This is a genomic window from Streptomyces chisholmiae (assembly GCF_031845445.1).
GTDB lineage: Bacteria > Actinomycetota > Actinomycetes > Streptomycetales > Streptomycetaceae > Streptomyces > Streptomyces chisholmiae.
Genome location: NZ_JAVREO010000009.1, coordinates 173,015 through 288,357 on the forward strand (window position 1 = coordinate 173,015; position 115,343 = coordinate 288,357).

At 71.8% G+C, this 115,343-nt stretch carries 95 protein-coding genes and 1 riboswitch (1 of these 96 cut by a window edge); of the genes, 35 read left to right on the forward strand and 60 right to left on the reverse strand.

What is annotated here, in order from left to right:
* The 34 genes from RM844_RS16895 to RM844_RS17060 form a co-directional block, all read right to left on the reverse strand.
* A protein-coding gene (locus RM844_RS16895) for a hypothetical protein (RefSeq protein WP_311668041.1) crosses the window boundary here: on the reverse strand, positions 1-343 show its 5' portion. It extends 35 nt beyond the left edge of the window; only the first 343 of its 378 coding nucleotides appear in the window; the start codon lies at positions 341-343; its stop codon lies off the left edge, out of view.
* Between the two features lie 186 nt (positions 344-529).
* Entirely contained in the window at positions 530-733 is a 204-nt protein-coding gene (locus tag RM844_RS16900; RefSeq protein ID WP_311668042.1) for a hypothetical protein, read from the reverse strand.
* A gap of 100 nt (positions 734-833) precedes the next feature.
* Positions 834-1,385 carry a hypothetical protein gene (locus tag RM844_RS16905; RefSeq protein ID WP_311668043.1) on the reverse strand — a complete coding sequence of 184 codons (552 nt, stop codon included), beginning with the start codon at positions 1,383-1,385 and terminating at the stop codon, positions 834-836.
* 236 nt (positions 1,386-1,621) lie between these two features.
* Entirely contained in the window at positions 1,622-2,434 is an 813-nt protein-coding gene (locus tag RM844_RS16910) for a sigma-70 family RNA polymerase sigma factor (RefSeq protein WP_311668044.1), read from the reverse strand.
* Between the two features lie 442 nt (positions 2,435-2,876).
* On the reverse strand, positions 2,877-4,718 hold the full coding sequence (locus RM844_RS16915; RefSeq protein ID WP_311668046.1) for a DNA polymerase: 1,842 nt from the start codon (positions 4,716-4,718) through the stop codon (positions 2,877-2,879).
* A gap of 76 nt (positions 4,719-4,794) precedes the next feature.
* Positions 4,795-7,293 (reverse strand): phage/plasmid primase, P4 family, encoded by a 2,499-nt coding sequence (locus tag RM844_RS16920; RefSeq protein WP_311668047.1) that lies wholly within the window; start codon positions 7,291-7,293, stop codon positions 4,795-4,797.
* Positions 7,280-7,840 (reverse strand): hypothetical protein, encoded by a 561-nt coding sequence (locus RM844_RS16925; protein ID WP_311668048.1) that lies wholly within the window; start codon positions 7,838-7,840, stop codon positions 7,280-7,282. Before RM844_RS16925 ends, RM844_RS16920 begins: the two co-directional genes overlap by 14 nt.
* Positions 7,841-7,946: 106 nt before the next feature.
* Entirely contained in the window at positions 7,947-8,219 is a 273-nt protein-coding gene (locus tag RM844_RS16930) for a hypothetical protein (protein WP_311668049.1), read from the reverse strand.
* Positions 8,220-8,408: 189 nt separating this feature from the next.
* On the reverse strand, positions 8,409-9,098 hold the full coding sequence (locus RM844_RS16935) for a recombination directionality factor (protein WP_311668050.1): 690 nt from the start codon (positions 9,096-9,098) through the stop codon (positions 8,409-8,411).
* A gap of 116 nt (positions 9,099-9,214) precedes the next feature.
* Positions 9,215-10,045: a hypothetical protein gene (locus RM844_RS16940; RefSeq protein WP_311668051.1), complete on the reverse strand. Its 831-nt coding sequence runs from the start codon at positions 10,043-10,045 to the stop codon at positions 9,215-9,217.
* A gap of 166 nt (positions 10,046-10,211) precedes the next feature.
* Positions 10,212-11,891, reverse strand: a complete 1,680-nt coding sequence (locus RM844_RS16945; RefSeq protein WP_311668052.1) for a hypothetical protein — start codon at positions 11,889-11,891, stop codon at positions 10,212-10,214.
* Between the two features lie 235 nt (positions 11,892-12,126).
* Positions 12,127-12,369 (reverse strand): hypothetical protein, encoded by a 243-nt coding sequence (locus RM844_RS16950; RefSeq protein WP_311668053.1) that lies wholly within the window; start codon positions 12,367-12,369, stop codon positions 12,127-12,129.
* A 2-nt stretch (positions 12,370-12,371) separates the two neighbouring features.
* Positions 12,372-13,163 carry a hypothetical protein gene (locus RM844_RS16955; protein WP_311668054.1) on the reverse strand — a complete coding sequence of 264 codons (792 nt, stop codon included), beginning with the start codon at positions 13,161-13,163 and terminating at the stop codon, positions 12,372-12,374.
* Between the two features lie 3 nt (positions 13,164-13,166).
* Positions 13,167-14,267 (reverse strand): hypothetical protein, encoded by a 1,101-nt coding sequence (locus RM844_RS16960; protein WP_311668055.1) that lies wholly within the window; start codon positions 14,265-14,267, stop codon positions 13,167-13,169.
* A gap of 9 nt (positions 14,268-14,276) precedes the next feature.
* Positions 14,277-15,281, reverse strand: a complete 1,005-nt coding sequence (locus RM844_RS16965) for a hypothetical protein (protein ID WP_311668056.1) — start codon at positions 15,279-15,281, stop codon at positions 14,277-14,279.
* Positions 15,282-15,295: 14 nt separating this feature from the next.
* Positions 15,296-15,940, reverse strand: coding sequence for a phage distal tail protein (locus tag RM844_RS16970; RefSeq protein ID WP_394814528.1), 645 nt, complete (start codon positions 15,938-15,940; stop codon positions 15,296-15,298).
* A gap of 263 nt (positions 15,941-16,203) precedes the next feature.
* A complete protein-coding gene (locus RM844_RS16975; protein WP_311668058.1) occupies positions 16,204-18,735 on the reverse strand; it encodes a phage tail protein in 2,532 nt (843 codons plus the stop codon).
* 530 nt (positions 18,736-19,265) lie between these two features.
* Complete coding sequence (locus RM844_RS16980; protein WP_311668059.1) at positions 19,266-19,613, reverse strand: hypothetical protein; 348 nt, start codon at positions 19,611-19,613, stop codon at positions 19,266-19,268.
* Positions 19,610-20,251: a phage tail tube protein gene (locus RM844_RS16985; RefSeq protein ID WP_311668060.1), complete on the reverse strand. Its 642-nt coding sequence runs from the start codon at positions 20,249-20,251 to the stop codon at positions 19,610-19,612. The genes RM844_RS16980 and RM844_RS16985 overlap by 4 nt, the downstream gene beginning before the upstream one ends.
* 70 nt (positions 20,252-20,321) lie before the next feature.
* Positions 20,322-20,738 carry a hypothetical protein gene (locus RM844_RS16990; protein WP_311668061.1) on the reverse strand — a complete coding sequence of 139 codons (417 nt, stop codon included), beginning with the start codon at positions 20,736-20,738 and terminating at the stop codon, positions 20,322-20,324.
* A complete protein-coding gene (locus RM844_RS16995) occupies positions 20,735-21,019 on the reverse strand; it encodes a DUF5403 family protein (RefSeq protein ID WP_311668062.1) in 285 nt (94 codons plus the stop codon). The genes RM844_RS16990 and RM844_RS16995 overlap by 4 nt, the downstream gene beginning before the upstream one ends.
* 62 nt (positions 21,020-21,081) lie before the next feature.
* Positions 21,082-21,405 carry a hypothetical protein gene (locus RM844_RS17000; RefSeq protein ID WP_311668063.1) on the reverse strand — a complete coding sequence of 108 codons (324 nt, stop codon included), beginning with the start codon at positions 21,403-21,405 and terminating at the stop codon, positions 21,082-21,084.
* On the reverse strand, positions 21,402-21,776 hold the full coding sequence (locus tag RM844_RS17005; RefSeq protein WP_311668064.1) for a hypothetical protein: 375 nt from the start codon (positions 21,774-21,776) through the stop codon (positions 21,402-21,404). Before RM844_RS17005 ends, RM844_RS17000 begins: the two co-directional genes overlap by 4 nt.
* A gap of 12 nt (positions 21,777-21,788) precedes the next feature.
* Entirely contained in the window at positions 21,789-22,757 is a 969-nt protein-coding gene (locus RM844_RS17010) for a P22 phage major capsid protein family protein (RefSeq protein ID WP_311668065.1), read from the reverse strand.
* Between the two features lie 91 nt (positions 22,758-22,848).
* Positions 22,849-23,382, reverse strand: coding sequence for a hypothetical protein (locus RM844_RS17015; protein WP_311668066.1), 534 nt, complete (start codon positions 23,380-23,382; stop codon positions 22,849-22,851).
* Between the two features lie 79 nt (positions 23,383-23,461).
* Positions 23,462-24,436: a VG15 protein gene (locus RM844_RS17020; protein ID WP_311668068.1), complete on the reverse strand. Its 975-nt coding sequence runs from the start codon at positions 24,434-24,436 to the stop codon at positions 23,462-23,464.
* A complete protein-coding gene (locus tag RM844_RS17025) occupies positions 24,423-25,841 on the reverse strand; it encodes a phage portal protein (RefSeq protein WP_311668069.1) in 1,419 nt (472 codons plus the stop codon). Before RM844_RS17025 ends, RM844_RS17020 begins: the two co-directional genes overlap by 14 nt.
* A 58-nt stretch (positions 25,842-25,899) precedes the next feature.
* Positions 25,900-27,093, reverse strand: coding sequence for a terminase (locus tag RM844_RS17030; protein WP_311668070.1), 1,194 nt, complete (start codon positions 27,091-27,093; stop codon positions 25,900-25,902).
* Positions 27,094-27,618: 525 nt separating this feature from the next.
* Positions 27,619-28,053, reverse strand: coding sequence for a phage terminase small subunit (locus RM844_RS17035; protein WP_311668071.1), 435 nt, complete (start codon positions 28,051-28,053; stop codon positions 27,619-27,621).
* A 719-nt stretch (positions 28,054-28,772) separates the two neighbouring features.
* Positions 28,773-29,246 (reverse strand): XF1762 family protein, encoded by a 474-nt coding sequence (locus tag RM844_RS17040; RefSeq protein ID WP_311668072.1) that lies wholly within the window; start codon positions 29,244-29,246, stop codon positions 28,773-28,775.
* Between the two features lie 285 nt (positions 29,247-29,531).
* The gene (locus RM844_RS17045; RefSeq protein ID WP_311668073.1) at positions 29,532-30,308 is read right to left on the reverse strand and encodes an alpha/beta fold hydrolase; all 777 of its coding nucleotides are present in this window, start codon (positions 30,306-30,308) and stop codon (positions 29,532-29,534) included.
* A 35-nt stretch (positions 30,309-30,343) separates the two neighbouring features.
* Positions 30,344-30,691 (reverse strand): HNH endonuclease signature motif containing protein, encoded by a 348-nt coding sequence (locus RM844_RS17050; protein WP_311668074.1) that lies wholly within the window; start codon positions 30,689-30,691, stop codon positions 30,344-30,346.
* 81 nt (positions 30,692-30,772) lie between these two features.
* On the reverse strand, positions 30,773-31,000 hold the full coding sequence (locus RM844_RS17055) for an Acb2/Tad1 domain-containing protein (protein WP_311668075.1): 228 nt from the start codon (positions 30,998-31,000) through the stop codon (positions 30,773-30,775).
* 399 nt (positions 31,001-31,399) lie between these two features.
* Positions 31,400-33,133, reverse strand: a complete 1,734-nt coding sequence (locus RM844_RS17060; protein WP_311668076.1) for a recombinase family protein — start codon at positions 33,131-33,133, stop codon at positions 31,400-31,402.
* A gap of 31 nt (positions 33,134-33,164) precedes the next feature.
* On the opposite strand from RM844_RS17060, the gene RM844_RS17065 reads away from it, so the two are divergent.
* The 7 genes from RM844_RS17065 (at position 33,165) to mnhG (ending at position 41,026) form a co-directional block, all read left to right on the forward strand.
* The gene (locus RM844_RS17065; RefSeq protein ID WP_311668077.1) at positions 33,165-33,977 is read left to right on the forward strand and encodes an aldo/keto reductase; all 813 of its coding nucleotides are present in this window, start codon (positions 33,165-33,167) and stop codon (positions 33,975-33,977) included.
* Between the two features lie 857 nt (positions 33,978-34,834).
* Positions 34,835-37,732 carry a Na+/H+ antiporter subunit A gene (locus RM844_RS17070; protein WP_311668078.1) on the forward strand — a complete coding sequence of 966 codons (2,898 nt, stop codon included), beginning with the start codon at positions 34,835-34,837 and terminating at the stop codon, positions 37,730-37,732.
* Complete coding sequence (locus tag RM844_RS17075; protein WP_311668079.1) at positions 37,729-38,154, forward strand: Na(+)/H(+) antiporter subunit C; 426 nt, start codon at positions 37,729-37,731, stop codon at positions 38,152-38,154. The genes RM844_RS17070 and RM844_RS17075 overlap by 4 nt, the downstream gene beginning before the upstream one ends.
* Positions 38,154-39,650: a Na+/H+ antiporter subunit D gene (locus RM844_RS17080; protein ID WP_394814535.1), complete on the forward strand. Its 1,497-nt coding sequence runs from the start codon at positions 38,154-38,156 to the stop codon at positions 39,648-39,650. The genes RM844_RS17075 and RM844_RS17080 overlap by 1 nt, the downstream gene beginning before the upstream one ends.
* Positions 39,647-40,369, forward strand: coding sequence for a Na+/H+ antiporter subunit E (locus tag RM844_RS17085; protein ID WP_311668081.1), 723 nt, complete (start codon positions 39,647-39,649; stop codon positions 40,367-40,369). Before RM844_RS17080 ends, RM844_RS17085 begins: the two co-directional genes overlap by 4 nt.
* Positions 40,366-40,632, forward strand: a complete 267-nt coding sequence (locus RM844_RS17090) for a monovalent cation/H+ antiporter complex subunit F (RefSeq protein ID WP_311668082.1) — start codon at positions 40,366-40,368, stop codon at positions 40,630-40,632. The genes RM844_RS17085 and RM844_RS17090 overlap by 4 nt, the downstream gene beginning before the upstream one ends.
* Before the next feature lie 16 nt (positions 40,633-40,648).
* The gene (mnhG, locus tag RM844_RS17095; protein ID WP_311668083.1) at positions 40,649-41,026 is read left to right on the forward strand and encodes a monovalent cation/H(+) antiporter subunit G; all 378 of its coding nucleotides are present in this window, start codon (positions 40,649-40,651) and stop codon (positions 41,024-41,026) included.
* 86 nt (positions 41,027-41,112) lie between these two features.
* Here mnhG and RM844_RS17100 read toward each other — a convergent pair whose 3' ends face one another.
* Together RM844_RS17100 and RM844_RS17105 are read right to left on the reverse strand one after the other, a co-directional pair.
* Positions 41,113-41,319, reverse strand: a complete 207-nt coding sequence (locus RM844_RS17100) for a hypothetical protein (RefSeq protein WP_311668084.1) — start codon at positions 41,317-41,319, stop codon at positions 41,113-41,115.
* 242 nt (positions 41,320-41,561) lie between these two features.
* Positions 41,562-42,560 (reverse strand): NADPH:quinone reductase, encoded by a 999-nt coding sequence (locus RM844_RS17105; RefSeq protein ID WP_311668085.1) that lies wholly within the window; start codon positions 42,558-42,560, stop codon positions 41,562-41,564.
* 127 nt (positions 42,561-42,687) lie between these two features.
* On the opposite strand from RM844_RS17105, the gene fdh reads away from it, so the two are divergent.
* From fdh to nrfD, 3 genes are read left to right on the forward strand one after another with little or no spacing between them, the layout of a single operon-like run.
* Positions 42,688-45,930, forward strand: coding sequence for a formate dehydrogenase (fdh, locus tag RM844_RS17110; RefSeq protein WP_311668087.1), 3,243 nt, complete (start codon positions 42,688-42,690; stop codon positions 45,928-45,930).
* Between the two features lie 3 nt (positions 45,931-45,933).
* Complete coding sequence (locus RM844_RS17115; protein ID WP_311668088.1) at positions 45,934-46,908, forward strand: 4Fe-4S dicluster domain-containing protein; 975 nt, start codon at positions 45,934-45,936, stop codon at positions 46,906-46,908.
* On the forward strand, positions 46,905-47,963 hold the full coding sequence (nrfD, locus tag RM844_RS17120; RefSeq protein WP_311668089.1) for an NrfD/PsrC family molybdoenzyme membrane anchor subunit: 1,059 nt from the start codon (positions 46,905-46,907) through the stop codon (positions 47,961-47,963). Before RM844_RS17115 ends, nrfD begins: the two co-directional genes overlap by 4 nt.
* Positions 47,964-48,240: 277 nt before the next feature.
* On the opposite strand, the gene RM844_RS17125 is transcribed toward nrfD, so the two are convergent.
* From RM844_RS17125 to RM844_RS17135, 3 genes are all read right to left on the reverse strand, one after another.
* Complete coding sequence (locus tag RM844_RS17125) at positions 48,241-48,864, reverse strand: hypothetical protein (RefSeq protein ID WP_311668091.1); 624 nt, start codon at positions 48,862-48,864, stop codon at positions 48,241-48,243.
* Positions 48,865-49,292: 428 nt separating this feature from the next.
* Complete coding sequence (locus tag RM844_RS17130) at positions 49,293-50,540, reverse strand: MFS transporter (protein ID WP_311668092.1); 1,248 nt, start codon at positions 50,538-50,540, stop codon at positions 49,293-49,295.
* A 178-nt stretch (positions 50,541-50,718) separates the two neighbouring features.
* On the reverse strand, positions 50,719-51,318 hold the full coding sequence (locus RM844_RS17135; protein ID WP_311668093.1) for a TetR/AcrR family transcriptional regulator: 600 nt from the start codon (positions 51,316-51,318) through the stop codon (positions 50,719-50,721).
* Positions 51,319-51,451: 133 nt separating this feature from the next.
* On the opposite strand from RM844_RS17135, the gene RM844_RS17140 reads away from it, so the two are divergent.
* Both RM844_RS17140 and RM844_RS17145 read left to right on the forward strand, forming a co-directional pair.
* The gene (locus RM844_RS17140) at positions 51,452-52,042 is read left to right on the forward strand and encodes a TetR/AcrR family transcriptional regulator (RefSeq protein WP_311668094.1); all 591 of its coding nucleotides are present in this window, start codon (positions 51,452-51,454) and stop codon (positions 52,040-52,042) included.
* Between the two features lie 64 nt (positions 52,043-52,106).
* Positions 52,107-52,973, forward strand: a complete 867-nt coding sequence (locus RM844_RS17145) for an imine reductase family protein (protein ID WP_311668095.1) — start codon at positions 52,107-52,109, stop codon at positions 52,971-52,973.
* A 586-nt stretch (positions 52,974-53,559) separates the two neighbouring features.
* Here RM844_RS17145 and RM844_RS17150 read toward each other — a convergent pair.
* On the reverse strand, positions 53,560-55,458 hold the full coding sequence (locus RM844_RS17150; protein ID WP_311668096.1) for a right-handed parallel beta-helix repeat-containing protein: 1,899 nt from the start codon (positions 55,456-55,458) through the stop codon (positions 53,560-53,562).
* 592 nt (positions 55,459-56,050) lie between these two features.
* Between RM844_RS17150 and RM844_RS17155 the strand changes: the two genes are divergently transcribed.
* The 4 genes from RM844_RS17155 (at position 56,051) to RM844_RS17170 (ending at position 60,676) form a co-directional block, all read left to right on the forward strand.
* Entirely contained in the window at positions 56,051-57,691 is a 1,641-nt protein-coding gene (locus tag RM844_RS17155) for an SPFH domain-containing protein (RefSeq protein ID WP_394814530.1), read from the forward strand.
* The gene (locus RM844_RS17160; RefSeq protein WP_311668098.1) at positions 57,688-58,989 is read left to right on the forward strand and encodes an SPFH domain-containing protein; all 1,302 of its coding nucleotides are present in this window, start codon (positions 57,688-57,690) and stop codon (positions 58,987-58,989) included. The genes RM844_RS17155 and RM844_RS17160 overlap by 4 nt, the downstream gene beginning before the upstream one ends.
* A 208-nt stretch (positions 58,990-59,197) precedes the next feature.
* Entirely contained in the window at positions 59,198-59,716 is a 519-nt protein-coding gene (locus RM844_RS17165; RefSeq protein ID WP_311668099.1) for a mycothiol transferase, read from the forward strand.
* A gap of 183 nt (positions 59,717-59,899) precedes the next feature.
* Positions 59,900-60,676 (forward strand): hypothetical protein, encoded by a 777-nt coding sequence (locus tag RM844_RS17170; protein ID WP_311668100.1) that lies wholly within the window; start codon positions 59,900-59,902, stop codon positions 60,674-60,676.
* A gap of 372 nt (positions 60,677-61,048) precedes the next feature.
* Here the strand turns inward: RM844_RS17170 and RM844_RS17175 are convergent, their stop codons facing one another.
* Entirely contained in the window at positions 61,049-61,171 is a 123-nt protein-coding gene (locus RM844_RS17175; RefSeq protein ID WP_311668101.1) for a hypothetical protein, read from the reverse strand.
* 170 nt (positions 61,172-61,341) lie between these two features.
* Positions 61,342-64,569 (reverse strand): AfsR/SARP family transcriptional regulator, encoded by a 3,228-nt coding sequence (locus RM844_RS17180; RefSeq protein ID WP_311668102.1) that lies wholly within the window; start codon positions 64,567-64,569, stop codon positions 61,342-61,344.
* A 226-nt stretch (positions 64,570-64,795) separates the two neighbouring features.
* Here RM844_RS17180 and RM844_RS17185 point away from each other — a divergent pair, with 226 nt between their 5' ends.
* A complete protein-coding gene (locus tag RM844_RS17185) occupies positions 64,796-67,195 on the forward strand; it encodes an ATP-binding protein (RefSeq protein ID WP_311668103.1) in 2,400 nt (799 codons plus the stop codon).
* An 82-nt stretch (positions 67,196-67,277) separates the two neighbouring features.
* Here RM844_RS17185 and RM844_RS17190 read toward each other — a convergent pair whose 3' ends face one another.
* Together RM844_RS17190 and RM844_RS17195 are read right to left on the reverse strand one after the other, a co-directional pair.
* Positions 67,278-67,667 carry a hypothetical protein gene (locus tag RM844_RS17190; protein WP_311668104.1) on the reverse strand — a complete coding sequence of 130 codons (390 nt, stop codon included), beginning with the start codon at positions 67,665-67,667 and terminating at the stop codon, positions 67,278-67,280.
* The gene (locus RM844_RS17195; RefSeq protein WP_311668105.1) at positions 67,664-68,905 is read right to left on the reverse strand and encodes a hypothetical protein; all 1,242 of its coding nucleotides are present in this window, start codon (positions 68,903-68,905) and stop codon (positions 67,664-67,666) included. Before RM844_RS17195 ends, RM844_RS17190 begins: the two co-directional genes overlap by 4 nt.
* Before the next feature lie 557 nt (positions 68,906-69,462).
* Here RM844_RS17195 and RM844_RS17200 point away from each other — a divergent pair.
* Together RM844_RS17200 and RM844_RS17205 are read left to right on the forward strand one after the other, a co-directional pair.
* Positions 69,463-70,332, forward strand: a complete 870-nt coding sequence (locus tag RM844_RS17200) for a DUF5753 domain-containing protein (protein ID WP_311668106.1) — start codon at positions 69,463-69,465, stop codon at positions 70,330-70,332.
* The gene (locus tag RM844_RS17205; RefSeq protein WP_311668107.1) at positions 70,325-71,140 is read left to right on the forward strand and encodes an SAM-dependent methyltransferase; all 816 of its coding nucleotides are present in this window, start codon (positions 70,325-70,327) and stop codon (positions 71,138-71,140) included. The genes RM844_RS17200 and RM844_RS17205 overlap by 8 nt, the downstream gene beginning before the upstream one ends.
* A gap of 227 nt (positions 71,141-71,367) precedes the next feature.
* On the opposite strand, the gene RM844_RS17210 is transcribed toward RM844_RS17205, so the two are convergent.
* From RM844_RS17210 to RM844_RS17240, 7 genes are all read right to left on the reverse strand, one after another.
* Entirely contained in the window at positions 71,368-71,913 is a 546-nt protein-coding gene (locus RM844_RS17210) for a GTP-binding protein (protein ID WP_311668108.1), read from the reverse strand.
* Between the two features lie 25 nt (positions 71,914-71,938).
* On the reverse strand, positions 71,939-72,322 hold the full coding sequence (locus tag RM844_RS17215; RefSeq protein ID WP_311668109.1) for a DUF742 domain-containing protein: 384 nt from the start codon (positions 72,320-72,322) through the stop codon (positions 71,939-71,941).
* 3 nt (positions 72,323-72,325) lie between these two features.
* On the reverse strand, positions 72,326-72,754 hold the full coding sequence (locus RM844_RS17220; RefSeq protein ID WP_311668110.1) for a roadblock/LC7 domain-containing protein: 429 nt from the start codon (positions 72,752-72,754) through the stop codon (positions 72,326-72,328).
* Positions 72,751-75,726, reverse strand: a complete 2,976-nt coding sequence (locus tag RM844_RS17225) for a sensor histidine kinase (RefSeq protein WP_311668111.1) — start codon at positions 75,724-75,726, stop codon at positions 72,751-72,753. The genes RM844_RS17220 and RM844_RS17225 overlap by 4 nt, the downstream gene beginning before the upstream one ends.
* 279 nt (positions 75,727-76,005) lie before the next feature.
* Positions 76,006-77,187 (reverse strand): NAD(P)/FAD-dependent oxidoreductase, encoded by a 1,182-nt coding sequence (locus RM844_RS17230; RefSeq protein WP_311668112.1) that lies wholly within the window; start codon positions 77,185-77,187, stop codon positions 76,006-76,008.
* Between the two features lie 84 nt (positions 77,188-77,271).
* Complete coding sequence (locus RM844_RS17235) at positions 77,272-78,852, reverse strand: amino acid adenylation domain-containing protein (RefSeq protein WP_311668113.1); 1,581 nt, start codon at positions 78,850-78,852, stop codon at positions 77,272-77,274.
* On the reverse strand, positions 78,849-80,852 hold the full coding sequence (locus tag RM844_RS17240; RefSeq protein WP_311668114.1) for a beta-ketoacyl synthase N-terminal-like domain-containing protein: 2,004 nt from the start codon (positions 80,850-80,852) through the stop codon (positions 78,849-78,851). The genes RM844_RS17235 and RM844_RS17240 overlap by 4 nt, the downstream gene beginning before the upstream one ends.
* A gap of 1,079 nt (positions 80,853-81,931) precedes the next feature.
* On the opposite strand from RM844_RS17240, the gene RM844_RS17245 reads away from it, so the two are divergent.
* From RM844_RS17245 to RM844_RS17270, 6 genes are all read left to right on the forward strand, one after another.
* Positions 81,932-82,978: a GAF domain-containing protein gene (locus tag RM844_RS17245; RefSeq protein ID WP_311668115.1), complete on the forward strand. Its 1,047-nt coding sequence runs from the start codon at positions 81,932-81,934 to the stop codon at positions 82,976-82,978.
* 343 nt (positions 82,979-83,321) lie between these two features.
* Positions 83,322-83,984 (forward strand): hypothetical protein, encoded by a 663-nt coding sequence (locus RM844_RS17250; RefSeq protein WP_311668116.1) that lies wholly within the window; start codon positions 83,322-83,324, stop codon positions 83,982-83,984.
* Positions 83,984-84,931: an SRPBCC family protein gene (locus tag RM844_RS17255; RefSeq protein ID WP_311668117.1), complete on the forward strand. Its 948-nt coding sequence runs from the start codon at positions 83,984-83,986 to the stop codon at positions 84,929-84,931. Before RM844_RS17250 ends, RM844_RS17255 begins: the two co-directional genes overlap by 1 nt.
* On the forward strand, positions 84,924-85,409 hold the full coding sequence (locus RM844_RS17260; RefSeq protein WP_311668118.1) for a hypothetical protein: 486 nt from the start codon (positions 84,924-84,926) through the stop codon (positions 85,407-85,409). The genes RM844_RS17255 and RM844_RS17260 overlap by 8 nt, the downstream gene beginning before the upstream one ends.
* 33 nt (positions 85,410-85,442) lie before the next feature.
* Positions 85,443-85,739 (forward strand): hypothetical protein, encoded by a 297-nt coding sequence (locus tag RM844_RS17265; protein WP_311668119.1) that lies wholly within the window; start codon positions 85,443-85,445, stop codon positions 85,737-85,739.
* A gap of 109 nt (positions 85,740-85,848) precedes the next feature.
* On the forward strand, positions 85,849-86,631 hold the full coding sequence (locus RM844_RS17270; protein WP_311668120.1) for a hypothetical protein: 783 nt from the start codon (positions 85,849-85,851) through the stop codon (positions 86,629-86,631).
* A 51-nt stretch (positions 86,632-86,682) separates the two neighbouring features.
* On the opposite strand, the gene RM844_RS17275 is transcribed toward RM844_RS17270, so the two are convergent.
* From RM844_RS17275 to RM844_RS17290, 4 genes are read right to left on the reverse strand one after another with little or no spacing between them, the layout of a single operon-like run.
* Positions 86,683-87,321 (reverse strand): response regulator transcription factor, encoded by a 639-nt coding sequence (locus tag RM844_RS17275; protein ID WP_311668121.1) that lies wholly within the window; start codon positions 87,319-87,321, stop codon positions 86,683-86,685.
* A complete protein-coding gene (locus RM844_RS17280) occupies positions 87,318-88,616 on the reverse strand; it encodes a sensor histidine kinase (RefSeq protein ID WP_311668122.1) in 1,299 nt (432 codons plus the stop codon). The genes RM844_RS17275 and RM844_RS17280 overlap by 4 nt, the downstream gene beginning before the upstream one ends.
* A 3-nt stretch (positions 88,617-88,619) precedes the next feature.
* A complete protein-coding gene (locus RM844_RS17285) occupies positions 88,620-89,336 on the reverse strand; it encodes an ABC transporter permease (protein ID WP_311668123.1) in 717 nt (238 codons plus the stop codon).
* Entirely contained in the window at positions 89,336-90,049 is a 714-nt protein-coding gene (locus tag RM844_RS17290) for an ABC transporter ATP-binding protein (RefSeq protein ID WP_311668124.1), read from the reverse strand. Before RM844_RS17290 ends, RM844_RS17285 begins: the two co-directional genes overlap by 1 nt.
* 162 nt (positions 90,050-90,211) lie before the next feature.
* Positions 90,212-90,420, forward strand: a riboswitch (cobalamin riboswitch).
* Positions 90,421-90,596: 176 nt separating this feature from the next.
* On the opposite strand from RM844_RS17290, the gene metE reads away from it, so the two are divergent.
* From metE to RM844_RS17310, 4 genes are all read left to right on the forward strand, one after another.
* Positions 90,597-92,909: a 5-methyltetrahydropteroyltriglutamate--homocysteine S-methyltransferase gene (gene metE, locus RM844_RS17295; protein ID WP_311668125.1), complete on the forward strand. Its 2,313-nt coding sequence runs from the start codon at positions 90,597-90,599 to the stop codon at positions 92,907-92,909.
* A 175-nt stretch (positions 92,910-93,084) separates the two neighbouring features.
* Complete coding sequence (locus RM844_RS17300) at positions 93,085-93,363, forward strand: hypothetical protein (RefSeq protein WP_394814531.1); 279 nt, start codon at positions 93,085-93,087, stop codon at positions 93,361-93,363.
* 166 nt (positions 93,364-93,529) lie between these two features.
* Positions 93,530-95,524, forward strand: a complete 1,995-nt coding sequence (locus RM844_RS17305) for a hypothetical protein (RefSeq protein WP_311668127.1) — start codon at positions 93,530-93,532, stop codon at positions 95,522-95,524.
* Positions 95,525-95,791: 267 nt separating this feature from the next.
* Complete coding sequence (locus RM844_RS17310) at positions 95,792-97,348, forward strand: ABC transporter substrate-binding protein (protein WP_311668128.1); 1,557 nt, start codon at positions 95,792-95,794, stop codon at positions 97,346-97,348.
* A gap of 27 nt (positions 97,349-97,375) precedes the next feature.
* On the opposite strand, the gene RM844_RS17315 is transcribed toward RM844_RS17310, so the two are convergent.
* Positions 97,376-97,960, reverse strand: a complete 585-nt coding sequence (locus RM844_RS17315) for an NADAR family protein (RefSeq protein ID WP_311668129.1) — start codon at positions 97,958-97,960, stop codon at positions 97,376-97,378.
* Positions 97,961-98,263: 303 nt separating this feature from the next.
* Here RM844_RS17315 and RM844_RS17320 point away from each other — a divergent pair, with 303 nt between their 5' ends.
* From RM844_RS17320 to RM844_RS17335, 4 genes are all read left to right on the forward strand, one after another.
* A complete protein-coding gene (locus RM844_RS17320; protein ID WP_311668130.1) occupies positions 98,264-98,494 on the forward strand; it encodes a hypothetical protein in 231 nt (76 codons plus the stop codon).
* A 45-nt stretch (positions 98,495-98,539) separates the two neighbouring features.
* Complete coding sequence (locus RM844_RS17325) at positions 98,540-99,106, forward strand: dihydrofolate reductase family protein (RefSeq protein WP_311668131.1); 567 nt, start codon at positions 98,540-98,542, stop codon at positions 99,104-99,106.
* 341 nt (positions 99,107-99,447) lie between these two features.
* Positions 99,448-101,613: a glycoside hydrolase family 36 protein gene (locus tag RM844_RS17330; RefSeq protein WP_311668132.1), complete on the forward strand. Its 2,166-nt coding sequence runs from the start codon at positions 99,448-99,450 to the stop codon at positions 101,611-101,613.
* Between the two features lie 128 nt (positions 101,614-101,741).
* A complete protein-coding gene (locus tag RM844_RS17335; protein ID WP_311668133.1) occupies positions 101,742-102,791 on the forward strand; it encodes a zinc-binding dehydrogenase in 1,050 nt (349 codons plus the stop codon).
* Between the two features lie 114 nt (positions 102,792-102,905).
* Here RM844_RS17335 and RM844_RS17340 read toward each other — a convergent pair whose 3' ends face one another.
* Positions 102,906-104,609, reverse strand: coding sequence for an ABC transporter substrate-binding protein (locus tag RM844_RS17340; protein ID WP_311668134.1), 1,704 nt, complete (start codon positions 104,607-104,609; stop codon positions 102,906-102,908).
* A gap of 475 nt (positions 104,610-105,084) precedes the next feature.
* On the opposite strand from RM844_RS17340, the gene RM844_RS17345 reads away from it, so the two are divergent.
* On the forward strand, positions 105,085-108,051 hold the full coding sequence (locus RM844_RS17345) for a glycoside hydrolase family 2 TIM barrel-domain containing protein (RefSeq protein WP_311668135.1): 2,967 nt from the start codon (positions 105,085-105,087) through the stop codon (positions 108,049-108,051).
* A 56-nt stretch (positions 108,052-108,107) separates the two neighbouring features.
* Here the strand turns inward: RM844_RS17345 and RM844_RS17350 are convergent, their stop codons facing one another.
* The 3 genes from RM844_RS17350 to RM844_RS17360 form a co-directional block, all read right to left on the reverse strand.
* Complete coding sequence (locus RM844_RS17350; RefSeq protein ID WP_311668136.1) at positions 108,108-109,292, reverse strand: ROK family transcriptional regulator; 1,185 nt, start codon at positions 109,290-109,292, stop codon at positions 108,108-108,110.
* A gap of 63 nt (positions 109,293-109,355) precedes the next feature.
* Positions 109,356-110,075 carry a hypothetical protein gene (locus tag RM844_RS17355; protein ID WP_311668137.1) on the reverse strand — a complete coding sequence of 240 codons (720 nt, stop codon included), beginning with the start codon at positions 110,073-110,075 and terminating at the stop codon, positions 109,356-109,358.
* Between the two features lie 10 nt (positions 110,076-110,085).
* Entirely contained in the window at positions 110,086-114,657 is a 4,572-nt protein-coding gene (locus RM844_RS17360) for an RHS repeat-associated core domain-containing protein (protein ID WP_311668138.1), read from the reverse strand.
* A 247-nt stretch (positions 114,658-114,904) separates the two neighbouring features.
* Between RM844_RS17360 and RM844_RS17365 the strand changes: the two genes are divergently transcribed.
* Complete coding sequence (locus RM844_RS17365) at positions 114,905-115,141, forward strand: helix-turn-helix domain-containing protein (RefSeq protein WP_311668139.1); 237 nt, start codon at positions 114,905-114,907, stop codon at positions 115,139-115,141.
* Positions 115,142-115,343: the final 202 nt, after the last annotated feature.

The following is a 115,343-nucleotide window of genomic DNA, read 5'->3' on the forward strand; positions in this document are numbered from 1 at the left end:
TCCAGAGAAGCGTTGGTTCTTGCGCCGGGATCAGTCGGTCTGTCTCTGCGGATCGTTTCCACTCGAAGACGCCCAGCAGGTTGCTGCTGATACCGCAGGCTACCCCGTGCACTTGGACACGGAACCGCTGGACGCGCGCAGAGCGCTGGAAGATGCGCGCCACGAGCCGCCCGTAGACGTTGATGGTGCGGTCTAGTTCCTCTTCGGAGTACACGTACTCCCTGGCATCGGGGAGGAGTGGCGCGGCTGATTGCCACACCCAGCGGCCCTCCTCGTCATCATGAAGGTACACCTCCGTTCGAATCAGGACAGTTGGTGCGTTCCGGGTTGGGCTTGTGGCCACCTTTAGTCACCCCCGTGACCTGGGCCCCGATTAGGACTCCACCCCCAACCGTACCGACTCGAACTTTGTACGGCATATGACTTAGGCATAGAAAGGCCACATATGTGGGTGCCGTGAATTTCCCTCAGAACATGCCAAAGAGCCACCTACGCACGTGTGTAGGTGGCTCTTTGGGTGTTTCGGTACCTATGTGGAGGAACTGACAGGAGTTATGACGAACTCCGTCCAGCTCAGCGCCTTCTGTAGGTCCTTGATCACTTGGTGGAGGTGGTGGGCACACGCGGTTGTCGTGGCGATCCGGCCGGGCTGGCCGACGTTCCACACCGCGTCGTAGCTGCACCCGAAGGTGCCGTACGACTTCCTGATCTGTCCGTCGCAGCGCGGACCCATGCGGTTCCTTCCGGTCGGTCGCGTGGTACCTGGGGTGGTGCTCGGTGGGCTACCCTGCGGGGGGAAGCCCCCGGCAAATTTGGGTTGCCGGGGGCTTCTCTCATCCAGCCTGGAGCTTTCCGTTTCGGCGCGTGTAGTACATGCCGTACAGCACCTCGCCGTTGACCTTGACCACGAGCTGATAGCGGGTTCCCTCGGCCAGCTTGATGACCGAAGTGTCATGCCAGCGTTCGGCTATCTCGGCCATAGGGACTGAGAAGACGCTACCGACATGGACCGTGTTCCTTTCTATCACCTTGACTTGTTGGTCGTTGTCGATGATTTCCAGATTCACCAGCACCGACGTGTCAGGCTGCCCCTCCTCGTCGGGTGCTTCCTCGGGTGTCGGCCCCACGGGGAATTCGGTGCCGAGCGTTTCGGCGGCGTGCAGCTCCCCTTTCAGGTAGAGGAAGTGCCCCGTCCAGAACGCCTCGTCGCCGTCCCACATTCGAAGCTCATAGACAACGCCCTCATCCAGCTGGATTTCGTATGCGCGGTCCATGTCCTGAGCGATCTCGGCGAGGTCTTCCGCCGTGATCTTGTCGCGGTGGAGACTGACGACCCGGTGACCCAGGCTGCGTTCGGTGTCGCAAACCTGGAGGTGATACTCCATCGGGTAACCTCTGTTCATTTATCAAGGCGGTCCGGCCCGTTGCCGGACCTTTCCTTGCGCTGCTTGAAGCAACCCGTTAAGGGTCCCACGGGCCGCTCGATTTGGCAAGTGACACCCTCATATGAGGGTGTCACGCCCGCGAGGGGAGGGGGACCGCCCCCGAAGCATCTCGGCGGGCGGTTCCCGTGGAGGAGCTGGCGGATGACGGCCCCGCGGCCGGCGCCCTGGCGTGGCTCCTACGCGTCGCTGTCGGCGCCCCGCAGCCAGAGGGTTTCGAATCGGGCGTGTGCGCGGGCGCGTATCGACCGGATGCGGGCGCGTGGCACCCCGAGGGCCTGCGCTAGCTCCTCGTCGTTCTGTGTGCCGTAGTAGGGCATGGGGGCGATGCCGTACGTGCCCTTGAGTACGGCGCGCTGCTGTTCACCGAGTTGAGAGAGGGTGGCGTGTACGCGCTCGCGGAGCGCGCGGCGGCGCCGGTTCTCCCGGTCGCTGGGCTCGGCCAGGTCCCCCGGGATCGGGAGGGCGCCGGGGATCACCTCCCCCAGGAAGGTTTCGTTGTCGGCCTCGTCGGTGACAACGGCGTCCAGGGAGTCAACTCCCTGCCAGGACAGGCGCGCTGCGTACGCAGTCTCCCGGGACATCCTCCGGTCGCCCATGACTTCCGGGTCCGTGGCCACGCGTTCGGCCTCGAACGGGTCTCCACCCGACGCGCGTAGCGCCCGCTCGAAGTCCGCCGCGACGCTGCGTGAGACGCCCTTTCGGGTCTCCCGCTTCCGCGCGTCGGAGAGGCTGCCCTTCACGGTCCGGTCTATGTAGCTGATGAAGCTAGCGACGCCGTTTCCCTGAAAGCGCCTTATAGCCTCCCAGACGGCCACCCGGCCTATCTGGGTCAGCTCCTCGGAAAGCGCGTCGTCAGGGGTTCCATTGGTTCGTGCGTAGCGGCGGGCGAGGTTAGTTACGTTGTCCTCGGTGGCCTGGATTACGGCGGTGACGGCCGAAATCTCGTTGTTTTTGGCGTCGCTGATCTGCTGTTCGGTGAGGGAAATCACGAGTGCTCCGCCTCGTCGGGATCGGTTGCACTCCCGGGGGGAGCGCAAGGGATTCCCGGACGGGGCGAGCACAGCGAGCATGGGCGCTAACTGGTCGGCGTCACGCGGATGTAGGCAGGTAGGCGGCGCTTTCGGCGCAGCATCGGTTAGCCCCTGTCCGGGTGAGCGCGGACGGTGGGGCTAGCGCTTTGGCCTCTTTGTCGTTGCTTTACCTCCGAACGTACGAACTGGAAGGCCGGGGCGAGGAGTTCGAGCGGCGTTCTCGCGGGAATGACGGCCAGCCCGTGAGAAGGCACGTGCAGGCGTCGTTCCGGCTCGTTCTCGGGGAGGATGCGCGAGAGACGCCGTGACCACTCTGTGACCTTCGGGAGGCGAGATGCGCCCAGGGCGGACCACCTACACACGTGCGTAGGTGGTCCCAGTGACGGGTGGTGTTGGGCTGTCAGTGGTCAGCGCCGTAGAGCGAGCCCCACGAGCGACCGCCGATCTTGGCGTTCGCCTCCATGGGCACGCCCCAGATGGGGAAGGTCATGGCGCGTTCGATCTCGTGGGCCAGCTCGGGGGCCGCGGCGGCCGGCACGGACGCCAGCACCTCGTCATGAATCGGCAGGCGCAGATGCGGAGTCAACCCGTCCTCGTCCATCTGGATCAGGGCTTGCCCGAGAACATCCCTGGCGGTGCTCTGACACAGGTAGTTCGTGACCGCGTACACCTTGTCCCGGTCCACGGGGAGGCGCCGTCCGGTCGGGGAGACGTAGACGAACCCGGCGTTCCGTGCCTCGCGCTGCCAGCGCTTCGACGCCCGGCGCACCTCGGGATAGGTCCGGTCGTAGGCGTCGATGGCCCGTTGCACAGCAGCCACGGGGGCGCCGCTCATCCGGGAAATGCCGAGTGCCCCGCCGCCGTAGACCTTTCCGAACCCGATGGATTTGCAGAGATCCCGCTGTTCCTCGGTGTAGTTCGGACCGAATACCTGGAGTGCGGTGAACCCGTGGAGATCCGCCCCGGCGTTGATGGCCTCCTTCATCTTCACCACGTCGGCGAGCGCCGCGAGAACGCGAAGCTCCACCGCTTTGAAGTCGGCACTCAGCATGACTTGCCCGTCATCGGCGAGGAGTGCGCGCCGAATGATGAAGTCGGACGAGGGGAGGGTTTGCAGCGCGGGCCGGGTCGCGCTCATTCTCCCGGTGCGGGCCTGGAGCGCATTGATTGACGGGTGAACCCGGGAGTTCTCGTCAACGGTCTCTAGGAAGGTCTGGCCGTACGTCTGGCGCCATTTCCCGGCCCGCTTGGACTTGAGTACCGCGTCGGCGAGCGGGTTCGGTGTGCGGGCTCCTATGCGGTTCCAGTCGTCGTCAAGGTCCGCGAGCGCCAGGAGAACGGGCTTGTCCACCTTGAGGGCGCCGTTCCCGGTGCGCTCCGTCAGCGTCTCGCCCATGGCGGTCAGGGCCTCGGCGATCTGGGCCGGGGAGTTCACCGACTCCACGCCGTATCGACGGGCCCGGTCGGCGTGCTCCTGGGCCTCGACGCCGAGGCGGGTCACGAGCTGGCGCGTGTACTGCTGGTCCAGCAGGATTCCGGTCCGTTGCATCTGGGCGCAGATGCGGGCCAGCTGGTGTTCGTACTCGGTGAGCTGGTCTGGCACGTCGAGGCGGCGCAGCTCCTCGCGGAGAACGGGCGCCAAGCGCGCGGTCAACACGGTGTCCAGACCGGCGTAGAGGTTGTAGGTCGGGTGATTGAGGGAGATCCGACTCCACCCGGTTGCCTTGGTCCAGCCGAACGCGCGGAAGACTTCGGTCAGTCCCTCTTGCGTGTCCGGGGCGGCAGGGTCCACCCATCGGGCGCTGAGCGGTTTCAGCGCGTGCCCGGTCCCGCCTTCTCCGGCCTGCCTCGGATCGATCAGCGCGGAGAGAATCCGGGTGTCCAGGGTGCGCGGGGCCAGGCTTTCCAGCGTGACCCCGGCGTGGTGATCCAACACCAGCCAGTCGAACGGGGCGTTGTGAATGAGGAGTTGTTCCGCGTTCCGCAGTGCCCGCAGCGCGGAGCCGCGAAAGGCACCGCCCTTCTCCCAGTGGATTACCCACGCTTCCCGGGCCGTGCCGAACTGCACGGTTCGCAAGCGGAAGTGCGGCGAGTAGATATCCAGGCCGCTGGTTTCGGTGTCGAGTGCGACGGGCCCGCGCAGACTGCTGGCCCACCGGTCGAACTCGTCTAGGTCGTGGTCGTTCTCGGGAACGCGAACGGTGATGGTGTCCCCGGCGATGACGTGCTGATAGGTGCGCAACGTGCTTCCCCCCATAGGAAAAAGGGGTCACCTACGCACGTGTGTAGGTGACCCCTTGTGGACCCTTCCGGGTCGGTTACCGCTGGCCGAAGATTCCCGGTCCCCCCGCTGCCGCGGCCGTCGTCCCGCTCTCGCGGACACCGAACAGCGTGATACCGCGCTTGGTCTTTCGGCGCGTAACGCCGCGTTCCTCCAACGCGCGGTAGAAGGTGGTGCGCCTCCATTGCTCTTTCTGTGGGAGGTTTTCCGCCTCGCACCATTCGAGATAGAGCCTGAACGCCTCGTTGCCTAGGAGCTGGTCGGCGTCGTCGCCGGTCTTCTCGATGACGCCGGGCAGGAACCCTGACAGGGCGTCCGAGGTTTCCCTGTATTCGCGGGTTGCGTTCTTCACCGGGGTGGGGTCCTTCAGGCCGCCTGCGTACCACTCCATTGCCCCGCGCACGGCCCATGCCGCGATGCCGGCCGACTCCTCAAGGAGCTTGTCCGCCAGCTCGTAATCCCGCTCGTTCTCGGCGAAATACCGCGTGAATGGAATCATCTTGACCCGCCTCCACAATCCGGTGTCCTGACCCTTGAATGCCGGACGGTGATTTGTCGCCAGCAGGATCAGGAACGACGGGGTGAATGTGAAGAACTCCCGGCGCAGGAAGCGAGCGGTCATCTTGTCCGTGCCAGTCGCCTGTTTCAAGGTGGCTTCTGACATGGTGCGGCCCGCTTCCCCCTCGGAGGCCATGACCAAACGCGCGTCCCGAAGTGCGGCCAAGTCGTTGGGAATTCCGCCGCTGCGCTTGCTTTCGAAGGTGGCGAACGGGGTGGTCCGCGTGATCTCCTTGAACACTTCGGTCAGGGTGTCGGTGAATACTGATTTCCCGTTCGCGCCCGATCCCCAAAGGATACAGAAACATTGTTCCGAGGTATTCCCGGTGATCCCGTAGCCGATCAGGCGCCGGAGGTAGGCGGGCATACTCGGCATGGTCGGCATGATCTCGGAGAGGAATCTCTCCCACCGATCGGCGCGGGCCTGTGGATCGTACCGAATGGGGATCATAACCGTGAGCATGTCTGCCGGGTCGTGTGGGCGGAGCTGGCCGGTACGCAAGTCCACGACTCCGTTGGAGAACGACAGCAGATCGGGCCGCTTGTCGAATTCCTCGGCGTCAACGAGAACCGAGGGAATCGTTCGCAGCTCTCGCAGCAACGCGTCAATTTTCCGTGTCATGGTGAAGCCGAGGGAAGCCTTCCCCAACCTGTCGTCAAAGTCCTTCGGCAGCGTGCCCCCGTTGTCGCGCTTGGCTCGCTCGCGCCGGTCGGATGCCGCAGCAGTGAGCGCGGCCCCCATGTGATGCACCCATTGCCGAACGACTGCATCGGACTGAATCCAGGTGGACCCGTTCCAGGAGAAGAACCCGAGACCCGGCGCGTACTTGATCGTGCCCTTGGTGAACGCGACCAGCGCGTGAGCGTTGAGCACATCGGAGGGTCCGTACCGGTCGGCCAGGTCCGCCACGAGGCTTACGGCCTCGTGTGCTTCGCGGTCCCCAGGGATGAGTGCGCCGGTCCGCGTGTCCACGTAGGACATGCCATCGACCGTGACCGCCTGGGCGGAGTCCACGGCCGCGCGCAGCAGCTCGGGGAAGCGCTCGGGGTCCCGCTCCCGCCAGTCGGTCAGATCGTCCCCGGCCTGCGGGATGGTGAGCGTGTAGACATCGATCCGAGAGGCCGCGAGCGCTGCCGCCAGGCGCAGCGTGAACGTTTCTCCCGCCGCGTCGTGGTCACCGGCCACCACCACCCGCGCCCCTTTGAGGCCGGCCGCCAGCTCCTCCGCCAGCTCGCCGTTACTGGCGAGCGCGGCACCCCGAACAGCTACCGCCGTGTACCCGGCCGCAACCGCTGTGAGCGCGTCTGACGGTCCCTCGGTCACCACGATGACCCCGCGTCCGCCGTTCCCCCGGAACACCCCGTAGGAGCCCCAGCGTCCGCCCTCGGGGTTGCTCAGGCTGACCCACCGAGCGGAGGACTTCCCCGTGAGGTCCCGGGCCTGCGCGGCCCGGATGACGCCGGAGAAGTCGGCGAACGGCACGACTAGGCGCGGGAAGCTGACCCATGCGCGGGAGCGGTAGGGGAAGGAGTTCTCCGCGCCCTCGTCGCCCTCGTCCAGGCCGAGGACGAGTTCCGCCGCCGCTTCCGGGTCGAGGCCGAAGCGCTGTCGGAGGTAATCCCGGGCGTCCTGCGCGGTGTCCGAGCCGAAGTCCTGGAGCCGGACCGATGCGTCATCGACGTACACCCGCAGCGCTGCGACGGGGCCGGGACCGACCAGGCCGGGACGGCCGGCGGGGACGGTTGGGCTCCCGGTGTCCTCGGCGTTGAACATGTCCGCCCACTTCAGCCCTGCGGCGGACACCACGGCCGCGGGATCACACCCGGCCCGGCAGTGGATACGTACCGTGCCGTTCTCGCCCAACCAGATACGCAGCGACGGGCGGGTGTCCGGGTGTGCGGGACACGTCGCCAGATATCCGCCGTCCGACTGCTCCACCTGATCGGGGAACCGGCCCAGGATGTCAGCGAACTGCATTCCCCACCCTTCCTGATCCGGACGGATTCCCTCCCTTAATTCGCCAGTGCGCTGCCCTCACGTCCGCTACGAGGCGGGCGAAGTCCTCAAGGTCCGTCGTGAAGTACCAGCGCCCCGTGTCCCGCCCTCGTGCCGAAAGCGCGAATTGGTAAGACGCCAACATTCCCTTTGTGGTGATGCCAAGCGTGAGGCGTATTCCGGTCCACGTGCGGACGCTGAAATGAACCGCGCCGTGCCGGACGTTTGCGCGGCGTCTCTTCACCACGGCGACACCGTATGGGAATCCGGCGTGGTGGGCCTCGATATGGGCTTGCCGCAGGAATGAAGGAACAGACGGACGCGCCACGTCCTTGCATTCCAGAACGAACGGAACGCAGTGGATATCGCCGACATCCGCCGCGCCTTCCTGCGCGGGGCGGCGGACGTTCAGCGCGCTGTACGGGTCGCGGAACTTCCCGTTGTCGTCAACGAGGCCGAGCGCGGCGTTCAGATAGTCGCGAACGTCGCTCTCCCACGCCGTACCCTTCGCCTTGTTTCGATTGACCACGTGTGGTCTCCCCCCACCTACACACGTGCGTAGGTGCTCCGGGCGTGAAAAGGGCCGGACAACACCCGCGCGTGGGGTATCGCCCGGCCCTTGACCGCCGCTGGTTCTACTCGTCGCCGGTCTCGCCGGCCGCCTGGACGAGGACAAGCCGCACGTGTTCCGCGCTGATCCACTCCGAGCGCAGAGAACGGCGCTTGACGAACCCGCTCTCGGTACCGGTCGGCTGCACCTTCAACATAGGGCGCAGCCGGCCGTCAACGAGAAACGTCGTCACGTCCAGAATGATGGCGTCCGAGAGGCGGACCCGGTTTCCCTGCCTGGTCGCGTAGGCAACCAGATCGCCGGGATACAGTTCCTCCCCGGCGTAGTCAGTGACCACGCCCCTTTTACCCATCGTTGTGTCCCTCGCCGTCGTCCCAGCCGAAACGGCGCTTCCGCTCGTGAATAACCGCCTTGCGGTCGCCGGGGGCGAACTCCCACAGCGGACGCCGGATACCGGCGTGAGGGAGTGCCCGCAGCGGCGCGGGAAGGCTTCCGGTCGGCTGGGCGTCGGCGGTGGCCGCGAGGCTCACTCGGCGGTCTCGACATTCCAGGGACCGAGAACCTTGACGGCCGGCTTCCTGAACGCCACGTCAACGCCCGCCTTGGTCCGGAACTGCACCAGCTCAAGCGTGAGTTCCGAGCGTGCCGGGCCCCCAACGTTGGTCAGCGCGGCGTTGATCTCGTGGACCACCTCCGCGAGCTTCCAGCTTGAGGAGCCGAACCGAAACAGGCCGAGCCCGGTGTTCTCGGCGAGGCGGAAGACGAGGTTCACGGACGGCGACGGCCCGCGTCCAGACTTCGCGTAAGCCTTCCGGTCGGCCAGCAACTCGGGGCACCCGCACGGCTTACCGGCATCCTCGTCCGGGCTGAGGAACGAAACGCCGTCGCAGTGGTGAACGAGCTGGCCGCGGGGACCCCACAGCTTCATGTCGGCGCTCAGCGCGTCGGGGCCGTCGATGACTACCCGGACCGACTCCGCGTCGGTCAGCACCTCTAGGTAGTCCTCCCCGGTGGTCTGCCACTCGGCGGGCTCCCCGCCCAGCAGCTCCGCCACCTCGGCGGCCACCTCCGGATCACCGGTCGTAACCCGCCACTCGGACAGCGCCTCGGGGCGGGTCCCCACCATCCGACCCGAGCGGAACCGCCCGACCACATCGTCAGGGAAGCGCGGCTTCGGACGGCTGGCCGGGTCTGTGTCGAAAATGCGTAGAGCCAATTCGGCTCTCCTCCCCCTGATCTCCATATTGGGAAGGGGCGGACCGGCAAGGCTTGATCGTGCGCCGGTTGCGGGTCCGCCCCTCTACCTCTCGGGGAGCGCAAGGGGTGCCCGGCCTACCGGGCGCGTCGCTGCGTACCGGTGACGAACCGGCCTCCGCTCTGGGCCATCGGTGTGCCGACCACGGTTCGGCTGATCTCCCGGTCCCACTCGAAGATGTGGCGCAGGGAGAGGAACACGTCGAACACCTCGTCATCGGAGCGCACCGGTTTGAACGACCAGCCTTCCGGGCGGATGTGGAGCACGGCCGCGCCGTCCACGGCCGGCATGGGCTCGGAGGTGCCATCCGGGGCGATGATCCGGTCAGCCCGCGCGTAGGCAGTCATCTGCAACCCGACGTCCGGATAGGTCGCCCGACTCGTCTTCCAGTCGGCGACGAGTAGCGCGGGCTCGCCGTTCTCGTCGGGCTTGCCGTTCTCGTCCAGGCGCACCCGTAGCAACGCGTCGAACGATCCGGCGTAGTCGTGCCGATCCGACCAGGCCACGTCTTCCGCGCGAACCAGCTCGGGGCGGACAGACTCCAGGAACTCCGCGAACCCCACGCGGTACGGCTCGATGTCCCGGTGAACCCGGCCCACCCGTTCGCCCCTGATCTGCCGCTCGAAGGTGTCGTGCGCCTCCGACCCGATGTCGGCACGGCTCTGGGTGTAGCGGCGGTGCGCGCCCTTGAGGTAGTCAACCGCCCCGGACCGGTCGCGCTCCGCGATCGAGGTAACGGCGGCCAGCTGGTCTACGGCCGCCTCGGCGGTCATGCGCGCCGCCCAGTTGACGAGGAACGGCCGCGGCAGCATCGCGACCACGCTCGTGACCCCGGGCACCTTGGCGCCGTCCGGTGCCACGTAGAAGCGGCTTCCCCCTCGGTGAATGGTTCTGATCTGTCCGGCCACGCCGGGCCCCCTCCGTTGATCGGGTCTGTCACCCGGAGGGGGAGCGCGAGGGGTACCCGCAGCCACCTACACACGTGCGTAGGTGGTCCGGCGCGCGATGTGCGAGCATGAAGCGAGGGACCCCGCCACCTCACTTGGCAGGGTCCCTCTCGGCTTCCTACGAGGCTTACAGCGTCGCTGCGTGCTCCCCGGCGGCGCTCACCAGCGCCTCAAGCTGGGCCTTGATCTCCGCGCGCTCCTCGCTGGTGCCCTTGGCGGCGCGCTCGGTTATCTGCGCCATGAGCTTGATCGCCCGCTTGATCGTGGTCATGTCCTGGTCGTGCTGGCTCTTGGTCTCCTCGTCCTCGTCCGGGGTGTTGTTCTCCTCGGTGCTCTCCTCCGGCGCATCCTCGGTCTTGGCGGTGAGCTGACGCCGGGCCTCCTTGGCGAGAGCGCGCTTCTCCCGGGCCAGCTCCGCGCGGGTCTTGCGGGGAAGCGGCTTGCCCACCTTCTCGTAGTAGGACCAGACCGCTTCGGAGGGCGACAGCTCCGGGAACTCCTCGCGGGCCCGCTCGAACTTGACGAACTCGGCCGGGGAGGCGTCCAGGCTGCGGATGTACTCGACCACCACGGTTGTCATCGCGGTCTGCACCCCGCGCTGAATCGACTTCATCTCGGCCAACAGGTCGGCAGCGTGGTCCCCACCCTTGGCCTTGATCGCGTCCCCAACCAGCGCGTACATCTCGACGGAACGCTTCTTGGCCTCGTCGGTGTGGCACCGAAGGTCAAGGTCTCCGTCCTTGTCCTTGATCCGGGTCCGCATGTCAAGGAGAACTTGGGCGATCTTCTGGTTTCCAGTCACCCGGCCTCGGATCGCGTCGTTCACGTGCCCGGCGCCGACCTTGACCAAGGTGGCCATGATCTTGGCATCGTGCTCCGCCTCGTTCCGCTGGCGGGTCTCGGGCGCCTGGTCGCCGTTCTCGGTCTCGGGCTCCTCGTCCCGGGTGGCAACCTCGCCGCTCTCCGCGTCCGCCTGGTCGTCCTCGGGGGTCTCCTCGTCGGCGGCCTCCTCGGTCGGGGTGGGACGCTCCTCCCGGAAGATCGGGAACCCGAAGTCACGGGCGGTCTGCTCCGCCAGTTCCACGCTGGTGACGTACCGGCCGTTGTCCCACTCGTATTCCTTGCCGTTGCTGTGGTGCAGCTCGCCCGCCTCGGTGGTGACTGCGAACGGCCACGCCTTGTAGAGGACTCCGACGACGCCCTGTCCCTCGATGATCAGAACGTCCCCGTCCTTGATCTCCTCGTGGGTCTGCGTGGCGTCGTACGCCTCCTTGGTGGTCTCGAACCGGTGGACACCCGGGGTGGTGATCGGCTCGGGCTCCTCGTTCTCCGCCGAGGCGTCCTCGGTCTCCTCGGCCTGAACGGCGGCGGGGTCCGGCTCGGTCTGCTTGGCCTCCATCAGGCTGCCGCGCAGCATCCCGCGCATGGCGGGCGGAAGCGGAGCCATCAGCCGGTCCGCCTCGTCGATGGCCTCCTGGGCGGCCTCCTCGTTCCCGGCCTTGAGGGACGCGCGAACCTTCTCGATGAGCTTGTTCACCTTCTCGGTGATGCGGGCCTGGCGGGTGGCGGGGGTGTCCGGCTGCTGCGCGGGGCTCTGCGCGGTGTCGGTGGTCGCGGCCGGCGCCTTGGTCATGGCCTCGACCCGAGTGGCGCACGCCTTGCAGGCGATCCCGGTACCCGGACGCTCGCTGACGTTCCGCGCGTCCTTCCCACACAGGGTCTTGCTGACGCCCTTCCGGATGCAGTGGGTCACCTTGCCGTTCCCGATGAAGGACGAGATGTAACCCTCAGGGGCCTTGATGCTCATTGCTGCCTCTTTCTTCTCTTCGCCCCGCTCTGTGCGGTGCGTTGAGAAGAACCTAAGGGCCGACCAGACAGCCTGTCAAGTGACACCCTCGTATGAGGGTGTCACGCGACATGGGGAGGTGGCGACACGTCACTGACCTGCGGAAACGTGGGGCCACCTACGCACGTGTGTAGGTGGTCCGGACATGGCAAAGCCCCCGGCGCCGCGCGGGCACCGGGGGCTCAACCGGGGTGGATCAGTCGGGCAACTTCCGTCCGTCGTACGTCTTCTCAGCGGCCTTGGAGGTGGCCACGCGCCGGGACGCGGACTCGCCCAGGGCGAGCGTCACAAGTCCCATGAGCACGCCGACCAGTTCGTCAGACCCGATCATCTGCTCAAGCTGCGGTACCTGGTGAGACAGCCACCCGACCACGGCCGCGATACCCGCGCGCACTCGCACGGGGTTGGCGCGCAGCCACTCGCGCACTGCATCCCACATCGTCAGTTCTCCCCCTCGTTCTCCTCGGAGCTGGCCGCCGCGGCGGGCACCTCGTCGGCGCTGGTCGTGTTCCGCTGGTAGGCGCCGATCACGTGCGTGGTGATCCGGCCGCTTCCCTGACTGACCCGGTGGCGCAGGCGCCACGTCGCGGAGGTCCCGTGGGGAAGTCCGGTCATGGGCCGGGTCACGGTGTGCGTGGTCCACGCGCCGTCATCCCCACCGGCAACCGTCCAGTTCTCCCAGGCCGCGAACCCGTCGCCGCTCGCGCACTCCAACGCGATGGCGGCGGTGGTGCGCGGCGGGGCGTAGGTCTCGGTGATCAGGTGGAACACCGGGGACTGCACGACGGAGGCCGCGTACCAGGCGACAGCACCAACGGTCGTTCTGCTGGCGGTCTGCCATGCGGGGGTGGGCTGCCAGGGAATCGGCAGGATGGGCAGACCCAAGTACCCGTCCGCGTGCGGGTCGTCCATCACGACGGTTGATCCGTCGCGGGTGAACAGGCGGACCACCTGGGCGTTGTCCGCCTCGGGGTCCGCGCCAACCGTGAGCGCCGCCGCTCCGGTCTGCCGTGCCAGCGTGACGCCCCAGTCATCGCGCGGGGTCTGCCCGACGCTGAACACCCTGCGCCCCTGCGGAGTTTCGGCGCGGAGCTGGCCGCCGTCCCCGATCACCACGTCTCCGTCAAGGATCTGGTCCAGGGCGGGGGCGGTGTTCGCCGCGCTACTCAACTCGCGGAGCGCGGTCTCCAACCGTCGTAGCCGGTCGGTGATATCCCGTGGAACGTTCGCCACGTCCTATCCCTCCAAGTAGATTTCTGCGCTCCCCCCGCTCCCGCGTTCCTCCGGGGTGGCCTGCCAGCCGACGACGCGATACGAGGCGTCCAGGCCCGCGCCGTGCCACACGTCGTTCACGCGCAGGCGAACGGTCCGGCCGATCAGGTCGGGGGTCAGTTCGTCCAGGCGCACGCGAAGCGTGGGGATGGTGACTGGGCGGGCCGCCGCCAGGTCCGCCGACGCGTGCGCGTTGAGGGCCTGCCGGTCGCGCACGGTGTTGTAGTCCGAGGAGCCGTCCAGGCGGGGCCAGCCGGCCGTCAGGTCCTCCGCGCGGGTCAGCAGCTCCGAGAGCATCGGTGCGGAGTCCGCAGCTTGGTTGCTGTTTTGCGTCGCCCCTCGGCTCTGCCAGACGTTCGCCGTGTTCGTCGCGTCCTCGGGCCAGGAGTACGACAGCACGTTGCCCGGGTGCGTCAGCATCACGGGACGGTCGCCCGTGCGGATCACCGGATACCCCAGTTGCAGCGCCTTGCGGCGCGCGCCGTCCGGTGTCCCGGTGGCACGGATGCGCCACTCGAACCCGCCTTCCAGGCCGGCCAGTTGGTCAAGCGCCTCGCGCACGCGCGTCATGTCGGTGCCGGTCACCGTGTGGTTCCGGACCACGCTGGACATCTGCGCGTCGTCCATCGTGATCCCGATGTCCCCGCCCGGGAGCGACTGAGCGTAGTCAACGAGCTGGCGGACAGCGGTGAACTGATCCACGTGTCCGCTGGTCAGCGTGTCGAAAACGATGCGGTGGTCTAGGTAGCTGTCGAACGTCGCGGCCTGGAGATCGGCGCTGACGAACCCGCGCTCATCCGTGCTCGGTGTCAGCGTCCAGGCGATCCCGCCCCACCACACGGCCGAGCCCTGGACGACCCACACGGCGGTACGGCCCGGGATGACCGCGCGCTGAACGCGTTGAGCGGTGGCCCTGTCGGGAACGGGAAGGGTCCCCGACAGGGCGCCGCTGCGTCCTATGTAGTCGTCGAACCGCAGCCCCGAGACCGGTAGCACGTCGCGGGGCTGGTCCGACAACAGGTCGGTGAACAGCACGCGGAACGGGGCCGAAGTGACCTTCGGCACCGCGCCCCCTTACCGGTCGAGCGGGTAGAGGATGCCGCCGAACCCGGCCCAGGTGGTCACCCCGGACGGGACGATCAACCGGACCTGCCCGGAGGTGCGGAAGTCGATCTTCAGCGGAACGCCTCCGGCGGGCGCCGACACCGGGGTGTGGCGCTGCGGACGGAAGTTCTCGGGGAGCGCGCGGGCCAACACGTCGCCGTCGTTGGGCGGTTCGCCCGCCGTCTCCCAGCCGATCCCCCCGCGCCACTGCATGTGGGGCACCCCGGCCAGCATCACGCGCCGGTAGCGCACGGGGCCCTGGTTCCCGCCGTTGGTGAAGCCCTCCGCCAGGGCGGCCGGGGTCCAGGGCACGGCGGCCTCCGGCCCCGGGTACGGCGTCCACGCCGACCCGTCCCAGCGCTCCAGGCCCCCACCGCTGTCGCGGTACTGACCCGGGTAGGAACCGGACCACGAGTCGGACCACCCACCCGGAGTGATGCCACCCGCCGCGGCGGTCGCCCGGCGCCGGTCGGTGATCGCGTTGGGCCAGTCAATACCGCCCGACCACACCGACGCCCCGGCCGGAACCGCCACCTCGTACAGCAGCTCCGCCGTACCGGTGATCTCCGGCGGCATCGGGTGGTCACCCGGGGTGCCCTGGACGACTTCCACCACGGCGCGGGAAGTGCGTACCGGGTCGTGCCGGGAGTCCAGGACGCGCAGCACCACGGCATCGATCCTCGGGAACTGGCGGTCGCCGTCGTCCACGGACAGCACCTCGGGCGAGGTGACCGCCACCGGATAGGCGCCCTGCCCAGCGCGGCCCTGAACGATCGCCCGCCCCGGGCCTATGGCGAACTGCATGTCGGCCACCCGGGTCAGCGAGAACGGGTCACCTCCGGGGATGACACCACCCCGGGTGGTCAGTTCACCCGTGGGCGTCCACGTGCCCACGGGCACCATGCGGGTGTCCGTCCGGCTCTGCCCGCCTCCGTGGTCGTCGTGATCGAGCAGCCAACCACTACGTACGGTCATTCGATCCTGTCTCCTCACCAGTGGGCGGAACGCCACACGATCGAGGCGGAAGCGGCGGGGTCGAAGCGCCCCGGTTCCGCGTTGAAGAGGAGTCGGGTCGTGCCCGGCTCCAGAGTGAAAAGCCGCTCGGGCGTGCTGCGCGGGGTCGCGGTGAACAGCCTGGACTCAACCCCGTTGAGGAGCACGGTCCCCGCCAACGTGTCCACGGTGAGCACGTCATCGCGTCGCAGCCCGGTGGCGTACTCCAGGACGCGCCCGGTGTCCATGTCGGTCAGCGACGGGCGCAGCAGCGGGCCGCGGAACTCGATGACCGGATGACTCGGGGCGTCGCCCGTGTTCACCACGACCAGACGGCCGGCAGCCGGGGAAGACCACCTACGCACGTGTGTAGGTGGACTCTCCCGCATCCAGTCCAGCGGCCAGGACAACGGCCAGCGCAGTCCCTCGCCCGGGGTCGGCAGCCCGGTACGCGCGACGTGTCGTCGTACCTCGTACCGGCGCGGGTCTGACGCTTCCCAGACGATCGTTCCCGTGGGCTCGCCCCGGGTGTAGACCCGATCAGCGGTCAGCGCGCGCCTGGTCACCCGGGCGAACAACAGCCGTCGCGCCCCGGCGAGCTGCACGACAAGCGGCTGTTCCTCCTGACGGACGCCGGTCACGGCCAGGAGCCGAGAGAGGAGACGCGGGAAGTCTCCGATCCTGCGCGGCAGAATCCGGAAGTCCCACGTCAACACGCGTACCCCGGCGAGGAGTTCACCGGGCCACGCCCCGTGTTGCGTCGGCATGGCAACGGTGCCCGACGCCATGTCGGGGAGGTCATCCCACCCGGTGAGCTGCACCCCGACATACGGCGTGGACTCCCCGAGGAGCATTCCGCCCCATTGCATCTGCCCGTCTTGGGTTATCAGGTCGTCTATTTCCGTCACCCCCGTGAGCGCATTTGCCATTCCAGTTCGCGGGCCACCTCTTGAGGTGTGAGCCCGCCGGCGTTGAAGTTCTCGATCTGCACGGCCGCGCCCCTGTTCGGCGAGATAGCGCCGAGTCCGGAATTCGGCGGTCGCTCCCGAAGCATGAGAGCGGACCCGCCTACCCAACGGGGGATATCGCTCGTTGGGCCGTCCAAGGTGAAGCGCGCGGTTCTGGCCACTGACATCGTGGCGTCCCTGACTTGGCGTCGGCCGTCGAGAATTCCGTCAGCCAGTGAACTGGATATGGCGCGCCCACTGTACAGCGTCCATCCGCGTCCGGAGAAAGGCCCCTCTTTCGCAGGGCTGAACGGCAGCAGATTCCGCACCCCGCTCAGCAGGGAGCGGGCAGCGTCCGCAGCAGCACCGGCCATGTCTTGGATACCGTCGATAAATCCTTGGATCAGGGCTTTACCGGATTCATAGAGAAACGAACCGATGTTTCCTAGCGCTGCCCGTGCGAGCCCGGGAAGAAGGCCCACTATGCGGCCAGCCAAAGAGACGCCACGAGATATGGCGCTTCCCATGGAAGCCATGGCCGACGATGCGGACGCGAGGATGTTGGCGCCCATGCTGCGTACGTTCTCCAGCGCCCCGGCGCCCATGTCGGCAAACCAGCCGATCACAGATGAAGCGCCGTCGGAGGCGACGGAGACAATCCCGCTGAAGATGTTTCCGAAGTGGGTTAGGAGACCCGACAGGAGAGACCGGGCAGCATCTACGGCCCCACGGAAGTCGCCTTGCAGTAGCGACGTGATCAGCTCTATCGCGGGAACCACAATGTTCGTTATCTGCGATGCCAAGAGGCTGGTCAGAATTTCCGCGAGACGTCCAACAATCGCTATGGTCGGGGTCACTGCGGGCTCTATGGCATTTAGCGCTTCGACCAGCAGGACGCCTAGGGCCTCTATCAGAGGGCCCAAAGCAACCATCAATTCGCCGGCCGATTCGCCTACGCTGATCAGCGAAGGAGTCAATGCCGTGAGCAATTCCCCGGCAAGTTGAGTCGTGAAAATCTGGAGTTGGGCCCAAGTGCTGATCAAGGGGCCGATAACGGATGGAAGATTTTCGAGAACCGGCTGAAGAGCTGAAGTCAATACCGATGCGACTCGGCCGACCTGAGTTCCCGTTGCCAGCAGAACGGGGCCGAGTTCGCCGGCCAGTTGTCCGGCTAGTTGGCCGACAATGGGTAGGACAAGAGCCAGCGCAGAGGCAGCCGCCGAGACCGCAGGTTCCAGAGCGGAACCGAGTTGGGCCGCGAGATTCTGGAGAATCGGACCCAAAGTCGAGGCCAGATTTTGAATCGGTCCCGACAGAGTGTTGACGATTATCGAAAGGAGCGGGAACGTCGCCTGCAAAGCGGCTGACAAAGTCCCGCCGATTACCCCCGCTACAGCGGAAAGGGTGGAGAAAAGATTCTGAAAGGTGGCTTGCGCTTCGGGGCTCGCGGTGACTCGGGCGGCAGTCTCGGCTATCTGAGACAGAATCGGGAGGAAACCCGCTCCCGCCTCTGCTGCGGGACCGAAGATGTTTCCCAGCGTTGAGCCGATATTGCCCAGCGTGGAAAACAGCGACCGGACCAGCGAAACGGCGCGCTCAATTGCGGCTTGCATTCTCCCGTCCGCGAAAGCGTTCGCCATTCGCTGACTGAGAGATTCCAAGCCACGGCCCGCAGCTGCGGTCATCCGCTCGAATGCGGGAGCTGCCGCCGCACCGATCTGAACCAAGCCTTGGACCAGTACGGCTGGTAGCGAGATGAGGTTGCGCAATCCCGCGTTGGCCCCGTCCAACGCCTGTCCCAGCGCTCCGGACTCGCTCAGGCCCGTGGCGGCGTTGAGTACCTGGCGGGCCATCAGGTTGAGCGAGCCTGCCGACTCGGAAAGCTGCGTCCGCAGTACCGGCAGAACTGAGCTGGCGGTTCGACTCAGCGTTTCCCCGAGCCGGGTGAACAGCCGCTCTTGAACCGCAGACTGAACGTTTCTCCATGCTGGGGCGAGCGCCCGCGTCTCCTGGACGAACTCCCGGGCGGCGGGGGTCAGCCGTGCCAGCGCTTCGGCGTCGCCCGCCAGGGCATCGGAGACCCCGCGCGTACCGATGGCGACGGCGGCGCCGGCCGTTCCCACGGCCAGCAGTGCCGGAGCCGCAAGGCCCGCCGCGGGCGCCATCTGCGCCAGCGACGCGACCAGCGCGGAGACGGCCGGGACAGCGGACGCCAGCGACGTCAGTCCCCCGACGCTGCCCAGCAGCGAACCGAGCCCGCGCGCTGCTCCGCCTCCGGAACCGACCAGCGAGCCGAGCGAGGAGCGCAAGCCGTCCAGGCCGGAGCGGTCCACGTCCACCCGGGCCGGGATGCTCAGCGGCCGTATCCCCGCCAGCTCCGCCCGCAGGCGGGTTATCTCCCCCCGGTCAACGACCAGCCTGGCCGGGATGCGAACCGCGTTGGTCCGCCGCTCCAGGCGCGTCAACTCCGTGGACAGGCTCTCGGACACCCCGGAGGTGTCGAGAGTCGCCCGGATCTGGATTCTTGCCCGGGATTCGATGCGGTCTAGAAACCGTTGGAGAGACCGCGCGAAATTCGCCGTGTTCGGCAGAACACGAATTGAGAGCCGCCCGACTTCCCGCCCCCCAGGGCCGGGCATAGCTCACCCCCTTATATACTTGTCCGGCACCGGTTGCGCGAGCGGGTGATTCGCGAGATCCAGCGTCGGGCGACGGTCCCTGAATTGCGGGGTCCGCACAGGTCGGGGTTCGCTCTTGAGTTTTCCTCCGTTGACGCGAATGTTGTTCGCGTCGGCATAGCGCACCGCATTAAGGAGGTGCGCGAGAAGGTATGTCTGGAGCGTCCATCCCCGGTGTTCCGGCCCACCCGCAAGGGCCGCTGTCAATTCGGACCCGTCCGGAAGATGCTCGGCCAGTGTCCAGACACGGCGTGGCGTGAGTTTCCCCCGCCAGATATCCGCGAGATCCAGTCCGTAGACCCGCTGGAGATCGGCTCTCAGAGCCCCGCCGTGTCCGTCTGTTAGGAGCTGGCCGAGTCCAGCACTTCCGGGGCCTGGGTCGCCTCCTGCCACGCGGTGACCACCCGCATGAACATCCCCAGCGGCCAGTCACGCATCTCGGTGGTCATGGCCTTGGTGTCGTCGGCGACCGTAAGGAGAAGGTCCCGAAGCTGCGGGCCCATCTTCTCTAGGTCGGCGCCGTCCTCGAATGCGGAAAGGATGACCTGGGCCGCCTTCAGCCCCTCGGGCGGGAGCATGAGCAGGTTCCGTAGCTGCACGGTCTGACCGGCCCGCGTCGTCAGCGGAAGCGACTCGTATTCGTTCTGCGCCTCGGCCATCAGGTCAGCGCACGACAAGGCGTCGGTCACAGCGAATCAGCCTCCCTTTCCGCAGCGGCGCCGAAGCCAAAGGCACCGCCCTCGTAATTCCGCTGCCGGGCAGCGTTCTGGTTTCGCAGCGGGAGAACCTGAGCCCACTCACCGACGGCACCGCCGATCAGTCGCGAACTGAGGAACGTCCCGGTGATCGGGAAAATGACAAAGTCGTCGGTCGCCATGGAAATGGCGTCGGAGCCCAGCAGCGAAGTACGCGGGTGCCACAGCGGAATGAACTTCCGTCCGTCCACGAGCACCACGAGCAGCGCCTTAATCTGGGGCACCGGAGTGGCAGGAATCCGAATGGACCCGTCCGGCTGCACGTAAGTTTCGTCGGCCCCGAAGTAGAGGCGGTACACGTCGGCAGTCGCCTGGAGCGCCTGGAACGTCACGGAGTATGTGATGTCCGGCGTGGTCTGGCGGAGCTTGGAGTTCTGCCAAGACCCCATCGTTTCCGGGTCGTCGCCGTCCCTGCCGAATTCCGGCAGATCCTCGCGCGAGGTGTGGCCGATGTTCGTCCACGCCCGCCCGGGATTCAGCGGATCGGTAACACGTGGCTTGGGCGTGTCCTCGTCCGCGAAATAGATGTAGCCCCCTCCGGCGACTATCGGGGCGTTGTCGTCCAGCGACACGAAAATGCCTCCATGTGGGCATGAGAAAGCCGCCCGGAGGCGGCCAGAAGAGAAAGGAGAAAGGGCGCCGTCAGTGCGGGCGCGCGGTCACGCGGAACGTAGCCAGGAAGCGGAAGAGGTCCGGCCCCGCGGCCGGTTCCTCGTCGCGGACTTCGAACGGTCCGCCCTGGTCTTCACCGTGGCTGAGGTACCCGCCCTCCCCGGCGAACTGGGCGCGGCAGGCGCCGAGCAGCACCACGCGCGCCGACCGGGCCAGGGCGGACGCCTCACGCCGGGTCGCTGCGGCGCACTGCATGTCGATCACTGCGGCATCGAGGCCGATCGGATCAACAGCCGCGCCCCCGACCCTGCGGACCACGACCAGCGGAAGCAGCTTCGGCCAGTTGTCGGGCCACACCACCCGCACCGCGACACCGCGCGGAAGCCCGGCGCGCAGCGCCGCTGTCACCAGGGCATCAACGTCGGGGAGAACGGGCGGGGTCGTCACGTGAGACCCGCCTCAATGGCGTGGATTCCCTCCACCCATACGCCGTTCACCGTGTGGTGCCCGTAGTTGATGGAGATGATCGCGGGGTCCGCGATGCTGACCGTGGAGTCAGGGTTACTGACTTCCACGTCCAGCGAGCGGGACAGCGCGCCGGTTGCCACGTGTGCGGCCACCACCGCGCGGACCCGGGCGGCCCGGCGCTCCAGCTCCTCCCGGACTTCGGCCCTGACCTCGGGCAAGTGCGCCACGATGCTGTCAAGGCGCGGATCTACACTCGCCACTTTTTCACCCCCCGGTTGGTCTGGCGAGGCGGGTCACCTACACACGTGCGTAGGTGACCCGTTCACGAACGCTTACGGATCGTGGCCGCGTCGAACGCGATGCGACGCGACCCGCCGAAGTGCTCCACCTCCCCCACCACCGACCACACTTCGCCGCGCCACTCCACCCGCGACCAGGGGCCAGCGGGCAGGGAACGCGCGTACACGCGGTAGGTGGTGGGGGAGAGGTAGCCCGCTTCCCCGGCCTCGTCCGTGTCGGCCGGCATGACGCGGGCCTGGACGCGGACGGGTTCCCCCGGGCCGGGTTGCGTTCCGCCGTACCCGTCATCGCTGGGCACAGTCGGGTAGATGGTGACCAGCTCGGGCCCCTGGTCCAGCAGGCTCACAGCGTGCCCCCGTGGCGTTCGATGGGCACGGAGTAGAGCCCGCCCGTTCCCGCCTCGGCGCGCAGTAGCCGAATCTCGGCGTCCGTCAGCGCCACCCCCGTGGGCGCCGTTGCCGGGAGCTGGTAGGAGTAGCCGCCCTGGCCCTCCGCCCGGTATCCCTCCGGGTTCCTGACCCGCCTCTCTGCGGCGGCCAGCGTGATGGAGACCGCCACGGCCGGGGCGGTGGCCGGGTTCGGCCACGGCGCCCCGTACGCGCGGACCAGGGCGGAGGCGTCGGCCAGGGCTGCCGCGGCCATGACCCGCTCGGGGTCGGTGAGCCGGTAGCCCAGGCGGGCGGTCAACTGCTCCAGATCGGCGAGCGGTTGCACCATCTCCGCGCCCGGCTACTTCGAGCTGCGCCGGCTGGTCGCCGGGGCCGGGGCGGGCGGGTCGGCCAGTTCGAGCTTCACCGCGCGGACCAACTCCATCGGCGGGTCATCGTCGTTCGGGTCGCCCATGGGATCGGTCACGACGTTGAACCCGGCGAAGGCAGAGACGACGGAGCGATCCCGCAGCCGGTCGCTGTCGTAGTCCTGAATCCAGCGCATCGCGAACCCGTGGTAGGAATCGCGCGAACCGGCCTTCGCCCCATCGGGCACGACCGGGGCCCGGGTCGCCACCGCGTAGGCGGACTGCACGAACGCGAACGCGTGGCCGGGGTCGATGGCCTCGGACTGCACGACCGTGAACCCGGCGATCCGCCCAACCGTCGCCTCCTGGAGCGCGGAGACGGCGGCTTCCTCACCAGCCGAAGCGGCCTTGCTGAACCGCTCGGACAGGAGAATGCGCTCTTCCACATCGCTGCCGACGAGCAACCACCTGCCGCCCCTCGGGACCTTGGCGCGGTTCAGCGCCTTGCGCGCGGCGACAACGGACACGTAGGGGTCGTCTCCGTTGAAGGGCAGCGTGGTGCGGTAGGGCGCGTTCTCGATCAGCGCGGCGATGTTGTCGTCAATGGCCTCCGCCACGGCCCGGGTCTGCGGCTGAAGAATCTGAGACCCGAAATTCGAGATATCGAGCGTCAGTTCCTCATCCGTGACGGCCACTGCCGAGTAGATGTCCTTGGACAGGCGGATATCAACCCGGTGTTCCTTCACCTCGTCCATGACGATGGACTCGGACCTGTTGTTGCGCCACTCGTATTCCCTGGCCTTGAGCCTGGCCGGGACACGGATGGTCACGGTGTCGTTCTTCGCCCCGCTGAAATCCCATTCCCCGTCGGTCCAGACGAGGTTAGCCAGGATAAGGTCACGCTCCAGCAGTCCCAGGGCCGTGGCCGTAATGACCTCCGGCTTGAGAATCCTGTTAGCCATTCAGTGTTTCCCCCCCAAGTAGGCATAGAAAAGCCCCCTAGAAATGGGGGCGTCGAGAAGGTGCGGGCCGATTCCCGCCGTGGGAGAGCGCTTAGCGCCGCCCGCGCGGAACCATCCGAGCCAGGGCGGCCGGGTCGCTGGGCGACTCCTCCGCGCTCGGGTCCAGACCGCCCCGGCCCACGGGAACGGTGCGCGCGTTGAACGCCTCGGCGAGCGCCTGGGCGTCCTTCTCGCGCTCCTCCTCCGTCTCCCCGGTGATCCGGGAGGCCAGGAAGTCAGGAAGCTGGTAGGTCCGGGCCAGCCGCTCCCGGTGGAGTTCGGTCTCCAGCTCCGCCACCCGGGCGGACGCCGCCTCGAACTCCTCCGGCGACTTGGCCGCCGCCAGCGTCTCCCGCAGTTCCTTGGCGGCCACGCGGTACCGGGCCGCCTCCTTGCGGACGCTCGTCAGTTCGGCGCGCGCCCAGTCGGGAAGCGCGTCCTCGTCGCGCCCGTCGCCGGTCGTCTGCGGGTCGGTGTCCTCGATCTGCGGCGACCCGCTGTCGTTCGTCCCCTCGTCGGCCTGCGTGCTGCCCGTGCCCTCCGGCTCCGGGCCCTCGTCCGGCTGCGTAGTCGTCTGGTTGTCCATACCTGCTGTCTCCTGGGCGTAGGACTTGAAGAACCCGCCGCGGCGGGCATCGGGAGCACCTACGCACGTGCGTAGGTGGTCAGCTCGAACGCCTCTGGGCGTCGATGTGGCGTCGCCACTCCCGGCGTGCGTCAGCGCCAGCGAGACCCCGCGTGACCTCCGCCCACTCCTGGGCGTACTGCCGGGCCTGCGGAGTCAGGAAGTCGGCGCGGGAGTAGACCGGTACGGCCTGGCAGTGGCACCCGTTGTGGTACTGCTCCAGCTCCGCGAGTGCGTCAGGGTCCCGGGGAATCTCCGTCGCCCGGCCTCGTCCCTCGAAGAACGCGCCCGCCTCCGAGCGGTACACGGCGCCCCTGCTGGCCAACATCGCGCAGAACGCGCACGGCGACCCGTCCGTGACCCGAGCCCAGCCGATCACGCGTCGGTCCGCCCGGGACGCGTCGCGGATCAGCTCACGACCGCCGCGCAGTGCCTCGCGGTCCGCTGCGCCCGCCGCGTTCACCCCGGCGTCGCGCATCACCTCGTCCAGCTCGTTCAGGAAGTCGGCCGAGTCCAGCCGCCCGCGCTCGGTGAGGTTCGACGCCTGGTCGATGGCCTCACGTACACGGGCGGGTCCGGTCACGGCCAGCGCGGTACGGGCCGCAGCATCCTGCGCGGCCTCGTCCGGCTCCGGCCAGTCGAAGTCATCGACCGGAACCAGTTCCTCGTCACTGGACTGGGGAGCGCGAGGGGTTCCCGCGAACTGGGCCCAGTCGTCGCGCAGTTCCCCGAGCGTCACCGGTCCGTCCGCCGTACCGGACACCGGAGGGAGCGTGGCGCCGGTCTCCACCGCGCGGTAGAGCCGATAGAAGGAGGCGGCGGCCTCTCGCGAGCGGACACGCTCCCGACCGAGCAGCGCCAGGACGAACGCCAGCCACGCCCGGCCGGAGGTCACCAAGGAGGTGGGCGAGACCCGCGACCACTCCGCCAGGGCACGCGCCGCGACGGTCGCGCCCGTGCGGGCCTGCGTCCGCCAGTACGCGTCGAACAGGCGGACCGACTCACGCTGTGGCATCGCCGGCCGTCCCCTCCGCGGCGGGAGCGGTCGCCCGCGTCAGCGAGTCCGCGAGCCTGAGCGCGGGGTCGTCGTCCTCGGCCATCTGCGCCCACTCCTCCACGTCCGTGGACGTGACACCCGGAATCCGGGGCCACAAGGCGCGCGGCGGGACCTGGAGCAACTGGACGGCCTTCCCCAACGCGTCAACCGTCTGGCTGAGGCTGCGGGACTCGGCGTCCTTCCACAGGACTTGAGCGCGCTCATCCTCCGCCACCCGGGCGACGCGAGCGCACAGCCGGAGAACCAGCTCCCACGACTCCCCGAACAGGTGCTTGTACTCGTCCACCGCCCGCGTGAGCGCGGCCTCTGCGGCGGCCAACGCCTCAGCCGAGAGGTTGACGACCGACCCCAGTAGGTAATGCGGCGGAGTCTGGCTCACTGCGGCGAGCGTGCGCACCCCGGATTCAATGGCCTCAAGGAACCCGGCGAGCGGGGTTTCGTCCAGTTGCGCAAACTTGGTGTCCGGGTCCGGGGCGACCAGGAACCGGGAAGCGTCGGCCTGAACCGGAATCACCTTGGGCTTACCGGTGTTCGGGTCGTAGACGACTTCACCGGTCTTGGGGTCCCTCTCGAACTCCGGCGCCAAACCGGCAATCGTCCGGACCTTGAAACTTCCGAACGTCTGCGCAACGAGCAAATCAAACGTGGTCTGATTGATCCGGTCCTGAATCGGAATCATGGGCTCAACGACGCCAGTGACCCGGCCCTCAAGGTCGATGTCCGCAGCGAAGCGAACCACGGGCGTGACGCCCAGACCGTGAGCCGTGTAACCGGTGATCCGGGCCCCGCCCCGTCCGCCTATCGCCAGCTCGGTGACGCCCTGCGGGTCATAGAACCACGCGCGCACCTCACCCTTGCCAGGCTGCGGAAGCTTCTCCAACTGGAGTGCCCACAGGGGCGTTTCGTCCGCTGCGGGGTCGTCGTAGGCCGCGTACATCAACCGGGGCGACACACCCCGGATGGCCGGCCGCGTGGGATCGCGCGGCGACGGCAGCACCACCACGAACGCCAAGCCGAACCCGAGCGCAGCCCGGTGGATCGCCGTTTGCCTCGCATCCATCCTGTTGGCCTGCCACGCCTGCCATTCGACGGACGAGGCGGCCCCCTGAACTCCCGAGTCCTGACGCCGGTACCCCTCAACCGCGAGCGCCTGCGCCGGAGTTTTCACCAGCAGCGGCAACCAATTCGAGATGGCGCGCTTGGCCAAGAGCTTGTATTCGGCGGTCGCGGATTTCGGCGTATACGGGCCGTCATGCTCGCCCCGCACATAGCGGTCTATCGTGTCGAGTCGTTCGCGGTCCTTCCGCAGGCGGCTGACCCCCTGATCTGCCGCCGTCAACGGGGTGACGCTCTCGACAGCCATTGAACCCCCCTCCGGATAACCCGGAAAGCCGACCACCTACACACGTGCGTAGGTGGGGCTAGAAGAAATAGACAGTGCCCTTACGCTCCGGGGCATGACGCCTTCCGGATTCGAGAAGCCGACGCCGGGCCAGATCCGCGAGAAGAAGCGCGGCGTAAGCATCGACTTTCCGCGCAGACTCGCGGGATTCCTTCCCGAAGGAAAGCCCGAATCGGTTCGGTCGCCTGCGCGCATTCAGCACGTGACGACGCAGGGTCTTGCCCAGCGGGGAACCGTCCCCGACGTGACGGAGCTGGCCGTTCTCGATCGCGGACACAAGCCGTTCGTTGGCGGCGGTCAACTCCTGGAGCCCGCCGCGCATATCCCGCCCAACGGCGGAATGCGGAGCGCCTTTCACAAGGAGTTCGTCCCGGAAATCCTCGCTCCACGCATCGACGTAGCTTTCCCACAGAGCGGTGTCCGCGAAGAACGCGGAGACCCGGTAACGCGCCATCGCGGAACGAACCGCGTCGTCAACGGCCTGCCGGTCAACCTCCCACCCGTCACCGGCCGGCCCGTCCGGGCGCTCCCAGATTCCGAGCGGCTGGGCCAGGCGGTCACGCACCCGCACGGCCACGAGGGCGGTAGCGTCATCGCGCCGTCCGCCGTCAAAGCCCAGCGTGATTTCATCGCCGCGAACCAGCTCCTCGTCAACGGCCCGCGCGTCCCAGTCCTCCGGCGCAATCAACTGATCCTCTGCTGTGACCAACTGATTCAAGAACATGCGCTGCGACTGTGAACGCGGCATATGGCCGCTGTAGATCGTGGAAATGATCCAGTCCACGTCAAGCCAAATCGCGTCGCCCCGGGCCGCGATGATTCCCGCGCGGAGCTGGTCCGGGTCGCTCAAGTCGATGGGCGGCGCTTCCACGGAATCGTAATAGACCCCGCTGTCACGGGACTTGCCTTCAGAGATTTTCGACCACGCCTGCCAGGACCGTTCGGCTACCGAATCCTCGCCCGGCAAAGGCGCGTTGGTAATCTCGACGGTCCGCGCACCGCCACCCCTGGATTTACCGACGTTGCCCGCAATGGTCATCGCCATGTCATGGCCCTGGTTCGCGGCAATCCAGTGATGCGTTTCGTTCATGATGACGAAAGTGGCGCGGCCACCCTCCAGCGAACGCGGGGAAGACGTGACCGCCTCGATAACGCCGCCGCGGGCCGAGTAGATGATCTCCTTGCCGAGATCAACCCCGTACGTCTCCAGCAATTCTGGGGAACACATGGGCCCGAAAAGGCGCATGGTGTTACGGGTCTGGTCCCGGGAGACGGCAGTTACCTGAACCCATGGCGCTTGATGCGGTATCGCGATAGGAGTCCCGTCAGGCCGCCAACCTCCGAACCGGCACGGTCCTACGAACTCCACCAGAGCAAGACTCGCCAGGAATGGGTCCTTGCCCGGGTTGACCCCAGCCCTTCAGGCGCCGAATCGTCCCCTGTCTGCGAACGAACGCGCCCTTCTCGTCTATCTCGTACCAGCGCAACACGATGCGGACTTGCTCCGGCGTGTACCGCCAGGGCTTACCGGCGTCCGGTCCATCCGGCTGCAACAGGAAGCGAGAAGTCCATTCGAGAACTTCCCAACCGAGAGTCCGAGTTGGCGACGGTACTTCGTCGGGCCAGGTACGAACGGGTTCAAGAGTTTGGGCTGTCATGGGCTCACCCCCTTTCCGAGCACCACGAAGCACCTACACACGTGCGTAGGTGCCTCACCCCGAATACAGAACGGCCGACTTCACGCCTCGGGCGAACCGGCGGCCTTCCGGTAGGAATTCATCAGCGCCATACGCTCCGCCTCCTGGGCGTCGTCGGCGCTGTTGTTGCGCTCCAGCTCGACCCGCGCACGACGGCGGGCGCCCTCCGAAGTCAGAAGGTCGGTCATCCCCGACAGCACCGTCTGAAGGAGCTGCGCGGAGAATCGGCCGGCCGCGAGGTTCCGACTCATGGCCTCGGCGATATAGACCGCCATGGCCCAGTCGCTCGCCTCGTAGAACTGCGACTGCCCCGACTCGCGCAGCGAGGCGTACCAGCGCGCGGCGATCGGGTGCCAGCTCTCGTCAGCGGGCGGGATGTCCGGCGCCGCACCGCCCGGGGCCTTCACCACCTCGGGGCCGTCGCTGGCGTTGCGCCTGCGGCGCTGATCGGAACGCTTCGGAACAGGTCCGGGCACGGCGGCACCTCCTGGCAGGGACATGTCTTGTTGACTCCGTGATCAGCAACAGGCCATGCCTCATAACAACTTGGCATGTGATCAGGCCATTTGGCCCCGTGTGGTTGGTCTGCTAGTCTCTGGCCGAACGGACACCAGCTTTGTGGAAGGGCGCGACGGGCCCGACACAGAAGCATCCGTTGTGGCGAAAGCCGAAAGCTTCGAGATTCGTACTCCGCATGACAGAGGCCGATTACGGCCCGGTGCGGGCCGTCGAGGGCGTTTCTCGGTTACGACCAAACTTACGTGGTCGGGCCGAGCAGCCCTTTTCGCTTAGCCCGACTGTTCCGATCAGGAAGGTTCGTCGGGTACATGGAGACCATCGGGTGGGCTGCAACAATCGTGGGGGGGCTTAGTGCCGCCGCGTGGGTTGTGAAGCGCGTGATTGATGAGGTTTCGTCTATCTGTCAAGAGGCAAAAGGGGCTGTGCGGTCGATCCGGGGACTCCGAGATGAGATCCGTGGTGGAGCAGACAAGGAGACCGCCCTCGAACAAACCAGTGAGCGGACGAGGTAGGCGAAACCCGCCGTGGCGGGGGCGTGTCACTGTCAGCGCCCCCGCCGGTTCCGTTCAAACACGGCCTTGGAACCCGTACAAATTCTGGGCTGCTATACGCTTGCGGTCCGGAAGCCATGATCATCGGGGTCACCCCCCAGGGTCCCCGACACGAAGCGTGACAGTCAGTCCGTGTCGCCCGGCCACTCCGGGTTGAGCCGCTTCCCCCAACGCTGCTTATCGACCACCGGGTGAGAGTCGTTGCGCTTGCGGGTCTTGTTGTTCCACGGGGTTGCCTTGGTGATCCCTTCCAGCTTCCAGCCGGACGCCTTCAGTGAGGTGCCCGGTTCGCTGTTCAGGATGTAGGTCTGGATGCGTTCGAACCCCATGGCCTGAGCGGCACGGGCCGCAGCGCCGTACAGCATTGAGCACGCGTTCGGCGTGCCATCGGTCACCAGCCGACTCACCTCGGCGACCTTGTACTGAGGGGTGAGGCGCGCAACGGGCTTGTTCACGATCACAGCGCCGTGCATGACGCCGTTCTCGTCGTAGAGCCCGATCGAGAACCGATGCGTCACGACGGGTTTGTGATGTCTGTGCAGCTCCGCAACGAGCTGGTTCGCCTGCTTCAACGTCAGCGGGCGGAGATGTAGCTTCACCGAACCTCCCCCGGGTGCGGCTTGTCCGGCCGACGACGGGACGGGCGCTGCTTCGCTCGGTTCGCGGCCTGCCCCTCGCGCGCGCTCTTCCGCGCGTGGTGCCAGCCACAGAGCGACTGCAAGTTCGTCAGCTCGTGGTCGTCCCCCGGAACGATGTGATCCACGTCCGTAGCGGGCTCCGTGCACCTCTCGCTGTCTGCCAGCAGTGCCACGCACCGGAACCCGTCCCGACGAAGGGCCGCCGTTCTACGGGTCGGCCAGTCGTCGGGAAGGCGTTGCCTGCGGTTACTCGTCGCCCAGGCCACGGGCGCCCTTCTCACTCTGGCGAATAGCGGTCTTGATGACGCGCGCCACGAACGCCGGGTGGGAAGTCGGCACGTCGTGCGAGGCACGCACTCGGGAGACCTCCGCGCGGGCCCGCTCGGCCTGGTGCTGCTGCGCCTGGGTCGGAACTGCGTTGTCCCGGGTCGCCACGATGGCGAACTTCGGGATCTCGGCCGGAGCGCCGGCAGTCGTCTGCTCAGTGAGCGCCGCTGTGTCGATGGGACGCTGACCAGCCGCAGTCACAGCGACGGCACGGGACGACCGGTCGTCGGCAAGCAGCTGCTTGTAGGACTCGGGCTTGGCGTACATGTCGCTACCGCCGGCGTGGTCCACCGTGTACGTGGTCTCCGGCCCGAGGAGCGAGCCCGGGAACTCAGCGTTCAGGGCGTTGACGGTCTCCCCGGCATCGGGGATGAACGCCGCGACGTACACCAGCGCCCGGACCTTCTCCGCATTCCTCGCTGCCAGCTCGGTGACAAGTACGCCACCGTAGGAGTGGCCGGCCAACACCACAGGCCCGTCAAGGGCCTTGATGGCGCTGTCCAGGTACGCCACATCCGCAGCGACGCCCCGCAGCGGAACCGGCGGGGCCACGACGCGATACCCGCAGCGCTGCAACCGACCGGTGACACCGGACCATGCGCCCGCATCCTCGAACGCGCCGTGGACCAGAACAATCGTCGGCTTCGGTTCCTGCGACTTCTTGCAGCGACCAGTCAGCCACTCGAACAACTTCATAGATGCTCCCCCATAGGTCTTTCGTTGCCGGGGACCTAAGGAGCCCCCGTGATGCCGCTTCGGGCGGTCTTCTCCCGATGGCACGACAAGCAAAGGATTTGCAGGTTCGAGGCGACATCGCGCCCGCCATCCGACAGCGGACACACGTGGTCAACCTCCACGGCCGAGGCAGGAAAGCGCCGGCCGCACCATGCGCACGGCACGTATCCCGCCTCGCGGACCAGATGGCGAAGTGCCGCCGCGGCGTCGAAGAACCGGGCAGTGACAGCCCGACGTTCACGGCGCTGACGCACCCCCGTGCGCCGCTCGTAGGCGGCAAAGTGCACCGCGCACCGCCCCCGATGGGTCGCCAACTCCTGACACTCCAGACAGCGCCGCAGCACCCCGCCCCCTCTCGGAATGGTTCAGCGCAGAGGAAAGGGGCACCTACGCACGTGTGTAGGTGCCCCTTTGCCGCAACCGGTTCAGTGTCGGTCGTGGTCGTGCCGTGCGATGGCGATGTGGGCCCAGATGTGGGCCTCTTCCAGTCGCGCGAAGGTGACCACCGTCTCTCGGGAGAAGGGCAGCACCTCGTTCAGCTCGTGCGCGAGTCGCTTGAACTCGGTGCAGATCCGGCGGTGCCGCTGCATGTCCTTGTCCCGGTCGCCCGGCGACGGGTAGGTGAAACGGGTCTCGATCTCGTCAGACTCCACGCCATGCCCCATCATTTGGTCCGGGTAGGAAGTAGAGGGGCAGGGTTCTCAGTCCGCCGTTTCTCGCGTTCGAGGGGTGCGCGGTATCCCCTGCCCTCACCTATGGGGGAGCGCAACGGGTTCCCGGAGGAGCCGGAGGTTCGGCGCCCGGGGGGTGACGGATGACGGTTCCGGCCGAGGAACGAGGTTGAGCGCACAAGCGGGGGGCGCTCGTTCTCGCAGGGGCGATTAGAACTCTTTGTCATTTCGTCACCCGTCACCACTATGTGACACTGGGCAACTCTCTCGCCACGCTGTGTGGGTCGTTGGCGGGTTCGGCTCCGCTTGCTCGGGTCGCTGCTGTCACGGGGACCCCCCGGCGGCGATGTGCGGCAGATCACGGTTACCCAAGCGACGGGTTCAAGCGGACGCGGACTCGGCGTTGTCCAAGGTGACCGCCCGCAGTTCCTCTAGCACGTCGTCCAGGTCCCCGCCGGTCAGGGTGAAGCGCAGACGTGATTCGTCCACGGACTTCCAACCGGCAGCGCGACCGGGGCTCACGTCCAGTCGGGCACCCGCAGAGATCAAGATGCGCTGCTTCCCCTGTGTGTCGCGCGACGCCCACAGGTCCGCGTATGTCTGACCCGTGTCGGTGACCTCTCGGCGCGCCTCCACCTTCGGCGTGGCCTCCAACTCCGCCAGGCGCGAGTCAAGCGCGTCCGCGTGACGCTGCCACGCCGCAGCGGCGGCCTTGGACTTCTGGCGGCCTTCCTGCTTCTGATGCTCCTCGAACTCCGCCAGCGTCGCGGCGATCTCCGGCGCCGGGTCGTACCCGGGGATCTCGCGAACCTCCCTCACCGGGATGTCCCCGACCACGCTCAGAAACTCCCGCTCAACGAACGATTCCGCCCAGTCGGCGCGGACACCCGCAGGGGCCGGGCACGTGATGCCCCGCTGAAGGGAGGAGCACCGATAGATCGGGGTCCGATCCTTTCGGGGGTTCACGTACATGCGGCTACCGCACTCGGAGCAGTGAGCCACGCGGAGCAGCACGGACTTTGAGTCCTTCCGCTCCCTGGGCGCCTTGGCCCTCCGCTCGAACACAGCGCACACCACGTCGTATTCGGCGCGGTCCATGATCGGGGAGTTGGTAGCGAGCACCGGACGCCCCTCCGCGTCGCGCACGGGCTTGCCCTTGTGGACTTTCCATCCGAGCATCGCCGGGGACGTGAGAAGGCGACGGATGGTGAACGCAGACCACTTGAACCGCTTGTGCGTCTCAGACTTCTGCCCCAGGGGGGCGCCCGCCTTCCCGCCCGTCTCGCGCCCCTGCTTGATAGCCCAGTGGTCGCGCGGGCTGGGAATACCCTTCTCGTTCAGCTCAACGGCGATGAGGCTCGCGGCCTTACCCTTACCGTCCTTGCCCCCGGTCATGAGTTCCCGAATGATCCACTCAATGACCTTCACCGCGTCGGGGTCGGGAATGAGCGTCCAGCCCCCGCCTTCCAGCTTGACGGGCATGTAGCCGTACGGAGGGCGAGAACCGCGCCAGCGCAGCGGCATTGTCCGCATTGCTGCTTGCGCCCCGATGACCCTCTCTTTGATGGACATTGCTTCGACCTGAGCGGCGAATGCGAACATCATCATCATGAATTCGCTTACCGGGTCCATCGGGTTCCGGAAGTCGAACGTCATCGTGCCGCCGCCGCCGATGCCCTCCGCGAACACGATCATTTTCTTGTGCTCGCGGGCCCACCGGGCTAGGTCATGCATATCGACCATCGACCGGATAGCGCGGTCAAAGCGCCAGAAGACCAGCGCGTCATACTCATCCGGCCGACGTAGCCACGCCCCGAGTTCGGGGCGTTCAAAGGGGGAAGTCTTGGAAGCGCTGACGCCGAGGTCTATCGCCTCGCGGAGCGCGTCCCCCTCCCCGAACGAGATGCCCTTCTCGCGGGCCGCTCGGTCGTCCGCTTCCCTCTGGCGTTCCGGGCTGGTCGTCTCGTCGGTCAGGACCGACAGTCGGATGCCCCGCAGCCCTCGGAGCATCGGTGCGGACGTGTCATCCGTTCCGGGCTGTGCGGTTACTGTCTCCATGCTCGGGGTGGAGCGCAGGGGGTGCTCAGGCTCGGTGAGCAGCGCGGTTGCAGCCATGACGCGGATACCTCCCGGGGGGTAATCACGCGTGTCTGGAACCGCCAACGTCTACTCCGACGGCACCAGCGAGGAGATCGTCGGCCGGGCGCTGGCCGACTACGCGCGGCGGGACGAGGTGGTCATCGCGACCAAGGTCTACGGCCGGGCCCGGCCGGGGCCGAACGGCGGTGGCCTGTCCCGCAAGGCGATCCTCAGCGAGATCGACCACAGCCTGCGCCGGCTGGGCACGGACTACGTCGATCTCTACCAGATCCACCGGTTCGATCCGGACACCCCGATCGAGGAGACCCTGGAGGCGCTGCACGACGTGGTGAAGGCCGGCAAGGCCCGCTACCTCGGTGCCTCCTCGATGTGGGCCTGGCAGTTCGCCAAGGCCCTCTTCCTCGCCGAGCGGCACGGCTGGACGCGGTTCGTGTCGATGCAGAACCACTACAACCTGATCTACCGGGAGGAGGAGCGGGAGATGCTCCCGCTCTGTGCCGACCAGGGCGTCGGGGTGATCCCGTGGAGCCCGCTGGCGCGTGGCCGGCTGACCCGGGCGTGGGACGAGGCCACGGCCCGGTCCGCGACCGACGAGTTCGGTGCCACGCTCTACCGGCCGGGTGACCGGGAGGTCGTCGAGCGGGTGCTGGCGGTGGCGGCCGAGCGGGCCGTGGCCCCGGCCCAGGTGGCCCTGGCCTGGCTGCTGGCCGACCCCCGGGTGACGGCCCCGGTCGTGGGCGCGACCTCCCCGCGCCACATCGAGGACGCGGTGGCGGCCGTCGATCTGGCGCTGACGCCCGACGAGGTGGCCAGGCTCGGCGAGTCCTACGAGCCGCACGCCGTCTCGGGCTTCAAGTAGGCCAGGCGGCGGATCCGTTGGCGGTGGCGTGGCGGGGGCGCCGCCACCGGGCGGCGCCGCCCTGAACGCCGGCTGGCCGGGCGCTCCGGGCGGCGCCGGGCGCGCGCCCCGGCCCGGCGCTCCGGGCGGCGGGGGAGCGGGCCACGACGTCACCTCGGGTGGGCGCCGGGCGGTGGCGGTGCCCCGCCGGCCGCCCAGCCGCCCGCAAACCACCGGCGCCCGCCCGGCCGCCCCCGCCCGGCCGCGTCCCTCACATCGGCGGCGGGGGCGGCGGCGCCGGCTGTGGGTCGGGGTGCGGTTTCGGGCGGTCGGGGCCGGGGGGCGCCGGGGGTTCGGGGTCGGGGGGCGGCGTCGGCCAGGGGCCCGGCTGCGGGCCGGGCCGGGGGCCGCCGGGGCCCGGCTTGGGGTAGGGCGGCGGCGTCGGCCTGGGCGGGATCGGGTCGGGCTCCGGGCCCGGCGGCGGAATCGGCTCCGGCTCCGGCCCGGGAGCCGGCTTGGGGGTGCTCATCGTGGCCCCTCCTCGGCGTCTCGGCGCGTCCGGCCACGCGCGCGGCGCGGCGCGGGCGAGCGGCGGCGGGCCCTTCGGGTGCCCGCCTGAAAGCGGGGCGAAACCGCGGAACCGCCAGCGAAACACGGGGGCGACGCCGGGGCATGGGACCGGTGTGATCGGGCAGCAGCCGGGATGGAAACCCGTCGGAACGGACGGCCCACGCGGTCGCCGGGCCCGGCGCGCGGGGCCGCGGGCGGTCCCCGCCGGGGCGCCGCGACACGCGACCGGGGGGCGCCGTGCGCGGCGGAACGGGCTCGGCCCGGGATGATCGAAACCGCGCCATACCGCCACTAAGCGGATGAAAAGCATGGCGCCGATCGCGCGAGACGGAGGTGGGCTGACCGTGCTGTCGCTCTTCGTCCTGCATGTCCTGGTGGCGTCCGTCCTGCCCTGGCTCGCCGCCCGGTCGCCCCGCGGCGTCTGGTACCTGGCGGCGCTGGTGCCGCTGGCCGCCGTCGGGTGGGCGGCCTGGCACACCGGGGCCGTGCTCGACGGCCGGCCGCGGACCGAGACGCTCTCCTGGGCGCCGGCCCTGAATTTGGTGGTCGAGCTGCGGCTGGACCCGCTCTCGCTGCTGATGGTCTACGTGGTCAGCGGCGTCGGCGCCCTGGTGCTGCTCTACTGCGCGCACTACCTGCCCGGCCGCGGCCGGGAGGCGGGGCTGCTGCTGCTCTTCGCCGGGGTGATGTTCGGGCTGGTCACCGCCGACCAGCTGATCGCCCTCTACATCTTCTGGGAGCTGACCTCCGTCATCTCCTTCCTGCTGATCGCCGGCCGGGGCGAGGGCTCCGACCACCGGCGGGCCGCCGAGCAGGCGCTGCTCACCACGGCCGCCGGCGGGTTGGCGATGCTCTTCGGCTTCATCCTGCTGGGCGCCGAGGCCGGCACCTACCGGATCTCGGAGCTGCTGGCCGATCCGCCGAGCGGTGGCCTGAGCTGGCTGGCGGTGCTGCTGATCCTGGTCGGCGCGTTCGCCAAGTCGGCGCAGATCCCGTTCTCCGCCTGGCTGCCGGCCGCCATGGTGGCGCCCACGCCGGTGTCGGCCTATCTGCACGCGGCGGCGATGGTCAAGGCCGGGGTCTACCTGGTGGCGCGGCTGGCGCCGGCCCTTGAGGGGGTGGCGCCCTGGCGGCCGCTGGTGTTGACCTTCGGGCTGGTGACCATGGTGGTCGCGGCCTGGCGGGCGCTGCGCCAGCACGACCTCAAGCTGCTGATCGCCTATGGCACGGTCAGTGAACTCGGCATGCTGATCGCCCTGTTGGGCGCCGGCACCCGGACCTCGGCGCTGGCCGGCGAGGAGATGCTGCTGGCGCACGCGGCGTTCAAGTCGGCGCTGTTCCTGACCGTGGGGGTGGTGGAGAAGACCACCGGCACCCGGGACCTGACCCGGCTCTCCGGGCTGGGCCGCCGGCTGCCGCTGCTGGCGGTGGCGGCCACCGTCTCGGCCGCCTCGATGGCGGGGCTGCCCCCGTTGATCGGGTACCTCGGCAAGGAGGCCGCCTACGAGGGGTTCTGGCACGCGCCGTTCCCCGGCGGCGGCTGGGCGGTGGTCGGCCTGGCGCTCGGCTCGCTGCTGACGGTGGCCTACTCGGCGCGGTTCCTGTGGGGCGCGTTCGCCCGCAAGCCGGGGGTGCCGGCCGCCGAGCCGGCCGCGCCGGCGCCCGGGCTGCTGCTGCCGATCGTGCTGCTGTCGGCCGCCGCGCCGGTGCTGGGCCTGTGGTACACGGGCACCGCCGAGCTGGTGCTGCCGTACGCGGGCAGCGCCGGGCTGCTCGTCGAGCACGGCCCGGCGTACACGGTCAAGCTCTGGCACGGGGTCACCCCGCCACTGCTGGTGTCGGCCAGCATGATCGTGCTGGGCCTGGTGCTGCACCAGGTCAGGCGCCCGGTGGAGCGGGTGCGGGCCCGGCTGCCGCGGCTGCCGGACAGTCAGCGCGGCTACGACCAGACGGTGCGCGGCGTGGACCGGGCCGCGATGTGGCTGACCCGGCACACCCAGGTCGGCTCGCTGCCGTTCTACCTGTCGGTGCTGCTGGTCACGTTCGTGGTGGTGCCGGTCGGCACCCTGCTGGCCCACCCGATGGACTGGCCCCGGGTGGTCGGCTGGGACTCGGCGGTGCAACTGCCGCTCTCCCTGGTGACCCTGGTGGCGCTGGGCGCGCTGGTGGTGGCCCGGCACCGGCTGACGGCGGTGCTCCTGGTGGGGGCGGTCGGCTACGCGGTGGCCGGCCTGTTCCTGGTGCGGGGCGCGCCCGATCTGGCGTTGACCCAGTTCCTGGTGGAGACGCTGACCGTCGTGGTGGTGGTGCTGGTGCTGCGCCGGCTGCCGTCCAACTTCACGCCGGAGCGGCCGTCGGCGCGCAGCCGGGTGCTGCGGGCGGTGATCGCGGTGGCCGCCGGCGCCTCGGTGGCGTACTACGCGATCTCCGCGACGGCGGTGCGGCAGTCCCTCGACCTGTCGGACACAATCATCGAGCGGGCCCCGGAGACCGGCGCGGTCAACGCGGTGAACGCGCTGCTGGTGGACTTCCGCGCGCTGGACACGCTGGGCGAGATCAGCGTGTTGCTGGTGACGGTGATCGGCTCCGGGGCACTGCTCGGCTACCGGTCGGCGCGCCGCCAGTGGCCGACCGGGCCGGCCGAGGGCAGCCGGGCCGCCCGCGCATTCCGCGGCGTGCACTGGGACGTGCCGCGCGAGCCCTGGCTGCCGGAGGCCGAGGAACTGCCCAGCCGGGACCGGTCGTTGCTGCTCGAAGTGGTGGTCAGGGCGCTGTTCCCGGCCGTGCTGGTGCTCTCCGTCTACCTGCTCTTCGCCGGCCACTACCGGCCGGGCGGCGGGTTCGCCGGCGGGCTGGTCGCCGGGCAGGCGTTCACCCTGCGCTACCTGGTGGGGCGCCGGGCGGAGGCGGCGTTCCCGCTGCGGATCACCCCCCGCGCGGTGGCCGGCGGCGGGCTGGCGCTGGCCGCGCTGGTGGCCCTGGCGCCGCTGGCGTTCGGCCAGCCGCCGCTGTCCAGCACCACGGTGGAGCTGGCGGTGCCGCTGCTCGGGGACGTCAAGATCGTCACCAACCTCTTCTTCGACCTGGGCGTCTACCTGCTGGTGCTGGGCGTCTGCCTGAAGCTGCTGTTCGCCCTCGCGCAGGCCAGGAACGCCGGCGACACCCTGGTGCCGTACCACGAGCGGACCCGGAGGGTGCCCCGATGACCACCCTGGACCTGGTGATGGCGGTGACCATCGGCGCGCTCTTCGCCGCCGGTTTCTACCTGCTGCTGGACCGTTCGCTGATGCGCGTCCTGCTGGGCGTGATCGTGCTCGGCCACGCCGCCAACCTGCTGCTGCTGACCGGCGGCCCGTCCGGGGTGCCGCCGGTGGTGCCGAGCGCCGGCGAGGGGGAGCGGTACGCGGACCCGCTGCCGCAGGCGATGGCGCTGACCGCGATCGTGATCACCTTCGCGATCACCACGCTGCTGCTGGCCCTGGTGCACCGGGCCTGGCAGCTCGACGGACACGACGAGGTGCGGGACGACGTGGAGGACCGCCGGATCGGGACCGTGCAGGACCGGGAGGAGAGCGGCCCGCCGCTGCCCACCGACCGGGACCACGAGCCGGGCGGGGGGCCACGGTGATCGGCTGGCTGGTCGTCGCGCCCATACTGCTTCCGGTGCTGGCCGCCGGGGTGTCGTTCACGCTCTCCGGCAGCCGGGTCGCCCAGCAGCTGGTCGGCGTGGTGGTGCTGACCCTGGTGCTGGCCGACTCGGTGCTGCTGCTGGTGCTGGCGGAACGGGACGGGCCGCAGGCGGCGACCATGGGCGGCTGGCCGGCGCCGCTGGGCATCACGCTGCTGGCCGACCGGCTGTCCGCGCTGCTGCTGACGGTCTCGGTCGCGGTGTCGCTGGCGGTGCTGGTCTTCTCCATCGGGCAGGGCTTCGCCGACTCGGGGCGCTCGTCGCCGGTCGCCTTCCACCCGGCCTACCTGCTGCTGACCGGCGGGATCTGCCTGGCCTACCTGGCGGGCGACCTGTTCAACCTGTTCGTCGCCTTCGAGATGATGCTCACCTCGTCGTACGTGCTGATCACGCTGGGCGCCGGCTCGGACCGGATCCGGGCCGGGATGACGTACACCATCACCAGTCTGGCGTCCTCGCTGCTCTTCCTCACCACCATCGGGCTGTGCTACTCGGCGGTCGGCACGGTCAACCTGGCCGATCTCAGCGTCCGGATGGAGGGCGTGCCCAGCGGCACGGTGGCGCTGCTGAGCGTGCTGCTGCTGCTGGTCTTCGGCATCAAGGCGGCGGCCGTGCCGCTGCACTTCTGGCTGCCGGACAGCTATCCGACGGCGCCGGCGCCGATCACCGCGCTGTTCGCGGCGCTGCTGACCAAGGTCGGCGTCTACGCCATGGTCCGCACCCAGACGCTGCTGTTCCCCCGGGACGAGACCTGGACGCTGCTGGCGGTGGCGGCGGTGATCACCCTGCTGGTCGGGGTGTTGGGGGCGATCGCCCAGGACGACATCAACCGTCTGCTGTCCTTCGTGCTGGTCAGCCACATCGGGTTCATGCTCTTCGGGCTGGCGCTGTTCGACGTGCCGGGGCTGACCGGCACCGTGCTGTACACCGTGCACCACATCGCGGCCCAGGCCGGGCTCTTCCTGGTCGCGGGGATCGTGGTGCGGCTGGCCGGGACGGCCTCACTGAGCCGGCTGGCGAAGGCGGCGCCGCCGCCCCCGCTGGTCGCCGGGCTCTTCCTGGTGCCCGCGCTGAGCCTCGCCGGCATCCCGCCGACCTCGGGTTTCGTCGCCAAGTTCGTGCTGCTTGAGGCCGGCGCCGGGCAGGGCGGCCCGGTGCCGGCGTTGGTCGCGGCGGCGCTGGTGACCAGCCTGCTGACGCTGTACGCGATGGCCAGGCTGTGGCGGGCGGTCTTCTCCGCCGGCCCCGACCGGCCGCCGCCTGGCCGCTACCCAGGCAACGTGCTGATCCTCGGCGCCGCCGCCGGGATCGTGCTGACCGGTCTCGGGATCGCGGCCGGCGCCGGGGAGTTGGGCCGGATCAGTGAGCGCGCCGCGCACGACCTGCTGGAGCGCGACGACTACCGGGAGGCCGTGCTGGGAGAGGAGGCCGGGTGACGAGCGGAGGCGGGGCGACGGGCCGGGCCGGGGCGGCCGGGCGGGTGCTCGCGGTGCTGCGGCACCGCGGGCCGGCGCTGCTGTGGCTGTGGGCGCTGTGGCTGCTGCTGTGGGGCGGGGTGCGGCCGGTCCCGCTGGTCGGCGGGGCGCTGGTGGCGCTGTGTGTGCTGGCGCTCTTCGGGCTGCCGGCGGTGCGCCGCCCGCCGCTGCGCCGGCCGCTGCGGCTGCTGGGGCTGCTCGGCCACCTGCTGGTCGAGCTGGTCACCTCGTCGGTGGTGGTGGCCTGGCAGGCGCTGGCCAAGGGGCCGCGGGTGCCGACCGGGATCGTGGCGGTGCCGCTGCGCACCGACAGCGAACTGCTGATGGCGGCCAGCTCGCTGCTCTCCCTGATGGTGCCGGGCTCGCTGGTGCTGGAGATGGACCGGGAGCGCGGGTTGCTGTACATCCACGCGCTGCCGCTGCGCACCCCGGCGGACGCCGACCGCCGCCGCGCCGAGGTGGCGGCGGTGGAGCGGCGGCTCTCGCTGGCCTTCCCCGGCACGGAACGGGAGCGGCCGGCCACCGTCCCGCCCCGGGCGGCGGGCCCGGCCGGGGCGGCCGGGGCGGCGGACGACGGGACGGACGCCGGCCGTGGGCGCGGCGCGGGCCCTGTCCCTGACGCGGGCCCTGACACGAACGCGGACGCGGACCCGGGAACGGAAGGAGGTGGCGACGGATGACCACCGTGGCCAACATCGGGCTGGTGCTGGTCGGCGTCGCCGCGCTGCTGGTGGCGATACGGCTGGCCGCCGGGCCGGCCGCGCTGGACCGGGTGGTGGCGCTGGACGCGCTGGTCACCCTGATCGTGGTCGGCGCGGTGCTGGGCACCCTGGCCCGTTCGGACACCACCACCGGCTATGTGCTGGTGGTGCTCTCCCTGTTGGGCTTCGTCGGGTCGATCGCCTCGGCCCGGCTGATCGAGCGCCGCGAGGACATGCGGTGAGCCACGGAGGTGGACCATGGACCTGCTCGGCGACCTGATCTCCGGCGTGCTGCTGCTGACCGGGGCGCTGTTCTGCCTGGTCGCCGGCATCGGGCTGGTCCGGTTCCCGGACACCGTCTCCCGGTTGCACGCGGCCTCCAAGGCGCAGACCCTCGGGCTGCTGCTGGTGGTGCTCGGCGCCGTCTTCCAGACCCCGCTGGGAAAGACCCCGGCGCTGCTGTTGGTGGGGGCGTTCTCCCTGCTCACGGCCCCGGTCACCGGGCATATCGTGGCCCGGATCGCCTACCGGACGGACGCGGTGGAGCGCCGCCGGATCGTGCTGGACGAGCTGGCGGCGCGGTTGATCAGCGAGCGTCGGCCGGACGACGAGGGCGACCCCCCGAGCCGCCCCTGACCGTTCCCGGTCCGCGGTTGACCACTACCGGTCCGCCGTTGACCGCTGCTGACCGTTGGTGCTGCGTGGCGGTCGGCGCCGGGTGCTCAGAGCCGGGCGGTGACGAACTGCTCGAAGCCCTGCACACAGGCGCCGCAGTGACTCTCGTGCACCACGCCCTCGCACAGCTCGGGGCGCTGCCCGCCGTCCGGACGCGCCATCTGCTTCCCGCACAGCGCGGTGAAACTGGCCTTGGGCGTGACATGCCAGTTGCGGTGTCCCTGCGCGTTCACTTCGGCTCGCATCTCATGCATCGCGGGAGCATCCTCTCGGGCGTTCATGGGGCTGGACGTTCGGGTGGTTTCCCCGGGCGCGCGCACCGCGGGGCCGGGCGGCGGCGGTCCGACCACCGCTTCGCCTCGCCCAGGTGGCAACGTCTCTTAAACCGTGACATAGCTGACCAATGATCGCCTGTTGGGAGGTATCGCCCGCGATATCACCCCGCTGGCCGGGGCGCCCGGCCCCGCTGACCGCCGGCCCGGCGGACCGCGCCCGCTCAGCGCCGCAACGGATGCAGCGCCGCGCTGGTGCGCAGCGCCACCCGGCGGCCGTGCGCGGTGCCGTCCGCCAGCCTGCGGTGCTCGTCCACCACCGCCGACAGCGGCCGGACCGTCGCCCGCCGGGAGGCCAGCGCGCCGCGCGCCAGCAGCCGGTTGACGCCGACCGCCGCCGCGGCCAGCTCGTCCACCGTGGCCCCGGAGATCGCGAACCCACGCAGCGTCAGGTCCCGCTGGTAGAACGCCCCGACCGGCAGTCCGGGCCGCGCCGCCGGCCCGGCCAGCAGCACCAGCCGGCCGCGCGGCGCCAACACCCCGACCGCCCACGGCAGATCGTTCCGGCCGGCCGCGTCCACCAGCAGCGCCACCCCCGCCGGCGCCACCGCCGCCACTGCGCCCGCCAGCCCCGGATCCCGGTAGTCCAGCACCTCGGCCGCGCCCAGCGACCGGCAGTACTCGGCGTCCGCCGGCCTGGCCAGCGCCAGCACCCGCGCGCCGGCCTCGGCGGCGAAGGTCACCGCGGCCGACCCCACGTTCCCCGCCGCACCCACCACCAGCACCGTCTCGCCCGGCCGCAGCCGCCCGTGCCGGAACAGCGCCAGCCAGGCCGTCGCCCCCGGATGGAGCACGGTCACCGCCGTCACCGGGTCGACGCCGGTCGGCAGCCGGTAGAGCCGGTCCGCCGGCACCACCGCGTACTGCGCCGCAGCGCCCTGCCGCCCGCCGTGCCCCAGGCTGTTGGTCCACACCGGCTCGCCCGCCGTGAAGCCGCTGCCCTGGCCGGCCTCCGCCACCGTGCCCACCGCGTCCCGGCCCAACACCAGCGGCAACGGCACCGGGGTGGCGAAGGCACCCGAACGCACCAGCGTGTCCACCGGGTTGACGGTGGTCAGCGCCACCCGCACCAGCACGTCGGTCGGCCCCGGGCTCGGCCGGGGGAGCAGGCCGAGCCGAATCTCCGACGGGGGGCCGAGCCGTTCCACGAACGCCGCTTCCATGCCCCCGATGCTGCCAGCCGGGACGCCGGCCGACTCGCGCCAACCGGGCAACCAGGTGAGGATCACACCATCGCGGGTGGAATGCGGTGAAACGGGCAACGGGTGGCGCCGAACGGAAGGACCCGGCATGGGCGTGCGGACCTGGATTCAGGACTGGCCGGTCTACCGGCAGCTGGCCGGGCAGGACCCGCGCGGCGCCGCGGCCCGCTCACCCGACACCGAGCGGCTGCGCGCCCGCACCGAGACCGCCGACCGGGTGGTGGACTCCATCTGCCCCTACTGCGCGGTCGGCTGCGGCCAGCGGGTGTTCGTCAAGGACGAGAAGATCACCCAGATCGAGGGCGACCCCGCCTCCCCGGTCAGCCGCGGCCGGCTCTGCCCCAAGGGCGCCGCCACCCGCCAGCTGGTCACCGCCGACACCAGGGAACACCGGGTCCGCTACCGCCCGCCCTACGCCACCGAGTGGCAGTCGCTGGACCTGGACACCGCGATGGACATGATCGCCGACCGGGTCATCGCCACCCGCCGCGCCACCTGGCGCTGGCAGCGGGACGGCCGGCACGTCGCCCACACCCTGGGCATCGCCAGCCTCGGCGGCGCCGTGCTGGACAACGAGGAGAACTACCTGCTGAAGAAGCTCTTCACCGGCCTCGGCATCGTCTCCGTCGAGAACCAGGCCCGGGTCTGCCACTCCTCGACCGTCGCCGGCCTCGGCACCTCCTTCGGCCGGGGTGGCGCGACCACCTTCATGCAGGACCTCCAGAACTCCGACTGCGTCGTCATCCAGGGCTCCAACTTCGCCGAGGCGCACCCGGTCGGCTTCCAGTGGGTGCTGGAGGCCAAGGCCCGCGGCGCCACCGTCATCCACATCGACCCCCGCTTCACCCGCACCAGCGCCCACGCCGACCTGCACGTCCCCATCCGCGCCGGCAGCGACATCGCCTTCCTCGGCGGACTGATCAACCACGTCCTCACCGAGGAGAAGGACTTCCGCGAGTACGTCCTCGCCTACACCAACGCCGCCACCCTGGTCACCGACGACTTCCAGGACACCGAGGACCTGGCCGGCCTCTTCTCCGGCCACGACCCCGAACGGGGCGTCTACGACCCGGCCAGCTGGGCCTACCGCGGCGCCAGCGTCCGCGCCCCCGCCGGCAGCCAGGCCGCCCAGCCACCCGAGGACCTCACCGTGGAGCACCACGCCGGCGGCTCCGAGTCGCACGGCTCCGGCGGCCACGACGTGCCCACCCACCCGCAGCGCGACGAGACCCTCACCGACCCGCGCACCGTCTACCAGATCCTCCGCCGGCACTTCGCCCGCTACACCCCCGAGCTGGTGGAACGCGCCTGCGGGGTGCCGGCCGACACCTTCCGCAAGGTCGCCGAGGCACTCACCGCCAACTCGGGACCCGACCGCACCAGCGCCTTCGTCTACGCCGTCGGCTGGACCCAACACACCGTCGGCGCCCAGTACATTCGCGCCGCCAGCATCCTCCAGCTGCTGCTCGGCAACATCGGCCGGCCCGGCGGCGGCATCCAGGCGCTGCGCGGCCACGCCAGCATCCAGGGCTCCAGCGACATCCCCACCCTCTTCAACCTGCTCCCCGGCTACCTGCCGATGCCGCACCACACCAGTCACGCCGACCTCGACGCCTATGTCGAGTCCGTCCGCACCCACAAGGGCTTCTGGGCCGAGACCCGCGCCTACCTGGTCAGCCTCCTCAAGGCGTACTACGGCGACGCGGCCACCGCCGAGAACGACTACTGCTTCGACCACCTGCCGCGGATCACCGGCTCGCACAGCACCTACGACACCGTCCTCGCCCAACTCGACGGCGACTGCAAGGGCTACTTCCTGCTCGGCGAGAACCCGGCCGTCGGCTCGGCCAACGCCCGGCTGCAACGCCTCGGCATGGCCAACCTCGACTGGCTGGTGGTCCGCGACCTCAGCATGATCGAGTCCGCCACCTGGTGGCGCGACGGGCCCGAGGTCGAGACCGGCGAGCTCAGCCCCGGCAGCAACGGCACCGAGGTGTTCTTCCTGCCGGCCGCCACCCACACCGAGAAGTCCGGCTCCTTCACCAACACCAACCGCTGGCTCCAGTGGCACCACGCCGCCCTCGAACCGCCCGGCGACTGCCGCAGCGAGCTGTGGTTCGCCTACCACCTCGGCGCCCGGATCCGCGCCAAACTCGCCGACTCCGACGACCCCGCCGACCGGCTCTTCCTCGACCTGGCCTGGGAGTACCCGCTGACCGGCGAACACCAGGAGCCCGACCCGGAGGCGGTGCTCGCCGAGATCAACGGCCAAGACGCCGCCGGCCGGCCCCTCGCCGGCTACCCCGAACTCCGCGACGACGGCAGCACCTCCTGCGGCTGCTGGATCTACTGCGGCGTCTACGCCGACGGCGTCAACCAGGCCGCCCGCCGCCGCCCGCACACCGAACAGGACTGGGTCGCCGCCGAATGGGCCTGGGCCTGGCCCGACAACCGCCGCATCCTCTACAACCGGGCCTCCGCCGCGCCCGACGGCCAGCCGTGGAGCGAACGCAAGGCGTACGTCTGGTGGGACGAGCCGGCCGGCCGCTGGACCGGCCACGACCGCCCCGACTTCGTCGCCGACCTGCGCCCCGACCACGTGCCGGAGCCGGACGCCCGGGGCGTGGCGGCGCTCCGCGGCGACGACCCGTTCGTCATGCAGGGCGACGGCAAGGGCTGGCTCTACGCCCCGGCCGGCCTCACCGACGGGCCGCTGCCCAGCCACTACGAGCCGCAGGACTCCCCGTTCGGCAACCCGCTGTACCCCGAACACCGGCGCAACCCCGTGCGGTTGACCTACCCGAGGCCCGGCAACGAGTACCACCCGTCGGACGGCGAGCCGGGCGCGGCGGTCTTCCCGTTCGTGGTCACCACCTACCGGCTCACCGAGCACTTCACCGCCGGCGGCATGACCCGCTGGTCGCCCTACCTCGCCGAACTCCAGCCGGAGTTCTTCTGCGAGGTCTCGCCCGAGCTGGCCGCCGAACGCGGCCTGGCGCACCGCGGCTGGGCCACCGTGGTCACCGCGCGCGGCGCCGTCGAGGCCCGGGTGCTGGTCACCGCGCGGCTGGCGCCGCTGCGCGCGGACGGCCGCACCGTGCACCAGATCGGGCTGCCCTACCACTGGGGCCCCAACGGCTACACCACCGGGGACGCGGCCAACGAGCTGTCCGCCATCGTGCTCGACCCCAACGTGCACATCCAGGAGGTCAAGGCGCTCTCCGCCGACATCCGCCCCGGCCGCCGGCCGCGCGGCCCCGAACTCCTCGCCCTGCTCGCCGACTACCGGCGCAGGGCCGGCGTCACCGAATCCACCGGCACGGAGGTCTGACCGTTGACGACCGAACCCCCCACGACCGGCGAGGCCCCCCGGGTCGGCTTCTTCACCGACACCTCGGTCTGCATCGGCTGCAAGGCCTGCGAGGTGGCCTGCAAGGAGTGGAACCTGGTCCCCGAGGACGGGCTGCAGCTCACCGGCATGAGCTACGACAACACCGGCGCGCTCGGCGCCTCCACCTGGCGGCACGTCGCCTTCGTCGAGCAGACCAAGCCGTTCGGCGACCAGCAGGCCCACCAACCGCACGCCGACCTCGACGTGTTGGCGCTCGCCGCCCGCGGCTCCGCCACCCCCGTCGAGGACGCGGCGATGACCCCCACCACCCCGGGCCCGCCGACCGCCGACGGCCGCACCGAACTGCGCTGGCTGATGTCCTCCGACGTCTGCAAACACTGCACCGAGGCCGCCTGCCTGGACGTCTGCCCCACCGGGGCGCTGTTCCGCACCGAGTTCGGCAGCGTCGTTGTCCAACAGGACGTCTGCAACGGCTGCGGCTACTGCGTGCCCGCCTGCCCGTTCGGCGTGATCGAGCAACGGGAGGGCGACGGGCGGGCGTTCAAGTGCACCCTCTGCTACGACCGGCTCGGCGCGGGGCTGGAACCGGCCTGCGCCAAGGCCTGCCCCACCGAGTCCATCCAGTTCGGGCCGTTGGAGGAGCTGCGCGCCCGGGCCGAACTGCGGGTCGAGCAACTGCGGGAGAACGGCGTGCCCGACGCCCGGCTGTACGGCGCCGACCCGGCCGACGGGATCGGCGGCGCCGGCGCGTTCTTCCTGCTGCTGGACGAGCCCGAGGTGTACGGGCTGCCGCCGGACCCGGTGGTCACCACCCGGGACCTGCCCGCCATGTGGCGGCACGCCGCGCTGGCCGCCCTCGCCCTGCTCGGCGGCCTGGCCGCCGCCCACCGCGTCACCCGCGCGCCCCGCGCGACCCGTCCCACCCGCGCCACCCGTGTCCCCCGGAGGAGTCGATGAGCGAGGCAGAAGTCACCCGCGACGGGCTGGCCGGCGTCCAGCCGGGCCGGGAGGCCATCCCAGGCAACCTGCCGGACACCGCCGCCTTCGCCGGCCGGCGACGCGGCGGCGGCGAACAACGGATGGTCCCGCAGGCCGAGTTCACCTCCTACTACGGCCGGCCGGTGGTCAAGGCGCCGGCCTGGCGGGCCAGCGACATCGCCGGCTACCTGTTCCTCGGCGGGCTCGCCGGCGCCGGCTCCACGCTTGCCGCGGGCGCCCACCTCACCGGCCGCCCCCGGACGGCCCGGGCCCTGAAACTCAGCTCGCTGGGCGCCATCTCGCTCTCCGCCGCCGCCCTGATCCACGACCTGGGCCGCCCGGACCGGTTCCTCAACATGCTGCGGGTCGCCAAGCCCACCTCGCCGATGAGCGTCGGCTCCTGGCTGCTCGCCGGCTACGGGCCGGCCGCCGGGCTCGCCGCCGCCAGCGCCGTCACCGGCCGGCTGCCCCGGCTCGGCACCGCCGCCACCCTGGCCGCCGCCGGCATCGGCCCCGCCGTCGCCGCCTACACCGGGGTGCTGCTCGCCGACACCGCCATCCCCGCCTGGCACGAGGGACACCGCGAACTGCCCTACCTCTTCACCGCCTCTGCCGCCGGCGCCGCCAGCGGCATGGCGCTGCTCCTCGCGCCGCGCGCCGAGACCGGGCCGGCCCGGGCCGCCGCGGTGCTGGCCACCGGGGCCGAACTGGTCGCGCTGCGCTCCCTGGTGATCAGCGCCGGGCACGCCGGCGAGCCCTACCGCCGGGGGCGGCCGGCGCGGCTGCTCACCACGGCCAAGCGGCTGGCCCTGGCCGGCACGGCCGGCGCCGCGCTGGCCGCCGGCCGCAGCCGGGCCGCCGCCGCGGCCAGCGGCGCGGCCCTGCTGGCCGCCTCGGCGGCCACCCGCTTCGCGGTCTTCCACGCCGGCCTGACCTCGGCCCGCGACCCCAAGTACACCGTCCTCCCCCAACGCCTCCGCCACCGCGCCCGCACGGGGACCCCACCGGCGGAGCCGGCCGAGCCGGCGGAGTAACGGAGGGGACGGCCGGGTGGGGGAGTGGTCACCGGCCGCCGGCAGGAGCTGGTGTGCTGCTGACTGGTCCCGCTGTCCCGTTCCGTCTGGCGCGGTGGTGAATGCGGAATCCTCCTTGGGAGAGTTCAGCGAAATTCCCGACTACCGCCTGGTGTGGCCTTCCCCGGAGGATTTCCCCGGGGATGACGAGGAGTCCGAGGTGCTCTGAGTCAGAGCCGGTCCCCCTTGACACCCCGCCGCTCCGCGCGGTGCGGCTGCCCACCGCTGCTGGGCTCTTCTATGCCCGGGTCCAGCGGGACGGCGGTGGCTCGGTGCCGTGGGTGGCCTCGTCCGCGCGGTGGAGCCGGATCAGCTCGTCCCGGTAGCGGTGGTCGGCCTCCGGTGACTCGTCGCGCACCCGGGCGCCGTGTTCCCACCACTGCGTCAGCCCTCGGCCCTGCTCCTGGCCGGCCCGGGTGTGCACGCAGTGCGCGTAGTCCGGCACCCGGACCAGCGCCTCGCCGCGCTCGACCATGGTGGCGACCCAGTCGGCGTGTTCCGACGCGGTGCGGTCCTTGGCCGCACCGGCCAGCACCCGGACGGCCTGGCAGGCCATCATCCAGTCACCGCCCGGCGTGGCGTCGAAGTTCCGGTGGAGCACGTCCACCAGCACGGGGGCGAGGGGCAGCCCCATGCCGATGTCCTCCACCGCGATGATCCGCAGCCGCCGCCAGAGGTGCCGCGCCACGTCCGGCGAGGTCGTGTACATCTCGTAGGCGGCCAGCACGGCGTTGTCGACGTTGCTCCGGCGGATCTCCTTGTGCAGGACGGAGACGAGGTCGTCCACCGGGATGCCGTGCGGAGAGACGATCTGCGCGTACGGGTCCTCACTGAAGTGGCCGGGGCCATAACCGCGTGACATGGGGCGGAGTCCTTCCGTTCGACGTGCAAGACGCGTCCGGAATCCGGAAGGGGCCCTGAGGTGAGGCCGAAGTTACCACGCCGGTGGGGCGTCCGGCTCCCCCCGTGCGGCACCTGGCCGGCTCGTGCGGCGGCAGGAGGGCGTTCTCCGCCCGTGGGTCGGGGGTTGGGGCCGGTGGGAGGAGGTCGGGGCGCGGGTCGGGGCAGGACGCTGGGCGGGTCATGGGACGGGCCGGACGGCCCGGGCCGCGCGCTACCGGGGAGCACGCCAACGATGAGCGAGGACGACCTGGCCGGGGGCCCGGCCGACGCCGGGACCGGTGCCGGCGACGCGGCCGGCCTGGTCGCCGGGCTTCCCCGGCCGAGCCTCTTCCGAAGCCGAGCCGCCGGCCGCTGGGCGCACCCCTCCCGGCGGCCGGCGGCGGGGCGTTACCGGGATTCGGGGCCCGGGGCCCCGGCCTCGACCGGCGCCGCGTCAACCGGCGCGGCATCGGCCTGTGTTGACGCCGGGGACGGGGCCGCGGCGACGGCCCGGCGGGCCCGCGCCGCCGGGGTGCACTCGACCAGCAGCGTGCCCAGGGCCAGCACCGCCAGGCCCGCGCCGAGCCAGAGCGGGGCGCGCAGCCCGTGCGCCTCGATGGCCAGCCCGCCGAGCAGCGACCCGAGGATCACCCCGAGGGTGATGAACGAGGCATGCGCGGTGTTCAGCAACAGGCCCGCGTCGCCGGCGCGTTGGGCCCGCACGATCATCGCCGGGTTCATGGTGACGCCGACCAGGCCGATGCCCAGCAGCAGCGCCACCGCCGGCACCGGGACGTGCGCCAGCAGCGCCAGCCCGGCCAGGAAGCCGGCGTTGGCGAGCACGCCCACGACCTGCACCGGCACGGTGTAGCGGTCGGCCAGCCGGCCGACCACCAGGTTGCCGAGCACGGTGGCCGCCCCGTAGGCGACCAGCAGCAGCGGCACGGTGCCGGACGAGAACCCGGTGATCTCGGTCATGACGGGGTTGACGTAGCTGAAGGCGGCGAAGGTCGCCCCGATGATCAGCGTGCTGGTGGCGAAGGCCCACCACACGGCGGGCCGCCGAAAGACCGTCAACTCCCGTCGCACATCGGGACGCTCGGCGGTGACAGCGCGCGCCGGCACGCCCCGCAGGGTGGCCGCGGCGGCCAGCAGGGTGAGCACCGAGATGGCCCAGAACGCGGCCCGCCAGCCGAAGCGTTCCCCGATCAGGGTGGCCATCGGCAGCCCGAGCAGGGTGCCCAGCATCAGTCCGTTCATCACCCGGGCGCTGGCCCGGCCGCGTTCCGCCGGACCGGTCAGGGTGGCGGCGAGGGACAGCGCCACCCCGAAGAACGCCTGGGCGGCGACCCCGGTGACGATCCGCGCCGCCAGCATGACCGGGTAGTTCACGGCGGTGGCCGCCAGCACGTTGCCGACGAGGAAGAGCGCGAACAGCCCCAACAGCGCGTCGCGCGGCGGCACTCGGAGCAGCGCCAGGCTCAACACCGGCCCGCCGACGGACATGGCGACGGCGAAGGCGGTGATCAGGTAGCCGATCTGGGAGACCGAGACGTCGAGGCCCTCGGCCATCTGGGGCATCAGCCCGGCCACCAGGAACTCGCTGCTGACCATGGCGAAGATGCCGAAGGCCAGCACATGGACCGCTCTGGGCACGGGTTCTCCTTCTTCTCGGCGCCGCGGGAGACCGGGACCGCGGTCACCGGGCACCCGGGGCGTCCGCGGGTTTTGGTCTGGGTGTTACAAAATCAGGGCAGAGGGCGTCCGGGGCCGGCCCGGTGGTCTGCCGCGCGAGGCGGCCGGGGCGGGCGAGGCCCCGGAGGGCGCGGGCGGGTCAGGGGGTGAACGCGTCCAGCGCGACCTCGGCGACGGCGGTCATCTCGGCGCGATCGGCCCCGCGTTGGCCGGCGACCCGGAGGCCGGAGAGCACCGTGTTGAAGTAGTCGGCCAGCGCGCCGGCCGACCGCCGATCGCTCACCGTGCCGTCCCGCTGCCCGGCCTCGATCACCGCCCGCAGCCCCGCCGTGCGCTCGGCGAGGTCACGCGCCAGCAGCTCGGCCACCACCGGGTCGCCCGCCGCCAGCTCGACCGTGGAGTTGACCGTCAGGCAGCCGATGCCGCGCCCCGCCGGGTCCCGTTGGGACAGGTCCAGCTCGATCACCCGCGCCAGCAGCCGTCGCAGCCGCTCCAGCGGCGACAGCTCCACCTGAGCGAGCAACTCCCGCTGCGGGCCGTTCATCAGCTCCATGTACCGGGTCAACGCCCGGGTGAACAGGGCGTGCTTGCTGCGGAAGGCGTTGTAGACGCTGCTGCGCCCCAGCCCGGTGGCCGCGCACAGGTCATCGGTCGAGGTCGCGTCGTACCCCTGGGCCCAGAAGATCCGCATCGCGGCTTCCAGTGCCCGATCCTCATCGAACAGCCTCGGTCTGGCCATGGACGGCAGGCTAGCAGTTTTGGAACAACCAGAACAATACGTGGCGGCGCCACGGGCGGGGCCAGCGCGCCGGGCCCGTAGGATCGCGACCGGTGGCGACCCCGGGTAGGGGCGCGGGAAGGAGTCGGCGACGGTGGCGGGGCGACGGATGACGCGGGACGAACGACGGGCCCAGCTGGTGGACGTCGCCCTTGAGATCGTGCGGGTCGAGGGCGCGAGCGCGCTCAGCCTGGTGCGGCTGGCCGAGCGTGCCGGGGTCTCCCGGCCGGTCGTCTACGAGCACTTCGGCACCCGCGAGCGACTGTTGTTGACGCTCTTCCGCGCCTATGACGTGGGGCTCGGTGAGCGGATCAGGGCGGCGCTGGCCGAGGCGGGCGACGGTGTCGAGGCGGCGGCCGGTGCGCTGAGCGCGGCCTATGTGGACGGCTTCGTCGCGGCCGGGGTCGAGTGTGACGAGATCGCGGCGGCCCTCGCCGCCAACAAGGAGACGCGGGACTTCATGCGTGAGTCCCGGAACTTCTATCTGCGGGAGTTCCGGGCGGCGCTGGCTCCCCGCGTGGTCCCGCCGGGCGAGCTGGACGAGGCGCTGCTCGCCGGACTGCTCGGCGCGCTTGAGGCGCTCGGCCGGGAGGCCGCAGAGGGGCGGATCGCCAGGGGCGCGGCGGTCACGGCCGGTACCGATGTGCTGGTGGGGGCCCTGCGGCGGGTGACCCCGAAAGGTTGACCTACACGATGTAGGGTACATCGTGTAGGTTCGGGTGTGTCGTTCTCACCGTCGAGGGAGAGTCATGACCACCACCGCCCCCCTGCTGATCCTCGGGACGAACCCGAGGGCCGCCGCCCTGGCCGCCACCCTGACGGCCGCCGGACGGACCACCGTCAGCTTCGGCCCCGAGCAACTCCCCCGGTTGGCACGGCAGTTCGGGCTTGAAGACACCCGGCTCATCCTGCTGTGCGAGGAGAGCCCGGAGGCGGCGGAAGCGGCCTTGGCCGCGCTCCCCGCGCCGCTCGCCCGCCGCGATCTCGTCAACCTGACGTCGGGGACTGGCGCGCAGGCCGAACGGGCCGCCGCGCGCGCCACGGCCCGCGGCGCCAACTACCTGCAAGGGGCGCTGATGGCGCACCCGGAACACGTCGGGGACCCGGCCACCGTGCTGGTCTACGGCGGCTCCGGCGAGGTGTTCGCCCGGAACGAGGCCGAACTGCGGCTGCTGGGCGACGCTACCTACCTCGGCCCGGCTGTCGGCGTCGTCCCCCTCTATGACCTGGCGCTGCTCAACCTCGCCTGGGCGACACTGGTCGGCTTCCTCCAGACCGCCGCGTTGCTCGGCACCGCCGGGGTGACGGCGCGCTCGGTCGTCCCCCTGCTCACCCGCTGGCTCGGCACCACGGTGGCGGACGTGATCGGCGGCTACGCGGCTCAGGTGGACGAGGGCCACTTCCCCGGCGACGGTGAGTGGCTGGAGCTGGACGCTCCCCTGATGGAGCACCTGCGAGAGGCGACCGAGGCGCACGGCCTGGACGCCGGACTGCCGCTGCTCGTCCAGTCCCTCACCGCGCGCGGGGTCGCGGCCGGCCACGGCCGGGCGAGCTTCGCCAGCTTGATCGAGGTCATCAGGGCGCCGGTCACTACCCACCCGCCGAAACCTCCGTGACATGAACGGTGGGATACGGGGGATACGGGGGCGATGGGGCGACGGGGCGGAAAAGCGGTGTGGTCGGCGTGCCGCGCTGGTTGTCGGACGGTCCGGACGGCCCGGACGGTGCGGACGAGTCCGCCGGGCTGGCCCGGCTGCTGGCCGCCTGTCACCTGGCGACGCAGGCGGAGGAGGGTGAGCGGGCCGGCGGGGTGGCGGCCGGCGCGGACACCGTCCGGCTTTCCGTCTGGTGCTGGCGGGCCACCGCGATCGGCCTCGACGAACGGCTCGGATTGAGGGTGGCGCCGTCCTTGCACCCGCGTCCCGGGTGGTCTGCCCGGCCTGGTCCGCCGCCCGCTGAGCGAGCGGCAGCCCCCGGCGCGGCCTCGATCGCGGCCTGGATCGCGGGCTCGGTCCCGTTCCCCCGGTGCCCGTTCCCCAGGCCCGGTCGCGCGGCCCGGTCGCGCGGCCCGGCGGCGGCCGGCCCGGCCACGGCCCTCGCCCCGGCGGGGCGAGGCGGGACGGGGAGGCCACCCGCCGCCGGCCTCCCCGTCCCGTTTCCCGTCCGGGCCGTGCCTACCGGCCGGCGCTCACCGTCCGCCGCCTACCACCCGTTGATCACGAACTGGGACCCCGGCTCGACCACCACGTCCCCGTCCGCCATGCCGCTGATGGTCACGTCGGTCAGGTTGGCGCTGCCGCGGGCCCCGCCGTGGGCGAGGATGCCGGCGCCGTTGAGCGAGCCCTCGATGGTGACGCCGGAGATCGTCGCCTCCGGCACCGCGCCGCCGCCGGACTTGAACTGGATGCCGTCATAGGTGGAGTCGTGGATCTCGGTGTCCCGGATGGTGACCCCGGTGATGTCGTGGGTCGCCGCGAACAGCGTGATGGCGCCGAACTCCTGGGCCTCGCCCCAGAACGCGCCGCCGGTGCGGTGCAGGACGTTGCCGGCGACCAGGGTCTGGCCGGAGAACGGCAGCGGGTCGTGGTCGGTGGCCAGCATGATGCCGGGGTAGTTCATGGTGTCGGCGATGGTGTTGTGCTCCACCGTGTTGTCGTAACCGCCGTACACCGCGATGCCGTTGGCCCGCCAGGGCAGCTGGATGGTGTTGTTGGCGAAGGTGTTGCCGTGGGTGACGTCCACGGACGGGTCGGCCACCCGCGGGTTGGCCCAGATCGCCAGGGCGTCGTCCCCGGTGTTGCGGAACGAGGAGTTGCGCACCGAGGAGTCGCGGGTGCCGTTGGTGAAGTTGATCCCGTCCGCGTAGGTGTTGCGGATCCGGACGTCGGTGAACTCCAACCCGTCGGCCGGACCCCACAGTTCGGGGATGTTGTCGACGTCGCGGCCGACCCAGACGCCGACGTTGGCGTGCTCGATCCAGACCCGGGAGATCCTGGTGCCCTCGCCGAACCGGCCGTTGAGGCCGACACCGCCCTCGTGGCCGCCGTCGCCGCCCCTGATGGTGCCGGAGCCGAAGATGGCGATGTCCGCGATCTGGGTGTTGGCGTCGATGTCGAACCCGAAGTTGCCCTCGTGCGGGTGGTTGATGCCGCCGGCCTCGTGCGGTGGGGTCAGCGTGTAGAGCTGGGAGTGCCACATGCCGGCGCCCCGGATGTCCACGTCCCGGATGCCGACCTGGTTGAACTGGCCCCGGCTCTCGGGGTCGTCGGTGAGGATCTTCTGCTCCTGCCGCCACTGGCCGGCGGGGATCCAGACGCAGTCGATCTCGCCGTTCTGGTCGGCGGTGACGGCGGCCTGGAGGGCGGCCGTGTCGTCCTCGCCGTCGTCGGGCACCGCGCCGAACTCGGTGATGGAGGTGCACTCCGCGGGCTGTTCGGCGGGCGGCGCGACCTCCTCCAGGTCGATCAGGTCGACGACGTAGTACTCGGCGGAGTCGTCCGCGTCGCGCTGGAGCCGGAAGGTGCTGCCCGCCGGGTAGGTCTCCGCCAGCAGCAGGTGGGACTCGTCGAACAGCCGCCGGGCGTCGCCGCCCGGGGTGTTGGTCAGGCCCTCGGGGTCGTCGGTGGTGCCGTAGAGCCAGCTGTGCCGGGAGGAGAGGGTCACCTTCTCCACGAAGGTGTCGTTGACGTAGAGGCTGAGGGTCTCCTCGACGCCGCCGCCCCCGGGGGCGTCCGGGATGGAGTTGCGCACCACCAGGGAGTTGGCCGGGGCGGTCGCGGTGACCGTGACATGGTCCCCGGTGGCGTCCAGCCGTACCGACCTGCGGCCGGAGGACTCGGTGGCGAAGTTGGTGTGGCCGAAGGTGCGTTCCGGGTCGGCCTCCAGGAGGGTGCCCTGGTACTCGGCGTCCTCCGCCTCGTACTCGACGTACGGGAGGGCGGCGCCCCGGGTCTCGGCCGCCGGTTCGGCCGTGGCCGGGGCGTCGGCCGGAGTCGTGGCCGAGGCCGGGCCGCCGGCGGTGAGGGGCAGCAGCCCGGCCGCCAGCAGGGCGGTCAGCGAGCTGCCGCCGAGCAGCCGTGGGCCGCGTTGGTTCCTTCTCATGGGAGTCCTCTGTTCGGTGGGGGGCGGGCCGCCTCACCCGGGCCCGGCCGCGGCGGCTGGGCCGACAAGCGAGGGGTTGCCGTGAACTTACGGAACATGTGCAAGGAATTGAGTTGAAGCAGTCGATGTCTTGCGTTCGACAGTCAGAGCTTTGAGGGGACCGTAGGGTTTGTCAACCGTGCTCGCACGGCCGGCCCGCCGGCCGGCGGGCGGCGACCCCCGCAAGCCGGGCCAACCCGGCGAACCACCCCGGCCCGGCGGCCGGTTGGCGCCGGCGCCGGGCGGTTCCGGCCGCCCGCCCTGGCATAACCCTGTAACGATCCCGCCGCCGGCTTTGCCCCGCGCACCGATGTGGTGTCCAATGACCGGCGCACGGATACCACGTACGAGCACCACAGAAACGATGGGGGGATTCGTGGCGCGAACTCAGAGCGTAAGAAGAATCGCGCGCGCGGTGACGGAGGGAGCCGATCCACGGACCGCGGTTCAGGAGGAACTGCGCGGGCAGATCGAGGGGGCGGGGCCTTCTCGTCGAAGCGGTCGGCAGGATTCCGGGGCCGGCGACGCGACAACCGTCGCCCGGGAAGACGGAATGGACCCGGCCGATTTCCCGGCCGCCAAGGACCAGGCCGGCGCCAGCACCGACACCGTCATGGAGCAGAAGACCGTCCCGCTGGACGAGGCCGGCGAGGCGCTCAACCGCAGCGAGCACAAGCGGGAGGCCGGCGGCACCGTCCACACCATCTGCCCGATGGTGATCCCGCGCGGCCGGTCCCTGCTCAGCATGTTCCCGGTGCTGCTGTTGCTGGTCATCGTCGCGGTCGGCAGCCTGGTCGTCGGCGCCACCAGCGGCGACGTCCTCACCAACCCGCTCTTCGGCGCGCACGCCTGGGTGTTGGTGCTGCTGGGCGTCGGCTTCGAGTGGTGGCGGCAGGGCATGGTGATGGTGCCGGACGGCTGCCACGCGCTGATCACCCGCTTCGGAAAGCTGGAGCAGGTCGTCGGCCCGGGCCGGGTCATTCTGCTCAACCCGTGGAAGCGGGTTTCCTACATCATCAACACCACCCGGGAATACCCGTTCAACGCGCCGGTCAGGGAGGCCCCGACCCGCAGCGGGGTGAAGGCGTCGATCGACCTTTTCATCCAGTTCCGCATCAGCGATCCGGTCGAATTCGTCTACACGCTGGGCGCGGTGCGCGGATTCCAGGAGAAGCTGCACAACGCGGTGAGCGAGACCATTCGCAGCCTGATCTACGAGCAGGAGGCGGCCGGTATCTACAACATGGTCGGCGAGGACACGGGGCGGCTGCTTGAGCAGCTGAACCAGCAGTTCCTGCCGGCGGTCGCGTTGACCAACGCGAACATCACGCACGCCGAGCCGAGCGACCGCGGCTACCGGATGGACCTGGCCGCCCCCGAGATGGTGCGGGTGGCCAAGGAGGCCTACACCCACGAGTACGCCCTCCAGCTGCGCAAGGAGCAGGACGAGGGCGACCTCACCAAGGAGTTGGCCACCCAGCAGGAGGAACTCTCCGCGATCCAGGCGGACATCGCGCAGTACCAGGCGCAGATGGACACCGCGGTGGAGCGCGAGACCAACCGGGCCGCGGCGCTGGCCCGCGAGCGGTACGTGTCGGCGGAGTCCGAGGCGCGGGCCAACGCGGCGCTGTTGGAGGCGCAGGCGCTGGACATCCGCGCGGTGACGGCAGCCGAGGCGCCGGAGATCCTGGAGTACCGGTACCAGCAGCAGGTGTTGGACACCCTCGCGCAGGTGGCCGACCACCTGCCGCGGCTGGTGCGGATCGGTGCCGAGCGCGCCGGCGACGGCTCCACCGGCGTCGACTTCCTGGCGCTGGCCCGGCAGTTGGTCGGGGAGCAGGGCACCGAGCTGTTCAGCGAGGCCGACATGGCCGCGGTGCGGGCCCGACTGCCCGAGGTGGCCGAGCGGATCGCCGGCCGGCAGGCCGAGATCGACGCGCTGCGGGAGGCCGACCGGCCGACCGTGCCGGCGCCGGACGAGGACGTCCTCGCCGGGGCGACGGTCGGGGAGTCCGTCGCCGCCGAGGCCGGCACTCCGCGCGCTTCGCGCACCACGTCGGGGGCGGCCGTTGGGGAGCCGGCCGACCCCGCACCCGGGGGCGCGGCCCACGACCCGCGCACCCTGGAGTTCCTCCCGGGCGCCGAGGGGCACCCCGGCGGCGGCTTCGGGCACGATGAGGAGGGCGGGGAATGAGCACGCCGCGCAACCAACGGTCGGTCATCGCGGAGACGGTGGCCCCCTGGAGCGACGTCGCGCAGCTGCTGCGCGGCGGCGACGCCGGGACGCTGACCCCGGTGATCATCCCGCGCCACCGGCGCCGGCTCGGCTGGATGGCGCCGCTGTGGCTGGGCGTCTTCGCGATGCTGGTCGGCGTGCTGCTGGCCGCCCAGGACAGCTCCGGCGCCGGCGAGCTGGCGTACGACACGCTGGCCGTCCTCGCCTACGCCTTCGGCCTGTTCATGCTGCTGGTCGGCGGGCTGTGGTGGTGGCGCTCCTCGATCGTGGAGATCGAGCAGGGCACCAACGGCATCCTCACCCGCTACGGCGCCGTGGTCCGCACCCTCAACCCGGGCCGCCACTACCTGTGGCACCCCTGGTCGCGGGTCGAGTTCGTGGTGGACACGGCGACGGAGATCCCCTACTCGGCGCCGGTGATGGCCTGCCCCACCCGGGAGAACGTGCCGCTGCGGTCGATCGAGTTCTTCCTGAAATTCCGGATCACCGACGCGGTGCTCTTCGTCCGCATCATCGGGGCCGGCAACTTCGACCTGGTGCTCTCCAGCGCCGTGCAGGACGCCATCCGGCAGCGGGCCCGGCAGATCAGCACCGAGCGCGCCTACGACCTGCGCGGCTCCGACGTGGCCGACATGCAGGAGCTGCTCAACCGGCAGCTCTCCCGCTACGGCGTGCGGATCACCGGCTGCAACATCCCGGACGTGCAGCTGCCCACCCAGTACCAGCAGCACCTGGCCACCCGGGAGCGGGTCGCCAAGGAACGCGTCGCCTACGACCAGGAGTGGGGCCTCACCAGGAAGCGGCGGATCGACGCGCTGGGCATGGACATCGAGCGGGCCAAGAAGGTGCGCGACGCCCGCATCGTCGAGGTCAAGGCCGCGCTCAACAACGCCCGTGAGGAGGTCGCCCAGCTGCTGGAGCAGCAGGAGACCAACGCGCAGCGGGTCAGGTCCGAGGTCGAGTCCAGGGGCCGCAGCGGCCTGATCGCGGCCGAGAACGAGGCCCGGGCGCAGGCCCGGCTGGCCCAGGCCTACCGGGACAACCGGGCGGTGCTCCAGTACGAGTTGGCGCGGCGGCGGCTGGAGGTCGGCGCCGAGCTGGCCGGCAAGGCGCCCCGCCCCGTGGTGGTCCGCACGGACGCGGGCGCCGGCGACTCGTCCGCCCTGGCCACGCTGCTGACCGCGCAGCTGCTGCCCCAGCTGGGCGGGGCCGAGCCGCGGGGTGGTCCGGCCGGCCGGTCGGGGGACGGCGGCTGACGGCCGCCCGGCGGCATCCGGCGCGCCTGTCGCGGTAACGCGGCGGGCGCGCCGTCGTGTGTGCGGCCTCCCGGGGTACCCGCGGTGCCATAGTCGCAGTGCGGGTCCCGGCCCCGGGGGCCAGGGCCCGGCCGGGGCGACGCCGAACGTCGGGCGTCCGTGACCGGCTCCACGCACACCGAACGCCTCGGGCGGAAAGGGAGTCGTCGTGCACGCGAGTACGGAGCTGCTGGTGGACGCCTTCGACCGGATCAGGGAGGAGGTGGAGGCCACCGTCACCGGCCTGACCCCGGAGGAGATCGGCGCCCGGGTCGGGCCCGAGGCCAACCCCATCGGCTGGCTCGTCTGGCACCTCACCCGGGTGCAGGACGACCATCTGGCGGAGCTGGCCGACCGGGCGCAGGTGTGGACCAGGGACCGCTGGGTGGACCGGTTCGGGCTGCCGTTCCCGCCGGAGGCCACCGGCTTCGGCCACAGCTCCGCCGAGGTGGCGGCGCTCGGCGCGCCGGACCCGGAGCTGCTGATCGGCTACCACCAGGCGGTGCACGAGCGGACCGTCGGCTACCTGGGCAAGATCCGGGTCGGGGACCTCGCCGAGGTGGTCGACGACCGGTGGAACCCGCCGGTGACCCTCGGCGTCCGGCTGATCAGCGTGGTGGCCGAGGACCTCCAGCACGTGGGCCAAGCCGCCTACGTACGGGGCCTGTTGCGCAACGGGCAGGGCTGACCGGGCCGTCGGGAGGGCGGGCGCGGCCCGCGCCGTGCGGCGTCCTGTCACAACTCTGAAACCCCTTGCCCACAAGCCCATCCCAGGCCGCCGTGGGGGCGGGACAACCTTCCGGGCAGGCTCTACGCTCGGCGAAGGCCGCCGTCCCGCCTACTCCCGCCCGTGCCCGAGGACCGTCCGCCCATGACTGAGCCATCGCACCCCCTGCCGCCGCCCGCCGGAGCCGACCGGGTGCCCGGGTCCCGCCCGGGCCAGGCGTCCACGGCCCGGCTCCGCGCGGTTCGGCCCCGGCCGGGCGGCGACGGGGCCGGCGCGGCGGGGCGGCCGGCCGGGTCCACCGGGTCCACCGGGCCGGTCGGGGCGGCCGGGGTGGCCGTCTCGACCGCCGGCACGCTGCCGGGCGAGACGCTCTGGCGGGTGCTGGTGATCGCCTGCGCCTTCATCGGCTACCACAGCACCGGCGGGGCCACCCTGTACGGGCTGAGCCAACTCGCCAGCGTGGCCGCCGGGTTCGGCTACGCGTTGATCCTGGTGGTGACCCTCGCCGCGGTGGCGCTGCGCCGCCCCGAGCCGCCGACGACCTGGCTGCGTGGCCTGCTCACGGTGACCCTGCTGCTGGTGATGGTCACCTGGTTCACCGTGCTGGACGGCGACGTGCACGACGCCTGGTCGCTCTTCGAGCACCTGCTCACGCCGCTGGCGGTGCTGGTGGACTGGCTGTTCGTCGGCCGGCGGCAGGCTCTGGCCAGCTGGTGGTACCCACTGAGCTGGGCCGCCGTGCTGCTGGTCTACCTGGTGGTCTACCTCGCCTCGGACGCCGCGCTCTACCCCTTCCTCGACTCCGGGAACGACGGCTTCCCGGCCGCCGTCGCCGGCCTCGGCGCGCTCACCCTCGCCCTCGGCTTCGCCCTGGTCGCCCTCGCCCGCGCCCGCGGCGGCGGGGCGACGCGGGGGGCGTAGCTTTGGGCCAGGCCGGTCAGGTTCGGTCAATGACGTTGGAACTCCCATCGAGCGGGGTCACCGCCCGTGCCGCCGTCGGCCGGTTCCAGATCGGACATCGGCTTCCCCGCGTTGTGTGCCCCCCGCCACGACCAGTCAGGTCGTTGGCGATGGCGCACACCGCATGGCCGATGGCGTCATCCTGCATGCCCTCAAGCTTGGGTCGGCGTGTGAACTCAAGGCCTTGCGACGGTTGGAGCGTGGCCTCAGAAGCTGTTCTGTCCTGTCGCCTACGATCCGGCGGTCATCCCACTGTGTGACTTCTTCGCCGCTTTGGGCGAGACACGAATGAGCCCGGCGGTGGACTGCCGCCGGGCTTGGGGGAATTGACGCTCAGAAGAGCAAGTGTATCCCCTGCGACACCATCTCCCCGCTCATGCTGGCGGCCCGCTCGGGTGACATACCGAGGGCCGCGAGCTGGTTGAGGATGTTCAGCGTCTCGTGCAGAATGCTCAACGCGGTAGCTCCGTACCTGTTTGCTGGGACGATGTCCACTCAGATCACCCGTGGATGATCTTGAAGTGTTCGACCATATTTGCACAGGTGGGCGAAGGCGTAAAATCCCAGCGGAAGCGCTTACTGCGTGCATGATGTGGGCACGAAAAAGACCCCTTGATGCTTAGTTGTTAAACATCATCACTCTGAGGTGAGTCGAGGTCGGGGGCGGCGGCGTCGAGCCGCCCAGCCAGCGTATCCGCTTCGTGCTGGAGTGCCGCCGAAGTGGCGTGCAGGCCTTGGCTGGCGCGGAGGGCGGCAAGCCCTCTCAGGGTCGCTATCTGGTCGGTCGCCAGCTTCAGGCGGCGGACGATCTCCAGGGACCGCTGAAGGTGCCCGGCGGCGTCGAGGAGTCGGCCGGCGCCGTGCTCGGCCTCCCCCAACCCTGCGAGCGCGCGGCCGAGTTCGGCTTCGGCGCCGACCTCGCTCGCTAGAGCCACGGCTTCCTGATGCTGAGAAACTGCTTCCTCGTAGCGGTTCAGGCTCTGCAGCGCTCGTCCCATGCTGTTCATCGTGGCGGATGCGCTCTTCTTGTGGCCGAGCGTGGTGAAGACATGCAGGGCCTCGCGGTACAGCGTAAGCGCCGAGCTGGAGTCCCCCAGATGAAATAGCGTCTCCGCGAGATTCATCTGGATCGCCACTTTCTCGTGACGTGGCCCAGTGGCAGGGAAGGCTTCGAGAGCCTTGCGGAAGAGGCGTACCGAATTCTTGGCATCGCCGCTTTTCAGGCTCAGCTCTCCGCTATTACTGAGTACAACGTACTGTCCTCGGGGGTCGCCAAGTGCTTTGAAGTCCGAGTATGCACCCTGGAAATAGCGCATGGCCTCCTGGTGTTCGCCGAGATCCATCATCGCGGTTCCGAGCGCGTTTCTGGCTCGGGCGAGCTGACGACGATTGGAATGCCGCTCACCCAACTCCACCAGGCGTCGGAGCAGCGGTACCGTCGCCTCGATTCGCCCGGCGATGAGATTGACGCGGCCGAGCTGTTGCATGGCTTCCATGCGTAAACCCGGGTCGTCCAGACGCTCGGCGATCTCCAGAGCGCGGGTGGCCGCGTCGACGCTCTCGTCGAGTTCTCCCCGGTGCACGGCGACGGTCAGCAGATCCAGGTGGGCGCAGGCCTCGGCCCGTGGCTCGTCGTGCTCGCGCCAGTAGGCGACGGCGTCCCGCAGCTGTGCGCCGGCGGTGCCCAGGTAGCCTTCCGCTCCCAGGAAGCCGGCCAGCGCGTGGGCCAGTCGGGCGGACCGGTCGCGGTCTCCCGAGGCCCCCAGCTGTTCGAAGAGCGGCAGCAGACTGTCCTTCTCGGTCAGGAACCAGCGCAGCGGCTGCGCTTCGTCGACCCAGTCGCGCACCTCCGGGGGAGCCGGGGTGGTGATGACGAACCGCGACCGGTGGGGGTAGGCGGCGCGGTCCGCCAGGTCGGCGGCGGTGATGTAGGCGTCGGCGAGTCGGTCCAGTGCCGCCGCGGACTCCGCCGCTTCCTGTTCGGTGCGCACGAGCACCTGCGCGAATTCCCGCAGGAGGTCGTGCGTCGAATACCGGTGCGAGCTGGGTTCGGTGATCAGGTGGACATAGAGGAGATTCTCCAGGCCGCGTTCCGCTGATTCCCGGGAGATTCCGGTGAGGGCGGCCACGGCCCGCGATCCGAACTCCGGCCCGGGCATGAGCCCGATATGGCGAAAGATCCCGCGCTCCAGCGGTTCGAGGGCCCGGTAGGACATGTCGAACGCCGGCGTCACTTCGCGGGAGCCGTCCCGCATCTCCCGCAGCACGCCTTTCCCGCTGGTCAGTTGGGCGGCCAGATCGCTCATGCGCCAGGAGGGGCGGGTGAGGAAGCGCACGGCCACGATGTCGATGGCGAGGGGAAGGTGTCCGCAGAGCCGCACGACGCGTGCCACCTCCTCCGTCGTGGCCGTGCGTCGGCCGCGCAGGCGACTGCGGAAGAGGGCCACGGCCTCGGACTCGGGCAGCACGTCGAGGGAGAGGGAGCGGGCTCCCGGCAGCGCGGCCAGCCGGTGCCTGCTGGTCACGATGACCAGGGAGCTGGAGGCGCCGGGCAGCAGGGGGCGGACCTGCTCCGGGCTGGCCGCGTCGTCGAGGATCAGCAGGGCCCGGCGTTCGGCCATGATCGACCGCCACGCGGTGATCAGGGCCTCCTCGTCCCTGGGGAGGGCGGCGTCCGGGTAGTCGAAGCGGCGCAGCAGGTCGGTGAGGGTGTGCACGGTGTCCAGCGGGCGTCGGGTGCGGTCGTGGCCGTGCAGGTTGACGATCAGCCGGGCGTCGGGGTAGTCCTCCTTGAGGCGGTGCGCGATGTGCAGCGCCATCGAGGTCTTCCCGACCCCTGGCATGCCGTCGATGCCTTCGATGACCACCGCGCGAACGCGCTGGCCGCGTTCCCGCACCGCGGTGGTGATCTCGGTCAACTCCGCCTCGCGGCCCACCCAGTTGACGTCGGGCGGCAGGTTGTCCAGCGCGGTGTGCCGGCGGTCGGGCCGGCCCGGCGAGCCGGAGTGGGCGGGGCCGGAGTGGGCGGCGCCGGGGCGGGTGGCGCTGGTGCTGGTGGCGCCGGGGCGGGTGGCGGGGAAGCCCGCCGCGGTCAGTACCTCGTCCGCCGGTGTCTGGTCGGCGACGGCCTGCCGGAACCGGCGCAGTCGGATGCCGAGGCCGCTGCCCAGCGCCAGGCGTAACTCGTGTCGGACGCGTTCCACCTCAAGGTCGGCGTCCCGGGAGCGGCCGGCGCCGTAGTAGGCGAGCGCCAGGTGTTCCGCGAGTGACTCGTCGACCGGGTGTCGGCGGGTCAGCGGCAGGAGTTCGTCGATGGCGTCCTCCGGCCGCCGCAGCCGGAGCGCGATGCTGGCGCGGGTGAGGGCCAGGTAGAGCTGTCGTTGCGTGAGGGTCTCGCGGATCTGGCCGGCCCAGGTGCTGTCGAGGCCGGCCAGGGGTTCGCCGCACCAGAGTCCGTCGGCCTCTCCGAGGCGCTGCCGGGCGGCGGCCAGTTCGCCGTGGTCGGCCAGGCCGCGGGCCTGGGCCGTGAGGTCGAGGTAGCGGTGCACGTCGACGGTCGGCGGTGGCACCCGCAGGGTGTAGGTGTGGGCGCGGGTGACGATGGTCGGCGCGTCGGGGCCGGGGACTCGTCGGAAGGCGTCGCGGATGCGGGCGATGTGCACGTGGAGGTTGCTGCGTGCCTGCCTGGGCGGGGTGTCCCAGACCCGGTCGATGAGGGTGCCCAGGCTCACCATCTGGCCGACGTCCCAGGCCAGCGCCGCCAGCACGAGCCCGCCCTGGGGTGATCCCAGCGGCAGCGACTCCTCGCCGGCGTGCAGTTCGACCGTCCCCAGCAGCTGGATGCGGAACCCCACGCGTGCCTCCCCGCCGGTCGGGTCGCTCCTTGATGCGAGCATGGCATGTTGGGGACTTTGTGAGCTAGTCCACTCCGTACGACGGCGAAATCCGACGTGTGCCGGTCGTCGATCGGATATTCGCTTTCGTGTTTGGTGGATATCGGTCATCCGATGGGTACCTATCAGGGCGGCCCGACGCCTTCGTGGCGGCACCCGGACTGTCGAGGGGGGTGTGACAGGAGTCGTGTTCGAGCGTCGCCTGGCGCAGGCACTGGAATCGGCCATTCTCCTGTCGGGCGGGGCCGCGCACGCTCCCCTCCTGCGCGGCTTCGAGCAGGCGGTCAGCACCCTGCTGGATGCCGACCCGGCCCTGGCGGCGCTCTGGGAGCGGGTTCGCGCGGGCCCCGAGCCCGGCGCGGTCGGCTCGTTCGTCGAACGGATGCGCAGGAGTGAGACCGCCTGGCGGGCGGCGCGTCCCGCCGTCGAAATATGGTTACACCATGCACAGTTAGTCGCCATGGGGAGCGGAGAACACACCAACGCGCTGAGTGACTCGGCGCAGGTGTGGGGGGCCAACGTCCAGGCCCGAGAGATCCACGGTGGCATCCATCTGCACGGACTGCCGGACGCGGCCCCGCGTGGCGCCCCCACCCCACGCCAACTGCCCGCGACCTCCGCACACTTCGTCGGTCGGGACGCGGACCTCTCCGAACTGGACGACAACCGTGCCGCGCACCGCCCCGGCGCCCCTCAACTCATCGTGGTGAGCGGGCCGCCGGGAGTCGGCAAGAGCACCCTGGTCGCCCGCTGGCTGGGCGGCATCGCCCAGGAGTTCCCGGACGGCCAGCTCTTCGCCGATCTGGGCGGCCACGGCCCCGAGGGGCTCGCGGACCCCGGCGACGTGCTGGGTCGGTTCCTCCGCTCGCTCGGCGCCGCCTCGGTGCCGGGCGGCCTGGCGGAGAAGGCCGCCCTCTGGCGGTCGTTGACCAGCACGGTGCGGCTGGCGATCCTGCTGGACGACGCCTTCACGGCGGCGCAGGTGCGCCCCCTGCTGCCCGGCTCGGCGAGCTGCCTGGTGGTGGTGACCAGCCGCCGCCGCCTCACCGGCCTCGCCCTGGAAGGCGCGGTCAGCCACCAACTCGGCGCGCTGGACCCGGACACCGCGATGGAACTCCTCTCCCGGGGCGGTGGTGGTGCCCGGGTGGCCGACGACCGCCAGGCGGCGCGGAACGTGGTGGACCTGTGCGCGCGGCTGCCGCTGGCGATCTGCCTCGCCGCCGCGCACCTCGCGGTGCGGCCGAAGAAACCGTTGGCCACCATGGCCGAACACCTCTCGGACGGGGGCACGTTGTTCGACACGCTCACCGCGGACGGGGAGGGCGCGGTGCGGGCCGCGCTGGACGCCTCCTACCGATCGCTGCCGACCGAGGCGGCCGCCCTGTACCGGGTCCTGGGCCTGCTGCCGGCGACCAGCCTGGAGGGTGGCCTGATCGCGGCGCTGGCCGAACCCGCCGGCCCACGGGCGGCCCGCGGCGTGGACGCCCTGCTGGAGGCGAGCCTGCTGGAGCAACTTCTGGAGGACGACACCTACCGCTTCCACGATCTGGTGCGGGCCCACGCCAGGGAACGCGCCGACGCCGAGAGCCCGCCGGAGGACCGGGAGTTGGTCCTGCGACGTTTCGTCGGCTGGTGTCTCGCGCGGGCGGACGCCGCCGACCAGCTCATCACCCCCAGCCACCACGTGCCGCGGGACCCGCGCCAACCAACGCCGGACCCGGCCGGCTTCCGGACCGCGCGGGAGGCTCTGGCCTGGCTTACTCGGCAACTCGGCAGCCTGATGGCGGCGGTCCGGCACTGCGCGGCCGCCGGTTGGCACACCGAGTGCTGGCAGCTGGTGGACGCGATGCATCCGGTCTTCACCCGGCTGCGCCCCACGGAGCAGCGGATCGAGGCGCACGAGCTGGGGGCGGCCGCGGCCCGGGCGGACGGCGCCGACTGGGGACTCGGCCGCATGCTGACCTCGGGGGGCGCGGCGTTCCGCGACGCCGGTCGCCACCAGGAAGCGGCCCGCTGGTACCAGGAGGCGCTCACGCTCGCGGTTGACTCCGGTGACCAGCGTCAACGGGCCCAGGCCTACCAGGGGTTGGGGAACGCCCGGCTGCGGCTGGGCGAGCTGCCGGCGGCCCGGGACCTCCTCGAACGGGCCCTGGCCCTGCGGGCGGAGATCGGCTACCAGCGTGGCGTCGCCCTGAGCCGGGTGTCCCTGGCCGAGGTCGCCATGGCGGAGCAGGGCCATGACCAGGCGGTGGCGTTGCTGGGCCAGGCCCGGCGGGAGCTCCTCGCCGTGCGGGACGCCCACGACGCGGCCCGGGCCCTGGCGCTGCTCGGCTTCGCCCACGGCCAGCTCGGGGAGCGGCGGGCCGCCGAGGAGGCCCTGTGGCAGGCGCTCGGTGAGTTCGAGGCCGTCGGCTCCGCTCCCTGGCGGGCGCGGACCTGGGAGATGCTGGGCCAGGTGGCCGAGCGGCACGGTGCCACCGAGGAGGCGGCCCAACGGTACGAGCGGTCCCGCACCCTCTACGAGCCGTTGAGCGTGCGGGACACCGACCGGCTGACCGAGCGGCTGGCCGCCCTGCGTTCGGGGTGACCCGCGGTGGGGCACCCCGAACGAGGGGACTTCCAGCGGCGGACCGCGCCGGTGCCGCCCCGCCGCTGTCCGGTGGCCCGCCTCAGGAGTCGGCGGGGACCCGACCGCTGACCAGCCACGCGTGCAGCGTGGAGGCGAGCGTCTCGGGCCGGAGCGCGGACACCTGACGCGCGCCGGACAGCGGGGCCACCGCCAACCGGCCACCGCGAACGCCGAGTACGCAGGCGCTCCGCTCCGCCAGCGGTACGGCCACCACCAGGCAGCCGGGGAAGGCGTCGAGCAGATCCCCCGCCACCGACACGGCCACCGGCAGCGGCTGGGCCTGACGGATCGTCAGAACGTCGGCGAACTCCGCGCCGGAACGCTCGTCGGGGGAGCGCAGCTCCACCCGCAGGTGTTCGTCGATGACCCGCCGGCTGTCGCGTCCGCGTACCCGCACCCGGACCTGCCGCGGGGGCGTCCCGGCGCTCACGCGGCGGCCTCCGTCTCGGACGCGTACCAGCTGTGCATGGGAGTTGGCGGCGGCACGAGCCGCACCTCGGTGGGGTGGGCGGGCTCCGCCAGTCCGAGGGAGCGGTAGAGCAGCCCGCGCATCAGCCGGTGGAACGCCCCCGGACGGGAGGAGAGCTGTCGCGCGATCCGCCGGTGCTCCGCCGGGCGGTGTGTCTCCTCCGCGTAGGCCAACTGCTCGCGCAGCGGCCGGTGCGGGGAGACGGCCGGCGCCGTGGCGGCCAGTCGCGCCGCCACCGAGTCGGGCGCCACCTCCTGGGTGGTGTGCCGGGCCAGCAGGATCGGCCGGCCGGTCAGCGTTCCGTACATCGTCACCGAGCCCGAGTCGCCGATCGTCCAGTCCGCCGCCAGCAGCGGGCCCTGCCAGCCGACCTCGGGGGGCACCAGGTGGATGCGGTTGCCCAGCGCCGGCCCCAGCCATCGGCGCACCTGCCAACGGCTGTGCGCCGCGTAGATGTTGGGGTGGGCCGTGAGCGCGATCCGGACGTCCGGCGGTAGTTCGCCGAGCAGCCGGGGGAGCAGTGCGTCGAGACCGCCGAACGACGAGGTCGGTCCCCAGGTGAAGCTCACGAACAGCAGTCGCTCCGCCTCGGTCAGCCCCAGCGCCGCCCGGTACCGGGCGCGGTGCGGCACGCTGGCCAGGACGCGGTCGTAGCAGGGGTCGCCGACCACCCGCGCGACCGGCAGCGCCTCGGGGCAGGACCGCTCCAGGATCTGGAGGTCCCGCTGGTGGGAGAGGGCCAGGACCGCCGGTACCACCCGGCCCTCGTGGGTCAGGTACCGCCTGGTGAGCGAGGAGGGAACGCCCGCCGTCTCGGCGGTCATCCCCTCCGAGGCCCGGAGCACCTTGATGTTGCCGCCCCCGTGCGGCATGCGGATCACCGGTGCCCGCAGGCGGTGGATGCCGCGCGAGCCCGCGGCGATGGCCAGGTCGAAGGTGGTGCGGACGGCGTGTTCCCAGGGGAGCACGCTGATGCCCTGGTCCTCCAGATAGCGGTTGACCCCGTCGCCGAAGGCGTGCGGGGCCACGGTGAAGAACACCTGGACGCGGAGGTCGGACTCGACGAGCGAGACCACCTCACGCAGCCGTTGGGCGTAGACCAGGGTGTGGGCCACCACCAGTACGGACTTGAGGTCGGGCACCGTCAGCCACGGGCCCCGCTGGACTAAGGCCGGTTCGGTGCTGTTGTCGTCGGTCATCGAGCTCCCCCTGTGAACCGAGTTGGCTTCCTGCGTCGTAGAGGGCATGCCCGGGGGTCTCGTCGGCGGGCCTGCGGTTCGCTTGCAGAAGCCTTGCGGCGGGGGAAGCCGCGCGGAAACGGTGGAAGATGACCGGACGGGGCCCCGCCCGGCCCGGCGGCGAGCCGGGTGAGGCGGCCCCGGGGAGCATCCGGCGTCACCCAGCCTCCCACGCGTCCCGGCGCGCGTCACCACCACCCGGCGTCCCGCCGGGGCGCCAACTCGGAAAGCCGGCCGGGTGGTTGGTCGGCACCGTGGCCGGGGACCGGTACCACCAGTGACAGAATGAGGCCGCCACCGGGCGGCGCCCGTACCGGTTCCCGGGTGTTCTCGGGGTGTTCCGGGTCCGGGCCGGGAAGACGAGCTGGGTTCCGCCGGGTGGTGAGGCGCGGACCCGGTGGGTGCTCCCGGGGAGCGGCGGTGGAAGTTCGTCCACCGCGGACGGTAGAAGACCCGCACGCTGGAAAGAAGAGCCCGAGCAGGCCCGGAAGAGGTCCCGGAGAGAAGAGGAGTCGGCCATGTCGGCTGCGCGTGGCACGGCGACGGCCAGTCGGCTGTTGTTGGGGGCCAGGCTCCGGGGGTTGCGGTTGGCGGCCGGGCTCTCGATGGCGCAGGGGGCCGCGGCGCTCGGCGTCTCGCCGGTCGTCATGCGGCGCCTGGAGGACGGCCTGGGCTCCGTCGAACCCGGCCAGCTGCGGCTGCTGTTCGCCGCCTACGGCCAGCCGGACCCGGCCGAGCGGGCCGAGCTGTTCCGGGCCGTGGAGCGGGCCAACCGGCCGGGCTGGTGGGAGAGTTACCGCGACGTGCTGCCGGCCTGGCTCGCCGACCACATCGCGTTGGAGGAGCACGCGCAGATCATCCGGGTCTACGCCCCCGCCGTGATCCCCGAGCTGTTGCAGAGCCCCGGCTACGGGTTGGCCCTGCTGCGCATCCAGTACCCCGACGATCCGGCCGAACGGCTGGCCCGGCGGCTTGAGTTGCTGGTCGGCCGACAGGAGGTGCTGGAGCGGAGCAACCCGGCGCCGCCCGCCGTGTGGGCGCTGATCGAGGAGGCCACGCTGCGCCGCCGGGTCGGCGGACCGGCCGAGATGCGGGAGCAGTTCGCCCACCTGCGGCGGCTGGCCGAGCGGCCGGGGCTGACGATCCGGGTGATGCCGCTGCACACCGCGCACTCCGCGCTGCTCTGCGGTCCGGTGCAGATGGTCCGCTACCAGCCCTCCGATCTCGCCGACCGGGTGCTGTTGCGTACGCTGGACGGCGCCGAGGTCAGTGAACGGCCCGACGTGGTACGGCAGTACCTGATGGCGCTGGATTCGGCGGCCTCTGTGCCGGACAGCGTGCCGATCACCGAGTGGATCGCCAAGTGGGAGGAAAGAGCCGTTGCTTGAGGAACAGATCGACCCGAACAAGCCCGACCCGGCGCGGGTCTACGACTGGTTCCTGGGGGGCAAGACCTCCTACCCGGCGGACGAGCAGGCCGGGCAGTTCATCTCCGGCATCTGGCCGGGGGTGAAGACGGCGGCGCGCACCAACCGGGCGTTCATCCACCGGGCGATCCGGTGGCTCGCCCAGGAGGCCGGGGTGCGGCAGTTCCTCGACATAGGCACCGGCATCCCCACCGAGCCGAACCTGCACCAGACCGCGCAGAGCGTGGCGCCGGAGTCGCGGATCGTCTACACGGACAACCGGCTGATCGTGCTCCGCTACGCGGAGGCCCTGATGACCGGCACGCCGGAGGGCCGCACGGACTACCTGCACGCGGACTTCTTCGACCCGCCCAGCATCGTGGACAGCCCCCGGCTGGCCGAGGTGCTGGACCTGGGGCAGCCGATCGCGCTCTGTCTGAACGCGCTGCTGCACTACATCGCGGACAACGCCGAACGCGGCGTGACGGCCCACGAGTTGGTCGCCGAGTACGTGCGGGCGCTGCCGTCCGGCAGCTACCTGGTGGTCACCCATGTGACGGGCGACTTCGACCCGGTGACCTGGGGCCGGATCGCCTCGGTCGACGGCGCGGCCACCGGCCAGATGGGCCAGATCCGGGGCGAGGCGGAGATCCGGCGCTTCTTCGACGGTCTGGAGCTGGTGGAGCCCGGCCTGGTGCCGCCGCAGGACTGGCGGCCCGACGGCCCGGTGCCGCCGGAGGCCACCCACGCCACGGTCTCCATGTGGGCCGGCGTCGCCCGGGTGCCCTGACCCGACGCGAGGATTCGGCCCGACCGGCCCGACGCGGCCCGACGCGGCCCGACCGGCCCGAGACGGTCAGCGAGGCCGAGGCCGGCGCCGCGGCCGATGAGCGCGGCGGGGCGCCGGCGCCCCGCCGGCAGCGGAAACCGCCCCGGCCCCCGACCCCTCGACCCCTGTACGGGGCCGGCGGTCGGGGGCCGGGGCGGTTCGACGCGGGGCGCCGACCGGCCATCGGCTCAGCCGATGGCCACCGCCTTGGCCGACTCCAACAGCGCCAGCAGCACCGTCTTGCTGGAGTCCCGCTGTCGCACGTCGCACATCACCACCGGCGCCGGCTTGCGCAGGTTCAGCGCCGCGTTGACCTCCTCGGCCGTGCACTCGCGGCGGCCGTAGAAGCAGTTGATGCCGATGGCGAACGGGATGCGCCGCTGTTCGAAGAAGTCGACCGAGGCGAAGCTGTCGGCCAGTCGGCGCGGGTCGGTGAGGATCACCGCGCCCAGCGCGCCGGCCGCCAGGTCGTCCCACATGAACCAGAAGCGCTCCTGGCCCGGCGTGCCGAAGAGATAGAGCACGTGCTCGGAGTCGAGGGTGATCCGGCCGAAGTCCATGGCCACGGTGGTGGTGGTCTTCTCCGGGATCTGCGCGAGGTCGTCGATGCCGACGCTCGCCTGTGTCATGTACTCCTCGGTCTCCAACGGGGCGACCTCGCTCACCGAGCCGATCATGGTGGTCTTGCCCACCCCGAAGCCACCGGCGACCAGAATCTTCAGCGCCGTTGGCATGGCCAGCGCAGACTCCCCCGCCCCGCTATAGCCTGCGGATTCCATTGATGACCCTCTCCAGTAGTTCCACACTGGGGGCTGACGCCTCATGACTCGGCTTCTTGACAGAGATCATGGATTTGTCGAGCAGATCCCCGCACAGTACTTTCACCACACTGGCCGGCAGGTCAAGCCGCGCCGCGATTTCGACGATCGCCAGTGGGCGTTCCTGACATAGTTCGAGGATGGCGATCAACTCCGGCTGCTCGCGGCGCTTGTCGAGGCCGCGGGCTGCCGGCATGGTGACCACCAAGGTGATCAGGGCGAAGTCAGATCCGTCTGGGGAGGTGCGGCCCCCGGAAATGGCGTAGGGGCGGACGAGGTATCCGGAATCCTCGTCGAACCACGAAGCTTTCTTCCTGATCGACACCGATTAGTGCCTCGACGCCGCAGCCGACGAGGGTTCGGTCCGCGGGGCGGCGCTCAGGTACTCGCCGACCTGCTGCACGATCCGCGTCATCTCGTAGGCCGCCATCCCCGCGTCCACCTTGTCGGAGGTCAGCACCGCCAACTGGGCGCGCTGACCGGCATTGGTGACGAAGAGGAACGCGTTGTCCATCTCGATGACGGTCTGTCGCACGTGTCCGCCCTGGAAGCGCAGCGACGCCCCCCGGGAGAGGCTCTGCAGCCCGGAGGCGACGGCCGACAGGTGCTCGGCGTCGTCCCGCCCGAGGGCGGAGGACCGGGCGAGCGGAAGCCCGTCCTGGGACAGCACGATGGCGTGGTGGATCTCCGGCACTCCGGCCACCAGGTTGTCCAGGAGCCAGCCCAGGTGGGCACTGGCGTGGGTCTGGTCGGTCATCGCTGATCCTTCCTCGCAGTTCCTTCCGCATCGGCGTCGAGTCCGGCGGGTTGCGCCTGCGGGTCATGTCCTTCGGCAGGGAGTCCGGGCGATACGGCGCGGGCACGCTTGTTTCCCGACTGGATGGCCGCCATGGTGGCGCCGGCCCGACCGGGGGAGAGGGGACGGGACAGGTCCTCGTCGTCCTGCCCAGGGCGCAGGTGCGCCTCCGCGCGGAGTTGCTCCGCCAAGCGCTCCCCTCGCACACGCACGGGGAGTTTCAGAGGTGGCTTGGACCCGTCAGCCGACGCGGGCGTGGCTTCGATGGTCCGGCGCGGTACCTCGGTGGCTGGGGGGGTGACATCGGAATGTGCACGGGGCATATCTTCCGTCGTCCTGACGGCCTTGTCGATGGCGGATCCGTGGGGGGTGGGCCGTAGGGGAAGCCCGGACTCGCCCCGTTCCGGGACGCTGAGCGGCGCCCGGGGGCCGGTCGGTCGGGTCGACTGGTTCGGTCGCGTCGACGGGGCCGGCTTGGGCAGGTCGGGCGTGGGGCGTTCCGACCGGGGCGGGTTGGGGGTGCTGGCAGGGGTGGGCGTGCTGGGTGTGCTGGGCAACAGGCCGGCACCTCCGTACGCGGGGTATCCGCTGTCGTCGTAGACGGTGGGCGGGTGGGGCAGGGCCTCCGTTTCGACGTCGTGCGGCACGGCCGGGCCGGTGGTCGGCTGGTGCTGGGGCGCCACCGCCTGGTCGCCGGCGAAGGTGTGCCCCTCGTCCGCGGCCGGGGTCGGCTCCCCCTGGTAGGTGGGTTCCTCCTGGTAACGGGGCGGCGCCGGCTGCTCGTCCAGCAGGCCGTGCCCGTAGTCCGGTCGCCCGGACCGGTCGGCGTCCAGCGCGGGCGCCGGGTCCAGGCCGCTGCCGATGGGCCGGTGCGGCTCGGGGAAGCCGGGCTCGGCCTGGTCGGTCAGCGCGCTGAACGCCTGGGTGGTCTCCTGCGCGGTGGGCTCGGCGGCCTCCGCGGCATCGGCGTCGGCCGCTCCCCTGGCGGCCTCGCCCATGATCCCGGACAGGATCGAGGAGCCCTCCTCCAGCAGCTCGTTGGGGAGCAGCACCACGGCGAGCGTGCCGCCGTAGGGGGAGGACCGCAGCACCACTTCGAGGTTGTGCCGCTTGGCCAGCCGGGCGACCACGAACAGGCCGAGGCGGGGCGCCTCGCCCAGCGTCATCATGTCCAGCTTGGGCGGGTCGGCCAGCAGGTTGTTCAGCCGGGTGTACTCGGCCTCGGACATCCCCAGACCGCGGTCGATGATCTCCACCGCGACCCGGCCCCTGGCCACCGTCTGCGCGCTCACCGACACCTTGGTGTCCGGCGGGGAGAACGAGGTGCCGTTCTCGATGAGTTCGGCCAGCAGGTGGACGACGTCGGCCACCGCGCGGCCGGTCAGCGAGATCCGCGGCGCTGGCGGCGCCTCCACCCGGCTGTAGTCCTCGGTCTCCGAGATGGCGCTGCGCATCACCTCGTAGATCGGCACCGGCTCGCCCCACCGGCGGCCGGGCAGCGCGCCACCGAGGATCAGCAGGTTCTCGGTGTGCCGCCGCACGCGGGTGGCCAGGTGGTCGACCGCGAAGATGTCCTTCAGCAGCCGCGAGTCCTGGTGCTCGCGCTCCAGCTTGTCCAGCTTGGGGATGATCCGGTTGATCAGGATCTGGGTCCGGCGGGCCAGCCCGAGGAAGACCGTCTCCGACCCCTCCCGGCCCCTGGCCTGCTGCACGATGGTGTCGACGACCTGCTGCCGCTGCCGGTGCAGCGCCTCGGCGAGCTGCCCCACCTCGTCGTCGCCCCAGGCCTGTTCGGCGGGGGCGGCCGGCGGCTCGCTGCGGCCCTCCCGGCCGAGCCGCTCCACCAGCTGCGGGAGCGTGGTGTCGGACATCTCGTCGGCGCCGGCGCGCAGCGCGCCCAGCCGGCCGAGCAGCGAGCGCACCGCGCGCAGCGTCAGCACCAGCGCGGCGGCCAGCGCGGCCACCGCCAGCACGGTGCCGAGCACGACGCCCAGCAGCAGCCGGGTCGCCCGGCTGTCGGCCTCGGAGCTGACGCTGTCGAAGGAGTCGCCGCTGAGCAGCCACAGTTCGGCGCCGGTGGTCTCGGCCGCCTCGCGCCAGCCCTGCGCGCCGGCGGGCAGCGCGGTGGCGCCGTCGTCGGCCGGCGTCTCGACCGCCAGCAACTCGCCGACCTGCGCGGTCTCCAGCAGGCTGGCGTAGGCGTCGGCCTGGCCCTGCGGCAGGTCGGTGGCGTCCAGCGCGGTGCGGGTGTCGTGTTGCAGGGCGATCGCCTGGGCGAAGGCCTGCCGCACCGCCTCCTGGTCGGCGTCCGAGCCCTCGGCCAGGTGCAGCAGGGCGTCCTGCTGGGAGAGCGACTCGGCGAACCGGGCCAGGTCGGTGGCGGCGCCGGCGCGGTAGGCGAGCTTCCCGTCGTCGATGCGGTGGGCCGCGCCCAGCAGGGCGATGGCCTCGCCGGTGGTGTCGGTGTAGGCCCGGTAGACCTCGGGGCCGGACAGCTGGCCGTCGTCCACGGCCTCCCGGTGCTGGGCCAGTTCGCCGAGCGAGCCGTCGAGCCGGCCGGCCCAGCCGCGGGTGGTGGAACTGCCGGAGGCGAGGGAGGAGCGGGCGGTGCGGAACCGTTCGGCCGCGTCGTCCGTCGTATCCCGTGCGGAGCCCAGGGCGTCCTGGGCGTCGTTCTCCTCGGCCAACCAGGCGGCGGTGGCGCGGCGTTCCTCCTGGAGGGCGCCGATCAGATCGCGGGTCGGGTCGCCGACCGACTCGGCGCGGTCCGCGTCGGAGCTGAGCCGGAGGCTCTCGGCGACCAGACCGGCGGCGGCCCAACCCCACAGGCCGGTGAGTGCGAGCGCGGCGATGAGGACCGGCAGTACCAGCGCTACCCGGAGAGACCTACGCGATGTTCGGGGATCTCTGCGTCGGTCGCGTATGCCTGACATCTGATTCCTCGGGGGCGGCGGAACGATGATAGCGAGAGGGGACATCCATCGCGAGGATGCGTACAATGTCCGGTTGCTACAGTGGAAATGTCGTTTTCGCAGCGTAACGCCACGTCAACTAACGTCCAACCCGGTGCACCGTACCAGGTCATGCGCAACATGTTCGGCCACGGGCCGGTGATCTCGAACAACCCCATCCGGCCCCGCGCGCCCCGCGCTTGACGCCGTACCGGAAGGGGATCGCGCCCCGGACCCCGGTGCCGGTTCTCCCGGGAATATTCACAACAACGCCATCAGGCGCGGCGTGTAGAGGGATTCCAGCGAACCGACGCCGGCCACCAGGTCGAAGTAGATCGACGTCAACTCCTCGTCCTGCCGGACCGCGCGCAGCAGCGACAGCCGTTCCTCGTGCACCTCCAACTGGGCGGTGCTCAGGGTCGCTTCGTAGCCGGCGGTCAACGTCTTGTCCCGGTCGGCGGCGTACTCGTCGAGCGCCGCGTCCAGCCGGGCCGGGTCGGCGAGCCGGTCGCCGATGTGCCGGACGAGGGACTCCGCCTGGAAGAACGCGTCGCTGATGCCGCGGGCCGTGATCGAGTCCTTGTGGTGCCCGGCGTCCCCGACCAGCGCCCAGCCGGGGCCGGTCGGCTGCCGGAAGAAGTTCCGCTGGTCCCCGGTGCCACGCAGCCGCTCCAGCCGCCGCTTGCCGGCCATCCGGTCGAACAACTCCGGCGCGGTGACCCGGACCTGCTCGGTGTAGGCGGCTTCCGCGTCCCGCCGGACCGTGTCGAAGTCGGCCTGCGGGAAGTAGGCGAGCACCAGCGTCGCCGCGTCGTTGGTCGGCACCGCCGCGACCCAGGCGCCGGGCCGCTCGTACAGTTCGAGACTGGCCGGCAGGTCATCGAAGTAAGCGTAGTAGGCGCAGGTCAACGTGGGTTTCTGCGAGGTGAACGGGGCGTCACAGAGGTCCGCGACCTTCGAGCGCATGCCGTCCGCGCCGACCACCAGCCGGGCCCGCTCGGTGAACTCGACCCCGCGGTGCGTGCCGCGCACCCCGACCACCCGGCCGTCCTCGTCCCACAGCAGGTCGGTCACCGAGCAGTGGTCGCGGAACTCGACGCCGGCCGCCGTCGCGCCCGCCAGCAGGATGCTGTCCAGCACGGTGCGCCGCGGCGCGTAGCCGGAGCGGTGGCCGTCCACCCCCCGGCCGCGGCCGACCAGCCGGACGTCGGCCACCTGGTACACGACCTGGTCCAGCGGCGGGCACCCGGAGGCCACCACCTGGTCGAGCAGCCCCCAGCGGGCCAACGCGGCGATGCCCGGCTGGTGGACGAGGTGGGTGGAGAGGGTGTCGGACGGGAATTCCGCGCGGTCGAGCAGCAGCACCCGGTAACCAGCCCGGGCGAGCAGCAGGGCCGTGGGCGAACCGGCGCAGCGCGCACCGACCACGATGGCGTCGAACATGGAGTCAGCCTCACAGGGATTCGGCGAAATCGGCGGAGACGCCAATTCCGCGGCGTCCACGACATTGGGGGGAGACGTTCGGCGCTATCCGGAACGGTCCGATTCGAAGGACCCGGCCAATGCGCGGCGGTCGATTTTCCCATTCGCGTTCAGGGGCAGTTCGTCGAGCACCGTGATGCGCCGCGGAATCATGTACGGCGGGAGTTGCCCGCCCAGCGCGGAATACAGCGGGTCGGCCGCGGCGCCGGCGCCGCTGACGGCCGCCGCCAACTCCTTCTCGCCGTCCGGCCCCACCACCGCCACCACGACGGCGTCCCGCACTCCGTCCTGGGCGCGCAGCACGGCCTCGATCTCGCCGGGCTCGATCCGGTAGCCGCGGATCTTGACCTGCTGGTCCACCCGGCCGAGGTGCACCAGCAGCCCGTCCCGCAGGCCGACCCGGTCGCCGGTGCGGTACCAGTGCTCCTCGGTCAGCGGGCCGTCCCCGGTATAGGGGTGTACCGTCCCGTCGGCGGCGACGTGCAGGAAGCGGCCGGCGTCGGCCGCCGGGTCGAGGTAGCCGGGGAAGCGCTGCGGCCCGCGCACGCACAGCTCGCCGTCGTCGGTCGGCGCGCCGTTCTCGTCCAGCAGCAGGAACTCCAGCTCGGCGTAGCCGGTGCCGAGCGGGGCGGTGCCGTTGGGCGGCGCCGGCCAGTCGGCGGGATCGGCCGGCAGCCGGTACTCCGTGCAGGAGACCGTCACCTCGCTCGGCCCGTACAGGATCTCGATCCCACTGTGCGGGGCGGCCGCCCGCCAGGCGCGGGCCAGGGACAGCGGCAGCGGCTCGCCGCCGAAGACGCTCCAGCGCAGCGTCGGCATGGCGCCGGGCCTGAGGGTGCCGAGCTGTTCGGCGAAGGAGACCAGGGACGGCACCGAGAACCAGTGCGTCAACTCCCGGCTGGCGATGAACTTCACCGGGGAGAGCAACTGACTCCTGGTCGGCACCACCAGGGTGGCGCCGGAGCCCCAGGCGACGAAGAGGTCGTACACCGAGCCGTCGAAGGTCAGCTCGAAGCTGCCGGACATCCGGCTGCCGGGACCGGCCTCGGCGCGCGGCACGACGTGCCGGAGATAGCTGACCACGTTGCGGTGCCGGATCGGCACGCCCTTGGGCGTCCCGGTGGAGCCGGAGGTGAAGATCAGGTAGGCCACGTCCTCCGGGGTGGCGGCGCTCGGCGGCGCGCTCGCGCCGTCGGCCGCGGCGGCCCGCAGCTCCTCGGTGCCGAAGGTCAGCGTCGGCACGCCGGGACCGGCGCCGTCGTCCGCGCCGGCGCCGGCGCCGGCCGCGGCCTGGTCGGCCACCACCAGCTCGACCCCGGCGGCGGCCACCACGGCCGCGTTGCGGCCCGCCGGCGCCTCCGGGTTGAGCGGCACCACGGCCGCGCCCAGCCGCAGCGCGGCCAGGTAGCCGACGTAGGCGGTGACCGAGCGGCTGGCCAACAGGCCGACGGCGCCCGGCGGTTGACCGCCGTTCGCCGCCGCCAACCGGGCGGCCAGGCCCTCGACCAGCCGGCGCAGCTCCCCGTAGGTGAGCCGCTCCCGGCCCACCTCAAGCGCCGGTTGGTCGGGGTGCGCGGCCGCCGAGTCGGCGAACCAGTCGAAGAGCGTCAGGGGCCCTGCGTTCATGCGGCCTGTGCCTCCAGCACGTGAAGCCAGTTACGGAAGTCGCCCACGGTGCGGAGCTGGGCCAGTTCCTCGGCCTCCACCTCGTAGCCGTGGTCCGCGGCCAGGCGCAGCAGGATGCGCACCCTGGCCAGCGAGTCGATGCCCATCTCGGAGAGCAGCGCGCCGTCCGAGTAGTCGGGGGAGGCGGACCTGGCGTGTTCGCGGAGCACCGTCACGGCCAGGTCGCCGCCGCGCTCCGAGGTCTCCACGACCCGCTCGCCCGGCCAGTAACGCTTGGTCTGCCAGGGGTAGTTCGGCAGCTGCACGTAGAGGTGGTCGGGCCCGAAGACGCTCTCCCAGCGGACGTCGTGCCCGCGCCGGTACTGCTCGGCGACGGCGGCCAGCGGCAGCGCGGCCAGCTCCGGCTCCAGCGGGCGGGCCGGGTCGCTGAGGGCGGCGATCAGCTCCTCCCGCGAGGTGCCGAGCACGGCCAGCCGGAAGGCGTGGTGCTGGCGGCGGGTCGCGGCGCTGAAGCAGATGTCGCCCAGCGGGTACTCGGCGCCCCGGCCGCCGGGGGAGAGGTAGTCGACGTAGGAGCGGACCAGCGACTGGAGCGCGGGGATGGAGCGGGCGGAGAGGGTCAGCAGGTAGACCTCGCCGTCGGCGCCCTCGGCGCCGGGGGTCTGGGCTGCGGCCCGCCGGGTGGCGAGCGTCTCGCCCTGCCGGAGCACCACGTGGGCGTTGAGGGCGGACGAGCCCTGGCCGCTGACGCCGGCGACGGCCGGGCGGCCGACCGCGGGGAGCTCGTGGAGGCCGCTGGCCATGGCGAGCGGGAGCCGGTCCCAGGCGACCTTGGGGTTGTGGGTGGTCACGTTGAGGGTGGGCGGCACCTGGCCGTGTTCCAGGGCGAGCACGGTCTTGATCACGCCGGCCAGGCCGCCGGCGGCCTCGGCGTGGCCGATGTTGCTCTTCACCGAGCCGACGATGACGGGGCGGTCGGCGGGCCGGCCCTCGCCCAACACCTGGCCGAGGGCGGTGAGTTCGAGTGGGTCGAGGGTGGGGGAGCCGGAGCCGTGCGCTTCGACGAAGTCGACGTCGGCGGGGGATATCCCGGCGTCCTCGTAGGCCCACCTGAGGACGTCGACCTGGCCGGCCAGCGAGGGGGTCAGCACCGACTCGCTGCTCTGCCCGTCGTTGCCGACGGCGCTGCCGGAGATCACCGCGCGGATGCGGTCCCCGTCGGCGATGGCCTGGCGCAGCGGCTTGAGGATCACCACGCCGAGGCCGTCGCTGGGGGTGAAGCCGTCGGCGGCGGCGTCGCCGAACTTGACCCGGCCGTCGGCGGCGAGGGTGCCGGCCTGCGTCATCAACACGCCCTCGTCGGGGCGGAGCAGCAGGTTGACGCCGGCGGCTATCGCCAGCCGGGTCTCGCCGGCGCGCAGGCTGAGCACGGCGGAGTGGACGGCGGTCAGGGAGGAGGAGCAGGCGGTGTCCAGCACCACACTTGGCCCGCGTAGATCAAAAGCGTGCGAGACCCGGGCGGCCAGCAGGGACCGGTAGTTGTGGAAGGCGGAGGCGTTCACGGCGGACAGGCCCCGCCGGTACTGCTCCTCCAGGAAGTCGGAGCGCGCGGCGCCGACGTAGACCCCGGTGCGGGTGCCGGCGAGCGCCGAGGGCAGTTGGCCGGCGTCCTCCAGGGCCTCCCAGGTGGCCATCAGCAGCAGCCGCTGCTGCGGGTCGAGTTCGACGGCCTCGGCCGCCGAGACGCCGAAGAACTCGGCGTCGAAGTCGGCCATGCCGCGGACGTAGCCGGCGCGGCGGGAGGCGATGGTGCCGGGGCCGGCGGTGGGGGAGTAGAGGGCTTCCACGTCGTAGCGGTCGGCGGGGGTCTCGCTGGTCGCGTCCAGGCCGTCGCGGAGCACCTCCCAGAGTTGGTCCGGGTCATCCGCGCCGGGGAGCCGGCACGCCATGCCGATCACCGCCACCGCGCGTCCTTGGACCTCCGCTGTCGAACTCTTCACCAGTCAACTCCTTCGATTCTCTGACGTCCCTGCGGTGGTGCGGTGTTCGTGCGTGGTGCCGCTGTGGTGGTGGTGTGTGGTGCTGGTGGTGCTCGGGTGTCTGACGAGAGTGAGAATGGTCACTCGGAGTGGCGAAGTTGCCCCCTTCGTTCCTCTGGGTGACGATGTGCTTGCGGGTTGTTCCTGTGCTTGGTCGAACGTATGCGGGGCCGGACCGCTGTCCGCCCCCGCCCCCCTGTACCGGTGACGCGTCTTCCGCCGCTGGGGCGGGAGATCGGCGTCTCCGACGCGGGTCCTACCTGTGGTGCTCAGCCTGGCTCACCCGGGCTTCGTGCTGATGTCATATGCCTTACGAAAGGGCATGGTGCCGTCCCCGGGCCGGAAACGCCATCCTTGGGCGGCGTTCCGACCGGGTTTGCCCCGGAGCAAGGTTGCCCACTGATGTAGGGTCACCCCCGCCGCAGAATCGGGCGTTGGGGGGGAAACGGTGCCTTCCGTGCCGAATCGGCGCGACGCTCCGGCGGGCGGTAGTGAACGGCCTGCTCGGGGCGCGAACGGTCCCTCGGTGGGCGCTAGCTGTCGGCTGCTTCATGACCTCGTGGCTGACGGCGCGGAGTGGACGACTGGCACGGCAGAGGCACCCTACGCGAAAGTAGGCGCTCAACCCAGAGTCCTTAACCGGCTCTTCACAGTGATAACTCAGCCTCAGTCGATCAGGATCGGCCGGGGAGTTGATCGCTGGAGGTGCCGCGCGCCCCTCGGCGCGCACCGCTCGACCCGGCCGGCAGCCCGGTCGCGGCTGCGGCCCGTTCGCCGATGGGGGCATCAAGCACACCGCACGATTGTCGTATGAGGTTGGGGCTTACCGCCTGTTTCTGAGCGGGAATGACGGGAAGTGAGCGTATGAGGATTGAGAGCCTCCGGATCTGGACAAGCTCTGAGGTTACGCCGCCTGTCAGGGGCCCGATGGGGCCCTGGGACGGGTGGGGGCCACGAGGTGAAACCGGTGTGACAATAGGCCCCCCAAGTGCCCCGGCGGGGCGGCGCACCGCCCATCAGTTCTGGTTTCATGTGTGTCCATGAAGCCCCTGACACCCGATCAAGCCCCGAACGAGGGTGAGCAGCGCAGGCGGCGGTTGCAGCTTCTCGGACTGAACGACACCGAGCCCGAGGCAAAGTTTGACCGCATCGCCCGGCTGGCCGGCAGTCTTGCCCAAGCTCCCCTTGCCATGGTCAATTTCATCAGCGACGAGCGCCAGATGTTCCGCGGGATGTACACCCCGCCTACGGCCGAGGAGAACGGCGGCGGCGGGGACAGCGACGGTCGGGGCATCGCCTTCGACCTGAACAACATCCCCGAGATAGCCCGCGAGGCCCCGATCGACTACGGGTTCTGCCCCCATGTCGTGGCACAGGGCTCCCAGTTGGCCCTGGACGACGTCTTCGACTACCCCAGGTTCAAGGGCAACCCGCTGGTCAACGAGATGGGGGTGCGCGCCTACCTGGGCACGCCCCTGCTCGACCACACCGGGCAGATCCTCGGCACCGTCTGCGTCGCCGACATGCGCCCCCGCCAGTGGGACGCGCACCACATGGAGGGGATGCGGAACCTCGCCGACACCCTGCTCTCCGAGTTCCAGCTGCGGGACAGCCTGCTGGCCCAACAGCAGGAGATGTTCGCGGTCTTCGACGGGGCGCCGTTCCCGATCATGCTGACCCAGGGCCCCAACCACCTGCTGCGTTACGCCAACGCCAAGCAGGGCGCGTCCTTCGGCCGGGTCCAGCAGCTGAGCGTGGGGCGCGAGTCCCTGCCCGGGCTGGACGCGGTCGGCGTCTTCGCGACCATGGACCGGGCCTACCACACCGGGCAGACCGCGAGCCTCGGCGAGGCCAGGATCGCGTCCTATGACGCGACCACCCCGCAGAACTTCTCCTTCACCTGCACCCCGGTGCGGCTGTCCCCGAAGGCGCCGGTCAGCGGGGTGCTGACGGTGGCCGTGAACATCACCAACCAGTCGCCGGCGCGCAACGAGGCCCAGCAGATGGCGGCCGACTTCACCTCCCAGGTGGAGCGGCTCGGGCACGGCGGTGTGCCGGGCTGGACCCAGCCTCGTCCGGCGATCTGACCAGTCGCCGGGCCGGGAGGTCGCCCGCCGGCGTCGCCGGGCGACCAGAGAGAGCTGACGGAGGGGCGACTTTCGGTCATTCCTCGACGATTGACCGTGACGGTTATCGCGCCATTCCGGTGGCGCGGTAACCGTTTCGTCATGGCGCGGGGACGTTCCGGCCGTTCCCGGCGCGTTCGGTGGAGGTTCCCCGCAGCCCCGGTGCGTGGGCGGCGGCCACCCCTTCGGCGGCGCGGGAGGTGCGGCGGTCGCCGGGACGGCCTTCGCTGGAAGCCCAGGCGAGGTTCGGGGCCGGTCGCTCGCGACCGGCCCCCGGGCGACCGGAAGGCAGGGGCAGACACGCATGACCGATACCTCAACCCGGGCGGCGGTGGCCGCGGGAATGGCCGCGGGCTACTTCCTCGGGCGCACCAGGAAGGCGAAGTTGGCCCTGGTCATCGCCTCGTACGCGATGGGTCGCCGGCTTCGGCCGCACCCGGGCGAGCTGGTCGGCGACGGCCTGCGCCGGCTGACCGGCGGTGGGCCGTTCGACGGGCTCGCCGGGCGGGTCCGCGGCGAGCTGCTGGCCGGTGGGCAGACCGTGCTGCGGGCCGCCGTGCACCGCGGCTACGACACCGTCGCCGACTCGCTGGCCGCGCGCAGCAAGGCGCTGCTGGAGAGCCGCCTGCTGCCGGGCGGCGGGGACGACGGGGACGGTGGGAACGGGGCACGGACGTCGGAACCGGCCACCGGGTCCGCCGCCAGCGGTGACCGGAAACGGCGGTCTGACCAGGCGGATCCGGCCGAGAACGAGTCCACCGCCGACGCCGCGGCGGCCGAGGACGACCCCGCTGCCGACCCCGATGACGCGGCGGCCGAGGAGCGCCCCGCGACCCGGCGCGGCGGCGGTCACGCCAGGCGCCGGCCGGGCGAGCCGCTGACCCCGAGGGAACGGGCCCCACGCCGGCCCGCCCGCGCGATGGCGTCCGGCCGGGCGCGGGCCGCCCACAGCGGTGGTGACCGCTGATGAACAGCACCACGAAGGACGACAACGAGCAGGACGACAAGGAGCAGGCGACCGGGCTCGACCGGGTGCGCGAGGAGCTCATGGGCTTCCTCAGCGCCCAGGCCCAGCACCTGATCGACCGGGCCGGCGACAAGCTGACCGAGACCGCCCAGCGGCTCACCGAGTCCGCCGCGAAGAGCGGCGCCGTGCCGGAGCCCGCCGCCCGGATGTTGAAGGGCGAGAACCCGGCCAAGGCCGCCGCCGGCTCCACCATGAGCGGCATCAAGGACAAGATCACCCCCGGCGGCTCGGGCGGCGACGGCGACGGGGACGAGGACGGGGACGGCACCCAGACCGGCGGCGAGCAGGAGGCCGGCGACGTCAAGGTCACCAACATCGTCGAGGTGATCGACATCGGGGTCCCGCTGCGCACCTGCTACGACCACTGGACCCAGTTCGAGAAGTTCGGGGTGTTCACCAAGGGCGTCAGCAACGTCTCCACCACGGACGACACCACCACCGAGTGGAAGACCAAGATCGCGTTCTCCGAGCGGAGCTTTGAGGCGACCATCGAGGAGCAGGTCCCGGACGACCGCATCGTCTGGCGCTCCGAGGGCTCCAAGGGCACCACCAGGGGCGCGGTCAGCTTCCACGAGCTGACCCCGACACTGACCCGGATCGTCGCGGTGATCGAGTACCACCCGTCGGGCTTCTTCGAGAAGACCGGCAACCTGTGGCGCGCGGTCGGCCGCCGGGTGCGGCTGGACCTCAAGCACTTCCAGCGCTACGTGACGCTGGCGCCGGACGAGGAGATCGAGGGCTGGCGCGGGGAGATCAGGGACAGCGAGGTGGTGCGCCCGCACGGGGACGGGGACGGCGACGGGGACGACAAGGACGCCGCCCGGGACGACGAGGCTGACGGGGACGACGAGGAGGACCGCGACGAGGAGGACGAGGACGATGAGTGACGCCGACGCGCGGCCGCCGGCCGCCGCCGAGGAGGGCGACGTCTTCCTCGACGTGCCGGTCCTCAAGCTCGACGAGCTGCGGATCGAGACGGAGAACCTGCGCGCCCACATCTCGCTCCAGGCCGAGGTGCTGAACCTGCTCAAGCTGAACGTGGGCGCCGACGTGACCCTGGGCAAGCTGGAGCTGGACCTCAAGGGGGTGGACGCCCAGGCGCTGCTGAAGGTCCGGCTCGACCAGGTCGCCGCCATCGTCGGCAACGTGCTCGCCACCATCGACCAGAACCCCCGCATCGTCGAGCAGGTGGTGCGGGAGGCGACCGCGACGGCCGGCGGGGTGGTCGACCGGGCCGGCGGCGCGGTGGAGAAGACCGGCGAGGAGCTGTCGGGCGGCGGGGACGGCCTCTCGGTGGCCGGCAAGGTCACCGATGTCGCGAAGGACCTGGCGAAAAAGGCCACCGCCAGGTCCGGCGGGACTTGAAGAGAGCCGGCCACCGAGGCCGCCGCGCCGGCGGTGCCGGACATCTCGTTCGACGCCGCCCTGCACGCCGACGAGGTGCGGTTCGGCCGCTGCCCCGAGGCCCGGGTGACCTTCCACGGCACGCCGGGCCACGCGTCCCGGTCGGCGAGCCGGCGCCGGCACCTGCCCGAGCGGGTGGCCGCCGGCACCGACTACCACGACGTGGCCGTCCGCTACGCGCTGGCCACCGGCCTGGCGCCGGAGCCCCGGGAGGCTCGGCGCACGGACGCCGACGGGCGGGGCGACGCGGGTCTGGACGCGGGTCTGGAGGGGGAGGCGGGCGCGTCCTAGGATCGGCGGCGTGCGGTGAACCCCCGTGGCGGCCCGGTGCCGCCACCGAAGCGCAGACCTTCGTCCCACCACGGTCCGGCAACCGTGGCGCCGCCGCCTGGAGTTCACCATGTCCCGCCCCCAACCCGTCCCCGCCACCCCCGCCCTGGACGCCTTCCTGGCCCGGGCACACGCCGAGCCGACCGTGCTCGGCCTGGTGCTCAGCGGCTCCCAGGTGCACGACGGGATGCCGACTGGGACTTCCGACCACGACCTGCACGTGGTGGTCGCCCCGGACGCGGCCGACTGGATCACCGCGAGCGACGGCTTCCGCTCCGCCGAACTCGACCTGGTCGTCATGACGTTGGACGAATTCCGGCGGCGCGGCCACCCGGGGGACGGGTGGGAGTGGGCGCGTTACGCCTATGTGCACGCCCGGGTGCTGCTGGACCGGCTGGGTGGCGGCATCGGCGAGATCCTGGACCGCAAGCGGCGGTTGACGCCGGACGAGCGGGCCAGCGCCACGGACGGCTACCTGGACGCGTACACCAACCAGACGTACCGCTCGCTCAAGAGCTTCCGCGACGGCCGCCCGGAGGCGGGACGCTGGGACGCGGCCGAGAGCGTGCCGCTGTTGTGGAGCGCGCTGTTCGCGCTGCACGGCCGGGTCCGCCCCTACAACAAGTACCTGCGCTGGGAGTTGACCCGTCAGCCGCTGGGCGCGGGTCGGTGGGCGGTCGATCCGCTGCTGGCCACCGGGCGGCGGTTGCTGACCACCGGCGATCCGGCGCTCCAGCGGGAGGTGTTCGGCGCCGTGGAGGAGCTGGCCAGGGCCGCCGGCCACGGCGCGGTGCTGGACTCCTGGGGCGCGGACCTGACGCTGCTCCGCCCGCCCGGCGCCGCCCCGGCCTGACCCGCGGCCCGGCCGGTCAGCGGTCCTGTCCCGGTCAGCGGTCCCAGCCGGTCAGCGGTCCTGGCCGCCGCGCAGCAGGCCGCGCTCGTAGGCGACGGCGACGGCCTCGGTGCGGTCGGTGACGCCGAGCTTGGCGTAGATGTGCTGGAGGTGGGTCTTGACGGTGGCCACCGTGATGAACAGCTCGGCCGCCGTCTCCCGGTTGGTCGCGCCCCGGGCGGTCAGGGTCAGCACCTCCAGCTCGCGGCGGCTGAGCGCGCCGTCGGCCGCCGCCCGGACCCGGCTCATCAGCAGCTCGGCGGCGGCCGGCGCCAGCACCGCCCGGCCCCGCACGGTGGCCTCCAGGGCACGCAGCAGCTCCGGCCGGGAGGCGTCCTTGAGTAGGTAGCCGGTGGCGCCGGCCTCGATCGCGGGCAGCACGTCCTCGTCCGTGTCGTAGGTGGTGAGCACCAGGACCCGGATGTCGGGCGCCTCCCGGCGGAGCCGGCGGATGGCCTCGGCGCCGCCGAGCCGGGGCATCCGCAGGTCCATCAACACGACGTCGGGCCGGGTGCGTCGGGCCACCGCGATGGCCTCCTCGCCGTCACCCGCCTCACCGACCACCAGGTAGCCGTCCGCGCCGGTGAACAGGCCGCGCAGCCCGTCCCGGACGATCGCGTGGTCGTCCACGATCAACAGTCGTACCGTCATCCGGGGTCGGCCTCCCGTGCCGTCGTCCGCTCGGTCTCGGTGAGGGGCACGGCGCGGGCGGCGGGGATCGCCGGCAGGGTGGCGGAGACGCCGGTGCCCTCGCCCGGCTGGCTCTCGATCTCCAGCGTGCCGGCCAGCCTGGTCACCCGCTGCCGCATCGCGGTGAGGCCGAACCCGCCGCCGCCCGGCGCCGGCGCGGCGCCCGGTGCGAAGCCGACCCCGTCGTCCCGCACGTCGAGCGCCACCACGTCGCCCATGTAGGAGAGGGTGACGCCCACCCGGCCGGCGGCCGCGTGCCGTTGGGTGTTGCGCAGCGCCTCCTGGGCGGTGCGCAGCAGCGTCACCTCCACCTCCGGGTGGAGCGGCACCGGGTCGCCGGTGACGGTGACCTCGGCGCCGATCCCGTGGGCCAGCGACCAGCGCGCGGTCTCCGCCCGCAGCGCGCCGGCGAGTTGGGCGTCGGCCAGCGGCCGCGGGCGCAGCGCCCGGACCGAGCGGCGGGCCTCGGCCAGGCCCTCGCGCGCCATCCGGCGGGCCACGTCCAGCCGGTGCCGCAGCTGTGCGTCCGGGTCACCGCCCGGGCCGGCGCCGCCCGGTTCGGCGCGCTGGCTGGCGGCGTGTTCGGCGGCCTCCAGCTGGGTGACGATCCCGATCAGGTCCTGCGCGATGGTGTCGTGGATCTCCCGGGCCAGCCGTTCCCGCTCGCCGCGCACGCCGGCCTCCCTGGCCTGCGCCAGGAGTTGGGCCTGGAGGGCGGCGTTCTCCTCGGCCAGTGACCGCAGTCGGTCGTTGCTGGCGGCCAACTCGGCGAGCGCGACCTGGCGTTGTTCGCTCTGCTCGGCCACCGCCCGGATCGAGCCGCCGATCACGCAGGTGACCGCCAGCCCCAGCGCGAGGTTCGGCAGGTCACCGGGGGCCGGCCGGTCCAGCCAGGGGTTGACCACCTGGGCCAGCGTGACGGCGGTGGCGCCGGCGTAGGTCCAGCCGTTCGGCAGGAACATGAAGCACTGCACGGTCAGGCTGACCGTCATCATGAAGTACGCCTGGTGCAGCGGCAGTCCGACCGAGGTCACGGCCAGCGCGCCGACCAGGTAGAGGGTGGTCAGCGCGGGCCGGGTCAGCCAGCTCTCGTACCGGTAGACCGTCGCCGCGTACCAGCCGGCGCCGACCAGCGCCGGCAGCAGCTTCACCGGGTGCACCCCGTCGGTCAGTGCCGTCAGCGCGGTCAACCCGGCGAGCAGGAACGGGGCGAGCGCCCACAGGTGATCCCAACGCGACTCGAAGTCGTCCGACATCGCTCACCACCGGAAGAACCTGGCCGCCAAACCGCTGGTGACCAGCAGGACCAACAGCATCGCCGCCAGGATATGTGGCTGCGGCACCGACCCCTCCCAGGCGTCCCGCAGCCCCCGGATCACCGGCCCCAGCGGCAGGAAGTCGCCGATCCTGGCGGCCGTCCCCGACATCTCCTCCCGGGGCACCATCCCGCCGGAAAGGAAGAGCATCGGGAAGAAAAGCCCCAGCCCGACCGCGTTGGCACTGCGGCCGGTCGGCGCCAGCGCCGCCACCAGGAAGCCGACCCCCAGCAGACTGAACGCCCCCAGCAGCCAGACGCCGAGGAACAGCAGCGGCGCCGCCGGCGCCTCGGCGCCGAAGAACACCGCCCCCACCCCGACCAGCAGCACCATCGCCAGCAGCGCGACCAGGAGTTGGGCCGCCCCGTTGGCCAGCAGCAGCCGGACCGGCGACACCGGCGTCGCCATCAGCCGCCGCAGCACGCTCTGTTCGCGGTACTCGGCGACGAACGCCGGCACCATGGCGACGCCGACCATGCCCAACACCATGCCGATCAGCATCGGCAGCGCGACGGCCATCGAGCCCTCGTCGGCCTCGTCGAAGAAGCTGTTGTTGGCGATCAGCAGGATCGTCGGGAACAGCAGAGTGAAGAACGCCGCCCCGGGATCGCGCACGAAGAGCCGGAACTCCACGTTGGTCAGGGCCAGAAAGCTACGCATCAGCGGTACTCCTCCACCAGGTCGAGGAACGCTTCCTCCAGGTTGTCCGCGCCGGCCTCGGCGACCAGCTCGGCCGGGCTGCCGAGCGCCAGCAGCCGGCCGGCGCCGAGCACCGCCACCCGGTCGCAGAGCGCCTCCGCCTCGTCCATGAAGTGGCTGACCAGCACCACCGTCACGCCCAGCGTCCGCAGCTCCCGGACCATCGCCCAGGTGGCGCGCCTGGCATAGGGATCGAGCCCGGTGGTCAGCTCGTCCAACACCACCAGCTCCGGCTTTCCCACCAGGGCCAGCGCGATCAGCAGCCGCTGCCGCCAGCCGCCGGACAGCTTGTTGAAGGCGGTGTTCCGCCGGTCGGTCAGCTCCCAGGTGGCCATCAGCTCCCGCCAGTCGGCCGGCTCGCGGTAGAAGGTGCTGTACAGGCGCAGCGCCTCGCCGACCCGCAGCTCCCCCGGCAGCCGGCTGTCCTGCAACTGGACGCCGATCCGCTGGTGCAGCGCGGACCGCTCCCGCCACGGGTCGTGGCCCAGCACCCGCACCGTGCCGCCGTCCGGCCGGCGCAGCCCGCTGAGGCACTCCACCAGGGTCGTCTTGCCACCGCCGTTGGGGCCGGCCAGCCCGAAGATCTCGCCGCGCCCGACCTGGAACGACACCCCGTCCACCGCGGTCCGCTCCGGGTAGCTCTTGCGTAGCCCGGTCACCTCGATCACGTTCATGTCCACCACGCTCGCCGCCCGGCCCGGCGGCCACCATCGACCGGGTGGTTGATCCAGGTCATCCCCCACCCCTGCCCCCGGCCCCCGCGGTGGCGCGCCGGATCTCGCGGAGCGGGCGCTCCTGCCAGGACGGGCGGTGGCGGCTAGGGTGGCGGACGCAGCTGGTTCGCCCTGCCCGCCAGGCAGGCGCGTCGCAAGAGGGAACCCGGTGGGAATCCGGGACTGCCCCGCAGCGGTGAGCGGGAACGACCGCCGTCACACGCACTGGACCCGGCCGGGTCTGGGAAGCGACGGCCAGTAGGTCCGCGTCCCCGCGCGCTCGACTCCGAGCCGCCGGGGGCGTGGTCGCCCGCGAGTCCGAAGACCTGCCACTGCCCGCGCGCGACGGTCGCGCGCGGAGGTTCGGTGGCCTCGTGGGCGGGTCGCGTGACCGACGACCGGTGTCCGACGTGCGGCGACGCGCGTCCCGAGCACCGCCGTCGCCGCGCCTTCGCGCCTCCTTCCGGTCCCCGAACCCGACGGGACACATCTCGCGAAGGAGAGTTCCTTGACCACCAAGCCCGCAGCCGCGGCGGTCCGTGCCACCGTGCACGGCTATCCCCGCCAGGGTTCCGACCGGCAGCTGAAGAAGGCGATCGAGCGCTACTGGAAGGGCCGGCTGACCGCCGACGCCCTGCTGGCGACCGCCGCCGAACTCCGCGCCGACGCCTGGCGCCAGCTGGCAGAAGCCGGCCTGGACGAGGTCCCCACCGGCGACTTCTCGCTCTACGACCACGTGCTGGACACCAGCGTGATGGTCGGCGCCATCCCCGAGCGGCACCGCGCCGCCTACGCCGCCGACCCGCTGGCCGGCTACTTCGCCATGGCGCGCGGCACCCAGGAGGTCGCGCCGCTGGAGATGACCAAGTGGTTCGACACCAACTACCACTACCTGGTCCCCGAACTCGGCCCGGACACCGTCTTCGCCGCCGACCCGGCCAAGCAGCTCGCCGAGTTCGGCGAGGCCCGCGCGCTGGGGCTGACCGCCAGGCCGGTGCTGGTCGGCCCCGTCACCTACCTGCTGCTGGCCAAGCCGGCGCCCGGGGTGGCCGCTGACTTCGAGCCGCTCAGCCTGCTGGACCGGCTGTTGCCGGTCTACGCCGAGGTGCTCGCCGACCTGCGCGCGCGGGGCGCCGAGTGGGTGCAGCTGGACGAGCCGGCCCTCACCCAGGACCGCACCCCGGCCGAACTGGCCGCCGCCGAACGCGCCTACCGGGTGCTGGGCACCGGCGCCGACCGGCCGCGGCTGCTGGTCGCCGCCTACTTCGACCGGCTCGGCGAGGCGCTGCCGGTGCTGGCCAAGGCGCCCGTCGACGGCCTGGCCCTGGACCTGACCGGCCCGGCCGCCCGGAACCTGGACGACCTGGCCGCGGCCGGCGGCCTGCCGGGCAAGCGGCTGGTCGCCGGCGTGGTCGACGGCCGCAACGTGTGGATCAACGACCTGGAGCGGTCGTTGGCCACCCTGGCCACGCTGCTCGGCCTCGCCGACCGGGTCGACGTGGCCGCCTCCTGCTCGCTGCTGCACGTCCCGCTGGACGCCGCCGCCGAGCGGGACATCGACCCGCAGATCCTGCGCTGGCTGGCGTTCGCCCGGCAGAAGGTGACCGAGCTGGTCACCCTGGCCCGCGGACTGACCCGGGGCAGCGACGCGATCGCCGCCCAACTGGCCGCCAACCGAGCCGACCTGGCCTCCCGGGCCGGCTCCCCGATCACCCACGACCCGGCGGTCCGGGCCCGGGCCGCGGCCGTCGTACCCGCCGACGCCCGCCGCTCGGCGCCCTACCCGGAGCGGGCCGCCGCGCAGCGCGCCAGGCTCGGGCTGCCGCCGCTGCCCACCACCACCATCGGCTCCTTCCCGCAGACCACCGAGCTGCGTGCGGCCCGCGCCGAGCTGCGCGCCGGCCGGCTGGACGAGGCCGGCTACCAGGAGCGGGTCCGCCGGGAGATCCAGGAGACCATCGCCTTCCAGGAACGGGCCGGGCTGGACGTGCTGGTGCACGGCGAGCCGGAACGCAACGACATGGTGCAGTACTTCGCCGAGCGGCTGACCGGCTACCTGGCCACCCAGCACGGCTGGGTGCAGTCCTACGGCACCCGGTACGTCCGCCCGCCGATCCTGGCCGGCGACATCTCCCGGCCGGAGCCGATGACCGTGGCCTGGACCGGCTACGCCCAGTCGCTCACCGAGCGGCCGGTCAAGGGGATGCTGACCGGGCCGGTCACGATGCTCGCCTGGTCCTTCGTCCGGGACGACCTGCCCAGGGGCGAGACGGCGCGGCAGGTCGCGCTGGCCCTGCGGGACGAGGTGGTCGACCTGGAGGCGGCCGGCAGCGCGGTGATCCAGGTGGACGAGCCGGCGCTGCGCGAGACGCTGCCGCTGCGGGCCGCCGACCAGCCGGCCTACCTGGCCTGGGCCACCGAGGCGTTCCGGCTGACCACGGCCGGCGTCCGGGCGGACACTCAGATCCACACCCACATGTGCTACGCCGAGTTCGGCGACATCCTGCGGGCCATCGACGACCTGGACGCGGACGTGATCAGCCTGGAGGCGGCCCGCTCGCACATGCAGGTGGCCAGGGAACTCGCCGCCGCCCACTACCCGCGGGAGGTGGGGCCCGGGGTGTACGACATCCACTCGCCGCGGGTGCCGGACCCGGACGAGGTGGTGGGGCTGCTGCGGGCCGGGCTGGCGGCGATCCCGGCGGAGCGGCTGTGGGTCAACCCGGACTGCGGGCTGAAGACCCGCGCCTGGCCCGAGGTGCGGGACGCGCTGACCCACCTGGTGAAGGCCGCGGAGACGCTCCGGGGCGAGCTGTCCTGACGGCCCGAGTTCCGGCCTGAGTTCCGGTTCCGATCGTTTCTCCACCCCCGCTGACCGCTTCGGGACGGGGGGTCACTTCCGCCCCACGCACCCCCGTCGACCAGCGGGAATTGTCAGTGGCCCCCCGTAGAATCGATAGCGTTCGAATGGTCAGCCGTCGTTCCCGGAGGTGCCGATGGCCGCTGTCGCAACACCACTCCAGCTCCCCCTCTCCACCCTGCCCGACCCGACACTCCACAAGAAGCCGCTGCCCGCCGGACAGCCCCGCGTCTGGTACGAGTCGCACAACCGCAGGCTCAAGGCGCTCCGGCTGGCCACGGCCCTGCTGGACACCGGCGTCTACCACCCGGCCGGCGCCAGCGACCAGCGGATACGCGACATCGCCCCGCGCATCGGGGTGCACTACCCGTCCGACACCACCTGCCGGCTGGTCCGCGCCCTGATGCGCGGTTGAGCCGGGCCCGGGGGCGCGGCCCGCCGCGCTCCCGGGGCCCCGCGCCCAACTTCCCGGTGTGGCCGCCCGATCGCGGGGTACGCGCGGAGCAGGTGGACCGCCGTCCCGCCGCGCCAGCGCGCCGGCCGGCGCGCTCGCCGTCACCGTCAGGCAGGGGGAAGCCCGGATGGTCGCCACGCGACAGCCCGTCTTCGAACGGGAGACCGCGATCCGCGGGGTGCACGCGCTGATGCGCCCCGGCAAGGGCGCCCTCGCCAGGGGCCGAAGACCCGTGGTCTTCTTCGAGGGCGGCCCGGGCAGCGGCAAGTCCCTCTTACTCCGGACCCTCGACGACTGGGTCAACCAGCACGTCCCCTACGCCCGGGTGGACTTCGCCGCCAGCGGGTACGACGAGATCCCGCGCACCCTCGTCCTCCTCGCCGAGCGGCTCGCCCGCTACCGGCCCCGCTACCGCCGACTCCGTTTCCCCCGGCTGCTGATCGCCCTGCTGGTGATCGAACAGGACCTGGACGGCCTCGACTTCGAACGGGCCAGGGAGGCGCTGCGGACCCACCTCAAGCAGCGGCGCGGCGCCCGCTGGCCGGAGCGCTTCCTGCGTGAGCTGCTCGGCGAGCCGCCCGAGGCCAGCACCACCGTCGGCGGCCTGACCCTGGCCTTCCGGCTGCCGCTGCAGGGCATCGCCGTCGCGCTGGCCGCCGTCTTCCCCACCTTCCCGCGCCGCTCCCAACACTGGTTCGGCCACCGGGACCTGGGCCGGACGGACCACGAGCTGGACACCCTGGTCGAGCTGAACCGCTGGGCCGAGGAGCTGCGCGCCGCCGGCCGGGACGGCCCGGCCACGGCCGCCAGGGACAGCCTGGACGCCCTGCTGACCGAGGCGTTCCTCGCCGACCTGCGGGACGTCCCGCGCCGGGTGCGCGCCCTGCCGACCCCGCTGCTGCTGCTGGACAACGTGGACACCCCGGCCGGCCGGGCCTTCCTCGGCCGGCTGCTGGACGCCCGCCCGCCGCTGGAGCCCGGCGCCCGCGCCGAGCCGCTGACCGTGGTGGCCACCGGCCGGCTCGCCCCGCCGGAGCTGTCCGACACCCCGCACGCCCCGCTCCGGTGGGCGCTCGCCGCCCCCGCCGCCGGCGAGCCGCCCCCGGCCTGGCTGCGCTACCGGATCCCCGATCTGGCCAGGGCCGACATCCAACGGCTGCTCGGCGACGCCACGCCGCGGGGCGCGGCCGACCGCCGACTGGTCCGCCTGGTCCACGAGTTCACCGCCGGCCACCCGGAGGCGGTCGGCGCGCTCGCCGCCGGCCTGGCGGCCCGTGCCGCCCGCCGGGTGGCCACCGACTCGGTCGCCGAGTTGCTCGCCGAGCCGGCGCCCGCGCCGGACCGCCCCGGCAGCCGGGCGGCCGGGCCGACCGTCGAGGAGTGGCTGGTGGGCCGGCTGCTGCCGGACGCCGACGGCCGGCTCCCGGCCATCGCCCGCTGCGCCGCCGGCCGCACCCCGGCCGAGTCGCTCTGGCTCAGCCAGCGCGTCGGCCTGGCCGGCGTGGCCTGGCCGGGCGGGGTCGAGCCCTGGGACCCGTCGGCCGGCGCCGGCTCCGCCGTGCTCGGCCGGCTGCTGCGCCGCCGGCTGGCCGCCGCGCCGGCCGACTGGCGGGCGGCGCACGCCGAGCTGCGCGCGCACTGCGAGGAGCGGGCGGATCTGCCCGGCCAGCTCTACCACCGGCTCGCGCTGGGCGAGTCGCGCGCGGTGGCGCTGGAGCTGGTCGCCCTGCTGCCCCGGCTGCCGGGCGAGGAGTGGCTGGCGCTGGTGCGCGAGGTGGCCGCCGCCCCGCCGGGCCCGGCCGCCGCGCGGCCCCGGCCGGCGCCGGCGCTCTTCCACGTCCTGCTGCGCGAGTCCGCTGACGGCCCGGCCGGTCCGGACCGTCCCGACGGCCCGGGCGGCCCCGACGACCCGGGGGCGCTGGACGAGTCGGGCACCCGGGTGACCCACCTGCTGGCGGCGCTCCGGGTCGTCGGCGACCCGCTCAGCGGCAGCGCCCGCGAGCTGCTCCACACCCAGATCGCCCAGGCCCTGGCCGGCCTCGCCTCCCACTCGCCGGACGGCCTGGTGGTGTTCGACCAGTCCGTCCGGGACTACCGGGCCCAGGCCCAGTGGTGGTCCTGAACCGCGGCCCCGGCCGCCTCGTTGGCCCGGCACCACCATCCCGCGCCACCCCAGATCCTCCCGCGCCACCCCGCACACCCCGCACCATCTCGGATCACCCCGAGGCACCCGAAACCGTCCGTCCCGTCTCCTTCCTGATCCCGTCCCGTCCCGTCCCGTCCCGTCCCGTCCCGTCCCGTCCCGTCCCGTCTCCGTCCCGTTCCGCTCCGGCCGGTCCCGTCCGGGCGGCCCCGTTCCCGTCCACCGTCCGCGTCCCGAGGAGAGCTGATGCCCCCTTCGACCACGGCCCCCGGCCACGGGGGCTCGTCGCCGAGCATGCCCCCCATCAAGCTGCCGCCCCGCCGTGGCCGGTGGCTGCTCGCCGCGCTGCTCGGCCTCGCCCTGCTGGCCGGCGGGCTGTGGGTGGTGCCCGACTGGCTGGCCGGCCGCGACTGCGGCGGCGCCGAGTTGACCGAGCGGGACGGCGAGTGCGTCGGCGTCAGCGACGGCTCGCCCGCGTTCCTGCCGACCGGTGAGGCGGCCGAGCCGCTGACCGAACGGTTCCGCGAGGTCCAGCGGCTGATCCGGGTGGAGAACACCCGGGTCGCCGACGACGGCGGCGCCGCCGTCAAGGTCGGGCTGCTGTCCACGCTGACCCCCGACGACCGCGCCCCGCACGCCCCGGTTCGGGTGCTGCACGCCCTGGAGGGCGCCTACACCGCGCAGATGCGGGCCAACCACAGCCGCCAACTCGGCGACCCGGCGCCGCAGATCCAGCTGATGCTGGCCAACGCCGGCTCCCGGCACGACAAGTGGGAGCCGGCCGTGGAGCAGCTGGTCGGCATGACCGACGACGCCGCCCCGTTGGTCGCCGTCGCCGGCCTGGCCATGAGCAGCGAGCCCAGCCGGGCCGCCGCCGCCCGGCTCGCCGAGCACGGCGTCCCGCTGGTCGGCGCCTCGGCCAGCGCCGACGGGCTGAACGCCGAAACGGTGCCTGGCCTGGTCCGGGTCACCGCCAGCAACACCGACTTCGTCACCGCGCTGCGCGGCTACGTGCGGGGCCGGGACGACCTGGACCGGGCGGTGCTGGTGCACGACACCCGCGCCCCCGACCTGCATGTCAGCACGCTCACCGAGGCGTTCCGCCGCGAGCTGGCCGAGGAGTTGGGCGACAACCCGGACCAGCCGTTCCAGGGCACCACCATCGGCGAGTCCGCCGCGCCCGCGCTGTTCCAGGCCGCCGTGCAGAACGTCTGCGCCACCGAGGCGGACATGGTGCTCTTCGCCGGCCGCACCGCCGACCTGGACGCCTTCCTCGACTCCCTGCACAGCCGGCCCTGCCGGGACCGGCCGATCGTGGTGCTCTTCGCCGAGACCGGCCCGGTGATCGACGAGAGCGAGCAGGAACAGCTGGTGGCCAGCCACATCACGGTCGTCCAGGCCTCGGCGATGGACCCGGCCTGGGCGGTGGACGGCGGCGCCAACCCGGCGGCGCCGGCCGGGTTCGCCGACTTCTACGCGGCCTACACCAGCCACCTCCCGCAGGAGGACGACCCGGCCGCCGCGCTCGCCGACGGCTACGCGGTGGCCAACCACGACGCGGTGGCGGTCGCCGTGCGGGCCGTCCGGGTCACCCACGCCGCCGCCCCGGAGACCGCGCTCACGCCGGGCCGGGTCACCGACGCGCTGTTCCTGCTCCACCTGGACAACGCGGTCCCGGCGGCCGGCGGCACCCTCAACTTCGCCATCGAACGGCGCGGCGACCCGGGCGGGAAGCCGGTGCCGGTGATCGAGTCGCCGCCCGGCCCGACCCGGCCGGAGCTGTATGTCACCCCGTTCCCCTGACCCCGCGATGGCCGACCGGGACGGCCGTCAGGCGTCGCCGGGGTCGGCGCCGGCCAGCGCCGTCCGGGCCCGCATCAGGGCGAAGCCCAGCAGGTTCTCGCCGCGCCACCGGCTCGGTGAGGTGGCTCGGGGGTCGTCGGCCGGCAGGCCGATGCCCCACACCCGGTCCACCGGGCTCGCCTCGACCAGCACCCGGCCGGCCGTGCCCAACAGGTAGGCCCGCAGCCGCGCGTCCTGCCCGAACTTCTCCAGGCTGGCCCGGAACACGATGCCCGACCGGTAGGTCCGCCAGGTCGTCTCGTCGAACCCCGTCACCCGCCGCCCCAGCGCCTTCGCCTCGCCCGGGCTGGCCGCGGCCAGGATGCGGGGGACGGCGGCGTGGTCCTCGAAGAGCCGTGCCTTGGAGACCATCATGTAGTGCTCGGCGGTGGCGTAGCGGACGCCCTCGATGGTGAACGGCGCCGGCCACCACTGGCTGAGGCACCAGGGCCCGGGACCGTCCCCCCGGCCGGGCCGATGCCCCCAGAAACACAGGTACTTGAGCCGCCGACCGGCCTGCTCCCAGCGGCACAGCTCGGCGAGGTCGGTGGGCGGGGGATCGGTCGCTGCCATGCCGGCCAGCCTGCCAACTCCGCGCGGCCCGGGCCAGGCATTAACCCGACCCCGCGCCCCGACCCGCCGCCACGCCCCAACCCGGCCCCGCACCCCGACTCGGCCCCCCGGCCACCTGCCCCGCGCCCCGCGCCCCGAACCGGCCGGTGCCCCGGCGGCGACGCCGTCTCCTCCGGCCGGGTGAGACATGGCGCGGCCCGCCGGCCGGCGGGCCGCGCCCCGCCGCCGCCTCGGCCAGGCTGATCCCCGGCGTCGGCGCCGACCGGCGCGCCCGCGCTTCCCCGAGGTCAGGAGACGACGGCCATGTCCGTGGACCCGCTCGCCCACTTCCTGCGGCAGCTCAGCCCGACCAACCGGCAGTGGCTGGAGAGCCAGCCCGAGGACAAGCAGCGGATCATCGCCGAGCGCTGGCAGCCGGCCGAGGGCCGGGGCGCCGCGCTGCTCGCCTCGCTTGACCTCGCCCCCGACCTGGTGGACGAGGGCGCCTCCGCCAACGCCTACCTGGAGGGGGTAAGGGACGGGGAGCAGTACTGACCGCACAGCACCGGGAGCCGGCGGCTCCCCGACCGGAGGGACAGCGTGCGCACGCTCGCCATCACCCAGAACATCACCGTTGACGGCTCCGTCGAGATGCTCACCGACTGGTTCGACCCGCGGGGCCACGGCGACGTGGACAACGACGACCTGCTGGCCGAGACCCGGCGCCAGGACAGCCAGGCGGACGCCCTGCTCCTCGGCCGCCGCACCTTCGAGGACTTCCGCTCGTACTGGCCGGAGCAGACCGACGACCCGACGGGCATCGCCGACTACCTGAACGAGGTCCACAAGTACGTCGTCTCGACCACCCTCCAGGCCCCGGAGTGGGTCAACTCCACGATCCTGGACGCCGATCCGGTGGCCGAGGTGGCCGAGCTGAAGGAACGCGCCACCGGCCTGGACATCGTGGTCACCGGCAGCATCACCCTCAGCCACGCCCTGATCAGGGCCGGGCTGGTGGACGAGTACCGGCTCTTCGTCCACCCCGCCGTCCAGGGCCGGGGGCGCCGGCTCTTCCCGGAGGACCACGAGATTCCCCGGCTGCGGCTGTTGGAGAACAAGACCTTCCGCGGCGGCGTCACCTTCCAGCGCTACGCCCCCGCTTCCTGAACCCACCTCCGCCGCTCCCCGCATCGCCCCCGAGGCCCGTCCCGGCCGCCGGGGGCGTCGGCTTTGCTGGGCAACCATGCCCGGTTGAACGCCGGTTGGGTGCCCGGTCGCCCGGACCCGGGAGGATGGGGTTTGTCCGGGCTTTCCCGGGTGATCCAAGGCCGGAGGAACATGGACATCGTTCGCTCGTTCGGCATAAGTTCTGATGCGAAACCCTTTGGGGTGCTTACCCCTTGGCCGCCCCGGTCCCGAACTCGGCCCCGCGCCCGGCCAGGAACCCGTCGAACGAACCCCGCACGAGTCCCCGCACGAGTCCCCGCACGAACGGAGCGCACGTCCTCATGCCTGAGCATTCCCCCGCCCCCGCGTCCCCGACCCCCGCGGCCCGGGCCCAGTTGGCCTGGGGGAGCGACGCGGTGCGGCTGGTCCTCGGGGTGGGCGGCGACCAGCCGGTGTCGCTGCTCTCCCTGCGTCCCGCCGGCGCGCCCGGCCAGCCCACGCTGGACGACGCGGCGGCGCCGCCGCTGGTCGAGTTGCAGGCGCTGGGCCACGGCAGGTTCCCCGGCAGCCACCGGTACGCGGACACCACGGTCGGCGCCCGGCTGCGCTACGTCGGCCACACCGAGTCGACCGCCGGCGCGGACGCCGAGCTGCGGGTGGAGCAGGCGGACGACACGTCGGGGCTGCGGGTCGCCACCGTCTTCCGGGCCAGCCCCGGCGCGCCCGCGGTGCGGGTCTGGACCGAGGTGGCGCTCGCCGGGCCGGGACAGGTCCGGCTGACCGCCGTCTCCTCGGTGGTGACCGGCGCGTTCCTGGCCGACTCCGGGCGGGGCGTCGACGCGTTGGACGTGGTCTGCGCGGACTCCGACTGGGTCGCCGAGTCGCGCTGGCGGCGGGTGCCGCTGCGCGAGACCGGCCTGGTCAACATCGAGCCGGAGACCCACCACCACCCCTCGCGCAGCCGGTTCCCGGTGACCTCGCGCAGCTCGTGGTCCACCGGCGAACGGTTGCCCACCGGCGCGGTGGTCGCCGCCGACGACTCCTGGGCGCTGGCCTGGCAGATCGAGCACAACGGGGCGTGGCACTGGGAGTTGGGGGAGCGCCGGGTCGGCGCCTACCTGGCGCTGCTGGGCCCGACGGACATCGAGCACCAGTGGAGCACGGTGGTCACCGCTGAGCGGGGCTTCCGCACGGTGCCGGTCTCGCTGGCGGTCGCGGCGGGCGGCGTGGACGCGGCGTTCGGCGCGCTCACCCGGCAGCGGCGGGCGCTGCGCGCCGGCCGGTCGGAAGCGCTGCCGGTGATCTTCAACGACTACATGAACACCCTGATGGGCTCCCCGACCACGGAGAAGCTGCTGCCGCTGATCGACGCGGCGGCCGAGGCCGGCGCCGAGTACTTCTGTGTGGACGCCGGCTGGTACGACGAGGACGGTCGCTGGTGGGACAGCGTCGGCGAGTGGCGGCCCTCGACCACCCGGTTCCCCGGCGGCCTCGGGGAGGTCATGGACCGCGTCCGGGAGCGCGGCATGGTGCCAGGGCTGTGGCTGGAGCCCGAGGTGGTGGGGGTGCGCTCGACGATGGCCGAGCGGCTGCCGGCGGAGGCGTTCTTCCAGCGGCGCGGCGAGCGGGTGGTGGAGCACGGCCGCTACCACCTGGACCTTCGGCACCCGGCGGCCCGGGCGCACGTGGACGGGATCGTCGACGGCCTGATCGAGGAGTTCGGCGTCGGCTTCTTCAAGTTCGACTACAACATCATGCCGGGCCCGGGCACCGACCTGGGCGGGGCGGACCCGGGCGAGGGCCTGCTGGACCACAACCGGGCCCATCTCGCCTGGCTGGACGCGCTGTTGGCCCGGCATCCCGGGGTGCTGATCGAGAACTGCGCGTCCGGGGCGATGCGGATGGACTACGCGATGCTCTCCCGGCTGCACCTCCAGTCCACCTCGGACCAGCAGGACCCGCTGCTGTACCCGCCGATCGCGGCGGCGGCCCCGGCGTCGGTGCTGCCGGAGCAGGCCGGTAACTGGGCCTACACGCAGCCGGAGATGACGGTGGAGGAGTCGGCGTTCACGCTGGCCACCGGCATCCTCGGCCGGCTCTACCTGTCCGGCTACCTGAACCGGATGGCGCCCGAGCAGCTGGCTCTGGTGCGCGAGGCGGTGGCGGTGCACAAGGATTTGCGCGCGTCGATCGCCACCGCCCTGCCGTTCTGGCCGCTCGGGCTGGCCGGGGCCGACGAGCCGTGGGTGGCGACCGGGCTGGCGGTGCCGGCGGGGGAGACCCTGCTCACGGTCTGGCGCCGGCCGGGCGCCTCGGCCGAACTGGCCGTGCCGGTCCCGGGGTTGCGCGGTGTCGAGGCGCGGCCCGAGGTCGTCTTCCCCGGCCCGGGGTCGGGCGCGGCCGACTGGTCGCTGGCCTGGGACGCCGAGCGCGGCGTGCTGGACCTGACGGTGCCGGACGGCGGCCCCGCGGCCACCGCCCGGGTGCTCCGGCTGCGCCGCGGCTAGCCGCCGGGGACGCGCCCCTTGGCCGGCCGGCCAGGGGGCGCGCGTCGTGCCTCGGGCGGCGCTCCTTCACCGATCGGTTTACCCTGGAGGTGTTCACAGATCGGTATAGCCCCGAGGAGGTTTCGGTGATGAGTACGTCCCCGTCCATGCGAGCGGTGCGCGCCACCGGGCACGGAGGGCCGGAGGTCCTGGAGCTGGCGGAGGTGCCCGTGCCCGACCCGGGGGCGGGTGAGGTGCTGGTGAGGGTCAGCGCGGTGGCGCTGAACAACACGGACCTGTGGACCCGGGAGGGCGCCTACGGCCGCCCCGGCGCCCCGACCACCCGGTCGGGCTGGCGCGGCCCGGTCGACTTCCCGCGCGTCCAGGGCGCCGACGTGGCCGGCCGGGTCGCCGCCGTCGGGGCCGACGTGCCGGCCGACCTCGTCGGGCGTCGGGTGCTCGTCGACCCGGCGATCTACGACGCCGAGGGGCCGGACGCCAACCCGGTGGGCCTGATGGGCAGCGAACGCGACGGCGGCTACGCCGAGTACGTGACCGCGCCGGCCGCCCAGGCACACGACGTGACGGACTCCCCGCTCACCGACGAGCAGCTCGCCGCGCTGCCCACCGCCTACGGGACGGCACTCGGCATGATCGAGCGCGGGCGGCTGCGGGCGGGCGAGACCGCCCTGGTCTCCGGCGCGTCCGGCGGCGTCGGTCTCGCGCTGGTGCAGCTCGCCCGGGCGCGCGACGCGCGGGTGCTCGCCATCAGCAGCGGCCCCAAGATCGACGCGGTGCGCGCGGCGGGCGCGCACGCGGTGCTCGACCGGGCCGGCGACCTCGCCGCCCAGCTGGCCGCCGCCGCCCCCGAGGGCATCGACGTCGGGCTCGACGTGGTGGCCGGCCAGCTGGTGGCCGACGGGCTGCCGCTGCTGCGCGAGGGCGGCCGGTGGGTGGTCGCCGGCGCGCTCGGCGGCTACCGGCTGGACTTCGACGTGCGCCGGCTCTACCTGCACAACGCGCAGCTCATCGGCTCGGCGATGCACACGCCCGCGCACTTCGACCAGCTGGTGGAGCTGGCGCGCCGGGCCGCGTTCCAGCCGGTCATCGCCGCGGCCTACCCGCTGGAGCGGGCCGCCGAGGCGCAGGAGGCGCTGGCCCGCCGGGAGCACGTCGGCAAGCTCGTGCTGCGCCCCTGAGGGCCGCGACCGCGGCGCCGGCCCGGCGCGCCCGCGCCGCCCCGGAACGGCGCGACCCCGCCGGGGCGAGGCCCGGCGGGGTCGTGGGGTCAGCGGGGTGGTGGGGTCAGCGGGTCACTCGCCGCCGGCCGGCCGGAGGTTCTTGTAGACCAGGCTGTTGTCCGGGCTCTGCCAGAGCGCCGGGAACGTGTACAGGTCGTCCTCGGTCGGCCAGCCGGTGAACTTGTCCTGGTTCCAGATGCTCACCGTGCCGTTGAGCAGCACCGGGATGTACGGCATCTCCTGCTCGATGGTGGTCTGGATGAGGTCCAGGTGCGGCTGGCGCGCGTCGGCGTCGGCCGGGTCGATGTGGCTCAGCTCCTCGATCGCCGCGTCCACCTCGGGGTTGGCGTAGCGCGCCCAGTTGGTGTTGGTGTTCTCGCCGACCGGCTGGGTGTTCTCGCTGGTGTAGTAGTTGATGTACTGCCAGTACGGGTCGGCCGTCGGGCCGGGGTTGAGCGCGTCGATGATCAGCTCGTAGTCGCCGCGGCCGCGGGCCTCGGACCACTCGTTCCAGGAGGACTGCTCCACGATCAGCTCGATGCCGGCCGCGCGCAGCTGCTCGGTCATCGTCTGGAGGGTGGTGATGTAGTCGGTCCAGCCGGACACCGCGCGCACGCTGAGCGAGAGCTCCTCGCCGTCCCGCTGGTAGAGGCCGTCGCCGTCCCGCTCCCAGCCGGCCGCCTCCAGCACCGCGGTGGCGCTCTCGACGTCGCCGGTCATCTCGGTCACCTGGTTCTCCAGGTCCGGGGAGATGTAGTCCCGGTCGGGCAGGCCGAAGCCGGGCGACATCGGGGCGGCGATGCCCTGGAAGGCGAGGGAGTCGATGGTCTCGCGGTCCATCGCGTGGTAGATGGCCTGCCGCACGGCCGGGTCGGTCTGCGGGCCCTCGCAGCCGAGTTCCTCGTTGGAGCAGGTGCCGAGCACGATCTGGAAGGTGTTGGCGACCACGGAGGTGTAGCCGGGGTAGACCTCCTCGACCCGGTCCAGGCTGGGCACCGGGCTGGTCAGCCAGTCGACCTGGCCGGCGCTGAGCGCGTCGGCGCCCGCCTGGTTGCCGGACAGCGACAGGGACCTGATGGTCTTGACCGCCGGCTCGCCGTCCCAGTGGTTCGGGTTGGCGGTCAGCGTGAACGACTGCGCCTTGAACTCGCCGAGGGTGTAGGGCCCGGTGCCGACCGGCTCGGTCATGGTGTCGGTGGCCGGGTCGACGTCGCTCCAGATGTGCTCCGGCACGATCCAGGTGCGGCCGAGCAGTTCGGCGGCGTCCATGTAGGCGGTCGACTCGAAGGCGACCGTCACGTGGGTGTCGTCCACCACGGTGGTCTCGCCGTCGAAGCCGATGCTGTTGATCGCCTCGTTCTCGCGCAGCATGTCGAAGGTGAACTTCACGTCGTCCGCCGTGAAGGCCTCACCGTCGGACCACTCGACGCCCTCGCGCAGCGTGATGGACAGCTCGGTGCCGTCCTCGTTCCAGCTGTACTCGGTGCCCAGCAGCGGGACCGGGTCCTCGGAGCGGGCGATGTTCAGGAAGAACAGCGGCTCGAAGATGGAGCCGGCGCCCTCCAGCTTGGTCGGCGAGTACGGGTTGAAGTTCGCCTGGAAGTCGCCGGAGGCGCCGCTGAAGATGTTGAGAGTGTCGGACCCGGCCCCGCCGCCGCCGCCACCGCCGCCGCCGTCGTTCGACGAGCCGCCGCCGCAGCCGGTGGCCAGTAGGGCGCAGAGCGCTCCGCCCGCTATCGCCGCACGGGCGCGGCGCGCTCTCTTGGTTGGGGTCATGTCGTTGCCTCTCGTGAAACGCCCCCTCGTCGGGGCGTTGGGCATACCGCCCGGGCCGGGATTCTTGGCGCTGCGCGGGGCCCGGTCAACACTCGGAGCAGGTCACCGACCGGACCGTTGTGAAAACGCAACGGGTCGAACAGCTTCCAACAGCTCGTCATAGTTTGGCTCCGAGGCAACATCAACTACCGGTGCTGCCGCCCCTCGGGCGGCGACCGGAGCGCCCTGGACAGCATCCCGTGGGCGGCATAGGTTTTGAGCAGAAGCTAACGTAACTCACTGAAATCCACCATCACCGGCCGAAGTCAGCCGATCCAGGCCCACTCCCGGCCAACTTCCGGCCCAACGTCGGCCCGGCTCCCGGCCGTTGCGCGGCCGGTGACGCCGGCCGCGCCGGGACCCCGCGGCGGGCCGCCCGCGCGACCGCCCGGCCCGCACCCGGGGCCGGGTAACCCCGCACGCCGCAAGGAGACCCATGCACGACCGGCCCCAGGCCGAGGCGCCCTTCGCCGCCCTGCCCTACTACGAGAACCCCACCCCGGCGCCCGGCCCGCTCCCCGCCCGCAGCTGGTGGGCCACCTCCGACGCCGCCCGCCACTCGCTCAACGGCACCTGGGACTTCCGGCTCACCCCCACCGCCGACGGCACCGGCACCGCGTTCCTCGGCGACGACCCGGCGGCCACCGCCGACTGGGACCAACTGGCCGTGCCGGGACACTGGGTGCTCCAGGGCCACGGCAACCCCGCCTACACCGGCGTCGCCTACCTCTTCCCCGTCGACCCGCCCCGCGTCTCCGACGAGAACCCGACCGGCGACCACCGCCGGGTCTTCGACCTGCCCGAGACCTGGCCGGCCGACGGCGAGACCGTGCTCCGCTTCGACGGCGTCGACTCCGCCGCCCGCGTCTGGCTCAACGGCGAGGAGCTGGGCACCTTCCAGGGCAGCCGGCTGCCGCACGAGTTCGCCGTCGGCCACCTGCTGCGCCGCACCGGCAACGTGCTCGCCGTCCGGGTCCACCAGTGGTCGGCCGGCAGCTACCTGGAAGACCAGGACATGTGGTGGCTGCCCGGCATCTTCCGCGACGTCACCCTGCTGCACCGCCCCGCCGGCGCCCCCACCGACCACTTCGTGCACGCCGACTACGACCACACCACAGGCGAGGGCGTGCTGCGCGTCGAGTGCGACGTGCCCGGCCGGGTCCTCGTCCCCGAACTCGGCCTCGACCTCGCCACCGGCGAGCAGGCCAGGGTGCCCGTCCAACCCTGGTCGGCCGAGACTCCCCGCCTCTACCCGGGCGAACTGGTCACCGCCGGCGAACGGATCGCGCTGCGCGTCGGCTTCCGCACCGTCCGGATCGAGGACGGGCTGCTCAAGGTCAACGGCCGCCGGATCCTCTTCCGCGGCGTCAACCGGCACGACTTCCACCCGGACACCGGCCGCGCCGTCGACCTCGCCACCATGCGCGAGGACCTGGTGCTGATGAAGCGGCACAACATCAACGCCGTCCGCACCAGCCACTACCCGCCGCACCCGGCGCTCCTCGACCTCTGCGACGAACTCGGCCTCTGGGTCATCGACGAGGGCGACCTGGAGACCCACGGCTTCTGCTGGATGCCTGGCTGGGCCGGCAACCCGGTCGCCGACGAACGCTGGAACCCCGCCCTCGTCGACCGCGTCCAGCGGATGGTCGAACGCGACAAGAACCGCCCCTCGGTGGTCATCTGGTCGCTCGGCAACGAGTGCGGCCGGGGCGCCGGCCTGTCCACCATGGCCGCCTGGGTCCGCGACCGCGACCCGTCCCGCCCCGTCCACTACGAGAACGACGCCGACTACCCGGACAGCGACATCTACTCCCGGATGTACGCGCCGCACGCCGAGGTCGAGGCCATCGGCCGCCGCGTCGAGCCGCCGCTCGCCGACCCCACGCTCGACGCGCACCGCCGCTCGCTGCCCTTCCTCCAGATCGAGTACGCCCACGCCATGGGCAACGGACCCGGCGGACTCGCCGACTACCAGCGGCTGTTCGAGACCTACGAACGCCTCCAGGGCGGCTTCGTCTGGGAGTGGATCGACCACGGCCTCACCAAGCACACCCCCGACGGCCGCCGCTACTACGGCTACGGCGGCGACTTCGGCGAGGAGGTACACGACGGCAACTTCGTCTGCGACGGCCTCGTCCTGCCCGACCGCACCCCCACCCCCGGGCTGCTGGAGTACAAGAAGGTCATCGAGCCCGTCCGGATCACCGGCAACGCCGCCGGCGGCACCCTGACCATCCGCAACGGCCACGACTTCACCGGCCTCGACCACCTCGCCTTCACCTGGGTCCACACCGTCGACGGCCGCGAGCTGGCCACCGGCGACCTCGCCGTCCCCCCGCTGGCCCCCGGCGAACTCGTCGAACTGCCGCTGCCGCCCGCCCCCGCCGACGCCCCGCCCGGCGAGGCGCTCTGGACCGTGCACGCCCGGCTGGCCCGGGACACCGCCTGGGCCCCGGCCGGACACGAGGTCGCCTGGGGCCAGTTCACCGCCGCGCCCCGACCCGCGCCGGCTCCCGCCCGCGGCCCGCTGGCCACGCCCCGCCGGGACGGCGCCGTGCTCACCCTCGGCCCGGCCACCTTCGACACCCGCACCGGCCGGCTCACCACGCTGGCCGGCCTGCCGCTCGCCGAAGGCCCCCGGCTCGACGTCTTCCGCGCCCCCACCGACAACGACCGGGGCATGCACTGGGAGAAGGACGCCCAGATCAGCGTCGTCTGGGAGAAGCACGGGCTGCACCGGATGCGGCACCGGGTGGACGCGGTGGAACTGGCCGCCGACGCCCTGACCGTCCGCACCCGGGTCGCCCCGCTCTCCCTCGACCCGGCCCTGCACACCGTCTACCGGTGGACCGCCGACGCCGAGGGCGCGCTGCGGCTGACCGTCACCGTCGAACCCACCGGCGACTGGTCATCCTGCCCGCTGCCCAGGCTCGGCGTCCGGCTCGGCCTGCCGGCCGCCTTCGGCCGGGCCACCTGGTACGGCGGCGGCCCCGACGAGTCCTACCCGGACACCCGCGAGGCCAGCCGGCTCGGCCGGTACGCCGCCACCGTCGACGCGCTCCAGACGCACTACGTGCGCCCCCAGGAGAACGGTGCCCGCTCCGACGTGCGGTGGGCCGAACTCACCGCCGACGACGGCGGCGGGCTGCGGATCGAGGCCGGCGAGCGGCCGTTCTGGCTCACCGCCCGCCGGTGGACCAGCGAACAGCTCGACGCCGCCGAGCACACCGTCGACCTCACCCCGGGCGACACCGTCTGGGTCAACCTCGACCACGGCCAACACGGCATCGGCAGCCAGTCCTGCGGCCCCGCCCCGCTGCCCCAGTACCACCTGACCGCGGGACCGGCCGAGTTCGGCTTCCGCTTCCTGGCCATCGACGCCGACCGGCACGGCGGCTGAACCGTCCGGCACGCCGGTTCAGCGGTCCGGCCCCGGGGGCGCCCCCGGGGCCGGGCTCACCGCCCGCCCGAGACATGGGCCCGGATCGCGGCGACCGCCGCGCCCCTGGCCCACTCGTGGAAGTCGTGCCGCTCCGCCGTCACCACCACCGCCTCCGGCGCCACCCGGCACTCGGCCAGCCCCCGCGCCAGCTCGGCGCGGGCCAGCCGCACGATGTCGATCGCCTCGCCGGCCAGCAACACCCGCTTCACCAGCGTGACGTTGGCGACGTTCGCCACCACCCGGCCGAGCGCCCAGGCGGCCTGCCGCACCAGCGCCGAACAGACCGGATCGCCCGCCTCGGCCAGCGCCAGCAGCTCGGCGAAGCCGACCCGCCGGCGCAGTCCCTGCTCGGCGGCGAGCAACAGACACCCGGTGGTGGCGTACGCGTTGACACAACCCCGGTGCCCCGTCGGGCACATCGGCCCGCCCCGGTCCACGATCTGGTGGCCGAACTCGCCCACGTCGGCCTCGGTGACCCGCACCTCCCGGCCGTGCACGAACAGCGCGTAACCCACCCCGGAACCCACCGTGACCAGCGCGAAGTCCGGCACCTCCCGGACCGCGCCGAACCACTGGTGGGCGTAGGCGAGCGCGGTGACGTCGTTCTTCAGCACGCAGGGGATGCCCAACCGGTCGGCGACCAGCCGGCGCACCGGCACGCCCGTCCAGCCCAGCTGGTAGGAGTCCAGCAGCTCCGCCTCGTCCACCTGCGCCGGGGCATGGCCGTCGCCGCCCAGCGCCAGCCCGGCGGCGGCCAGCCGGCCGTCCCCGGCGGCCAGCCGCTCGGCCAGCCCGCCGATCCGGGCGACCACCTCGCCGGGCGCCGGGTCGGCCAGCGGCACGCTGTGCTGGGCCAGCACGTCCGCCCGCAGATTGGTCACCACTCCGTAGAGGCGGTCCGCGGTCAGCTTCAGGCCCAGGAAGTGCGCACCGTCCGCCACCACCTCAAGCGGCCGGGTCGGCCGGCCGTTCACCGGGTCGTGCTCCACCGCGCGCTCGACCACCAGCCCGGCGTCCAGCAGCGGCTTGGTCAGCCGGGTCAGACTGCCCGTGGACAGGCCGAGCTTCCGCGCCAGCGTGGTGCGGGACTGCGGCCCCGAGGTCACCAACTCCCGCAGGATCGGCCGAGCCGGCCGCGGCACCGAACGCCACGCGTCCCCCGCCACCGCCGCGCCCCCTGTCCCCAGTTCCTCACCCACACCCCCACCCTACGGCGCCCCCCTGACACCCGCCCCCGCCGTGCACGTCGACGCCTCGCCCTCTCAGCGGTGGAGGAGGACCTCGTCGGCGAAGGAGTGGGCGTCGGCGAGCGTGGTCGGTTTCTCGTCGAGGGTCAGGGTGTCGTCGAAGGCGGCGCGCCACACCTCGTGGTGGCGGTTCTCGAATTCCACGAAACTGCCGGGGGCGTCCATCAGCCCCGCCAACTCCTGGTGAAGGATCGCGAGCGGCGCGAGACCGCGCTGCGTGCCCTGGCTGTGGACGCCGGTCCTGGTGTTCCGGAACCGCATCTTCAGATAGGGAACGGGCTCCCGGTCAAGGGTGGACGGGCTGATCAGCCGGCGCCGGGCCTGTGTTTCCGCCTCGTTCTCGTCACCGGCGAATTCACAGGCATAACCCGGGAACACCTCGTAGACGAACGGATTCAGCTCCGGGTTCTCGTACTCGTAGTGCTGGTGGACCGCGGGCGGCAGCGCGGCCAGCGTGTCGAACGCGAAGCCCGGCGCGGCGAAGCCGGCCACCGGGGTCAACGGTCGCTCGGGGGAGGCCAGTTCGGCGGCGTGTTCGCGGCTGAAGACCGCCACGGCGCGGGCGATCTCCTCGCGGTATTCGCCCCGGTAGCTCAGCTGGAACAGCGTGTCGCCGGCCGGTGAGAGCGCGCCGCTGAAATGCAGCCCGGGGGCCGGCGACCAGACCCAGGCATCCGTCGCGTCCGCCAGCGGGGCGCAGTTCCGGAAAGACGCGACGGTTTGCCTCAGATCCATGAGTTCACCCTCAGGTACAGCTGTAGTTCGGCCCGACGTTCTGCGTGTAGTTGACCGTCATGTTAGCGCCCCCACTGGAATTGGGGCTGCGGGCCATGGGCTCCAGATTGTTGACGTCGTTGTAGTAGTTGTTCCGCGTGGTCCGGTTGCTGTCGTGGCCGACGGTGTTCCAGTGGTTCACCACCGAGTTGCGGTGCTCGTAGGTGAGGTCGGCGGTGGGCACGATCCGGTTGTTGGCGTCCCGCCAGGTGAGCTGGTTCCGGGGGATGCGGTTGCCGTTGGCGTCCACCGGCACGGCGTTCTGGGCGCGGCCCTCGTCGGTCCAGATCCGGGCCATCTCGTCGTGGGTGGTCTGCCGGTAGCTGTGCGGGTACTCCGTGTGGCGGTTGTGGGTGATCGGCGGGTTGGCCGGGTTGTGCGCGAACCGGCCGGTGGTCGGGTCGCGGTAGGCCAGGCCCAGCGGGTCGATCAGCCACAGCGGGTTGGGCACGTAGGCGTACTGGTTGGCCTCGCCGGCCAGCCCGATCGGGTCGGGCGAGACATAGCGCCCGGTGTGCGGGTCGTAGTAGCGGTTGACGTTGTAGTGCCAGCCGGTCTCGTCGTCGGCGTACTGGCCGGGGAACCGCAGCGGGCAGTCCACGCCGGCCGCCTCGACCGGGCCGTCGGCGCCCGGATCGGTGCCGTCGCCGGCGGGCCTGGGCGCGCCCCACAGGTCGGCGCGCAGCCGCCAGGCGATCCGCCCGTCCGGGGAGACCAGCTCGGCCGGGGTGCCGGAGAGGTCGGTGACCACCGCGTGGAAGGACTCCACCGGGCCGCTGTCCCGCTGGCTCAGCGGGCGGTGGGTGCCGGGCGCGTACTCCCAGGTGGTGGCGGCGCCGTCGGCGGTGGTCCGCTCGGCCAGCCGGGTGCCGTCCCAGTGGAAGTGGACGGTGGCCGCGACCGCGCCGTCCTCGGTGAGCCGCTGCTTCCCGACCCGGCGGCCGGCCGCGTCGTACTGGTAGCGCCACCGGCCGCCGTCCGGGGTGTGCGCCTCGACCAGCCGGCCGTCGTCGTTCCAGCGGTAGGCGCTGATCCGGCGCTGCCCGTTGAGCAGCCGTTTGACGGTCCTGGTGAGCCGGCCCTGGGCGTCGTACTCGTAGGAGGTGCGGCCCTGGGCGCGCAGCTGGTTGCCGGGGAACTCGGCCGGGCCATCCGCGGGCCGGTGGACGTTGCCGGCGCTGTCGTAGGCGTAGCTCTCGGTCCAGTCGGCGCCGCGCAGCGCGGTGACCCGGCCGATCCGGTCCAGGGTGAACTCGCGGGTGCCACCGAGGTGTTCGGCGACGCTGACGACCCGGCCGTCGGCGCGGTAGGTGTAGCCGCGCTGCTGGAGCAGGGTGTCCTCGGCGTCGGGACGGGGGACGGTGACCCGCTGGCTGGCGATCCGGTCGTCCGCGTCCCACTCCTGGCCGATCACCGGGCCGTTGTCGAGCCGCCGGCGCACCTCGCGGCTGGCCGCGTCGTAGCCGAAGTCCAGCCGGTGCGCGCCGACGGCCAGCTCCACCGGGCGGCCGGCGGCGTCGTAGGACCAGACGGACTCGGCGCCGGACGGCGTCCGGCGGGCCGCGGTGCGCCCCAGCGGGTCGTAACGGAACGTGGTGGTGTGGCCGTTGACCGACTCGCTGAGCATCCGGCCCAGCACGTCGAACTCGCGCCGCACCTCGGCGTCCGGGCTGGTGGAGCCGACCTGGTTGCCCAGCACGTCGTAGGCGAAGGTGAACTCCAGCTCGCCGGCGGTCTTGTGGGTCAGCCGGCCCAGGATGTCCCGGGTGTAGGTGATGCGGTGCCGGCCGTCCTCGGCGACCCGTTCGACGAGCCGGCCGGCCGGGTCCACGGCGTAGTCGACGGCGCGGCCGGTGAAGTCGGTCTCACCGACCAGCCGGTTGGCCGGATCGTAGCGGTAACTCCACACCCGCCCCTCGGGGTTGGTGACCGCGACCAGGTTCAGCTCGGTGTCGTAGTCGAAGGTGTGGACGGCGCCGTCCGCCTCGGTGCGGCGGGCCGTCTGGCCGAAGAGCCACGGCTCCAGCTCCAGCGTCTCGCCGGTCGGCGAGGTGTGGGTCCGCAGGTTCCCCTCGCCGTCCCAGGTCCAGCTCTCCCGGGTGCCGTCCGGGCTCTCCTGCCAGTCGGCGCGGCCCTCGGTGGTCCAGCCGAAGCGGGTGGTCTGGCCGAGCGGGTCGGTGGTGGCGACGACCCGGCCGAAGGCGTCCCGCTCGGCGCGGCGGACCTGCCCCAGCGGGTCGGTCACGGTGAGCGTCAGGCCGGCCGGGTCGGCGGTCGTCTCGGTGGTGCGGCCCAGCGAGTTGGTGACGGAGCGCAGCGCGCCGTGCTCGTCGTAGCCGAATCGGGTCTCGTGGCCCAGCGGGTCGGTGAGCGAGATCCGGTTGCCGGCGTCGTCGTAGACGTGCCGCCAGGTGGCGCCGTTGGCCTCGGTGACGGTCAACGGCAGGCCCCAGTCGTCCCGTTCGACGATGGTGGTGCCGCCGTCCGCGCGGACCAGGTGGGTGAAGTCGCCGTTGGCGTCGTAGGTGAAACGGGTGGTCTGCCCGGCCTCGTCGGTCTGCGCCACCAGCAGGCCGCGCGCGTCCCACTCGTTGCGCAGGGTGTGGCCCAGCGGGTTGCTGGCGGTCAGCATCCGGTAGTGCTCGTCGTACCGGTAACGGTAGGTGTGGCCCAGGGAGTTGGTGTAGAGCGTGGTGCGGGAGTCCAGGTCGTAGGCGATGGTGCAGCTGAGCACCCCGCCCTCGCCCTCGCCCGCCACGCAGCGGCCCGCGTCGTCGTAGCGGAAGCGGTACCAGTGGCCCTCGTGGTCGGTCCGGCAGGTGACCCGGCCCCGGTGGTCGTAGGTGTACTCCTTCGGGCGCGGGGCCGAGCTGTGCACCCGGGTCAGGTCGCCCCGGTCGTCGTGGTCGAAGCGGCGCAGCGGCACCGGCTCGCCGCCCGGTTGGCGCAGCCGCAGGCCGACCACCCGGTCGGCGTGGGTGTCGACCTCGACGTGGTAGCCGCCGCTGTGCCGGACGGCCAGCGGCAGGCCGGCCGGGTCCCGGTCGATGGTGACCCGGTTGGCGTTCCGGTCGGTGACCGCGGTCAGGTAGAGGGTGAACCGCTCGGTGCCGAACGGGGGCCTGGCCAGCGGTGCGAAGTGCCGGGTGCGCCCGGTGAGATGGTCGGTGACGCGCAGCTCGCCGCCCTCGGCGCCGTCCCACCGCAGCGCCAGCCGGGGGCCTTCGGCGGGGTAGACCGGCTCGTCCGGTCGGGGCACCGGGTAGTCGAGGACCATGCCGTCCTCGGTCGCGAACCGGACGCCCCGGTCGTCGATCTCCAGCCGCTCGTCCAGGGTGGACGTCCAGGAGGTGCCGAAGAACCGGCCCCACTGGTAGCTGGACAGGTGGGTGCGGCGCAGCGCCAGCGGGAGCACGCCGGCGAGTTCGACGTCGGTGTCGGTGATCAGCACCTCGCCGGACGCCATGTCCACCGGGTCGCCGTTGAGGCAGCGGGAGCCCGGGGGCGTGCCGCGCGGCCCCGGCACGTCGTCGGCGCCGCGCAGCCCGCCGCGGCCCACGTCGCGCAGGCCGCGGCCGATGTTCCGCAGCCCGCCGGCCAGGCCGCCGGCGAGCCCGGCGGCGGTGGTGAGGCCTTTGAGGCCCGGGATACAGTCCAGGGCGGCGAAGGCGACGTCGAGCAGGGAGCCCTGGCCTCTGGCGTACTTGATCAGGGTGTCGGCGAGGACGACGACGGCGGCGGCGACCACGACCCAGGCGAGCGGGCCGCCGATGATCATCACCACCACGCCGAGGACGGCGACGATCACCTTGCAGATCTCGACGAGGGTGTCCCAGGCGTCGCTGAGCCACTCGATGAGCTTCTGCCACCACTTCTTGTTCTGGATGCCGGCGTCGGACGCCTCCTCGATGCCCCGCGCGCACTCCCGGGCCGCGTCCTCCCGTAACTCCTGCGCGTCCAGCGCGAGTTGACGGGCGGCGGCGAGTCGTTCCTCGGCGTCGGCGACCCGGGCCTGGGCGGCGCCGAGCGCGGCACCGGCGGCCTGCGAGTCCCGGGTCGCCGCCCGCACCTCGGCCTCGTCCGGCGGCTCGGCGTCCGCCCGCTCGCCCTCCCGCTGGAGCCGCTCGGCCTCCTCACCGGCCCGGCCCACCCAGTCCTCGGCGTCGCCCAACGCGCCCCGCGCACCGGCCAGATCGGCCTGCGCGGCGACCGCCCGGTCCAGCGCCCGGTCGGCCATCCCCTGCGCGGTCTGCAACCGCGGCCAGTACGTCTGGAGTGCCTGCGAGCAGAGGGCGTAACTCTCCTCCAGCTTGGTCAGGTTGTCCGGCACCCCGTCGAACTCGGCACGGAAGGTGTCCGCCGACCGACCGGCCCAGTCCAGGATGGCCCGCTCGGACGCCAACCCCCGGATCTTGCCCAGCGCCTCACCGACATCGTCCGCGAACTCCTGTAACTCGTCCGCCAACTCCCGCACCGAATCCGGGTCCCCCGGAGTCGGGTCCCGGTCCATGTCGACCGGAGACCAGTCAGACGGCCGTGCCATGACGTACCCCCTGGGCGGTCGGTGAGGGGCCCGAGCATGACGGTACGGGCCCCCCGGGGCGCGCTCAACGGTGCCTCGGTCGGATCACGCCTTCAGGCGAACTTCTGGCCGAATCGGCTGGCCGGGGGCCCGCGCTCCGCTATCAGACGGCGCGCGGCCGGGCCGCGGGGGCGGTCGGGCGAGCGCCCCGGCGCGTCCCGTCATCCTTGGTTGACAGTGCCGAAACGGTCAACCTAGGCTGACCGGCATGGAGATCAGCCAGCTGCTGCTGCTGACCCGGACGGCGACCGGGGACGACCCGATCGCGGGCCTCGCGGCCGCCGCCGAGGTGCGGCGCGAGATGGAACGCCTGGAGGCGGTGCTGGTCCGCCGCGCCCGCGCCCAGGGCCACACCTGGGCGGAGATCGCCGGCACCCTCGGCATCAGCAAGCAGGCCGTGCACAAGAAGTACGGCGGCCGCGGCCTGTTCCGCGCCCAGGACTGACCCCGGCCGGCCCGCGCGACCGCGGCCCCGGCTGGCCGCCGCCGGCCGTCGCCCGCGCAACCCCTTCTGAAGTCCCCGCCCGCCCCTAGTCCCTCGCCCGGATTGAGGGGGCCCGACCGGTGCCGACGGGGCTCCGGAATCCGCGGGCCGCCGCCATAATCGGGCCGATGCTTGGCGAATGCGAAGGATCCAGCCAGGAAGA

Coding starts and splice junctions, on each gene's coding strand:
- RM844_RS16900 (WP_311668042.1), bottom strand. CDS start 733: ATGGGTCCGCGCTGCGACGGACAGATCAGGAAGTCGTACGGCACCTTC.
- RM844_RS16905 (WP_311668043.1), bottom strand. CDS start 1,385: ATGGAGTATCACCTCCAGGTTTGCGACACCGAACGCAGCCTGGGTCAC.
- RM844_RS16920 (WP_311668047.1), bottom strand. CDS start 7,293: ATGCAGTTCGCTGACATCCTGGGCCGGTTCCCCGATCAGGTGGAGCAG.
- RM844_RS16945 (WP_311668052.1), bottom strand. CDS start 11,891: ATGAGCATCAAGGCCCCTGAGGGTTACATCTCGTCCTTCATCGGGAAC.
- RM844_RS16950 (WP_311668053.1), bottom strand. CDS start 12,369: ATGTGGGATGCAGTGCGCGAGTGGCTGCGCGCCAACCCCGTGCGAGTG.
- RM844_RS16965 (WP_311668056.1), bottom strand. CDS start 15,281: ATGACCGTACGTAGTGGTTGGCTGCTCGATCACGACGACCACGGAGGC.
- RM844_RS17005 (WP_311668064.1), bottom strand. CDS start 21,776: ATGGTGCAACCGCTCGCCGATCTGGAGCAGTTGACCGCCCGCCTGGGC.
- RM844_RS17010 (WP_311668065.1), bottom strand. CDS start 22,757: ATGGCTAACAGGATTCTCAAGCCGGAGGTCATTACGGCCACGGCCCTG.
- RM844_RS17015 (WP_311668066.1), bottom strand. CDS start 23,382: ATGGACAACCAGACGACTACGCAGCCGGACGAGGGCCCGGAGCCGGAG.
- RM844_RS17020 (WP_311668068.1), bottom strand. CDS start 24,436: ATGCCACAGCGTGAGTCGGTCCGCCTGTTCGACGCGTACTGGCGGACG.
- RM844_RS17025 (WP_311668069.1), bottom strand. CDS start 25,841: ATGGCTGTCGAGAGCGTCACCCCGTTGACGGCGGCAGATCAGGGGGTC.
- RM844_RS17045 (WP_311668073.1), bottom strand. CDS start 30,308: ATGAAGTTGTTCGAGTGGCTGACTGGTCGCTGCAAGAAGTCGCAGGAA.
- RM844_RS17060 (WP_311668076.1), bottom strand. CDS start 33,133: ATGGCTGCAACCGCGCTGCTCACCGAGCCTGAGCACCCCCTGCGCTCC.
- RM844_RS17070 (WP_311668078.1), top strand. CDS start 34,835: ATGGCGCCGATCGCGCGAGACGGAGGTGGGCTGACCGTGCTGTCGCTC.
- RM844_RS17075 (WP_311668079.1), top strand. CDS start 37,729: ATGACCACCCTGGACCTGGTGATGGCGGTGACCATCGGCGCGCTCTTC.
- RM844_RS17090 (WP_311668082.1), top strand. CDS start 40,366: ATGACCACCGTGGCCAACATCGGGCTGGTGCTGGTCGGCGTCGCCGCG.
- mnhG (WP_311668083.1), top strand. CDS start 40,649: ATGGACCTGCTCGGCGACCTGATCTCCGGCGTGCTGCTGCTGACCGGG.
- RM844_RS17100 (WP_311668084.1), bottom strand. CDS start 41,319: ATGCATGAGATGCGAGCCGAAGTGAACGCGCAGGGACACCGCAACTGG.
- RM844_RS17105 (WP_311668085.1), bottom strand. CDS start 42,560: ATGGAAGCGGCGTTCGTGGAACGGCTCGGCCCCCCGTCGGAGATTCGG.
- fdh (WP_311668087.1), top strand. CDS start 42,688: ATGGGCGTGCGGACCTGGATTCAGGACTGGCCGGTCTACCGGCAGCTG.
- nrfD (WP_311668089.1), top strand. CDS start 46,905: ATGAGCGAGGCAGAAGTCACCCGCGACGGGCTGGCCGGCGTCCAGCCG.
- RM844_RS17125 (WP_311668091.1), bottom strand. CDS start 48,864: ATGTCACGCGGTTATGGCCCCGGCCACTTCAGTGAGGACCCGTACGCG.
- RM844_RS17135 (WP_311668093.1), bottom strand. CDS start 51,318: ATGGCCAGACCGAGGCTGTTCGATGAGGATCGGGCACTGGAAGCCGCG.
- RM844_RS17145 (WP_311668095.1), top strand. CDS start 52,107: ATGACCACCACCGCCCCCCTGCTGATCCTCGGGACGAACCCGAGGGCC.
- RM844_RS17150 (WP_311668096.1), bottom strand. CDS start 55,458: ATGAGAAGGAACCAACGCGGCCCACGGCTGCTCGGCGGCAGCTCGCTG.
- RM844_RS17155 (WP_394814530.1), top strand. CDS start 56,051: ATGGACCCGGCCGATTTCCCGGCCGCCAAGGACCAGGCCGGCGCCAGC.
- RM844_RS17160 (WP_311668098.1), top strand. CDS start 57,688: ATGAGCACGCCGCGCAACCAACGGTCGGTCATCGCGGAGACGGTGGCC.
- RM844_RS17170 (WP_311668100.1), top strand. CDS start 59,900: ATGACTGAGCCATCGCACCCCCTGCCGCCGCCCGCCGGAGCCGACCGG.
- RM844_RS17195 (WP_311668105.1), bottom strand. CDS start 68,905: ATGACCGACGACAACAGCACCGAACCGGCCTTAGTCCAGCGGGGCCCG.
- RM844_RS17200 (WP_311668106.1), top strand. CDS start 69,463: ATGTCGGCTGCGCGTGGCACGGCGACGGCCAGTCGGCTGTTGTTGGGG.
- RM844_RS17210 (WP_311668108.1), bottom strand. CDS start 71,913: ATGCCAACGGCGCTGAAGATTCTGGTCGCCGGTGGCTTCGGGGTGGGC.
- RM844_RS17220 (WP_311668110.1), bottom strand. CDS start 72,754: ATGACCGACCAGACCCACGCCAGTGCCCACCTGGGCTGGCTCCTGGAC.
- RM844_RS17225 (WP_311668111.1), bottom strand. CDS start 75,726: ATGTCAGGCATACGCGACCGACGCAGAGATCCCCGAACATCGCGTAGG.
- RM844_RS17230 (WP_311668112.1), bottom strand. CDS start 77,187: ATGTTCGACGCCATCGTGGTCGGTGCGCGCTGCGCCGGTTCGCCCACG.
- RM844_RS17235 (WP_311668113.1), bottom strand. CDS start 78,852: ATGAACGCAGGGCCCCTGACGCTCTTCGACTGGTTCGCCGACTCGGCG.
- RM844_RS17245 (WP_311668115.1), top strand. CDS start 81,932: ATGAAGCCCCTGACACCCGATCAAGCCCCGAACGAGGGTGAGCAGCGC.
- RM844_RS17250 (WP_311668116.1), top strand. CDS start 83,322: ATGACCGATACCTCAACCCGGGCGGCGGTGGCCGCGGGAATGGCCGCG.
- RM844_RS17255 (WP_311668117.1), top strand. CDS start 83,984: ATGAACAGCACCACGAAGGACGACAACGAGCAGGACGACAAGGAGCAG.
- RM844_RS17260 (WP_311668118.1), top strand. CDS start 84,924: ATGAGTGACGCCGACGCGCGGCCGCCGGCCGCCGCCGAGGAGGGCGAC.
- RM844_RS17270 (WP_311668120.1), top strand. CDS start 85,849: ATGTCCCGCCCCCAACCCGTCCCCGCCACCCCCGCCCTGGACGCCTTC.
- RM844_RS17275 (WP_311668121.1), bottom strand. CDS start 87,321: ATGACGGTACGACTGTTGATCGTGGACGACCACGCGATCGTCCGGGAC.
- RM844_RS17280 (WP_311668122.1), bottom strand. CDS start 88,616: ATGTCGGACGACTTCGAGTCGCGTTGGGATCACCTGTGGGCGCTCGCC.
- RM844_RS17285 (WP_311668123.1), bottom strand. CDS start 89,336: ATGCGTAGCTTTCTGGCCCTGACCAACGTGGAGTTCCGGCTCTTCGTG.
- RM844_RS17290 (WP_311668124.1), bottom strand. CDS start 90,049: ATGAACGTGATCGAGGTGACCGGGCTACGCAAGAGCTACCCGGAGCGG.
- RM844_RS17300 (WP_394814531.1), top strand. CDS start 93,085: ATGGCCGCTGTCGCAACACCACTCCAGCTCCCCCTCTCCACCCTGCCC.
- RM844_RS17305 (WP_311668127.1), top strand. CDS start 93,530: ATGGTCGCCACGCGACAGCCCGTCTTCGAACGGGAGACCGCGATCCGC.
- RM844_RS17310 (WP_311668128.1), top strand. CDS start 95,792: ATGCCCCCTTCGACCACGGCCCCCGGCCACGGGGGCTCGTCGCCGAGC.
- RM844_RS17315 (WP_311668129.1), bottom strand. CDS start 97,960: ATGGCAGCGACCGATCCCCCGCCCACCGACCTCGCCGAGCTGTGCCGC.
- RM844_RS17320 (WP_311668130.1), top strand. CDS start 98,264: ATGTCCGTGGACCCGCTCGCCCACTTCCTGCGGCAGCTCAGCCCGACC.
- RM844_RS17330 (WP_311668132.1), top strand. CDS start 99,448: ATGCCTGAGCATTCCCCCGCCCCCGCGTCCCCGACCCCCGCGGCCCGG.
- RM844_RS17335 (WP_311668133.1), top strand. CDS start 101,742: ATGAGTACGTCCCCGTCCATGCGAGCGGTGCGCGCCACCGGGCACGGA.
- RM844_RS17340 (WP_311668134.1), bottom strand. CDS start 104,609: ATGACCCCAACCAAGAGAGCGCGCCGCGCCCGTGCGGCGATAGCGGGC.
- RM844_RS17345 (WP_311668135.1), top strand. CDS start 105,085: ATGCACGACCGGCCCCAGGCCGAGGCGCCCTTCGCCGCCCTGCCCTAC.
- RM844_RS17355 (WP_311668137.1), bottom strand. CDS start 110,075: ATGGATCTGAGGCAAACCGTCGCGTCTTTCCGGAACTGCGCCCCGCTG.
- RM844_RS17360 (WP_311668138.1), bottom strand. CDS start 114,657: ATGGCACGGCCGTCTGACTGGTCTCCGGTCGACATGGACCGGGACCCG.
- RM844_RS17365 (WP_311668139.1), top strand. CDS start 114,905: ATGGAGATCAGCCAGCTGCTGCTGCTGACCCGGACGGCGACCGGGGAC.